Below are 82,312 nucleotides of genomic sequence, written 5' to 3'. Positions count from 1 at the left end.
TCGACGGCACTCAGCATTGGGCTGGAAAAGCCCGGTCGCCTTCGAACGGAAAGTGGCTTAAACGAGCACCTGGAGCGGCACAAATACGTGACAGGTCCAACATCCTGCTGCGGGCCAGCGGAAATTACGGCACGCCGGAGGTTCTGGACCTTTATGAGGCCCTCGTGCTGCGGTACGTCAAATGGGTTCGCGCGCGGTCTCTGACACCATCCCGAGGGGGCACTAGCACCAGTGACTAATGCTCCCATAGCCTTACCATATTGCAGCGTGGCACAGGGCCGCACAGGGCCATTGTGCTCACAGCAGCCAAGACGGCAGGTGATTGTCCCTTGACCTGAAGAGTGCGCCCGTTATCTCTCACGGCCGCGTATACTTGGGCTCTACTGAGCATGCACGGCGCGAAGCGGCGGGATCAAGGGAGATCGTTCCGCCGAGGACAGACAAAGACGAAGGTATCTGTACATGCTGCGACAGTTGGCGAGCGTTCTCGTATCCCTCTTTCTTGTGTTTGGCGCAGCCCATGCGCAAGACGGCAGTGGGGCCTCCTCCGGGGCCGCCGAGCAGAGGACGAGCCTCGATCTGTTGCTTGATGTCATCGAGGATGACGCGGCGCGCGCCGCGTTGATCGAGCGGTTGCGCGGGGCGGATGCGGTGCCGCCCGATGCGACCGGTGACGTGATCATGGAGACGCTGTCGGATGGGGTGGCCCCGCCGGAGGACGCCTCATTCGGGCGGCGTATCGCGCTGGTCACGCAACAGGCGGCCGAGGATGTTGTGGACTGGGGCACGCGGTTCTGGGCGCAGTTGACGCGCGCGCCGGAGGTGTTCGGGGGGCTGAGCGGCGGCGAGGCCGGTGTTCTGGCCGAGGCGCTGAGGGATCTGGCGCTGGTGATCGCGGGCACGGTGGTGGTGTTCTTCGCGCTGCGAGGACTGGGCAAATCGCTTTACGCCAATATGAGCGCGTCGGCGCGGGACGGAGGTGTGGCGCGCACGGCGACGTTGTTCACGGCCTCTGCGGTGATCGACGCGGTGATCGTCATCCTGGCCTGGGGCGCGGGCTATGCGCTGGCCATTCTGGCGCTCGGTGAGTTCGGACAGATCGGGATCCGGCAGACGCTTTATCTCAACGCATTTCTGCTGGTGGAGATGGCCAAGGTGGCAGTGCGGCTGGTGCTGTCGCCCTCGGCGACCTCGCTGCGGCCCTTGCCGATCGGCGACCGGGCGGCGTCTTATCTGTCGTCGCGGATCAACCTGATCGTCGGGGTGGTGGGCTATGGCCAGTTGCTGGTGGTGCCGATCATCAACAGCAATGTCTCGTTCGCGGCGGGGCGCGCGGTCTCGGCGCTGATCGCGGTTGCGGTACTGGGCTTTGCGATCTGGCTGGTGCTGCGCAACCGCCGGGTGGTCACGGATTGGTTGCTGGGCGACGAGGCGGGCGGCCGGCCCGCAGCCCCCGAGGTGGCGGCTGATCCCGCACCTGTCCGGGTCCGCCGGGCCCGGGGCGCGCTGGCCTATCTGGCGCGGCACTGGCACTGGCCGGCGCTGGCCTATCTGCTGGCGCTGTTCGTGATCGTTATGCTGCGGCCCGGCGATGCGGTGTTTCAGACGTTTCTTGCCTCGGGACAGGTGCTGGTTGTCGGGCTGCTTGGCTTTGCCGCCTCGGGCTTTATCAGCCGGGCGATGGTGCGTGGCGTGAGCCTGCCTGCGCGCCTCTCGGATCGGGTGCCGCTATTGCAGGGGCGGCTCAATGCCTTTGTGCCCCGGATGCTGTTCGTGTTGCGGGCGGTGATCTTTGCAGGGGTCGTGCTGCTGGCGCTCAATGCCATAGGGCTGATCGACCTGCGCGGCTGGATGGTCAGCCAGTTCGGGTTGCGCCTCACCGGCATGATCCTGTCGGTGTCGCTGGTGCTCTTGGTGTCGTTCGGGCTGTGGCTGGCGCTTACTTCCTGGGTGGATTACCGGCTCAACCCCGAGTTTGGCAGCGTGGCCACGGCGCGCGAAAGAACGCTTCTGACACTATTGCGCAATGCCGCGACGATTGCGCTTGTCGTCATCACACTGATGTTCGTGCTCGCAGAAATCGGGCTCGACATCGCGCCGCTTCTGGCTTCCGCGGGTGTGCTCGGCCTGGCCATCGGTTTCGGCGCTCAGAAGATGGTGCAAGACATCATCACGGGCATCTTCATCCAGTTCGAAAATGCCATGAACGTGGGCGACGTGGTGACCGTGGGTGGCGTCACCGGAACAGTGGAGCGGCTGACGATTCGCTCCGTCAGCCTGCGCGATGTACAGGGTGTCTATCACATCATTCCGTTCTCCTCCGTCGACATGGTGTCGAATTACGTGAAGGATTACGGCTATTTCGTCTGCGACATGGGCGTGGCCTACCGCGAGGATGTCGAAGATGCCAAACAGGCTATGCTCGACGCCTTTGCTGAGTTGAAAGGCGACCCCGAGCAGGCCGATGGAATTCTCGACGAGTTGGAGTGGTTCGGCGTGAACGGCTTCGGCGACAGCGCCGTGATGCTGCGCGCCCGGATCAAGTGCGTTCCGGGGCGGCAATGGGGTATCGGTAGGGCCTATAACGGCGTGCTCAAGAGGGTGTTCGACACCCGCAATATCGAGATCCCGTTCCCGCACCAGACGATCTATTTTGGCGAGTCCAAGGATGGTAACACGCAGAGCGTCAAGGTGGATGTCGAAGGTCCCGGCGCTCCGGTTTGACGGTCATGGCAGCGCTACGACCACGCACGCCGTCAGAGCCGCAATACAGCGATCGCAGGCTTCGCTCTCGGATTTGAGCCGGGAGTTGAGGATCGACCCCAAAACTGTTGCGAAATGGCGCAAGCGCCAGACGGTTGAGGAGCAGAAGACCGGCCCAAGAGCCCCGTGCTCTTCCGTTCTCCGCGAGGAAGAGGAGGCCACGATCTTTGCGTTCCGGCGGCACACACTGCTGCCGCTGGATGACTGTCTTTATGCCCTCCAGCCGTCGGTCGCGAATTTGACACGCTCGGCGGTACACCGCTGCTTGCGACGGCATGGCATCCCGCGGCTACCGGACGTCAAGGGCGACAAGGCATCCATGGAAGCGGTTACCATCATCGGCTTCGATCTCGTAAAGAACATGTTCCAGGCGCACGGCGCCGTAACGGAAAGGTCCGTGCTGTATCGCAAGAAGCTGCCGCGGCCGCAGGCTATCAGTTTCGCTGCCAGTCGCGATTGAACCGGATGACCGGTCGAGCCAGTAAAAGGACTTTTAATAACAAGATTTTAGGGGCCAGAGAACGTCCGACCCCGGTCCCATCCCCTCCGCCACTTACCCCTGCGAAAGCGTTTTCAGGGCCCGGTTGCAACCGGGATGCCTCGGTCGGGTGTGATGCCGTCGATGTTCTCCTTTGCGACACGATTTGTTATCCAAAGCACGGCGCCATCTCTCAACAGGTCCACATCTCGATGGAACGGGGTAGCCCCGGCCGGTGTTGGAATGGGACTGTAGTTCAAAGATTGGATCTCTTATGCACGCCACCAAATTCATCTCAGTGATCATCGGACTTGCCGCGTTCGGTGCTGCGACGGAACGCGGGTTCGCAAAGGAAGCAGATGCGGCATTCAACGGTCTGGATGCGGATCAAAGCGGCGCTATCACCTGGGCGGAAGCCTACCGGGTCCGCACAGGCCAGTTCATGGACATGGACGCGGACATGGATGGTATCCTGACCGTGGATGAGTTTCAGGGGCCGGTCCGCCCGCTCTCGGCTTTCGATACCGATGAAGATGAAAGGCTGCATCTGGCTGAATTTCTTGCCGGTCATCGAAATATGTTTGACAGATTCGACAAGGATGCGAACGGGTCTCTGACCTTCGACGAGTTCGAAGCGGCACAGAGCGCGGCGCGAGGCAATTGAAGCTGGACAAACGATCCCGCGCCAGCCGAGGAGAATTTCCATGCACAGCCCGACGTGCTTTATAAGGTCGCGTAAAATGAAGCTGCTGGTCTTCGGAAAATGCGGGGCGATACAGCCTGTTGAATCGGTTGATGACAATGAAATTTACAGAGTGAGCGAGGTCATGACCCTGAGTGAAACGCAAGCCGCGCTCTGCGCGGAGAACGAGACCGACTTTTCCGATCTGCGCGCCGTGTTCTTTAACTGCACGTTGAAGCACCCCGTCCAGGCGTCCCACACCTCGCTTTTGATGGGCACATCGGCCGAGATCATGCGAAAAAGCGGTGTCTCTGTAGAGGATATCCGCATGACCGCCCACACTATTGCCTTCGGCGTGCAACTCGACATGCGCAAGCATGGCTGGGACCATGACGACTGGCCCGATCTTTGGCGCAAGGTCGAGGCGGCGGATATCCTCGTCATCGGCACGCCGATCTGGTTGGGCGAGCAATCCTCGGTCTGCCGGCTGCTGATCGAGCGCCTGTATGCCATGTCCGGGCTTCTGAACGACAAGGGGCAGTCGATATTCTATGGCAAGATCGGCGGGGTGGTGGTCACCGGCAACGAGGACGGGGTCAAGCATGTGGCGATGAACGTGCTCTATTCGCTGTCGCACCTGGGCTACACGATCCCGCCGCAGGCCGATTGCGGCTGGATCGGCGAGGCCGGGCCGGGCCCGAGCTATGGCGACGATGGTGCTGGCTTCGACAACGAGTTCACCCAGCGTAACACCACGATCATGACCTGGAACCTGATGCACATAGCGCGGATGCTGAAGGACTCGGGCGGGCTTTCCAACCACGGCAACGACCGCAATGCATGGTCGGCCGGGTGCCGGTTCGACTTCGAGAACCCCGAGCACAGGAGCTGAAACCGCTTCGATCATCCCTGCAACGGGCCCCGTGATATCCGCACAACGATTCGGCCCGGAATTGTCACCTTTGACAATCTGCGAAATCGCGACATCAGTGGCTTGGGCTGGAGGCGCGGTGCTACGCTCAGATTTATTTTCCATTAATTACAATTAATTGACTTCAGATTGCGCCCGAAGGGATAGAAGCGCGCGATAGGTTTCCCCCGTCACGCGCGGTCGTGAAACCCGGGCTGCGATCCTCCTTTCCTTTGGTGCTTCAATAACCTAAGCTCGGTAGCCTTCGTCACCGACGCGTGAACAACGAAGGATGATTTCGGAGGCCGAAATGGGCAAACCAAAGAACAGAAACTTTGCCGTCATCGGCCTTGGGACGTTCGGCACGACCGTTGCATCCGAACTGGCCCGGTTCGGTAACCACGTGCTGGGCATCGACACGGTGAAAAAGAACGTCTCGCGCGTGGCCGAAAGGCTCGCCGAGGCGGTCATAGCCGACGGGCGCGACGAGCAGGCGCTGCGCGAGGCAGGCGTGGGCAATTACGATGTTGCCGTCGTCGCCATCGGCGAGGAGCTTGAAGCCAACATCTTGTGCACCATGAACGTCAAGCTGCTGGGCGTGCCGACCGTCTGGGTCAAGGCGATGAGCCGCACCCATCACCGCATCCTGACAAAGCTAGGCGCTGACCGCGTGATTCAGCCCGAACAGGAGATCGGCCGGCACATCGCCCAGATGCTGCACAACCCGCTGGTGCGGGATTACGTGAGCCTTGGCAACGGGTTTCACGTGGTCGACTTCCGGGTGCCGGAAAGCCTGTACGGCAAGCGGGCCGACGCGGTGGGCTTGGTCGAAAAGCATGAAATCAGGGCGCTCGGCCTGATGCGTGGCAGCGAGTTCGTGTCCTGCGAGAGCGGCGCAACCGAACTCCAGACCGACGACAAGCTGCTGCTGCTCGGCCGCCGGGAAAACCTGCGCCGTTTTGCGGACGGGCTCTGAACCTTGCGGCGTGTGGCCTGGGCCAGACGGGGCGGGCGTTTGCAGGTTACGCCACCCGCGATCCTCGCCGCGCTTTACGCGGTGCTGATACTCACGGGGGCGGCGCTGCTGAAACTGCCCGTTGCGGCGCCGGTGCCGATCTCTTGGTCTGACGCGATCTTCACGGCGGCCTCTGCCGTTACCGTGACCGGCCTTGTCGTGATTGAAACCGGCAGCGACCTGACGATGTTCGGCCAGGGCGTTGTGATGGTGCTGATCCAACTGGGCGGGCTGGGGTTGATGACCTTCGCGGTTCTTGTCCTGTCGATGCTGGGCCTGCCGGTCAGCATGTCGCAGCGTATCTTCCTGCGTGAAGACCTCAACCAGACTTCGATCAGCGATCTGTTGGTGCTGGTGCGCGGCATCCTGAAGGTGGTGCTGGCCTGCGAAGCGGTGGGTGTGGCGCTCCTGGCCATCGTCTTCGTGCCCGAGTTCGGCTGGGGAATGGGCCTGTGGCAGGCGCTTTTCCACACGATATCGGCGTTCAACAACGCGGGTTTCGCGCTGTTCCCCGACAGCCTATCGGGATGGGTCGGCAACCCGATTATCAACCTGACGGTGCCGGCGCTGTTCATCTTTGGCGGGCTGGGGTTCATTGTCGTGACCGAGCTATACGCCAAGCGCACGTGGCATGGTTTCTCGCTCCACACCAAGCTCATGGTGGTGGGCACGCTCGCCCTGATCGTCTGGTCGGTGCTGGCCTTCGCGGTGCTGGAATGGACCAACCCGCGCACGCTGGGTGCGCTGGACTGGGGCGACCGGCTCTGGGCAAGCTGGTTCCAGGGCGTCACCACCCGGACCGCCGGTTTCAACACGGTCGACATCGGCGGGCTGCACGACAGCACGTCGATGATGTTCATGTCCCTCATGGTGATCGGCGGCGGCAGCACCTCAACCGCCGGCGGCATCAAGGTGACGACTTTCATCGTGTTGCTGCTGGCAACGCTGGCCTTTTTCAAACGGCGGCAGCAACTGCATGTCTTCGGTCGCAGCCTTGGCCCCGACGAGGTAATGAAGGTGCTGGCGCTGACCATGGTCAGCATCCTGACCGTCTTTGTGGCCATTTTCCTGATCACGATTTCCCATGACGGCGACTTCCTCGACCTGGCGTTCGAAGTGGCCTCGGCTTTCGGCACGGTCGGTCTCTCGCGCGGTGCAACCGGCGATTTGGACGGCTTCGGCCGCGCGGTCATCATTGCCGTCATGTTCATCGGGCGGGTCGGCCCGCTGACGCTCGGGTTTTTCCTGGCCACCCGCTCCAAGCCGCGTGTCGGGTATCCATCGAGCAAGGTGTATCTCGGGTAATCAACATCCTGGCGCCTGGCCCACGGTGAATGGCGCCCAGGCCACCTGCGGCCCCGGCACGGGATCGCGTCGCGAGTATAGCCGCCGCGCTATCCTGCGCATTTGCCTTTGTCGTGGCGCCCGCGATCACCCCAATGTCGGGTCCAGCCGGTCGCGCAGCCAGTCGCCCACCAGGGATACGGCCAGGGTTGTCAACACGATCACCGTGGCAGGGCACAGCATGATCCAGGCGGCGCGGGTGATGTATTCGCGCCCGTAGCCCACCATGTTGCCAAGGCTTGTCATGGGGGGCTGCACACCCAGGCCCAGAAAGGACAAGCCCGATTCCAGCAAGATCACCTCGGGAAAAATCAGGGTCATCGAGACGATCAGCGTCGAGGCGATATTGGGCAGGATGTGACGCAGATAAACCCGCTGTGGCGTGGCACCCAGTTGCGTGATGGCCGTTGCATAGCCCTGCGCGCTGGCCGAAATGGCAAGGCCACGGGCAATTCGTGCGTAGCGTTCCCAGCCGTAAAGACCCATCAGCCCTATCAACAAGGGCAAGGAGTTGCCGAAAAAGGCCAGCACCGACAGCGCAAGAATCAGGAACGGCAGCGCAGCCTGGAAATCCGCCAGCATCAGCACCGCCTGTTCGACGATGCCACGGAAATGGGCGGCCAGAAAGCCAAGTGTGGTGCCCAGTATCGCCGAAATCAGGGTCGCCCCGAAGGCGATCAAAAGCGAAACGCGGATCGAAACGATCAGCCGCGACAGCACGTCCCGCCCAAGTTCGTCAGTGCCCAGGGGGTGGGCCCATGTCTGGAACGGCGGCACCAGCCGGTATTGCAGGTCCATCGCCGTATAGACAAAGGGCGTGATCAGGTCGGCCAGCAAGGCCACGGCCAGTACAAGGACGATCCAGCCCATGCCCAGCGTTACATACCAGGGGATCTGCGGCAGGCGGCGGGCAGGGGGCAGGGTCGCGGTGGCGGACATGGCAGGCTCCGTAAGGTCAGGCAAAGGGGCATCAGGCATTGGCGCGTGCGCCGTGGCGCAACCGCGGGTCCAGCGCGCCGTAAAGGAAGTCGACGATCAGGTTGGATGTGACCATCGTCGTGGCGACCAGCAGCAGGATGCATTGCACCACGGCCAGATCGCGATTGGCCACAGCCACCACCATCAGGCGGCCGACGCCGGGCCAGGAAAAGACGCTTTCCACCACGATGGCGCCGGCGATCAGGCTGCCAACAAGGAAGCCGATCAGCGTCACGGTGGGGATCGCGGCATTGGGCAGGGCATGGCTGCGCACTACCACCGCCCAGGCCAATCCCTTGGATGATGCCGTGCGGATATAGTGTTGCCCCAGCACTTCTAGCATGGCCGAGCGGGTAAATCGCGCCAGCGCCGCCGCGCCGCCCAGGCCCAGCGTCACGATAGGCAGGATGGCATGCCAGATCGTGTCGCGCCCGCCAGAAGGCAGCCAGCCAAGATTGACGGCAAAGACCAGTACCAGCCCCAGCGCCAGCACGAAACTTGGCACGGCAAAGCCCATGACCGCGGCGACCATCACCGCGCGATCAAAGGCCGTACCCTGATGCAGCGCGGCATAGACGCCCGCCGGCACGCCCATGGCCAGTTTCAACATCAGCGCCGGCAGGGTCAGCGCCAGCGTTGCCGGGATGCGTTCCATCACCAGTTCCAGCGCGGGCCGGCCATCGCGCATGGACATGCCAAGGTCACCCTGGAAGATGGCGGCGAAATACTGGATGTATTGCACCAGCACGGGCTGATCGAGCCCCCAGCTCTTGCGGAAGGCGGCGATCGCCTCGGGTGGGGCCTCTGGCCCAAGGATGATCGTGGCCGGGTCGCCCGACAGGCGCAGCACGACAAAGGCGAAAGTCACGACCAGAACGATGGTGATGAAGGCACGCAAGAAACGCGTGAGAATATATCGGATCATCTGGCGGCAACCTTTGCAGCGGGGGTCAGCAGGTGGCAGGCCGCCGTATGGCCTGGCGCGATACGGGCCGGGGCCGGGGCCTCCGTGCGGCAGCGTGCTGTGGCCACGGGGCAGCGCGGGTGGAAGGCGCAGCCTTCGGGGCGCGCAGCCGGGTTGGGCGGTTCGCCCGTCAGGATCACCCGTTCGACGCGGCGCGGCCCGGGGCTGGGCGCCGCCGAGACAAGGGCGCGGGTATAGGGGTGTTGCGGCGCGCGAAACAGATCGTCGGCAGCGGCCTCTTCGACCACGCGGCCCAGATACATCACGGCGACGCGGTTGCTGATCTGGCGCACCACGCGCAGGTCGTGGCTGATGAATACCATTCCCAGTCCGCGCTCGGCTTGCAGGTCGATCAGCAGGTTGACCACCTGCGCCTGGATCGACACGTCCAGCGCCGATACGGGTTCGTCGCAGACCAGCAGCCGGGGGCTGGTGATCAGGGCACGGGCGATGACGACGCGCTGGCGTTGCCCGCCCGAAAGCTCATGCGGATGGCGGGCACCTTGCGCGGCGGACAGGCCAACCGATGCCAGGGCCGCAAGGCCCGCGCTGCGCTGATCGCCGTCGATGCCGTGGATCACCAGCGGTTCGATGATCTGTTCCAGCACGGGAAGGCGCCGGTCCAGCGCGCCCAGCGGATCTTGAAACACCATCTGCATCTGCCGCCGAAGCGTGCGCCACGCGGCGCTGCCGGGCGCGGGCATGGGCGCATCGTCGAATGTTACGGTGCCTTCGTCGGGTAGCTCAAGCCCCAGTGCCATCCGGCCCAGCGTGGATTTGCCCGAGCCGGATTCCCCGACAATGCCAAGCGTTTCGCCGGCGTTGACTGTCAGGCTGATACCATCAACCGCGCGTACCGGCCTGGCTTGGCCAAACAGGTTGTTGCGGGTGACATAGCTGCGCGCCACGTCCCGAAGCTGCAACAGCGGGGTCATGATACGACCTCCGCCGGAGTTGAGTTTGGCGTGGTCGATTTCGGCCCGGCCAGGTCGAGGTTGTGGCGGGCGCAGGCCAGGCGCCGGCCCGGGGCCACCGCGCGCAGCGGCGGGCTGTCCAACAGACATTCGGGCCCCGCGTAGGCGCAGCGCGGCCCGAATGCACAGCCGCGCGGCATGTCGCGCGGGTCGGGTACGACACCGGGAATCGCGACCAGCCGTTGCGTGTCATCGAGCGTAGGCAGCGCGTCGATAAGGCCGCGCGCGTAAGGGTGGCGGGGGGTGTCGAAAAGGGTGGCGGCGGGGCCTGACTCGACGATACGGCCCGCATACATCACCGCCACGCGGTCGCAATTCTCGGCCACGACGCCAAGATCGTGGCTGATCAGAACCAGGGCCATGCCCATCTCACGCCGGATCTGTTGCAACAAATCAAGGATCTGCGCCTGGATGGTCACGTCAAGCGCGGTCGTGGGTTCGTCCGCGATCAGCAGGTCGGGTTGGCCGGCCAGGGCCATGGCGATCATGACGCGCTGGTTCTGCCCGCCCGACATTTCATGAGGATAGGAATCGAGCCGACCCTTGGCGTCGGGCATGCCTACCAGGTCCAGCAGGCGTTTCGCCTCGGCCCGGATCTCGGAGCCGGACATCCCGCGATGCAGGGCCAGAACCTCGGATATCTGGCGGCGGATGGACAGGACCGGGTTCAGGGCCGAAGACGGATCCTGGAAGATGATCCCGATACGTCCGCCCCGGATGCGTTCCATTTCGCGGACCGGCAGCGACAGGATATCGCTGCCGTCCAAGCTCACGCGACCCTGCACCGAAGCCTTGCCGGGCAGAAGACGCAGCGCCGCCAGCCATGTCACAGACTTGCCGGACCCCGATTCACCGACCAGACCGAGCGCTTCACCGGGATGGACCGCAAGGTCCACCCCGCGCACGGCAGGTGCTCCGTCAAAGGCCACGTTCAGCCCTTCGATCTTGACCAGCGGCGTTTTCATGGCATCACACCGCGAAATTGCCGGGGCCGAAATCCATGGCAAAGGCAGGGGATGCCTGCCATTTGATCGCCTTGGACTTGGCCGTGAAGGTCGCGTTCTGGTGCAGCACCGTGAAAGCCGGATCCTCGCGTTCGCAGATTTCAAGCATCCGGCGAAAGGCCTTGCGGCGTGCCGGGCGATCCATCGAGGTTTCAAGGAACAGGCAAAGCTCGTTCATCTCGGCATTGGTCCATTCACCGATCTGCTGCTGCTGCCCGTTCGGCCCGTGCTGGTTCACGATGGACGACACCGGATCGTTGAACGGCGCCGAGTTCGACCAATCGCGTATCGCACGTGTCTCGCCGCGTTCCATGATCTGCGCCCAGTTTTCCTTGGATTCGATCTGCACGTTGAGGCCGACCGCTTTCCACATCTCGACCAGGATCTGCGCCGTGGCGACCTGGTTGGTGTAGTAGTTGTTCAGCAAGCGATAAGGGATCGGATCGCCCTTGTATCCCGCTTCCTTCAGCAGGCTTGCGGCCAGCTCCGGGTTGAACTCTGGCACGGTCCAGTCGGCGTGGAACATGTCGTCGTAATAGGGCCATTGCAGCCCGGCGGGCACGACGGTGCGCCCGGCCCACAGGCTGTCGACGATGGCCTGGCGGTCGATCGAGTGCGTCAGGGCGCGGCGCACGCGCGGGTCGACCAGTTGTGCATGGTTCTTGTCGAACACGGTCAGGCGGTGGTTCAGGATCGTTCCGCCCTGCACCTCGAAGCTGGCATTGCTTTCGATTTCGCCGATCAGGTCGGGGGGGATGTCGCAGGCAAAATCGTATTCGCCGGACAGAAGGCCATTTACGCGGCTGGCCACCTCGGGCACCTCGACGAAGCGGATGGATTGCAGCGGCGGCAACCCGCCCCAGTAATCGTCATGCGAGACCAGCAGCAGCTCGGTGTCGGGTGTGAACCGTTCAACCTTGTAGGGGCCGGTGGTCACGGGCTTGCGCGCCCATTCCAGGTACGAGGCCGACTCTTCCCAGCCACGGCGTGACATGATGTCAGAGCCATAGCGCAACAGGCGGCCTTCAAGTGTCACATCCGGTGTCGCGTTGATGAAGCGCACGGTGTACTTGTCGATGATGTCGACGCGGGCCAGGTCGGGCCAGGCGCGGCGGGCAACGGCGGGCACCTCGGGGGGTAGTTCCTTGCCGGGACGCGGCGTGGGGATCGTTTCGAACGCCTTGATCGTGCTGCGGTTCTTGGGCTCGGTGTTCCCGAACATCCGTTCGCGCGAAAAGGTGAATGCCACGTCTTCGGCGGTCATTTCGTCGCCGTTGTGAAACCGCACGCCTTCACGCAATTTCAATTCCACGGTCTGGTCGTCGATCCGCTTCCATTCGGTGGCCAGCATCGGCTGTGCCTCAAGCTGGTCGCGCAGGTTGCGCCCGATCAGGCTTTCCCAGATCGAGCCGAAGAACACGCGCTCTCCGACGTTGGATTGTTCGCGCAGCACGTCGAGCGTGTTCGAATTCACGATCTTTTGCACGGCGATGGTGATCGAGGGGCGGTTGCCCTGTGCAAGGGACAGGCGGGGCAGCGCAAGGCTGCCGGCGGCGGCGGCGCCCAACCTGAGAGTGTTACGACGGGTGATCAACATTGCGGGTCATCTCCTGATGTTGCGATGGAACGGGAAGCGTTCCGGTATATCGTTGCGCCTTACTGTGACCCGCCGGTGAACCGGCCATGACAGCGCCGTGATCCTTCGTTGAAGAAATTGATTCAGCTTTGCGACGGGCAGGGCCTGCGGCTTGCCACGGCAAAAGGCCGCGGGGTGTAACCCGCGGCCTTTTGCAGAACCTAACCCGCCGTACCCCCCGGCTCAGCGCCGTGGTGCACGCAGGCGCCCGAAATTCTCGGGTGCGATAACGGGATGGCGATCCAGGAAATTTTCGAAATGCACCACGCAGGCGTCGTCCTCGGCCAGTATCACGGCATATTGGCCGGGGCCTTCCAGCCGGTCCTGCGTGTCGGCATGGCCGGGAAGGTTCACGCTGACATTGTAATGCCCGCCCGCCAGCGTCGTGAAAGGCAAACCTTTCCAGACCCCTGTCGTGGTGATGTGGACGTGACCGGCAATCACCTGCCGGATGTCGGGGTGACGGCGCAGCACATCGACCAGTGCCGGCCCGTCGCGCAATATGATGCTGTCCACCGGCATCGACAGGGGCAACACGTGGTGGTGCAAGATCACGATCACGGGCCGGTCAAGCGCTTCGTCCAGGCGCGCGGCCAGCCAATCAAGCCGCGCGGGGCACATCTTGCCCTCGACCAGCCCCGGCTCGCTGCTGTCCAGCAAGATCACCCGGTGCCCCTTGATGTCGATGACCTTTTGCACATGGCCATTCTCGTCGGCATGATCTTCGCCCATCACCTTAAGGAATGTTGGCCGGTCGTCGTGATTGCCCAGCATCAGGTGGGTGGCCACGGTGAGAGGCGCGACGATGCACTGCAACCGTCTATAGGCGTCTGCCTCGCCCAGGTCGGCCAGGTCGCCTGCAAGAATGCACAGATCGGCATCGGCGTGATGGGTGTTCACGCTATCCACGGCGGCGCGCAGCCGCGCGGCTGTGTCGAGGGTGTTGGATACTTCGCCCTCTGGGACAAGGTGCAGGTCGGACATGACCACCAGTTTCAAAGGCCCTGTCATTGTCCCAGCCCCATCTGCTCAAGGTAGGTCATCGACGGAGCGATCCCCGCCTTGTCACGCAATTCCAGGATCAGCCGTGGCCTTGCATCCAGCGCGGCGATGGCGCGGAACACGGCGGGCCAGCGGATCGTGCCTTCGCCCAGGGCCCAGTGACGGTCGGCATAACCCTCGGCATCTTGCAAATGGACATGATCCAGCAGGTCACCCGCGGCGGTAACGAAATAATCCACCGGCGGTGCGCCGGTGCTGCCATGGGCATAATGCGCGTGACCGGTGTCGATCGACAGTTTCAACGCGGGCGAGGCGAAGCTTTCGACCAAGAACTTGCGATCTGTCGGGTCGATGTCCTCGATATTCTCCATCACCAGCGTGACGCCCTGATCCTCGGCCCGTTTTACCGCCGCGCCGATACAGGCATGCACGTTGTCCACAAGGTTGCGGCGGTTGTCGGGGAAATTGTCCAGGTTGTTGTAATCCCACGTTGAATAGGGTGAATGAATGACCATTTGCGTGGCGCCGAGCGCGGCGCAGACATCCAGCCCCTGATCCATCCGGCGGGCTACGATCTTTTGCACCTCGGGGTCCGAGGTGCCGATGGTGAAGCCCCAGAACGGCCCGTGGATGCCCAGGCGCCCGGTATAGCCATCGAGCAGCTTTTTGGTATGCGCAACCTCGGCCGACCAATCGCCGTCCAGCACCGCTGCGGTGTGAAAGGCCTGCAATTCAAGATCGCGGTTCTTTTCCAGAATCCAGTCGCGCCAGTTTTCCAGCCCTGCGGTGCCCAGCGCCGCGCCGATCACGGGAAGTGACATGTCGTCTCCTTTGTCAGATTTGGCCGAAGGGGTAGGCGGCGATCTTGAACCTTGCATGACAGCGCCGTGATGTTTTTGAAACGGTGCGCGCCGTCGGTTCGCGGTGACAGGCATTGCGCATGCGTGCCCTTGAAACGCCCAGGAACGGCCCTTTGCCCCGCGAAAACCCGTAGGTGGTTTGGTCCGCCGTTTAGCATTGTTCATCTGCGCACAATGCCTGCCAAGAAATCGCCACTACCAATTCGCGCGGCCCGCGTCCAAATCCGGTTCATGACAACAAGGAGCGTGCCATGACCTTCAGACCGGTAGCTGCCACCAGCCAGGCCGAACCCACCATGGAGGGGGCGGGCGTACATCTGCATCGCGTGTTCGGGTTCGAAGACCCCGCGCTGACCGATCCTTTCCTGATGATGGATGATTTCCGCAACGATGACCCGCGTTTGTACTCCAAGGGGTTTCCGTGGCACCCGCACCGTGGCATCGAAACGATCACCTACGTGCTGGATGGCCAGGTGGAACACGCGGATTCGCTTGGAAACAAGGGCCTGCTAGGGCCGGGGAGCGTTCAGTGGATGACGGCGGGCTCGGGCATTGTGCACCAGGAAATGCCTTCGGGCAACGCACGGGGCCAGATGCATGGCTTTCAGCTTTGGGCCAACCTGCCATCTTCGCTCAAGATGACGACACCGCGCTATCAGGACATTACCGCCGGCGACATTCCCATCGAGGGAGATGACGACGGCACGCTGATCAAGGTGATCATCGGCACGTTCTGGGGCAAGACCGGCCCGGTCGACGGGATCGCGGCGAACCCGATGCTTCTGGATGTCTCGGTGCCGGCCGGGCGGCGCAAGGTGTTGCCGGTGGATACCCGCGCCAACGCGCTGGCCTATGTGTTCGCGGGCTCCGGCACGTTCCGCGATGCAAGCGACCCGGTCGGAATAAGGGTCGAAAAGGAATATCGCGGGGCCGAGCTGAACATTCGTGACATGACGGGCAACCGGACGCTGGTTCGGTTCGGGGCCGGTGACGAGATCACTGTGCAGGCCGGTGACGAGGGGCTTCGCTTCCTGTTGATGACCGGCCGGCCGATTAAGGAACCCGTCGCATGGCACGGCCCGATCGTCATGAACACGCAGCAGGAATTGCAGCAGGCGTTCCGCGATCTCAACAACGGCAGCTTCATCAAGCACAGCTGAGGCGCTGCCGAAAAAACAACCCAACCAATTGAAAGGACATGAAAATGTCACAGCCAAAAATTGCCGTTATCTTTTATTCGACCTATGGCACCAACCACGCCGTCGCGATGGCCGCGGCCGATGCGGCGCGCGCGGCGGGCGCAGACGTTCGCCTGCGCCGCGTTTCCGAGACCGCACCCAAGGACGTGGTCGAGGGGCAGGATGCCTGGAAAGCCCAGTTGGAAAAAATGGGCGATATCCCCGAGGTGACGGCCGATGACATGGATTGGGCCGACGGCTATTTCTTTTCGGCCCCCACGCGGTTCGGTGTCGTCGCCAGCCAGGTGCGTGCCTTCATCGACACGCTGGGCGGGCTTTGGGGCGCGGGCAAACTGGCCAACAAGACCTTCACGGCCACGACCAGCGCGGGCAGTCCGCATGGCGGCCAGGAGGCGACGCTTCTAAGCCTGTATACCACGGCGATGCACTGGGGCGCGGTGATCGTCGCGCCGGGCTTTACCGACCAGTCGATCTTTGATGCCGGAGGCAACCCTTACGGCTTCTCGACCAACGCCAACGGGTTCGACGATACCGGCAAGGCGGCCGTAGGCCACCAGGCAAAGCGCCTGGTCGAAATGACGGCAAAGATCGCCGGCTGAACGGCCCGTTGCAGCCGCGGGGCCTGCCCGCGGCTGTGGCGCCAAACCCCGTCATCTTGGCGGGATGGGCAAGAAAAGCGCTTTCCCCGGGCGCCGTGATACCTTTCCCCAAAAAGGGGCATAAACCCTGCAAGTCCAAGAGTTTGCAGGGTATTTTCCTGTCCGCCGGTATCGCCGCGGCGCCCATGCGTTGTCGAACGCCGTTGCCCTGTGGCGTGTATGCAGGCAAACAGGGCGCGCAACAGGCGAAAAAATGCAGGAGATTTGCAGGTGAACAAGGCCGCATCGCAAAGCGCGTTACGCAAATCTGGCAAGAAGAAATCAGGAAGATCAGCCACTTCGCGGAGCAAGCCCGCGTGGGGCGAGAACATCCAGAGCACCGAGGAGCAAAGACAAGCGCGCGAGGCAATCCTGTTCGAAACCGCGGCGCGCCTGTTCAACCGCTACGGTTTTCACGGCACGAGCATGGCACAGTTGACCGAGGAGCTGGGCCTGACCAAGGGCGCCCTTTACTACTACGTCAATGACAAGAGTGACCTGCTGTACCAGCTTCACATACGGTCCGCGCGGGCCACGCGGCTTGCGCATGACCGGGGCGTGGCCGAGGGCCGCAATGGCTATGAACGCATTCACCTGGTCGTCAAGCACTACATCAAGACGGTGACCACGTCGCCCACGGAAACCTTCATCCTGATGGAGGACGGCGCGTTGAAGCCCGAGCAGGCGGACGAGATCATGAAGTTGCGCAAGCAACTGGAATACGATCTGCGAAAATGTATCCAGGAAGGGATCGACGACGGTTCGATCGCGCCATGTGACCCGAAAATGGCGTCTTTCGCGATCGTCGGCGCCATGGCCTGGGTGTCGAAATGGTATGATCCGGCCATGCCCTGGACGTCCGACCAGGTGTCGTCGGGCATGGCGGAACTCTTGTCACGCATGATCGCGGCCAACCCTGTTCCGGCCCTGCCGACGGACACGGGACAAAGCTGACCGCGACGATTGTCACGACTTGGCGCGCTGCAATGCCAACGGGGATTGCGCGGAAGCCAGCAGATCACCTTGCGGTGTCAGAAGTTGCGCCTGTGCGTGGGCAAGCCGATACCCCATGGTCGTGACCTGCGCATGCGCGATCACCTTTTCCGGTTTCACCGCACCAAGGTAGGCGACGTTGAGCGCGACCGAAACGGCGCTTTCCCCTTCCGCAAGGCGTGACAGCGCGGCGAATGCCATCGCGAAATCGAGCATCGTCGCGATGGTGCCGCCCGACACGACCCCATGACCCTGCACATGCTCCGACCCGGGATGAAAGCTGATTCTGATGTCGCCCGGTGTGCCGCTCGAAAAGTGGCAACCCAATGCCCGTAGCAACGGCGATGTGCCAAGCGGCACGTGGGACAAGCCATTCGCCAGGGCCTTGGTAATGTCTGCCCGGTCTTCGTTAACAAATTGTTTTGATGACATATTTTCTCTCCATCTGCGAAGCGGATCTGCGACCTTGATCGAGACTATTGCATAATTTGAACGAACGTTTAAACAGAAAACGATCGTTCAAACGATGGACAGCAATAAAACGGGGACTTGATGGTCGCTTCGAAACTCGCCCAATCCGAGCAGCACGGTGCAACCCGTGTGATCAACATGAATGATGGCAAGTTGAACTTGCTGTCGCGGCCATTGCGGGCAGCGATCCTGCGCGAGCTGGATCGCGCCGCCGCCGACCCCGAATGTCGTGCGGTTGTCTTGCTGGGGGGTGGCCGGGCTTTCTCGGCCGGGGCCGACCTTGTCGAAATGGATACGCCCGACAGCCTTGCCGATCCATGCTTGCACGTGGCGCTGATCGAGGCGATCGAAGGCATGGATGTTCCGGTGATCGCCGCCATTCACGGATCGGCGCTGGGTGGCGGGCTGGAACTCGCGCTTGGCTGTCACTACCGGGTCGCCACGGGCGACGCGGTGCTGGGCTTGCCGGAAATCACCCTGGGCTTGATGCCGGGGGCGGGCGGAACGCAGCGGCTTCCACGGGCCATCGGGCTGGTACCGGCGCTGAACCTTATCCTGAAGGGCAGCACGTTTCCGGCGGGGCGCGCGCCGCGCGGGCTGATCGACAAGCTGGTGGCCGATGATCTGGCCAGCGAGGCGTTGGCGTTTGCAGACGAGGTGGCCGCGCAACGCCCATTGCCGCGCTTGCGTGACATTTCCCTTTCCACGGAAAACGTGCAGGGATTCATGCAGGTGGCGCGCATGGCGGTGGCGCGCGATCCGCGACGCTTGCCGGGGCTTGTTCCGATCGTCGATTCCATCGAACGGGCCGCTCTCGAACCGGCCGAGGTCGGGCTTGTCGCGGAATACGAAAGCTTCGGCCGCTTGCGGTCCGACCCGGCAACCCGGCCGTTCCGGTATGCCTTCCTGGCGGAACGGCGCGCTGCCAGTATCGACGGGCTGGCAAAGACGATCCGCCCGCGCAAACCGCATCGTGCCGCTGTCATCGGTGCCGGTGCGATGGGGCAGGGCATTGCCATTGCCCTGGCCGAGGCCGGGCTCGACGTGTGGTTGATGGACCAATCGGCAGATGCGCTGAAGCGGGCGCAAGCCGGGGCGCAGGCGGTGTGGGATCGCGCGGTGCAGCGTGGTCGGCTCGGCCAGCAGAACAGGGATGCCCTGGTGGCCCGGATATCGCCGGTTCAGTCGTATGACGACCTGCAGGATGCCGAAATCGTCATCGAGGCGATCATCGAGGATGTCGCGGCCAAGCAGGCGGTTTTCAAGGCACTCGACGCCACGTTGAACCCCGATGCCATCCTGGCGACGAACACCTCGGCATTGGATATCAACGACCTTGCCAAGGTCACGGGGCGTCCGGGGCAGGTGGTCGGGTTGCATTTCTTCAACCCCGCGAACGTGATGAAGCTGATCGAGGTCGTGCGCACCGACGCGACATCGGATGAAACGCTGGTCACGGCGATGGGCCTGGCGCGGCAGATGGGCAAGGTGGCCGTTGTCGCCGGGATATGTGACGGCTTCATCGGCAATCGCATGATTGAGCAATATGTCAGGCAGGCACAGTTCCTGGTTGAAGAGGGGGCAATGCCCGCGCAGGTCGATCGCGCGCTCGAGGCCTGGGGCATGGCGATGGGGCCTTTCAGGATGCTCGACCTTGCTGGCAATGATGTGACCGCAACCGTCCGCCAGCGCCGTGCCATCGAGATGCCCGATATGATCTATCCGACATTGCCCGACATCGTGCTGTCGCGCGATTGGTTCGGGCAGAAGGTCGGCAAGGGGTGGTATGACTACACCTCTGGCGGTCGCAAGCCGCTTGAAAACCCCGAGCTGGTGCCGCTGATCGAGGCCCATTCGGCCGCGCTGGGCCTGGAACGCCGCGCGGTCAGTGACACCGAGATCGTGGAGCGCTGCGTGCTGGCCCTTGTGAATGAAGGGGCCGCGATCCTGGCCGACGGCATCGCCCAGCGTCCCTCGGATATCGATGTGGTTTATCTGAACGGGTACGGCTTTCCGCGTTTTCACGGCGGGCCGATGCATTGGGCCGACACGATGGGGCTGGTCAGTGCCGTGCGCAAAATGCGCCGTTTCGCCGCGACTCCGCATGGCGACCCGGGTTTCTGGGAGCCTCACCCGCTGCTCGTCGATCATGCCGAGCGTTTGCAATCGCTTTTCAACGGAGAGCCCGCATGACCCGCGCCGTCATCGTTTCAACCGCCCGCACCCCGCTTGCCAAATCGTGGAAAGGGGCCTTCAACATCACGCATGGTGCAACCCTGGCAGGTCATGCCATCCACCACGCCGTGGAACGCGCAGGGCCCGCCCGCCCGCTGATCGAAGACGTGGTTCTGGGTTGCGCCAATCCCGAAGGGGCAACCGGCATGAACATTGCCCGGCAGGCCGCGCTGCGTGCGGGGCTTGGCGTCGGGGTTGCCGGGATGACGGTGAACCGTTTCTGTTCCTCGGGGCTTCAGGCGGTTGCCCTTGCGGCACAGCGGATCATCGCGGGCGAAAACGACGTTCTGGTTGCCGGCGGGGTCGAGTCGATCTCGTGCGTGCAGAACGAAATGAATACCCACATGCTGGAGGAAGACTGGCTCAAGGCGAACAAGCCAAGCATCTACTGGCCCATGCTGCGCACCGCAGAGACCGTGGCCAAGCGTTATGGCATCGCGCGCGACCGGCAGGATGAATACGGCGTGCTAAGCCAGCTACGCGCGGCCCATGCCGCCGAACAGGCCCACACCGCCGAGGAAATCGTGCCGATCACCGTGACGCAGGCCGTTGCCGACCCTACAAAGGGCCTTGCGATGCGCGAGGTCACGGTGTCGCAAGACGAGGGCATCCGCCCCGCCACGACACTGGAAAGCGTTGCCAATATACGCCCCGCCATGCCGGGTGGCACGGTGTCGGCCGGCAATGCCAGCCAGTTCTCCGACGGGGCGTCGGCCTGCGTCGTGATGAGCGAGGCAAAAGCCGAGGAACTGGGCCTGAAACCGCTGGGCATCTTCCGCGGTTTCGCCGTCGCCGGGTGTGAGCCTGACGAGATGGGCATCGGCCCCGTATTCGCCGTGCCCAGGCTGCTGGCTCGCTGTGGCGTGACGGTGGATGACATAGACCTGTGGGAACTGAACGAAGCCTTTGCCGTTCAGGTTCTGTATTGCCGTGACGTGCTGGGCATCCCCGAGGATCGGTTGAACGTCAACGGTGGGGCCATCGCGCTGGGCCACCCCTATGGCGTCAGCGGTGCGCGCATGGTTGGCCACGCTCTTCTGGAAGGGCGCCGCCGGGGTGCGAAGCTTGCGGTTGTCACCATGTGCATCGGCGGCGGCCAGGGCGCGGCAGGGCTTTTCGAGGTGTGCCATGACTGATTTTCCACGCCATCTTTTCAACGAGGATCATGACCAGTTTCGCGCCAGCGTGCGCCGTTTCTGCGAGGAGCGGATCTTGCCGAACCACCCCGCGTGGGAAGAGGCGCATTGCGTCCCCCGCGACATCTGGCGCGAAGCCGGGGCGATTGGCATGCTGGGGGCGTGGTTGCCGGAAAGCCATGGCGGCACCGACACCGATATCCTGTTCGACATCATCACCTGCGAAGAGCTGTGCCGCGTCGGTGCGACGGGCCCGGGCTTTCCGCTGCATTCGCTGATCGTCGCGCCATACATCCAGGATTTCGGCAGTGACACTCTTAAATCCCGGCTGCTGCCGGGCATCGTTTCCGGCGAAAAGATCGCCGCCATCGCCATGACCGAACCCGCGGCGGGCAGCGACCTGGCGTCGATCCGCACAACCGCCCGCCGCGACGGTGACGGTTGGCGCGTGAACGGGCAAAAGACATTCATCACCAACGGTCAAAACGCCGACGTGGTGGTGACTGCCTGCGTTACCGACCCGGCCAAGGGCGCGAAGGGCATTTCGCTGCTGGTTCTCGAAGGCGGAATGGACGGGTTCACGCGCGGGCGCAACCTGCGCAAGATCGGCCAGCACGCGCAGGATACCGCCGAGCTGTTCTTTGACGACGTATTCGTGCCCGACGACAACCTGTTGGGCGAGGCGGGGCGCGGTTTTGCCTACATGATGCATGAGCTGGCCCAGGAACGGTTGCTGGTTTCCGTGCAATGCCAGGCCCGCGCCGAAGCGGTGTACGAGCAAACGGTGCGCTACACTTCCGAACGCCGGGCCTTTGGCAAGCGCGTTCTGGATTTCCAGAACACGCGGTTCACGCTGGCGCAGTTGCGCGCGGAACTGATGGCAGGGCGCGCCTTTTGCGACAGCCTGATCGCCTTGAGGCTCGACGACAAGCTGGACGCGGTGCAGGCATCGGCCGGGAAACTCTGGCATTCCGAGTTGCTGGGCCGGGTGACGGATACGTGCCTGCAATTGCATGGCGGCTATGGCTACATGGCCGAGTACCCGGTCGCGCAGGCCTTTGTCGATGCGCGGATCGAACGGATTTATGCGGGCACTTCGGAAATCATGAAAGAGATCATTGGCCGCGATATCGCCGCCAGTGTGACCGAAGCCTAGCGGGTTCCGACAGGACAGGGAGGAGATTTGACCAAGATGAGCGATTTCGAAGCGCAGCGCGCCCGCAACGCGGCGACGCCCACCGTGACGACGATGATGGAAGCGCCCCTGCGCGTGACCGATATCTTGCGCCGAGCGGAAGCGATTTTTGCCGATCAACGCATCGTCAGCCGCCTGGCACCGGGTGTTTTCGAAACCATGAGTTTTGCCGAGGCAGGGCGCGCGGCGCGCTGTCTTGCGTCGGCGCTGACGTCGCTGGGTGTCGCGCCCGGGGCGCGGGTCGCGACGCTGATGTGGAACCACGGAACCCATCTTGTAGCCTATTACGGAATCCCCGCCTGCGGGGCGGTGCTTCACACGCTCAACCCGCGCCTCTCGCCCGAGGAACTGGCCTATATCATTGCCGATGCGGGCGATGATGTCGTTATCGTGGACGAAGACCTGTTGCCGCTCTGGCGCGAGGTCGAGGCACATGTGAGCCCGCGCCACGTCATCGTGAATGGCAAGAGCGATGGCGCCGACGACATCGCCTGGGCGGACCTGCTGGAACAACACGAACCCGTGGACTGGCCCCAGGGGCCGTTCGACGAGAACACGCCCGTTGCCATCTGCTATACGTCCGGCACCACGGGGCGGCCCAAGGGGGTTGTCTATTCCCACCGCTCAATCATTCTGCAGGCTTTCGGCACGATCGCACCGGACAGTTTCAACCTGTCGGCGCGTTCCGTCACCTTTACCCTGACACCGATGTTCCACGTGAACGCATGGGGCGTTCCTTTCGCGGCGTTGATGGCCGGGTCTGCCGTCGTGTTGCCGGGGCCGCGCGTCAGTGCCGACGAGATACTGGATATCATTTCAGCCGAGCGGGTCAGCATTGCCTTTGGCGTGCCCACCATCTGGACCGGCGTGATCGAAGCGCTGGAAAGCGACAAGAGTTGGGATCTGCCCGAAAACCTGATGCTGATGTCGGGCGGCGCGGCGCCATCGCCGGAGATGTTCAGAATTTTCGATCGTCACGGCATCTATCTCCAGACCGGCTGGGGCATGACCGAAACCTCGCCCATCGCCTCGCAGACATGGCTTTTGCCCGCGCATGACAAGATGGACGAGCACGCGCGCATCAAGCTGCGGGCGTCGAACGGTCTTCCCTTGCCCTTCATTGATTTTCGCATCGCCGACGAGGACAGCCAGCCGCTGGCCTGGGATGGCACCAGTCGGGGCGAGTTGCAGTGCCGCGGCCCCTGGGTGACGCAGGACTATATCGGTCATCCGCATCCCATCCCGGCAACCACGCCCGATGGCTGGTTGAAAACCGGCGATGTCGCCGTGATCCGGCCCGATGGCTACGTGCAGCTTGTCGATCGTCTGAAAGACCTGATCAAGTCGGGCGGCGAGTGGATCAGCTCTGTCGATATGGAGAACGTGATCGCCGAACTGGCCAATGTCGCCGAGGCCGCCGTGATCGCCATTCCTGATGACAAGTGGGGCGAACGGCCGATGGCCCTGGTCAGCCCGCGCGCTGGCGCGACGCTGACGGCAGAACAAGTGACCCTGCATCTGCAGGCCCGCTATCCGAAATGGATGGTCCCGGACCGTGTCGAGGTTCTGGATGACTTGCCAAAGACAGGAACCGGCAAGCTCAACAAGCTGCTGATGCGGCAGACCTGGGGCCTTGCCACCTGAAACGTAATCCAACGTCCACGAGGAGGAGAGACGAAGATGAACCATACCAAGAACAGACTGTCACGCCGCGCATTCGGGAAACTGGGGGTGGCGGCCTTGGCCGCGCCAGCGATCGTTCCGAGTTTCGCACGCGCCCAGGCCCATACGACACTGCGTCTGCATCACTTTGCCCCTGCGGGCACCGCACCGCATTACGGCTATCTTGCGCCCTGGGCCGAGCGCCTGAACGAGTTGTCGGACGGCGCCCTCAAGATCGAGCTTTACCCGTTGATGCAACTGGGCGGCTCGCCGCGCGGGTTGTACGATTCCGTGCGCGCCGGCTCGGTCGACATGGTCTGGACGCTGCCGGGCTACTCGCCGGGCCGCTTCCCCAAGACCGAGGTGTTCGACTTGCCTTTCATGGGCTATTCGGTGGTGCCGACCTCGCAGGCCTTGCACGACTACGTGACCGAACACGCCGCGGATGAATATGCCGACACGCATCTGCTGACCCTGTTCGCAACAACGCCGGGTTCGTTCCATTCCAACGTGCCGATCACCAGCCCCGAAAGCCTGCGCAACTTGCGTGTGCGCACGCCCACCCGCCCGCTGGCCGATTTCGTGCAGAATGGCGGCGCGCAGGCGATCAGCGTTCCGAACAGCGAAATCCCCGAAAGCCTGCAACGCGGGGTGATCGACTCGGTGATGATGCCGTTTGACAACATCCACGCCATGCGTGCGCATGAGCTGGTCGGGCATCACACGATCTTTTCGAACGCGGTCAACGAGCAGCTTTACGCCAACCCGATGATGCTCACCATGAACAAGGGCCGTTACGAAGGGCTGCCCGACGACCTGCGTCAGCTGATCGATGAAAACTCCGGCCCTTCCGAGTTGCCCAAGCTGGCCGAGGAATGGGAACGCTACCACGAAAGCGTGGTCGAAGAACTGGAAGCCAGCGAAAGCAACCAGATCACCCGTATCAATCACGACGAGGAAAGCGGCTGGCGCGAATTGGCGCAACCGCTGGTCGATGCGTGGATTTCGGGCATGGGCGATGAAGGGCAGGCGCTTTACGACGCGGCCCGCGAGGCACTGGTGCGCCGTGCCACGGAATACGCCCAGGGCTGACGCCAAGACCCGGAGGCGCCAAAGCATGTGCGCCTCCGGCCTGACATCAGGAGTGCATGAATGACAGACCACCCATCCTTCGGCGATCGGGCCTTTGTTCGCACCCGTTCGGTGCTTTTGACCCTGACCACATGGATTGCACTGCTTGCCGGGGCGCTGATGCTTGGGCTGGCGCTTATGAGCGTTGTCAGCATCCTCGGCCGATGGTTTGCAGGGCCCTTCGGCGGGCCGGAGGGCGTGCCCTGGCTGGGCGCGATCCGCGGGGATTACGAGATCATGGAAATGGGCGCCGCGATCGCCATCTTCGGTTTCCTGCCCTACTGTCAGATGCGCTACACCCACGTCACGATCGATCTTTTCATCTATCGCGCAGGCGTGCGCACCCATGCGTTTCTCAGCTTGCTTGCGGCAGTTCTGTTTGCGCTGGTGCTGGGGCTTTTGTGCTGGCGCACCTTTGTCGGGATGCAAGAAATGATCACCTATTCCGAGGTGACGATGATGCGGCGTTTGCCCCTTTGGTGGGCGTATGCCGCCGGAACGGTCGTTCTTGGCCTGACCACGCTGGTGGCGCTGTTCACCGCCTGGGATAGCTGGCGCGGCCTGATGCAGGGGTTTGACCCTGCCGCCCGGGAATCTTCAGCGGAGTTCGATACATGAGTGGAACGACACTTGGCTTGGTCGGTTTCGCGACCCTCCTGTTCCTGATGGCGGTGCGGATTCCCATCGCCCTTGCCATGTTCCTTGTCGGGCTGGCCGGCATGTTCAGCATGATCGGTGTGACCGGAACACTGCACAGCATCAACGAGGTCGCCTATCACGAGTTCTCCAGCTATTCGCTTACCATCATTCCGCTATTCCTGCTGATGAGCCAATTCGCGGTTCACGCGGGGCTGTCGACCTCGTTGTTCAACGCGGCAAGGGCGTGGCTGGGCCACCGGCGCGGCGGATTGGCAATGGCGACCGTGGGGGCCTGTGGCGGCTTCGGGGCGATATCCGGCTCGTCGCTTGCCACGGCGGCGACCATGACACAGGTGGCCCTGCCGGAAATGCGCAAGGCCGGCTACGCGCCGGGGCTGGCGACAGGCGTGCTGGCCGCCGGGGGAACGCTAGGCATCCTGATCCCACCCTCGGTCGTGCTGGTCGTCTATGCGGTGCTGGCCAACCAGAATATCGTCAAACTGTTCACCGCGGCGATCATTCCGGGCATCCTGGCGATACTCGGCTATATCGCGGCCGTCACCATATACGTGCGCCTGTATCCTGAATCGGCGCCGGTTCAGCCAAGGCAATCGCTGCGTGCGCGGTTGGCCTCTCTGCTTCATGTGTGGCCGGTGATCATCATTTTCGGCCTCGTGATCGGGGGTATCTATTCGGGGATTTTCACGCCGACCGAAGGCGCGGCGGTGGGGGCCGTCGGCACGGGGCTGGTCGCGCTGCTGCGCGGTACCCTGTCGCGTGTCGCGATGCGCAACGCCTTTCTGGGGACAGCCACGGGAACGGGCATGATCTTCATGATCGTGCTGGGTGCTGGCGTGTTCAACACCTTCCTGGCCCTGACCCAGGTGCCGCAAGAGGCCGCGGCATGGGTTGGTACCCTGCCGGTCAACCCCTGGACGATCATTGCGATCATCCTTGTCGTCTACATCATCCTGGGCTGCGTCATGGATACGCTTTCGATGATCCTGCTGACGGTGCCGATCTTTTACCCGATCATCCTTGTACTCGATCTCGGGATGCCGCCTGACGAGGTGGGCCTGTGGTTCGGCATACTCGTGCTGATCGTCGTCGAGATGGGAATGATAACGCCGCCTGTGGGGTTGAACCTTTTCATCATCAACTCGATGGCGCGGGACGTTCCCATTTCAAAAACGATGAAGGGGGTTCTTCCCTTCCTGATGACCGATATCATTCGCGCCGGTCTGCTGTTCCTGTTCCCGGCGATCATTCTCTGGCTGGTTCGCGTCGCGCATTGATGCAGGCCAAGGGCGCCGCCGTCTTGCTGGCATCGGCGGCGCCCAACCTTTCGGCCGGGCCGGTTGTCTTGATCCGTTCGTGGGCTGCCTGGGCCAGCCGGCCAGGGGCTGGCCCATCGCTTTGCGCTCGGGCTACTCGGCGGGCTCGTTGGCAAAGGCGCGTTCCAGCTCTTGCTCGACCGCGCCGCGCGGGCGGCTGAAGCGGGCCAGAAGGTCATAAAGCACCGGGGTGACCACCAGCATCAGAATGGCAGACATGGTCAGCCCCGCGATGATCACCGTGCCGATGGCACTGCGGCTTTCGGCACCCGCGCCACTGGCCACGACCAGCGGCAACGCGCCCAGCACGGTCGAGATCACCGTCATGGTGATCGGGCGCAGGCGCAGAACGGCGGCGCGTATCGCCGCGTCGCGCACGGATGCGCCCTGATCGCGCAGCTGGTTGGCAAACTCGACGATCAGGATACCGTTCTTCGCGACCAGCCCTATAAGCAATATGATCCCGATCTGGCTGTAGACATTGAGCGACAGCCCCCCCAGCGCCATGGCATAGATGGCGCCGGCCACGGCCGTGGGCACCGTCAGCAGGATGATCACCGGGGCGATGAAGCTTTCGAACTGCGCGGCCAACACCAGGAAGACGATAAGCAACGCCATCGCAAAGACAGTGGCGGCCCCCGATGACGTGTCCTTGAAGGTACGCGATTGCCCTTCGAAGCCCAGCTTGCCCTCGGGCGGGATGACTTCGGCTGCCACGCGCTCGACCTCTTCCAGCACCGCGCCCAGGTCGGTTCCCGGCGCAAGCGCGCCGGACAGCTGGATCGAGGGCAAACGGTCGAACCGCCTGAGCGAGGACGAGGCGGCGTTTTCGCGTACGCTGACCAGCGCGCCCAGCGGTACAAGCGTTTCGCCATCACCGGCGCGGATGTAGATATTGTCGATATCCGCGGGCGTGCTGCGGTCGCGTTCCTCGGCCTGCACGATCACCGGGTATTCGCGGCCGCGGCTGACGAAGGTCGTGACCTCGCGCGAGGCCAGCATGGTCTGCATGGTTGTCGCGATCACCTCGACCGGGATCCCAAGGTCATCGGCGCGCGCGCGATCGACCTGCACATCGAGCTGCGGCAGGTTCTGTTCATAGTTGATCTCGGGGTTCACCAGCCCTTCGATCTCGCCCGCGCGCTCAAGCAACTCGGTTGACCAGTTCTGCACGCTTTCGAAATCGGGGCCGCTGATGACGACGCGCAGCGGCGTGGAATTGCCACGCAGCCCAAGCCCGGCGGGCGTGATGGGAAAACCGCGCGCGATGGTCATCTGGCTGATCTCCGGCGCCAGCGACCCGGCCACTTCAGATGCGCTCATGTCGCGCTGGTCCCATTCGGCCAGGCGGAACACCACGAAGGACCGATAGGCGCGGTTGCCCCAGCCGGTAAAGGTAAACACGGTTTCCACCACGCCTTGTTCGCGCAGCGGGGCAATGATCTCTTCGACCTGCCGGGCGGCGCCGTCAGTATATTCCACCGTGCTGCCTTGCGGGGCCGTCAACGGCACGAAGCCAACGCCGCGATCCTCGCGCGGGGCGAGTTCGCGCGGCAACGCGTCATAGAACAGCGCCGCGCCTCCGGTGATCGCGCCCGCGACCACCAGCACCACCAGCGGCATGCGCACTGCGCAGCCCAGCAACTTGGCATAGGCGCGCTGCAACGGGCCGCGCGGGCCATCGCCCTCGTCCGGGACCGTGGCCGCGCCGGACTTGAGAATCTTTGACGCCAGGGCGGGGCAGGCGGTCAGCGCCACGAAGGTTGAAATCGCCACCGTGCCCGCCATCACCCAGCCAAACTCGACGAACAGCCGCCCCACCTGGCCCGGCATGAATGACAACGGCACGAAAACCGCGATCAGCGTGGCCGAGGTTGCCAGCACCGCGAAGGTCACCTGCCGCGCGCCGCGCATGGCTGCCACCAGCGGCGGTTCGCCGTTCTCGATCCGGCGCTGGATGTTTTCCAGAACCACGATGGCGTCATCCACCACCAGCCCGATGGCCAGGAGCAGTGCCAAAAGCGTCAGCGTATTGAGCGAAAAGCCCCAGGCCGCGAACAGGGTAAAGGCGCCCACCAGCGACACGGGAATCGTGATGGCCGGGATCATCGTCGCCCGTACCGATCGCAGGAAGAGAAGGATAACCAGCACCACCAGCCCAAGCGAGATCATCAGCGCGTTCACCACCTCGCGGATCGAGGCACCCACGAATAGCGCGTCATCCGACCCGATCAGGATCTCCATGCCCTCGGGCAGGGTGGGGCGCAGCTGGTCGATCTCGGCGCGTACCGCGTTCGAGATTTGCAGCGTGTTCGACTGGCTCTGGCGCTGGATCGCGATACCCACCGCGTCGCGCCCATCGCTACGCGCGATGGTCGAGTCGTCGGCCACGCCCGGTTCCACTCGCGCCACGTCGCCCAGCCGCACCGCGTAGCCCGCCACCCGGTCAAGCACGACATCGCGGAAATCCTCGATGCTTTGCAGCCGGCTGTTCAGGCGCACGGTCAGCTGACGAACGCGCGAGGTTACTTCGCCCGCGGGCAGTTCCACGTTGTTGCGCACAAGCGCGGTCTGCACATCGGCCACCGTCAGGTTGCGCGCGGCCAGCGCCCGCCGATCCAGCCAGATGCGCACGGCGAAAGATCGTTCGCCGTAGACCTGCAAGTTGGCCACGCCGTTCAGCGTGGCCAGGCGGTCGGCGATGAAACGGTCGATGTAATCGGTGATCTCGGCGGTGCTGAGCCGGTCGGACACCACCGCCAGACGCATCACCGGGTCGGCGTCGGCATCGCTTTTTTCAACCTCGGGCTGGTCGGCGGCGTCCGGCAGGTTGCCGCGTACCCGGCCCACCGCATCGCGCACGTCGTTGGCTGCAACGTCGACATCGCGGCCGTTTTCGAACTCGATCGTCACGCGAGAGCGCCCCTGCCGGCTTTCCGAGCTGATCGAGCGGATGCCCGAAATCGCCGCGACCGCGCCTTCGATGGTTTCGGTAATGTCGGTGTCGATCACCTCGGGGGCGGCACCGCGATAGGTTGTCGAGACGGTGACCACCGCGTTGTCGACATCGGGTAGTTCGCGCACCGGAATGTCGCGCAGCGCCACGAGGCCGAACACGATCAGCAGCAGGCTTGCCACCGCTGCCAGGACCGGCCGACGCACGGAAAGGTCGGAAATGGTCATGAGTCGCTCTGATTTGCTGCCGCGGGGGTATCGCTTTCGGCCCGGATGCTGACCGCGCCGCCATCGCGCACGCGGTGCAGGCCGCGCGTCACCACCCGGGCGCCTTCGTTCAGCCCGTCGACGATCGCCACCATGCCGTCGAGCCGCGGGCCGGTCTTCACGGTGATGCGGCGGGCCGTGTCGTCTTCGACGACGAAGACGTAGGTTTCAGCGGCCTGGTAAACCAACGCCTCTTCCGGAACGGTGACCATTTCAGGGCGACCCAGTATCAGTTGCAGCGACATGAACATGCCCGCCGGCAAGGTGCCGTCGGGGTTCGGGATACGCGCGCGGGCGCGGAACGAGCGGCTGACCGGGTCTATCCGGCTATCGACCGCGTCGATGACGCCCGTGAACTCCTGCCCGGGAAAGGCGGCGCTCAGGGCGTTGACCGCCTGGCCGCTGCGCACCCGCGAAAACAGGGTTTCGGGCAGGGCAAAACCAATCTCGACCTCGGAAAGATCGTCCAGCCACGTGATCTGCGTGCCGGCATTGACGCGCGCGCCGACATCGACCTCGGACAGCCCGACGACACCCCCAAACGGGGCAAGGATAGTGCGCTCGGACAACCGCTGCCGGGCGCGGTCCAGTTGGGCGCGCGCCTCGGCCAGGCGGGCCTCGGCCTGGTCAAGTGTCGCGGCCGCCACGGCATTGCTTTCGCGCAGTTGCTTGGCGCGTTCAACCGTGCGCTCGCGCTCGGTCAACTGGGCCTCGGCCTCGGTCAGGTCGGCCCGCGCAATGGCATCGTCAAGCCGCACCAGCACCTGTCCGGCCTCGACGCGCTGCCCGGTCGAAATCGGCATTTCTTCAATGCGGCCGCTGGCTTCGGGCACGATCTCGACGGATTGCAACGCGCGTGTCGTGCCCACCGCCTCGACAATCTCGGGCATCTCACGCAGGACTGCCGGTGCCACTTCGACCGGGGCGGATTGCGGTCCGCGCCCTTGCGCCGCCGTGGGTTCGGTTGCGTAATGTTCCTGGTAAAGGAGGTATCCGCCGTAGCTGCCCGCCGCCAGAACCACGAGGATCAGGAGTTGCTTGAAAAAGGACATTATCCCGCCTGACTAACCACGCAACCGCCGTGCCGCGCCTTAATAAGTTTATATCACGCCCTTCTAATGACAACTCGACGATACGCAAAGGTCGCATTTGGTGGCCGTGCTTTACGTTGGGTCTGGCGTGGTTTGGGGTGAATTTTGCGCCGGCATTGCTTGCAGGTGTGGCAAACTCGTTTATCCTGTCTCTCATGATGCCGGGGAAAAACCCGGAAGATTCAGGGAGTAAATCATGAAAAAGACTACATTTTTGGCCGCAGCCTTGCTTGCCAGCACGTCGTTGTCGGCCTCGGCCGAAACGCTTCGCTGGGCGCGGGCGGGCGACTCGCTCACCCTTGATCCGCATGCGCAGAACGAGGGGCCGACGCACACGCTGGCCCACCAGGTATACGAACCTTTGATCATTCGTGACATGACCGGGGCCTTCCAGGCCGCGCTGGCCACCGACTGGGCGCCCAAGGCCGATGACCCCAACGTATGGGTGTTCAACCTGCGCCAGGGCGTGAAATACCATGATGGTGCCGATTTCACCGCCGAGGATGTCGTGTTCTCGATCAACCGCGCCAAGTCTGACAATTCGGACATGAAGGAACTGCTGAACTCCATCACCGAGGTGCGCGCGGTCGACGATCACACCGTCGAGTTCGTCACCGACGGCCCGAACCCGATCCTGCCATCGAACCTGACCAACCTGTTCATGATGGACAAGGGCTGGGCCGAGGCCAACGACGCCGTGACCGTGCAGGATGTCGAAGGCGGCGAGAAGACCTTTGCCACCACCAATGCCAACGGCACCGGCGCCTACAAGCTGGTCAGCCGCGAGCCCGACGTGAAAACCGTCATGACGCTGAACGAGGATTACTGGGGCAAGGACGAGTTCCCGCTGGACGTGACCGAGATCGTCTATACCCCGATCCAGAACGCCGCGACCCGCGTTGCCGCGCTGCTGTCGGGCGAGGTGGATTTCATCCAGGACGTGCCGGTGCAGGATCTCGGCCGTGTCGACGAAACCGACGGGCTTGTGGTCAAGACCGCACCGCAGAACCGCACGATCTTTTTCGGCATGAACCAGGGTGCCGACGACCTGGCCAACGACAATGTCGATGGCAAGAACCCGCTGGCTGACAAGCGCGTGCGGCAGGCGATGAACATGGCCATCAACCGTGACGCCATCAAGCAGGTCGTCATGCGCGGCCAAAGCCAGCCCGCCGGCATCATCGCGCCGCCCTTCGTGAACGGCTGGACCGCCGAGATGGACGAGGTTTCCACCGACATCGACGCCGCCAAGGCGCTGATGGAGGAAGCGGGCTATTCCGACGGTTTCTCGATCCAGCTTGACTGCCCGAACGATCGCTATGTCAACGACGAGGCCATCTGCCAGGCAAGCGTCGGCATGCTGGCGCAGATCGGCATCACCGTGAACCTCGATGCCAAGCCCAAGGCGCAGCACTTCCCGCTCATCTCGGGCAACGAGACCGATTTCTACATGCTGGGCTGGGGCGTTCCGACCTACGACTCGGAATACATCTTCAACTTCCTCGTTCACACCCGCGGCAGCGACCGTGGCAGCTGGAACAGCACCGGCTTCTCGAACGCCGAGGTTGACCAGATGATCCAGTCGCTGGCGTCGGAAACCGACCTGGACAAGCGCAACGCGACGATCCAGTCGATCTGGGACGTGGTGCAGGAAGAGCAGGTCTACATCCCCATCCACCACCAGGTGCTGAACTGGGGCATGACCGAGAATGTCGGAATCGAGGTCAGCCCCGAGGACGACCCCAAGATCAAGTTTTTCGAACTTGACTGAAACTGAGTAGGGCGGGATCAACCGCCCCCCTTGGGCCGCGCCTCGTATGCAACGGGCGCGGCCTTCCGCTTTGAACGGATCTTGAAATGCTCGCCTATATCATTCGCCGCATATTCCAGTCGGTCCTGGTGCTTTTGATGGTGGGGCTCGTGGCCTTTTCCATGTTCCGCTTCGTCGGTGACCCGGTCGACAACATGCTGGGCCAAGAGCGCACCCAGGCCGATATCGAACGCCTGCGCGACCAGCTTGGGCTGGATCAGCCCTTTGTCGTGCAATACTGGCGGTTCCTCGAACAGGCCGCCCAGGGCAATTTCGGGCTGAGCTATCGCCAGGGACGCCCGGTGGCTGAAATCCTGGTCGAGCGTCTGCCGGCCACGCTGGAGCTGGCCTTCGTGTCGGGGATTCTGGCGCTGGTCGGTGGCATCTCGCTGGGTATTTTCACGGCGATCCGAAGGCGGGGCTTATCCGCCAACGTGATCATGACCGGCTCGCTAATCGGGGTGTCGTTACCGACCTTCCTGATCGGCATATTGCTGATTTACCTCTTTGCGGTCGAGCTGGGCTGGCTGCCAAGTTTCGGGCGCGGCGAAGTCACGCGCATCGGCAGTTGGACAACTGGCTTCCTGACCGAAAGCGGGCTCAAGTCGTTGATCCTGCCCGCGATCACGCTGGGCCTTTATCAAATGACCCTTATCATGCGGCTGGTGCGCACCGAGATGCTGGAGGTGCTGCGCATGGATTACATCCGATTTGCGCGCGCCCGCGGCATCCGCGAGAAATCGATCAACTTCCGCCACGCGCTGAAGAACACGCTGGTGCCCGTGATCACCATCACCGGCCTGCAACTGGGCAGCATCATCGCCTTCGCCATCATTACCGAAACCGTGTTCCAGTGGCCCGGCGTGGGGCTTTTGTTCATCAACGCCATCCAGTTCGTCGATATCCCGGTGATGGCGGCCTACCTGATGATGATTTCCGTGATGTTCGTCGGCATCAACCTGATCGTCGACATGCTCTATTTCGCGATCGACCCGCGCCTGCGCGTCGACCGCACAGCAGGGGGGCACTGACATGGCCGATATTCAACAAGACATTCGCCCCTCGCGGCTGCACCGCGCCTGGAACAGCGATCTTGGCTGGTCGTTCCGCCATGCGCCGGTGGCAGTGGCCTCGACCTTCGTGGTGCTGTTGCTCATCATCGGGGCGGTTCTCGCGCCGTTCATCGCACCGCATAGCCCGTTCGACCCCGGGTCGCTGAACCTGATGAACGGCTTCACCCCGCCGGGGCAGGCCAACCAGTTCACCGGCGACTACTTCCTGCTGGGGACCGATGACCAGGGCCGCGACGTGTTTTCAACCATCCTGTACGGGATGCGCATTTCACTGTTCGTGGGCTTCGCCGCCGTGCTGCTGGCGATGGTGCTGGGCGTGACGCTGGGCTTGCTGGCGGGCTACCTTGGCGGGTGGACCGAAACGATCATCATGCGCGTGGCCGACGTGCAATTGACCTTTCCGGCGATCCTGGTCGCCATGCTGATTTTCGGTATCGCCAAGGGGATCACGCCGCCGGAATATCGCAACGAGATGGCGATATGGGTGCTGATCCTGGCCATCGGCCTGTCGGATTGGGTGCAGTTCGCCCGCGTCGTGCGCGGTGCCACGCTGGTGGAAAAGAACCGCGAATACGTTCAGGCGGCCAAGCTCATCGGGCGCTCGCCCTTTGCCATCATGTTGCGCCATATCCTGCCCAACGTGCTGAACCCGGTGCTGGTGATCGCCACCATTTCGCTGGCGCTGGCCATCATCGCCGAGGCAACGCTGTCGTTTCTGGGCGTGGGCGCGCCGCCGACCAAACCTTCGCTTGGCACGCTTATCCGTATCGGGCAGGAATTCATGTTCTCGGGCGAATGGTGGATCCTGTTCTTCCCGGCGGCCACGCTTTTGGCGCTGGCGCTGTCGATCAACCTGCTGGGCGACTGGCTGCGTGATGCTTTGAACCCGAGGCTGAGATGACCGATACACCCGTTCTTTCCGTTCGTAACCTGGTCGTGGAAATCCCCACGCGCCACGGTGTTCTGCGCCCCGTGGATAACGTGAGCTATGACATCCAGGCCGGTGAAATCCTTGGCGTTGTCGGTGAATCCGGTGCCGGAAAATCAATGACCGGCAACGCCGTTGTCGGCCTGCTCGACAGTCCGGCCCGGATCACCTCGGGCGAGGTGCTGTTGTCGGGCCAGCCCATTCAGAACCTGCGGGGCGAGGCGCTGCGCCGCCTGCGGGGCAAGAAGATGGGCATGATCTTCCAGGATCCGCTGACCTCTCTCAACCCGCTGCTGACGATTGGCGACCAGTTGACCGAGACGATCCAGGAACACCTGAAGGTTGGCCAGACCGAGGCGCAGGAACGCGCCATCGCCGCGTTGGAAGAGGTGGGAATACCCGCCGCCCGTTCGAGGATCGACAGCTATCCCCATGAATTTTCGGGCGGAATGCGGCAACGCGTCGTGATCGCACTGGCATTGTGCGCCGAGCCTGACCTGGTGATCGCAGACGAGCCGACAACCGCGCTCGACGTGTCGGTACAGGCCCAGATCGTGGCGCTGCTCAAACGGCTTTGCCGTGACCGTGGCGTGGCGGTCATGCTGGTGACCCATGACATGGGCGTGATCGCCGAGGCCGCCGACCGCGTGGCGGTGATGTATGCCGGCCGCCTGGCCGAACTGGGCCCCGTGCGCGAGGTGATCACCGCCGCACACCACCCCTATACGGCCGGGCTCATGGCATCGACCCCGCTGGCCAGCCAGGGCAAGGAGCGGCTGCGCCAGATTCCGGGCGCGATGCCACGGCTGGGTAACCTGCCGGATGGCTGTGCCTTTCATCCGCGCTGCGATTACGCGCAGGATAGCTGCCGCGCCAATCCGGGGCCGACGCTTGATACCTGCGATGGCCGTGCGGCCTGCTGGTTCCCGTTGAACATAAAGGAAAAAAGCGAGGTGGGCGCATGAGCGCGATCATCAGGATCGAACACCTGACGCGGGTTTTCGACGTCTCGAAACCCTGGCTGAACCGCGTGATCGAGCGGCTGCCCAAGGCGCTGCTGACCGCCGTGTCTGACGTGAGCTTCGAGATCGAGGAAAACAGCGTTTACGCGCTGGTCGGGGAATCGGGCTCGGGCAAATCGACGATCGGAAAGATCGTGGTGGGGTTGGTGCCGCCCAGCGACGGCCACGTGAAGATCGAGGGCGTGGACCTGGCAACCGAAACCGACCGAGATAAGGTTGAGGCCGTAAGGGCCGATATTCAAATGATTTTCCAAGACCCTTACGCGTCGCTCAACCCGCGTTGGCGCGTGCGGGAAGTCATCAACGAACCCGTTTCCGCCAAGGGTGGCGATGTCACCGGCCTGGCGGAAAAGCTGTTGGAGCAGGTCGGGCTGTCGGCCAAGGACGCGGCGAAATACCCGCATGAATTCTCGGGCGGGCAGCGGCAACGTATTTGCATTGCCCGCGCGCTGGCCTCGGGGCCGAAGATCATCGTCTGCGACGAGCCGACATCGGCGCTGGACGTGTCGGTGCAGGCGCAGGTTCTGAACCTGATGTCGGACCTGCGCAAAGAACTGGGCCTGACCTATCTGTTCATCAGCCATGACCTTACGGTTGTTCAGCACATGGCTGACAAGATCGGTGTCTTGTATCTTGGCCGCCTGGTGGAAGAGGCCCCCCGTGACCGGCTGTTCGATGCGCCAAAGCATCCGTATACGCAGATGCTGTTCGCCGCCGCGCCGCGCATGGACGGGTTCGGCCGCGAGGTCGAGCCGCCCAAGGGCGAGATTCCCGATGCCATCAACCCGCCCACCGGCTGCGCCTTTCACCCGCGCTGCCCGATTGCCGTGGACCGGTGCAGCAAGGAACGCCCCGAGATGCGGAAAATCGGGGATACGCGCGTGGCCTGTCACCTGGCCGAATAGGGCAATCCGCGCGGTTTTGGCCCGATAACGCGCGGTTTCGACAGGTCGCGACAGCGCGTTCGTCGGCGCCTCTAAGCCCTGGCCTGGTCGGCGTCACCCAGCAATGCGTTCATTCCCGCCGTGGCAAAGCCTACCAGCGCTTCGGCCCCAGGCCGGGCATCGGCGCCCGCCAGCGCGCCCACCCGCCAACCGGCGGTGAGATGGGCCAGCATCATCGACACCGCATAGACAAAGCCCTGCGCGATCATCGCGCGGGGGGCGTCGGGGTAAAGCCGCGCGATGGCGTCGATGAATTGCGTGGCGGTTGGGTCGAAATGCCGGGCGGAGATATCCGACCATCCCTGATCTGCCGACACCATTGCCACCAGCCGCGCATAGGCCAGCCATTGAGGCCCGCCCGTCGCGGCGCGGTCGAGATAGGGCAGGATGAAGGCGCGCAGCACCGCTTCCAATGTCGGCGGTTGCGGGATCGCGTCCAACGCGGCAAGGCGCAGCGCCGAGAGTTCATCGGCCCGGCGCGCGACGACCTGCGCGAAAAGCGCAGCCTTGCCCTGACCATGATGATGCACCAGCCCGACCGGGGCGCCCGCCTCGGCGGCGATGTCACGGATGGTGGCACCGTCGAATCCGCGCACGGCAAAAACCCGTTCGGCGGCATCCAGAATCGCCGCACGCCGCGCCTGTGAGCGGGCCGAAGGCGCGCGCTGTCGTTGTTTTTGCTTGGTTTTATCCGGGTTCATGGAAAAATCTTGCCTTATTTTGAACGTTTGTTCAACAATGGTCGGCGAACAGGGAGGACAGCATGACACAGGCCGACGGGCGTTTCGCCCTGATCGGGGCCGGGCCGATGGGCCTGGCCGCCGCGAAAACTCTGGTAGAACAGGGGGTCGCCTTTCAGGGGTTCGAATTGCATTCGGACGTGGGGGGCTTGTGGGATATAGATGGCCCGCGCTCGACCATGTATGAAACGGCGCATCTGATCTCGTCCAGGACGATGACGGAATTCGCGGATTTCCCGATGCGGGAGGACGTGGCCGAATACCCGTCGCATCGCGAGATGCGGCAATATTTCCGCGATTTCGCCGATCATTTCGACCTGCGCCGGCATTACCGTTTCAAGGCCGAGGTGCTGCGGACCGAGCCGCTGGGCGATGATGGCGATGGCTGGCGCATCACCTGGCGCGACGCGGCGGGCGAACATTCGGAAGTGTTTGCCGGGCTGCTGATCGCCAATGGCACATTGTCCGAGCCGAACATGCCCGAGTTCAAGGGCGATTTCACCGGCCAGCTTCTACATTCCTCGGCCTACCGCCACCCCGACCAGTTTCGCGGAAAGCGCGTGCTGGTGGTGGGGGCAGGCAATTCGGGCTGCGATATCGCGGTGGATGCGATCCATCACGGGCGCAGGTGCGATCTGTCGATGCGGCGCGGCTATTACTTCGTGCCGAAATATGTCTTCGGGCGACCCGCCGATACGATGGGCGGCGCGATCCGCCTGCCCATGTGGCTGAAACGGCGGGTGGACGGGTTGATCTTGAAATGGTTCGTCGGCGACCCGAGCAAGTACGGCTTCCCCAAGCCGGATTACAAGCTCTATGAAAGCCACCCGGTGGTGAACAGCCAGGTGCTGTTTCACGCGGGCCATGGCGACCTGACCGTGCGCCCCGATATCGACCGTTTCGAAGGGCAGACCGTGCATTTCACCGACGGAAGCAGCGCCGAATACGACATGGTATTGGCGGCCACGGGCTACAAGCTGCATTACCCGTTCATCGAGGCCCGGCATTTGAACTGGCAGGGCGATGCGCCGCATCTGTACCTGAACGCGATGCACCCGGCGCGCGACGACCTGTTCGTGCTTGGCATGATCGAGGCGACGGGGCTGGGCTGGCAGGGCCGCCACGAGCAGGCCGAGATGGTGGCCCGCTACATCCGCGGGCTGCGCGACGGGCGGCCCGAGGCGCGCAAGCTGCAACAGCAAAAGGCGCGCGGCTTTGACCGGGCCACGGGAGGAATGGCGTATCTCGATCTGCCGCGCATGGCTTATTACGTCGACAAGGCCACCTATCGCCACGCGGTGACTGGCTGGATCAGGCGCCTCGGCGGGGCGCGGCCATGAGCGGAATCGACGAAGCCGCGCTGAATTTCAGCCCCGCGTCGTTACATGCGTTGAACGCGATCCTGGCCATCGTGATGTTCTCGGTGGCCATCGACCTGACCCCGGCCGAGTTCCGCGCCCTGGCGCGGCGCCCGCGCGCGGTTCTGACCGGGCTGGTGTCACAATTCATGGTGTTGCCCGCGCTCACCTTCGCGCTGGTTTGGGTGGTGCAGCCGCAAGCCTCGATCGCGCTGGGGCTGATGCTGGTGGCGGCCTGTCCGGGTGGCAATATCTCGAACTTTTTTACCCATAGGGCCGGTGGCAACTCGGCGCTGTCCGTATCGCTGACCGCGTTTGCCACGGTGGGGGCCATCGTGTTGACGCCCTTCAACATTGCCTTTTGGGGCAATCTTTATGCCCCCAGCCGCGAGATTTTGCGCGCCATCGTCATCGACCCGGTGCAGGTGGCGATCACCGTGGGGTTGATGCTGGTTCTGCCGCTGCTGCTGGGAGTGGCGTTGAACATGCGCCGGCCCGACATCACCGCGCGGCTGCGGCGGCCGTTGCAATGGGTGTCGATGGGCATTTTCGTGTTGTTCATCGTCTTGGCGCTGCGTGCCAACTGGGCCTACTTTCTTGAGTTCGCGGGCGGCATCGCGGGGTTGGTGGCCGCGCATAACGCGCTGGCGTTGGCGGGCGGGTTCATATTGGCCAGCCTTGCGGGCCTGTCGGCCTTTGACCGGCGCGCGGTGACGATTGAAACGGGTATTCAGAATTCCGGGCTGGGGCTGGTGCTGATCTTCGGGTTTTTCGGCGGCATCGGCGGCATGGCAATCGTTGCGGCTTTCTGGGGTATCTGGCACGTTTTCACCGGGTTTGCAGTGGCGGCATTGTTCGCGCGGCAGGGGGTGGTGCGATGAGTGACATTCTGATTACCGGCGCGGGTGGCATGATCGGGCGGGCGCTGCTGCGCGAGTTGGGCGAGCAGGCGGTGGCGACGGATGTGCAGCCGCGCGCGGACAGGGCGATCGAGCTTCTGGATGTCACCAGTGATGACCCCGACAAGGTGATCGGCGCGCATCGTCCGCGCGTGGTGGTGCACCTGGCCGCAGTGATGGGGCCCGGCGTGCCGCGTGACGTGGCGTACAGGGTCGATGTCGAGGGCACGCGGAAGGTGCTGGCAGCGTGCCTGGCGCACGGGGTGCAGCGCTTGGTCGTCACCTCGTCGGGCGCGGCCTATGGCTATCACGCCGACAACCCGGTGCCGCTTACCGAAAAATGCCCGCTGCGCGGCAACCCGGAGTTTCCGTATGCCGATCACAAGCGCCAGGTCGAAGAGATGTTGGCCGAGGCGCGCCGCGACCATCCAGCGTTGGAGCAGGTCGTGCTGCGCGTGGGCACGGTGTTGGGGGCAGGCACCGACAACCAGATCACGGCACTGTTTCACAAGCCGCGCCTGCTGGCCATTCGGGGTAGCAACAGCCCGTTCGTCTTCATATGGTCGCGCGACCTGGCGCGCATCCTTGCACGGTCGACGGGCGAGGGGCCGCCGGGCATATACAACGTGGCAGGCGACGGTGCGCTTTCGGTCGATGACATTGCGCGGCGGTTGCGCAAGCCGGTGCTGCGCCTGCCGGCGGGTGCGTTGCGCGCGGCGCTGGCGGTGGCTCGGCCGCTGGGGCTTAGCCGCTACGGACCGGAACAGGTGCGGTTCCTGCAATACCGTCCCGTGCTGGACAACACGGCGCTGAAAAAGCGGTTCGGCTATCGCCCCGAACTGAGCAGCGCGCAGGTTTTCGACCTTTGGATGCGAGAGGCGCGGTTGTGAAAGTCGCGGTGATCTCGGGCGGCGCGGGCGGGCTTGGCCTGGCACTGGCCGACGCGTTGGAAGCGCAAGGCTGGCAGGCTTGGCTGCTGGATCGTGAGGTCGGGCATGTGCAGCAAAGCGCCACGCGCCGCGTGATCGCCTGCGACCTGACCGACGGCGGGGCGTTGGCGGCGGCCTGCGCGCAGATCGTGGCGGCGGCGGGGCGCGTGGACCTGGCCGTTTACAACGCCGCGATCACCCATATCGGCCCGTTCGACGGGCTGGACGAGGTCACGCATCGGCGGGTGTTCGAAATCAATTACTTTGCCGCCGTAGCGATGGCGCGGCACCTGTTGGCGCCGCTTCGCGCGGCCCGGGGTACGCATCTGGCCATATCCTCGGTCGCGGGGTTTTCCCCGCTTCATCACCGCACGGCCTATGCCGCGTCGAAACACGCGCTGGAGGGGTTCTTTCATTCCCTGCGCTCGGAAGAGGCCGCGCACGGGGTGCGGGTGCAGGTGGCCGCGCCTTCGTTCGTGGCGACGAATACCGGCGCCCGGGCCAACACCGATGGCACCGCGCGCCCCGGCGCCGCGGCGGACGGGGTCGATTACATGACACCTGCCGATGCGGCGGCCGAGATCCTGCGCGGGCTGGCGCGCGGCGCGCCGATGATTCCCGTGGGGCGCGTGGCGCGGCTGGCCTGGCGGATCAACCGCGCGTCGCCGCGCCTGTTCCAGCGGCTGATGGAGCGGAATATCAAGGGCTAGTCACGCGCACCCGATCATGTGGCCTCGGCGCGACTGTTGCGCGCGCCTGGCGCGGACGACCCTGCGCGCGTCAGGTCAGGGTGCGATGTCCTGCATCGCGTCCAGGAACTGCGCCACTTCGTCCAGGCTGTTGTAATGCGCCAGCGACACGCGCACGCAATCGGATTGGCACAGCGGATCGAGGATGTTGCCCGAGTAATGGTCGGCTTTGCGGATATGCACGCGCACGCCGCGCGCCTCGAGACCCGCGACGATATCGGCCGAGGCGGCCCCCTCGATCCAGAAACTGACCAGCCCCTCGCGGGCGGGGTTGTCGGCGCCGCCGACGATCTGAACGCCGGGCAGGGTGGTCAGCCCCGCGTGGTTGCCGGTGCCATGCAGCATCGCGTCGCACAGCGCATGTTCATGGGCGTGGATAGCGCCAGCCGCTGCCTCCAGCCGGGCGCGCGGCGCGGTTTCATCGCTGACCTGCGCGCCCAGCCAATCGAGATAGGCCACCACGTCGGACAGCGTGGCATAGGCGCCGGTGTCGCGGGTGCCCAGTTCCCAGTTTTCGGCGGGGCCGCCAACCAAGGCCTCGTGCGGCAGCGCGGCCAGCCTGTCGGATATCCAGGCCACGCCGTAACCGTGGCGCGAGAACATCTTGTATGGCGATATGGCATAGCCATCGACTCCGGCGGCGGCCAGGTCGATGCCGCCATGGGCCGCGTGCTGGATGCCATCCACGATGATCAGGCATCGGGGCGCCGTTTCACGGATCGCGGCGGCGATGCCGGCCACGTCTACGCCCATGCCTGTGACCGGGCTGGTGTGAATGATGGTGGCCACGGCCAGGTCGGGGCGCAGATGCGGGCGATAGTGATCGGCGGTTACCGTGCCGGTGGCATCGTCATGGGCCACGGCGATGTATTCGCGCCCCGAACGATCCGCCCAGAGCCGCGCGGCGCTGCGCGAGGCGGGATGTTCCAGCGTGCTGCCGATCACAGGGCCCGCCGTTGTGGCCATGCAGGCGCTGCGGATCATGCGATACAGCATCTCGGTGCCGCTTTCGCCCACGATCACCTGTCCGCCTGGTGCGTTCAGCAGCAGTTTCACATCGTCGCGCGCCTTGGCGATGACCTGCACCAGATGCGCACTGGCCGGGTTGGCGCGGCCCTGGTTGTCGGGGATGGCGGCGAAGGTGGCAGTGGTATCGACCACCGATTTCAGCGTCAGGGCGCCACCCGCGTTTTCAAAGAAAACCCGTGGGCCCGTGATGGGACAGGCCGCGACATGGGCAAAGCGGTCGCGGATTGCGGAGAGGGTCGCGCTGTCGAACATGGGGGCGGGCCTTTCGAATCTCGGGTAAGCTGCCAGCGGACAGTGGCGCGGCGCGTGCGATTATGCAATTGCCGCCAGAAGCGCGCGCAGCGCAAGGGCTTGCGACCGGGGATGGCCGGTTCAAACCCGCCCTAAGGCGCGTGGCAGGCTGGTGCCCGGGCTATTCCGTTTCCGCGTCCTGGCCACGAAACCCGGTGGCGATCACGAATTTTTCCGAGCTGTCGGCGCGGCTGGCGGGCGGTTTCACGTGGGTGACCTTGGTGAATTTCTGTTTCAGGAGCTTTTGCAGTTCGCCCTCGGCCCCGCCGGCCAGCACCTTGGCCACGAACGTGCCCCCGACCTCAAGCACGTCGAAGGCAAAATGGGCCGCAGTTTCGCACAGCGCCATGATACGCAAATGGTCGGTCTGCTTGTGACCCGAGCTTGAGGCGGCCATGTCCGACATTACCACGTCGGCCTTGCCGTCAAGCCATTCCTTCACCTTGTCGTCGGCGCCTTCATCAAGGAAATCGAGCTGGTGGATCTCGGCCCCCGCGATCGGCTCGACCTCTTGCAGGTCCACACCGATGATGCGGCCCTGTGCCTTGCCCTTCTTTTCCCCCAGCGCGTTGATGCGCGGCACGGCGACCTGTATCCAGCCACCGGGGGCGCAGCCCAGGTCGACCACGCGCGCACCGGGCACGAGAAAGCGGAACTTGTCGTCCAACTCCATGATCTTGAAGGCCGCGCGGCCGCGATACCCCTCTTTGCGGGCGCGGGCCACGTAAGGATCATTGAGCTGGCGTTGCAGCCAGCGCGTCGAGCTGAGCTTGCGCCCGCGGGCGGTTTTCACCTTGACCTTGAGGTCGCGCTGTCCGCGGCCCGAGGTGTTCTTGCCGGTCGGTTTCTTGGTCATCTTGCCAGCTACCTTTTCAGAACGGTCCGTTTTCCAACACGCCATCGGCGCTCATCTGGGCGTATAGCAACCCCTCGCGCAGGCCACGATCGGCAACCGACAGCCGGTCGGTGGGCCAGCAGCGCAAAAGCGCCTGCAGGATCGCCGCGCCCGACATGATCAGCGCCTGCCTGTCCTGGCCGATGCGCGGATCGCGGCGGCGGCCATCGGGGCCCAGCGAAAGATAATCGCGTATCACCCGGTCGATCTGGTCAGAGGTCATGCGCAGCCCGTCAACCTTTGTGCGGTCATAGCGTTTCAGCCCAAGATGGCTAGCCGCGACGGTGGTGACAGTGCCGCTGGTGCCCACGATCTGGAACCCCTCGCGCGTCTGTTCGTCCTTGTAGGGGGCGAACTCGGCCAGGTTTTCCTCGAAGAACCAGGACATCAGGGCAAACCGCGCGGCGTCGTCCTCGACATCGTTGAACTGGTCGCGCAGCGTGGCCACGCCCAGCGGCACGCTGATCCAGTCGACGACCTTGGCCGCGGGAAATGGGCTGGCTGTGGGGTGAAAGCCCGCATGCAGCCGCATGATGGCGCGCGGGCGTTCGGCATGGGGCACGCTGGACAGGTCGATCCAGACCAGCTCGGTCGAGCCGCCGCCGATATCGACCACCAGCAGCTGTTCGGTGCGCGTGCTGACCAGTGGAGCGCAAGAGATAACGGCCAGCCGCGCCTCTTCCTCGGGCTGGATAATTTCCAGTTTCATGCCCGTTTCGCGATACATCTGTCGGATGAACTCACTGGCGTTGTCGGCGCGCCGGCATGCTTCAGTGGCGACAAGACGCATCCGGCGCACCTTGTGCCGCTTGAGCTTTTGCTGACAAATCCGTAGCGCCTGCGCCGTGCGGCGCATCGAGGCGCGGCTGAGACGGCCGGTTTGTTCCAGACCGGCGCCCAATTGCACCGACTTGGAAAAACTGTCGACTACGTGGAACTGACTGCCCTTGGGTTGGGCGATCAGCATACGACAACTATTGGTGCCAAGATCCAGCGCGGCATAAAGCTCGGCCGGGTCCGGCGGATTCGGCGCGGGGGTTGCAACCGGTTTCGGGAACGCGCCCGCACCTTTCGGACGCTTGGGCGCCATTTTTCACGCCCTCCATTTCGAGTTGTGTCCAAGGTAGTCACTTGTGCGCTTGCGCGCAAGCGCCAGCATGGCCTGCTCATAAAGATGTTCACGATTATGATGGGCGGGCGCGGTGGCCACGTGGTGGCCCGGTCTGCTAGGTGCAAATGGTCGCGGATGTCGGCGGGAATGTCGAAATCCGCCCTTATGTCGCAGACGCGCTGCCCTACAACCGGGGCCACGGTAGAAGGGGAATCAAGAAATGCCCGATGTCACGATCGTTTACTGGCGCGATATTCCCGCGCAGGTCATCGTCGGCAAGGGCCGGCGCGGTGCCAAACGCCCGCTGGCCGAACGGTTCGAGCAGGCCATCGACCGCGCCGCCATGAAGGTGGGCGCAGCCGATACCGATACCTACTTGGCCGAGTGGCGCAAGGCCGCCCCCTACACCGTCGAGGGCGACCCGCAAGAGGTCGTCGAGGCCGAGGCCGCAAGGCTGGAGGCAGAGTACGATCAGGCGCGCATCAAGGCCCTGATCGCGAACGATGGTTGGGAATGACACCCAAGGGCGTCTGGGAGGCCGTGATGGCGTTGCTGAATTTCAAGAAACGTGACGAAGGCGTGCGCACGCTCGATCCGAAGATCGAGGCGTTCCTTCAGGATTACTCGATCGAGGTGATGCCGCGCACGGCCGAGAAGGTCGAGGATTTCCGCGAGATCCTGCCCGAGGGCACGCGCGTCTACATCGCCCATATCGAGGGCACGCCGATCACCGACATGGTGGCCACGGCAAAGCGGCTGGCTGCGGACGGCTTCAACGTGATGCCGCATTTCCCGGCGCGCATAATCAAGGACGCCGCAACGCTTGGGGACTGGATTGCACGCTACCAGGGCGAGGCAAATGTGCGCCAGGCCCTGCTGCTGGCCGGTGGCGTGGCGCAGCCGCACGGGGATTTCCATTCCTCGATGCAGCTCATGGAAACGGGGCTTTTCGACAAGGCGGGGTTTGACCGTCTGCACGTTGCAGGCCACCCCGAGGGCAACCGCGATATCGACCCTGACGGCGGCGATGCCGCGGTGATGGACGCGCTGCGCTGGAAACAGGCTTTTGCCGAGCGCACGGATGCGCAAATGGCGCTGGCCACGCAATTCGCCTTTGATGCAGATCCGATCATCGCCTGGGCCGACCGGTTGGCGGCCGAGGGTATCTCGCTGCCCATTCACATCGGCATCGCAGGCCCGGCAAAATTGCAGACACTGATCAAGTTCGCCATCGCCTGCGGCGTCGGCCCCTCCTTGAAAGTGTTGCAAAAACGCGCGATGGATGTGTCGAAGCTCCTGCTGCCCTACGAGCCGACCGAGGTGGTGGCCAAGCTGGCTGCGCACAAGGCGGCCAACCCCGATTTCAATATCGAGCGCGTCCATTTTTTCCCGCTGGGCGGGATCAAGACCAACGCGCAATGGGCCATCGAGAACGGCGGCCGCGCCGCCGTTCCGGCCGCGCAAACCCAAGGATAAGGCAACACATGACCCGCACCATCGTTGAATCGAAAACGAAAACCGCCATCATCGGCTTTGATCAGCCGTTCTGCGTGATCGGCGAACGCATCAACCCCACGGGGCGCAAGAAGTTGGCCGCCGAGTTGGAGGCAGGCGATTTCTCGACCGTCGAAAAGGACGCGTTGGAGCAGGTCGCCTGCGGGGCGCAGGTTCTCGATGTGAACGCGGGCGTTGTCTATAACTCCAACCCTAACCCGAACGAGACCGAACCGCCGCTGATGCGCCAGGTGATCGAACTGGTGCAAGGGCTGGTGGATGTGCCGCTTTGTATCGACAGCTCGGTGCCCGGCGCGCTTGAAGCGGGGCTTCAGACCGCGCAGGGTCGCCCGCTTTTGAACTCGGTCACGGGCGAAGAGGAGCGGCTGGAAGAGATCCTGCCGCTGGTCAAGAAATACAATGTGCCGGTGGTGGCGATTTCCAACGACGACACGGGCATTTCCGAAGACCCCGACGTGCGCTTTGCGGTGGCGAAAAAGATCGTGGAACGGGCTGCCGATTACGGGATTCCCGCGCATGATATCGTGGTTGACCCGCTGGTCATGCCGGTGGGCGCGATGGGCACCGCGGGCATCCAGGTGTTTTCGCTTGTGCGGCGCCTGCGCGAAGAACTGGGGGTGAACACCACTTGCGGCGCCTCGAATATTTCTTTCGGTCTGCCCAACCGGCACGGGATCAACAATGCCTTCCTGGCCATGGCCTCGGCGGCGGGCATGACGTCGGCCATCATGAACCCGGTGGCCATGCCCAAGACCAAGAAGATGGTGGGTGATCGCCTGGATGAGTTGAAGGCGCTTGGCGCCACCGCGCCCGATGACGTGGACCTTGACGCCGTTGCGCCCCTGCTGGGCATGGCCGCAGCCGAGGATATCGTGAAGGAGCGCCTGGCACGGCTGGCCGACCTGGGAATAGAACTGCCCGAGGGGATCGAGATCGCCAAGATCGCGCCGCTTCTGGGGCTGTCACCCAAGGTGGGGGTCGCCTCGGACGAGGTGATCTCGATCCGGGCGGCGGATTTCCTGCTCGATCATGACCCGTCGGGTGGCAACTGGATCAAGCTGAACAAGACCGGGGCGCCGGGTGGTGGCGCGGGCGGGCGCGGCGGGCGCCGTCGCCGTCGCGGCTGAGGCGGCACTATCGGATGACAGGGCGGCCCCGCGACTTGCGGGGCCGCTTTGTTTTCGGGCGGGGCTGTGATCTGGTTCTCCCATGGATTTGATCGGCGATATCGGTGGCACGTCGGCCCGGTTTGCACTGGCGGAAATCGGGCGGGTGCTGACGGGCACGGTGTGGTCCGCGCCCGATGCGCTGGGCGATGACCTGGCCGCGATGATTCATGCCTACCTGGCGGGGCCGGGGGCGGGCGCGCGCCCGCGCGGCGTTGCGCTTGCAGGGGCGGGCGTGCTGCGCGGCCAACGACTGACGCTGAGCAACCGGGACATGACGCTGACACCCGAGACGATCCGCGCGGCGCTGGGCGATGCGGCGCTGCCGGTGCGGCTTTTCAACGACATGGTGGCGCAGGGGCACGGGCTGGCGCATCTGCCGGATGGCGGGGTGCGGCGCCTGGCCGGGCCGGGCCCGGGCAAGGGGCCGGCGCTGGTGGTGAATATCGGCACCGGGCTGAACGCCTGTGTGGTGCATGACATGGGCGGCACGCGGTTCGTGCCGCCGGCCGAGGCTGGCAATGTGACCCTGCCGCAGGTGTCGCCCGGCTTGCGCGCATTGGCGCTTGCGCGCGGCGGCGAGGTGGTGGCCGAGGACGTGATTTCGGGCCGGGGATTGCCCTGGCTGGCGGATGCAATGTGCGGGGCCCGGGCCACCGGCGCGGCGGCGCTGGCATTGGCGCCGGTATGCGCCACCCTGGCCGAGGCATTGGCCGCCTATCTGCGCGACATGGCCTTGGTGCACATCGCGCGGGGCGGGGTCTACCTGACCGGGGGTGTCGCCGCTGCCCTGGCGGACAGTCTTGACTGGGCGGCGTTGCACCGCGCGATGGTGGGGCAGGGCGCCCATGCCGATCTGCTGGGGCAGGTTGGACTGTTGCATGTCACCGATCCCTGGGTGACGCTGCGCGGGGCGGCGGCCCTGTCGGCAAGGCCATGACATGGCATGTCGTCAGGCCAGCGCCAGGTCGCGGGCCAGCATCGCGGCATGGGTGCGGTTTCGTGCGTCCAGCTTTCGGCAGATCGTCTTGACGTGCAGCTTGATCGTGACCTCCTGAATATCGAGGTCGCGGGCGATTTCCTTGTTGGATTTTCCGGCCATCACGCCGCGCAGCACATCCATTTCGCGCGGGGTGATGTGTATGGCGGCTTTCTTCTCGCGCTCACTATCGAGAAAGTCCTGCGGGCGGTAGACATGCCCCGCGATCATGTGGCGCAGCGCGGTGATCATCGTATCGGGCGCCATTGTCTTGGGCAGGAAACCTTGCGCGCCCGCCGCCAGGGCGCGGCGGGCCACTTCGGGCGGCGCGGTGCCAGACAGGATCGCCACCGGCCCGGGGGCGTTGGCGCGAATCGTTTGCGTAAGGCCCGCCGGCAGGCTCATGCCGGGCATGGTGTAATCGAGCAGCACCAGCTCGAACGGTCCCTGCGCGGCGATGGTGGTCAGCGCCTGTTCCAGGGTAGCGGCCTCGCTGATCTGGAAATCTGCGGACTCGGCCAGGAAACTGGCCAGCGCCGAACGCACCAGCTCGTGATCGTCGGCGATAAGGACCTTGGCCATCGAAACTGCCTTGATGTTATTGCTTGACCTATACTGTAGCATAGGTTGGTGGACGGGAAGAATAGGCCTCTTGAATACTGGTGTCGAGTTCTCAACCCGGTGAGGGGTACAAGTCATGATCAAGAAGGCGGTGCGCGCGGTGCGCGTGACGGTTATGGCGGTCGGCCTGGCGTTGGGTATGGCCGGTGCACTGAGCGCCCAGAGCGCTTGGCCCGTATGCGAGTTCCCCGAACCCGAGGGGCCGGTCATGTTGAACATCACGATCCAAGGTGCTGACGGCACGCAGCGCGTACTGGAACTGGACCGGGCGGGGCTGATGGCACTGCCGCAAGAAGAGTTTCAAACCACCACCATCTGGACGCAAGGTGTGCAGGAGTTTCGCGGCCCGCGCCTGTTGCGCCTGATGGAGTGCCTTGGCGTGACGCGCGGTGTGATGAGGCTTTGTGCGCGCAACTCGTATTTTGTCGAGATTGACGTAGCCGACCTGCGACCCGATGGTGCGCTGATCGCGGTAGAGCGTAACGGCGCGCCGCTTTCGGTGCGTGACAAGGGGCCGCTGTGGTTGATGTATCCTTTTGACTCCGACCCGAGCTTTCGGAGCGAAACGTTCTATGCGCAAAGCATCTGGCATCTCGAACGGATCGGAATCGAGCCCTGAGAAAGGGCCCTTGTATCGGAGACATGATGGCAAAGTTTTGGTCTCGGGTGTGGCGTGGGCGCCGTGGCTGGGTGCCCATGTCGGGCCTGATCGTCGGAATTAGCCTATTTCTGGTGCTAGGTGCGCAACTTGCCTGGCGCGGGGTCGCCGAGATGCGCGCGCTCGATCAGCCGTATAACGACAACGTGATCTGGACAGTGGCACAGGCCGAGGTGGAGTTTCTGACGCTTCAGCGCACGATCCTGGCGGTTGAAACCGGCATGGCGCGGCCTGCCGATCTGCGCCGCGCGTTCAATGTATTCTACAGCCGCTTGACGACCCTGCGCGAAGGGCCGTCCTATCGCGCCTATCTTGACGCCGTCGATGCCGCCGAGACCTTGCAGGCGCTGGCCCTGCGGATGGAGGCGCATTTTGCCCGGATCGATGGCCCCGACGCCGTGCTCATCGCCGCCGCGCCCGCGATCCGCGAAAGCCTGACACCGATGAACGCGGCATTGCGCGGCGTGTCGGCGGGTGTGTTGCAGGTGATGGTGCGCGAACGGCAGGAGGCACGCACCGAAGTGTTCGGCGTCCTGCGTGACCTAGCGCTGGTGGCGGCCATTCTGATGGTGCTGATGGCGGTTCTGTCGCTGGTGCTGTGGCGCCTGTTTGTTGTCGCCCGGTCGCGCGCGCGGGCATTGCAGCAAACCTCGGCACGGCTTTCGACCATCGTGACCACGTCGCGCGATGCGATCGTCGTGACCGACGGCGAAAACCGGATCAGCGAGTTCAACCATGCTGCCACGGCGTTGTTCGGGGTGCCTCGCCGGGCGGTGATGGGCCAACCGATCACACGGCTGGTTGATGTCAGCGGGCTGGACGGCGCCGAGCGGCGGCGGGTTACGGGGCGGCGCGGTGATGGCGGCGAGGTGCCGTTGGAAGTGACGCGCGGCGCCGTTCACAGCGACGAGGGCTGCGTGCAGGTTTTCGTGTTCCGCGACATCTCTGCCCGGATGGAGATCGAACAGACCTTGCGCAGCAGCCGCGACGAGGCGCTGGCTGGTGAGCGGGCCAAGGCGCGGTTCATCGCCGTGATGAGCCACGAGATGCGCACGCCGCTGAACGGTATACTGGGCATCGTCGAACTGCTGCGCGGCGAAGCCCGGCGGCACGACGACTCGCGGTTAAAGGAGTATCTGGACATCCTTGAACAATCGGGTGAAATCCTGCTTGGTCATGTGAATGACGTGCTCGAATTTACCGACCTCGATACGCCCGGCCTACGCTTGGCGGAAGAGCCGGTAAACCTCGAAGACCTGAGTCATGCGGTGATGCGCGGCTTTGCACCTGCCGCGCGGCGGCGCGGGATCAAGCTGGAGCGGGTGGTGAGCCTGCCGGGCGCCGGGGTTGTCCTGGGCGATCCGGTGCGGCTGCGGCAAGTCATGACGAACCTCGTGGACAACGCGCTGAAAAACACCACGGAGGGGCGCGTGTCGCTGGAAATATCGGCCACGGCGCCGGGTGTTGCGGCCCCGTTGGTGGAAATCCAGGTGTCGGATACCGGCGTCGGCATCGCGCCAGACCAGCAAGACCGCATTTTCGAAGATTTCGTGCGGCTGGACCCGCCAGATGGGGTCACGCGCGAGGGCACCGGGTTGGGTCTTGGGATCGCGCGGCGGCTGGTCGAGGCGATGGGCGGTGAGATCGGGGTGGAAAGCGAGCCGGGCGAAGGCAGCCTGTTCTGGGTGCGCTTGCCGTTGCGCGTCGTGATGACCGAGCAGGCAAGCCCGCACGACGATCAGCCCGATCGCGAGGCGCTGGTGGCGCCCAAGCTGGTACTGGTGGTCGAGGACAACGCGATCAACCGGTTCCTTTTGCGCGAGATGCTGGAAACGGACGGTCACAAGGTGGACACTGCCGACAACGGCGCGCAGGGCGTCGAGGCGGCACGCGCGGTGCGGTATGACCTGATCGTGATGGACATCGCCATGCCGGTTATGGACGGCGACGATGCCGCCCGCCAAATTCGCAACGGGGGCGGGCCCAACGCGCATACCCGGATCGTGGGGCTGACGGCGCATATCAAGGCCGCCGAGGCGCAGCCTGACGATAGCTGCGTTTTCGACCAGGTGTTGATCAAGCCGCTGACCTGGGCGGCGCTGCGCGCGCTGGTCGAGGGGCGCAAGCCCGCGCCCGCCGACTTGACGCAGCAGCGCGCGCCATTGCTTGATCCGACGGCGCTGGCCGCGCTGGAAGGGCGGCTGAAACCCGACGCGCGCCGCGCGCTGGTTGATGGGCTGCTCTGCGAGGGCGACGCGCTCATGGACCAGATCGAGAGCGGCACCGCGGAATCCGAAGACCTGCGCCGCCAGGTTCATTCGCTGGCCGGGGCGGCGGCGGTGCTGGGGGCACGCCGGCTGCATCTGCAACTTGGCGAGATCGAAACAGGGCTGGCGCGCGGGGCGCCGGCCCCCGACATGGGCAGCCTGGGGCCGCTATGGCGTGATACCCGCGCGGCGCTGGAACGATCACTGACCGCGTTCGACGCGTGATGGGCAGGGCATGGGTGCGCATGGCGCCGGGCCCGGTACCGGGCCCGGCGGGTGTCATCGTGCGCTTTTCCGTCCGGTGAACATGGCGCGCACCAGGTTCTCGCGATGGGCCAGGCTGGCCGCCAGAACACCGGCGATGTGCAGCACGATCAGCACAAGCGTGGCGTTGGCCGCAGCCTCGTGAACCTCTTCCAGGGCCTCGCCATTGCCATGCCCGGCCTCGTGATCGTCCTGTTCCAACGTCCAGTTCGGCAGGTTTTCCGCGGCAACAAGGCCGGCCAGCGGGCCCTTGCCGTCTTCCACGGCCAGCGTGGCCATGCCCGACAGCGCGGTCAGCGCCAGCGCGGCCAGCAGCGCCACGGTCATGGCCCCGCCCGCCGGGCTGTGGCCGATGTGCCGTTCGGCCTGCCCAGAAAGAAGGTCGCGCATGTAGGCCAGCACGCGCCGCGGCCCGGTGATGAAATCGGAAAACCGGGCGTGGCGCGGGCCGACAAGGCCCCATGCAACGCGCAACGCCACGACCGCCGCGATGGCATAGCCCGCATAGCTGTGCAGCCCGCTGGCCGAGTCCTCGCTCAGCCAGGCGATGGCAAATGCCGCGACCAGCGTCCAATGGCCGATGCGGATCAGGGGATCCCAGACCCGCACCAGCGCCGTGTCATCTGCTTCGGCCATCAGTCGTCATACCGCTCGCGGCGGCCATCATCGTCGTCGCGATAGGGCAGAACCTCGCCCGTGGCGGCATCCAGATAGGCCTCGACGCGCATACCGGCGCTGTCGATCATTTCCACGTCGTAGCGTCCGCGCTCCAACTCGATCTCACGGATGGTGTAGCCTTGACCTTCCAGCATCGTGGCGATCTCGGCGATGCTCATGCGATCTTGCGCCGGGCCGGTGGTGGCCTGTTGCTGCGCGGTGGCGCCAAGCGTGAACAGGCCAAGCCCTGCGGCCAGCGATGCGGCGAAAAGAACGGTGCGTGTCATGTCGTGTCTCCTTGATCCGGGCAGCCCCCTTGGCCGCCGATGCCGCCCTTTTGCACCAGGGCGCCTGACGCTGGCCTGACCCGTGCTGTCAGCTTGCTGTCAGGTCGGGGGCGGTAGATACTGCAACCATGATACGCGTTGTCCTGATATGCAGCTTTCTGGCCGTTCCGGCCCTGGCCGATGACGATGACCAGGATCGCGCGCGGCGGGCGCTCGATGCGGGGGAGATTCTTCCGCTTTCAAGCATCCTGAGCGTGGCCGAGGCCGAGCGCCCGGGCCGCGTGATCGAGGTGGAACTGGAACGCGACGATGGCAACTGGATCTACGAGTTGGAACTGGTGACACCCGGCGGACGGCTTTACGAGATGGAAATAGACGCCGCCACCGGCACTGTGCTCGAGATCGAGCGCGAGGATGAGGACGACTGAGATGCGCGCGCTTGCCGTCGAGGATGACCCCCGCATTGCCGCCGATTTGAAGGCCGCGCTGACGGCTGCCGGCTTTCTGGTCGAGGTCACGGGCGACGGCGAAGACGCGTGGTTCCTGGGCGATACCGAGGCATACGACCTTGCCGTGCTCGACCTTGGCCTGCCGGGGTTGGACGGGCTGGCAGTGTTGAAACGCTGGCGCGCCAACGGGCGCGACATGCCGGTGCTGGTGCTGACCGCGAGGGGCACCTGGCAGGAACGGGTCGAGGGGATCGAGGCAGGGGCCGATGACTACCTTCCCAAGCCCTTTCGGATGGAAGAGCTGGTGGCGCGCGCGCGCGCATTGGTGCGCCGCGCCGGCGGGCACGCGGCGGCCCTGCAAGAACTGGGCGCGCTGAGCATTGATACCAACCGCATGTGTGTGGCGGTGCGCGGTGTGCCGGTGCAGGTCACCGCGCTGGAATACCGATTGCTGGCCTACCTGATGCAAAACGTTGACCGGTCGGTGCCGCCCGGCGAATTGCTGGAACATCTGTACGGTGACGATGACGCCCGCGAGGCCAACGCGCTGGAGGCAGTGATCGCGCGGTTGCGGCGCAAGCTGGGTCGCGGCGTGATCGGTACGCGGCGCGGTTTCGGCTATTTCCTGGAGCGCGCATGAGCCTGCGCCTGCGCCTTGCGCTGGCCGGGGCCTTTGCCATCCTTGCCGCGCTGGGGCTGGCCGCCCTTGGGCTTGCGCAGCTTTTCGGCGCGCATGTAGAGCGCCGCGCGGTGGCCGAGATGACCGTGCAACTGGACCAGGTGCTGGCCGCGCTGGATAGCGGTGCGCAGGGCCTGACAGTGGCGCGCCCGCCCGCCGATCCGCGCTTTGCGCAGCCCTATGGCGGGCTTTACTGGCAGATCGACGGGCCGGAGGGCGTCCAACAACGCTCGCGGTCGCTATGGGACTATGCGCTGGACCTGCCCGCCGACACGCTGGGCGACGGGGCCGTGCATGTTCACCGTCTGCCGGGGCCAGAGGGGGCCACGCTTCTGGTGCTGGAACGCTCCGTCACGTTGCCCGCGCGCCTGGGCGGCGGGGCCGCGCGTGCCGCGGTGGCGATGGAAGCGGCGGAACTGGATGCCGCCCGCCGCGCGTTCATGTCCGATCTTGCGCCCTATCTGGGTGTGCTGGCGCTGGTTCTGACAGGCGCGGGCTGGGCGCAACTATGGGTCGGGCTGCGGCCGCTGGCGCGTCTTGGTGGGCGGGTTGCCGCGCTGCGGGCGGGCCGGGCCGAGCGGATGGGCAGGGATTGGCCGCATGAGCTGCGCCCGGTGGCCAGCGAGATCGACGCGCTGCTGGCCGCGCGCGCGGCTGAAACATCCCGTGCCCGTGCCCGGGCCGCCGACCTGGCGCATGGCCTGAAAACGCCGCTTCAAGCCCTGATGGGTGAGGCCGCGCGCCTGCGCGGGGCCGGTGCCGAGACGCAGGCCGACGGGATCGAAGACACCGCCCGCGCCATGCGCCGCATCGTCGACCGTGAACTGGCCCGCACCCGCACCGCCGCCCGCACATCCGCTGTCAGCGCCGATGCCGCGACGGTGGCAAACCGGCTTGTCGCGGTGTTGCGGCGCACGCCCGACGGGGGGCGGCTGGACTGGCAGGTCATCGTTCCCGCGGGCAGTCGCGTGGCGCTCGACGAGGCGGACCTGTCCGAGGCGCTGGGTGCGCTGGCCGAGAATGCCGCGCGCCATGCCCGTTCGCGCGTGACCTTGTCGGCGCGGGCGGAAGACGGGCTGCTCTTGTTGAGCGTCACGGATGATGGCCCCGGCATCCCGCCCGGGCGATGCGAGGCGCTGACCGCCCGACACGGCCGCGCCGACGAAACCGGCACCGGCCTGGGGCTGTCCATCGCCGCCCAGATCGCCGAGGCGGCAGAGGGCCAGCTTACCCTTGAAGATGCCGGGCCGGGGCTGACCGCGACGCTGGTCTTGCCCCGCCGCGCCGGGCCGGATGCTTGACCCATCGGTGCCCGCCGGCTCAGAGGCGCATCGGTTTCACGGCCCCGGCGCTAGGTTTTGAACACCCGGTAGATCGCCGGGATGACCAGAACCGTCAACAGCGTCGAACTGAGCAGCCCGAAAAGCAGCGACAGCGCAAGGCCCTGAAAGATAGGATCGGTCAGGATGACACCCGCCCCGATCATCGCCGCGACCGCTGTCAGCAGGATCGGCTTGAACCGAATGGCGCCGGCTTCGATCAGGGTTTCGATCTTGTCCTTGTCGGGGTCGGCGTGGCGGATGAAATCCACCAGCAGGATCGAGTTGCGCACGATGATACCCGCAAGCGCGATGAACCCGATCATGGATGGCGCCGAGAACGGAGCGGTGAACAGCCAGTGCCCGGCGATGATCCCCACGAAGGTCAGGGGGACCGGTGTCAGGATCACCAGCGGCAACCTGAATGAGCCGAACTGCGCGACGACCAGGATGTAGATGCCCAGCAGCGCCACGGCAAAGGCCGCGCCCATGTCGCGGAACGTGACCCAGGTCACCTCCCATTCGCCGTCCCACAGCAGCGTGACCTGGCTTTCATCCTCGGGCTGGCCGTTCAGGCGGATGACCGGCTTTGTGCCGTCCTCCCATTCCATGGCGTCCAGCGCGTCGGCGACCGCAAGCATCCCGTAAAGCGGCGCTTCGAATTCACCGGCCAGTTCGGCCATGACCATCTCGGCCTCGCGGCCATTGCGGCGGAAGATCGGGTAAGAGGCGTACTCCTCCTCGATCACCACGACATCGCCCAGCTCGACCACGCCGCGCGCACCCGGCAGAACATTGGCGGGGATCGGCGTTGACAGGAACCGTTCGTCAACGACCCGGTCGGATTTGTCACGCTCCACGATGATCGGAATCGGAAACCGGCCCTCTCCGCGATGCGAATAGCCAACCGTCGTGCCGGCATTCAGAATACCCAGCGTGGTGAACACATCCTGTTCCTGGACACCGAAGAATTCCAGCTGGTCGCTGGATATGGTGGCCCGCAGGCGGCGCGGCTGAACGCCGAACCCGTCATCGACATCCACGATGAACGGCACGCTTTCGAAGGCTTCGCGCACCTTGGCCGCAGCCGCGCGGCGGGTTTCGCCGTCGGGACCGTAGACCTCGGCCAGAAGCGTGGCGATCACCGGCGGGCCGGGGGGCGGCTCGACCGTCTTTAGGCTGGTGCCCTCGGGCAGGTCGATCGCCGAGAGTTTCTGGCGCAGCTCCAGCGCGATCTCGTGGCTGGTGCGGGTGCGGTGCTCCTTGTGGTCCAGGTTGATCTGGACATCGCCCATTTCGGGCAGGGCGCGCAGGTAGTAGTGCCTGACAAGCCCGTTGAAATTGAACGGCGCGGCATCGCCGGCATGGGTCTGCACCGACAGGACTTCGGGCAGGTCGAGCGCAACGCGGGCCACGTCCTGGGCGACCGCGTCTGTCGCCTCGACCGATGACCCTTCGGGCAGGTCAATGACGACGGACAGTTCCGACTTGTTGTCAAAGGGCAAAAGCTTGACGGTGACATCCTTGGTATAAAGCGCGCCCAGCGACCCGAAGGACAGCGCTGCGGCCAGAAGCAGGAATGCAAGGCTGCCCGATTTCGTGCGCAAAAGCGGCCGCGCGACCGCCGAATAGATGCGGCCGAGCGTGCCGCCGTGATGGCCGCCACCGTCATGGTCGTGGCCCTCCATCGGGGCCCGGCCCGCCACCTTCATCATCAGCCAGGGCGTGATGATCACGGCCACGAAGAACGAAAAGATCATCGCGGCCGAGGCATTGGCCGGGATCGGGCTCATGTAGGGGCCCATCAGGCCCGATACGAACAGCATGGGCAGCAGGGCCGCCACCACGGTCAGGGTGGCCACGATGGTGGGATTGCCCACCTCGGCCACGGCGCGAATGGCCTTGCGCCTGCGGCTGGCCTTGTCGGGCATCGCCCAGTGCCGCGCGATGTTCTCGATCACCACGATGGCATCGTCGACGAGAATCCCGATGGAAAAGATCAGAGCGAACAAGGAAACACGGTTGAGCGTGTAGCCCATGATCCAGGCGGCGAAAAGCGTCAGCAGGATCGTGACGGGGATAACGACCGCCACGACGATCGCCTCGCGCCAGCCGATGGACAGAAACACCAGCGCCACGATGGAGATCGTCGCCAGGCCAAGGTGAAACAGCAGTTCGTTGGCCTTTTCGTTGGCCGTTTCACCGTAATCGCGGGTGATGTCGACCTGCACCGTTTCCGGTATCAACTCGTCTTCGAGCATCTGCGTTCTGTGCAGGATCTCTTCGGCCACGGTGACCGCGTTGGCCCCGGCGCGCTTGGCAACGGCGATGGTTACCGCCGGGCTGCGGACGATCCCGCCGTCGCCGTCGCGCGTGACATGGGCGACGATCCGGTCAGACGTGTTCGGCACAAAGCTCACATCGGCCACGTCGCGCACGTAGACAGGCCGGTTGTCACGGGTTGTCAGCAGCAGGTTGGCCACCTCGGACGAGGCCTGCAATGTCTTGCCCGCAACAAGCGAGATCTGCTCGCCGGCATCGCGCACAAGGCCGGTCGAAAACGAGCGGTTCGCCCCTTCGACCTTCGCGGCCAGTTGTTGCAACGTCACGCCATAAAGCGCCAGGCGTTCCGGGTCGGGCGCGATACGGATGGCTTCGGGGGCTTCTCCGACAAGATAGGTCAGGCCCACGTCGTCGATCTTGGCCAGTTCGACGCGCAATTCGCGCGCGACGCGGGTCAGGTCATTCGCGGTCAGGGGGCTGTCGGTATCCCGTGGTGACAGGGTCAGCGCCACTATCGCCACATCGTCGATGCCGCGCCCGACGATCAGGGGCGGATCAATGCCGACCGGGATACGGTCGAGATTGGCGTTGATCTTTTCGTGGACCCGCAGGATCGCGGAATCTGACGAGGTGCCGACGACAAAGCGCGCAGTGACCATCGACTGGTCATCGGAGGTTTCGGAATAGACATGCTCGACCCCGCTGATGCCCTTGACGATGGTTTCCATCGGCTCGGTCACCAATTTTACGGCATCTTCCGATTTCAGGCCCGGCGCCTGGATATGGATATCGACAAGCGGAACCGAAATTTGCGGTTCCTCTTCCCGGGGGAGGGTCACCAGCGCAACCAGCCCGACCGTCAGCGCGGCCAGGATCATCAGGGGCGTCAACGCGGAATCGATGAATGCCCTGGTCAGGCTGCCGGCGATGCCCAGTGGCGGGGTTTGGGGCTCCTCACTCACGGTTCGTCACCAATTGTTCGCCCGCGTTGAGGCCGGACAGTATTTCAACCACCGTCTCGCCGTCGATGGAATGGGTCGTGCCGACGACAACCGTGCGTGGCCGTGGCGTGCCATCCGGCCCGGTGATCGTCACGAAATCAAGCCCCATGCGCGAACTGAGGGAATTGGCCGGCACAACAACCGCGCTGGACGTGGCGACGGGCAGCCGCACCAGAACACGGGCATCCACGAAATCGGTTTCGAGCCCGGGCACCTCGACATCGGCAATGACGCGGCCGTTCTCGATCTGGGGGTAGATCTTGACCAGCCGGCCCTCTTGCTCGCCTTCGGCGCCTTCGATGCGGATCGTGTCACCTTCTTCAAGGTTCATGGCATGGCGCTCGGGCACCGCCAGGCGCAGGAAAAAGCCCCCGCCGCCTATGGTGGCAATCGCTTCGCCCGGCATGACGACCGATCCGGCGGTTACCGGCACGGTAAGCACGGTTCCCTCGATCGGGGCCAGCACCGCGCCTTCTTCCTCGCGCTGTTCGAGCACGTTGCGCTCGGCCTCGGCGGTTCCGATCTGGCCCAGGATCACGTCAACCTGGGTGCGCAGGGAATCAAGGCGCTGGGTGGTGGTCACGCCGCGTTCCAGCAGCGTTTGGCCACGGGCAAGCTCGGCCTCGGCATTGGCAAGTTGGGAGTTGAGCGATTCCAGCGACGCGTCTATCGCGTTGAGTTCGAGCGCGAGTTTCTCGTCCACGACGCGGGCAATCTGTTGACCTGCCGTGACCCGCATCCCCTCGACAACACTCACCTCGACGAGGGTGCCGCCCAGCCGGGATCGCGCGGGGATCTGGTCGCGCGCCTCGATGCGGCCAAAAACCGCTTTCCAGTCAGTGATTTCGACAGTGCGGGACAGGGTGTCGTTCTGTGCCCAGGCCAGCGCCGGGATCAGGGCGACCAGGGTTGCGATCACAAGGCGTCTTGTCATTTGAAATCTCTCCGATAAGAGCCGCTTCACCATATCCAGCTAAGTGAATACGTTGCAAGGTTTGTCGCGGTGCCGCTTGAATCGAATTCGACCATGCGTAGCCATGAAACTTGTCGATGGCAGCCGCCAATGCCCGGCCCGCGTTCATATCTCGTGCACGATCGGGGGCGTGTCGCAGACCTTTTGCGCGATCTCGACGACGTGGCGGTGATGGGTCAGGTAGATGGCCTGCCCGCTCTGGCCGATCCGTTCCATGACACGGCATGCGGCGCTTGTGCGGTCTTCGTCGAAGGTTTCAAAGATGTCGTCGCAGAAAAAGGGCAGGCAGGTGCCCTGGGCCACCAGTTGTTGATGCGCGGCCGCGCGCAGGGCCAGGTAAAGCTGAAAGCGCGTGCCCTTGGACATTTCCGCAACGCGTTTGGCGGTGCCCTCCTCATCGACGGCCAGCAGGGTTTCCCCGGCCCCGTCGGGTTGCGTTGTCAGGTGGGTATAGGCGCCTTGAGTCAGCGCGGCAAAACAGCGTTCGGTCGCCGCCATCATCCCGCTGCGATGGGTGTCGCGATACCGCCGGATCGCAACCTCGGCCAGCCGGTGGCCCAGTGACAGTTCCAGATGTGCCTGCGCGGCCTCTTGCAGTTCAAGCTCCAGCGTGGCGCGGCGCTCGGTCAGCGTGGCGATATCGGCGTCACCCGTCACTTGGCTCAACGCCTGTTGGGAGGTGACGCGCGCCTCGGTCGCATCGGTCAGGGCCTGTTCAGCGCGATCAAGGTCGGCCTTGCAGCTTTCGGCCTCGGCGTCGAGCGACACCAGGCTTGCCTCGTCAAGCCTTGCGCGGGCCGTGACAAGATCGCTCACGCCCAGCTCTGACATGATCCGGCGGGTCAGGGCAGAAAGGTTTTCACGATCCTTGATGATCTCGGCCGCCCGGTGGGCAGTGGCGCGCAGCGCGTCAAGCGTGTCGACAGACGCGCTTGATGGAAAGGCCCGGCCCAGTGTCGTCACCGTATCGGCGATTTCCGTTAAACGCCTGTTTGCCTCGTCCAGTGCCGCGCGCGCCGTTGCGATCCGCACGCCCAGGTCGTCGGCCTGTTCCTGGGCCGCGCGGGCCGCGCCCGATGCCGCGCGCAACAGCTCGAAGCTGTCGGCGGGCGTGTCAGCTTGCGGCTGATCGTGGGCGGTGGCCAGTGCCGCGACCTTTTCGGCAAAAAGCGCCTGGTCACGCTCCATCGTGGCAACGCGTTGTGCCGCCTCGGCGCGTTTTTCCTGCTGCGTCGCAAGGCTGCGCAGCGGGTCGAGCGCAGCCAGCAGGGTGTCGGGGGAAACAGCCTGGCCCAGGCTTTCGAGCACGAGGTCATGCCAGGCCTGCGCCGCCTTGTCGGCCTCTTGCTGGCTCGCGTCGTGTTTCCGGGCCCTTGCGGAAAGGTCGGCCTCGGCCAGTCGCAGCGCCTCGCGCGCGGTTTCCATTGCACGGCGAGCCTGCAGCTCGGATTCGGCGAGGCGGCGCGCGGCGGCAACGGCGCTGGCGACATCGGGGAAAACAAGGTCCAGTTGCGGGCGCAACGCATCAAGCAACGCTTGCGCGCGGGCCAGTGTTGCACCGTGCATGTCCTGCGCCTCGTTGGCCGCGCGCGCGGCCGCTTGCGCGGCGGCGTGGCGGTCTACCCAATCCAGCCATTCCGCCGGCACGAGCGGACCGGGTAACCCCGCAGCCTTGGCGGCAGCGTCAACCTCGGCCTCGATCGCGGCTTGCGCTGCTTTGTACTCGACCATCCGGGCCCTGGCCTGGTCGGCGCGGGCCTGTGCCTCGGCCCGGGCCTGCGCGATCTGGCGCAACTGGCCCAAATCGCGTGCATGGGTGATCCGGGCCTCTTGCGCGCCATCAAGGGCCTGCATGGCGGCGGCAAAATCTTGCGCCGTGGCCGGGGTCATCGCCGCCAGGTGGGCTTGCCACTGACGGTCCCGCGCGGTGCGCAGGGCGGCGGCGGCGTCATCGGGCACAAGCTGGCCGTCGCGCGAAAGCTGGTCGATCTGTGCCTGCCGCGCGGCGATATCCTCCTGATGCTGGGCCAGTGCCGTGCTTTCCGCGTCGATCTTACGGTGCAATGCCTCATACGCCTCGGCAAGCTCATGCGCCCTGATCCGGCTCATCGGGCAGTCGGGCAGGCTTTCGAACCGCACCGCGCCGGTGGCCAGCGCTTCGCGTGACGCGCGCGCGGACTGTTCCGCGGCGGTGATCGCCTGCTGCGCCGTGGCATGGGCCGGCATCAGCGTGTCGGCCTCGTACCGGGCGAGGATCGCGCCGATATCGGCCTCTGGCGAGGTTTGTGCAGACAGCCGGTTCAATTCCTCTGCTGCGCGGTCGCGGCGGTCGGTCGCGTCGGCCAGTTCGCGCGCTTCGGCCTGCGCGGCGGTACGGGCGCTGCGCAACCTGTCGCGTGCGGCCTCTAACGCCGCCAGTTGCGCGGGCGTTGGCACAAGGCTTTGTGGATCGCATTCGTCAGCCACGCCAAGGTCGCGGGCGGCGCGGGCCATTGCGGCCTCGGCCGTGGCCAGTTGGTCACGGCGGCGGGGCAGGTCGAGCGCGTTGGCCCGGTCGCGGGCACGCAGATCTTCCAACTGGTCCAGATCATCGGCCAGCGTGGCAAGCCCGGGGGTTAGCACCAGCGCCTCTTGCCGCGCGGCCAGGTCCTCGATCTCGGTGCGCAAACGCTCGGTATCGGCATGGGCGCGAGTCTGGTCGGTCTTGAGCGTGACCAGCGTTTCGGGGTCGAATTCCAGCCGCTCGGGATAATCGGCAAAGGGGGCGAGGCGTGCGTCAAGCGCGTCAAGCTCGGCCAGCAGGGGCAGGGCACGGCGGTGCGCGGCCAGATCGGCGGCGCGTGTGTGCAACGCATCACGTGCCGCGCGCGCGGTGGCCTCGGCCGCTTGTGCATCGGTCAGCGCCTTTTTCAGCCCGCGCCACGCACTTGTGGTGACATCGCGCTCGCGGATCTCTTTTTCGATGTCCTTAAGCTCGCGCTTCAACTCTGCAACATGCGTCTTCGTCTTGCGCTTGGCCCATATCGCGTCGGCCTCTTCGCGCACGCCGTCAAGCACGGTGGTCAGGTCGGCCACCCCGGCGGCGGCGGAAAACAAAAGCCGCCCGATATCGCCGCGCGCCTGCGCGATCTCCTCGCCGCCGCGCTCGATCGTGTCGTCGTCAAGGCATAGCAGGTTGCGGTAATCCTCTTCGCCCAGGCCACCCAGATGCGCGGCCAGCGCGGCCTCGGGCAGGACCGTGCCCGAGGCATCGAGCAACGCGCCGCTACGCTTGGGCAGCCGGGTAAAGCCGCGCGTCTCCCCGTCGATTTCCAGTACGCCCGAGACCGAGAGATTCGCGCGCTGGTGCTTGAAGGCATAGGGCTCGCGATGCGGAAACCCGTAGAACAGGCGCAGCGCAGCCTCCATCGTGGTGGTCTTGCCCGCCTCGTTTGGGCCGTAGATGATGTGAAAATCAGGGCGCTCGCCCGCATCCCCGAAATCAAGGGCATGGCCGGTGAAATGCCCGAAGCGGTCAAGCGATAGTTGGCGCAGCCGCATCAGCCCTCGGCCCCTTTCATCCGGGCGAGCACCCGGCGCGCGCCGGCTTTGGCAAGGCTCTGGGCCAGCGTCTCGGCGGTGTCCTCATCGGGCAACAGCGCCGCGCGCACTGCCTGCGGCATCTCGCCGATCACCTCCTCGATCTCGGCGCGGGCGGCAGCGGCAAACCCCGGCTCTTCTCCGATCGCCGCCATCAAGGTGGCCAGCTCGGTCGTGGCGCCAACCGCGCTGTCGCTGCTGGCAGGCGCGTCGATTTCGATCTGCAATTTTTCAAGCCAGAGCCGCCCGGTGTCGCGCGCCAAGGCCGCGACACTCTCGGCCCATGTCTCCTGGTCGCGCAGGATCTGCCAATGCCGGGGGGGCGTTCCCGTCAGCGTCAGGCGAACGACGCCTGCCGCGCTTGAAAGGGCGTCGGCCACGCCGCGTAAATGCGCGCGCAATGCCGTACGCAGTCCGTCGTCATCTTCGACACCTGAAATATCCAGCGACGAAGTGGTGAATTCGACCACCGAGCTTGGAACTTCCTCTACGGTGATACGACCGTCCACCACGGTCAGCAGGCTGGCGGATTTCGCCCCCGTCTCGCCAATGTCGCGCCCCTGCGGCATGCCGGGCATCACCACCCAGGGGGATTGGCTGTGTACCTGCCGCTTGTGCACATGGCCAAGCGCCCAGTAGTCGAACCCCATGCCCCGCAGGTCGGCCACGCTGCAGGGGGCGTAGGTATCATGCCCCGCCGCGCCCGCCAGCGATGTGTGCAGCATGGCGATATTGACCGCCCCTTCAACCGGAGCGGGAAAGCGCCGCAGCAGGCTGTCGGGCGCGTGGCGGTCGGCAAAGCTGACCCCGTGAATCCAGAGATCCTCGGCCAGTTGCACCTTGCTCCCGCGCGCATCGAACAAATGCACGTTGTCCGGCATGTCAATCGCCCCCGTGATCGGGTTTTCGGCGTCGTGATTGCCCTTGATGTAGAAGACAGGGATTCCCGCATCGCGCAATCGGTCAAGCTGGGCGGTCAGAAAGGCGGCGGTGCGCGCGCTGCGGGCGCGGCCATCGAACAGGTCGCCCGCGATCAGCAGCGCCGCCACGCGCTCTGACACGGCGACATCGACAATCCGCGCGAAGGCCGCGCGCGTTGCCGCCTCGACCGCTGCGCGCAGCGCGTCGTCGCGCAGGGCAAGCGACCGCAGCGGTGCGTCCAGATGAATGTCGGCGGTGTGCAGGATCCTAATCACGGGTGCCCCGAGGAATTTCCACTTGGCCCGACCATGACCCCGACCCGCCCCTGGTACAACCGCAAAGTGCGTCAGGGGGATATGCCTGGCGGGCTGGTTGGTGCGCGCGCAGGGCTTGTCGTATGCACACGCGATGCGCCTCCGCGGGAACGGAGAAGGTCATTGATACAAGCCACTTGCAGGAAGCTTGTGGCGGAGAGACAGGGATTCGAACCCTGGGACCCCGTGAAGGGTCAACGGTTTTCGAGACCGCCCCGTTCGACCACTCCGGCACCTCTCCGCGGGGGTCTGGGGCGTGCGTTTAGCCCCCTTTGCCGCGGGGTTCAAGGGGCGTTTTGATATTGCCTGTGAATTCAGATGCCTTACGCTTTGTCACAGGCCCGCGTAACCATAGGAGGCCCCATGTTCGCCAGGCAACTTTCACCGTTTCTTTTCGCGTTTCTTGCCGGGATCGCGCTGGTTTTCGCACCGGCGTCGCCCGTGCACGCGACCGACCGTGACCGTGTCGAGGCGTTTCTGACCACGACCGGTTTCGACGTGGCTTTGGAATCGATCGCGCTGTCGGCGGAAAACGCGCCGCGCATGCTGGGGCGCGAGGCCGGGGATTTCGGCGCGCAATGGACCCGTCTTGCCGAACGGGTGTTCGATACCGACCGTATGCATGACATGGCGGTGGGAATCTTGGTGGAAACGCTGGATCAGGATGACTTGGCGCACGCGGCCGGGTTTTATGCCACCGATCTGGGCCAGCGGCTGGTGGTGGCCGAAAACGCCTCGCACAGAGAGGCGGACCGAACAGGCAAGCTGGATCGGGGCGAGGCCCTGTTTGCAGAGCTCGAGGCGCGCGACTCGCCCAAGGTCGAGGTGTTCCAGCGGATGAATGACGCGATCAGCAGCGATGATGCCAGCGTGCGTGCGGTAGAAGAAATCCAGGTGCGGTTCCTCATGGCGGCCTCGGCTGCGGGCGTTCTGGGCCAACGGTTGGACGAGGGGGCGCTGCGCGCCGCGCTGGCCGAAGACCGTGACGAGCTGCGCAGCGAATTGCGGCGCAACGCGCTGGCCGGGGCGGCCTTTACCTACCGTGATTTTTCGGTCGAAGACCTGGAAGCCTATGCCGAGGCGTTGGAGCACCCCAGGATGCGGCGGGTATATGAACTGCTCAACGCGGTTCAGCACGAGATCATGGCAGGCCGGTTCGAGGCGCTGGCCGTGGCGATGGCGCAACTGGCACCGCAGGAAGAGCTGTGAGCGCGCTGTTCCGCCTGGGCCCATTGCTGGCGCTTCTGCTGGTGCTGGCCGCACCGGTGCGCGCAACGGATGATATAGAACACCTGTTCGATGCGTTGGAGCTCGACCGGTTGATCGACCTGATGCATGACGAGGGGCTGGCCTATGGCAACGGCCTTGCCCAGGAGATGCTGCCCGACGGCCCGGATGCCGCGTGGCGGGCGCTGCTGGCGCGCATCTATGATACCGACAAGATGACCAATGTGGTGCGATCGGAATTCACCCGCGCTTTCGGGGATGCCGATGCCGGGCCGCTGATCGCGTTTTTCCGCAGCGACGCGGGGCAGGCGCTGGTCGCGGCCGAGCTTGAGACGCGCGCAACCTTTCTGACGCCCACCATCGAAGAGGCCGCGCGCGAGACCTGGCGCGAGGCCGACAAGACCAGCCCGCGCCAGCGCCTGATCGCGGAATATGTGCAGGTCAACGACTTGCTGGAATACAACGTCTCGGGTGCACTGAACGCCAATTACCAGTTCCTGGCCGGTCTGGTGGAAGGCGGGGCGCTGGACATGACCGAAGATGAGATCCTGAGCGATGTCTGGACCCAGGAGGCCGAAACCCGCGCCGACACGCGTGAATGGCTGTTTGCCTACCTGACAATGGCCTATGAAGACCTGCCAGATGCGACGCTGGCCGATTACGTGGCTGTGTCGCGCACGGATGCGGGCCGGGCGCTGAACCGGGCGCTGTTCGCGGGGTTCGACAGCATGTATGCCACACAGTCGCGATCATTGGGGCTGGCGGTGGCCAGCCGCATGGCGCGCGGCGAGGAATTGTAAGGCTATCGCCCTTGACTCGATCGCGGGTTTGAGGGACAAGCACGCACCCGGGCAGGGGCGACTCTGCCCGGTGTTCATTTGGTAATGCCCGACACGGGCACGCTGTTCGCGGCGGCCGCAAGGCCAGAAACACCCTCAACCGGGGGCCCCAGGACGCGGAAGACAAGAAGGAAGACACCGATGTTCGCGGTTATGAAAACCGGCGGCAAGCAATACAAGGTCCAGTCCGGCGATATGCTCCGGGTGGAAAAGCTGGCCGCTGACGCGGGTGAGACCGTGCAGTTCAACGAGATTTTGATGGTGGGTGGCGACAAGACCGTTGTCGGCGCACCCTTGGTCGACGGCGCTGCCGTGCAGGCCGAAGTGATCGACCAGGTCAAGGGCGACAAGGTCATCAACTTCGTGCGCCGCCGCCGTAAGCATTCGTCCAAGCGCACCGTGGGTCACCGTCAGAAACTGACGCTGGTCAAGATCACCGAGATCCTCGCATCGGGTGCTGACAAGTCGGGCGTCAAGGCCGCCGTGGGCGCAGGCTCGGTTGCGGGCGTCGCCGCGGCCGCCGCTGCCCCCAAGGCCGCTGCCCCGAAAAAGGCCGCCAAGAAGGCCGCTGCCCCCAAGGCTGCCGCCGCCTCTGGCGCGGACGACCTGAAAAAGCTGTCGGGCGTTGGTCCGGCGCTTGAAAAGAAACTGCACGAGGCAGGGGTGACCACCTTTGCCCAGATCGCGGCCTGGACCGAACAGGACATCGCCGCAATGGACGAAAAGCTGTCGTTCAAGGGCCGGATCGAGCGCGAAGGCTGGGTCGATCAGGCCAAGGAACTGGCAGGAAAGTAAGGAGACAAACCCATGGCACACAAAAAAGCAGGCGGTTCGTCCCGTAACGGGCGCGACTCAGCAGGTCGTCGCCTCGGCATCAAGAAATTCGGTGGTCAGGACGTGATCCCCGGCAACATCATTGCGCGTCAGCGTGGCAACAAGTGGTGGCCGGGCGAAGGTGTTGGCCAGGGCAAGGATCACACCATCTTTGCAACCTCCGAAGGCCGTGTGAAATTTCACAAGGGCCTCAAGGGCCGCACCTTCATTTCGGTCATGCCGGACGTCGAGGCCGCGGAATAAGCCGACCTTAACGCGACACGTATAAGGGGATCGGCAAGGGCCGGTCCCCTTTTTCGTTGCAGGAGCCATGCCGGAATGGGCGTTGCAGTGATCAGTTTCCTGGTGTTCGGGGCCAGCCAGGTTGGCACCCCCGGACCCGCCAACATGGCGTTGATGGCCACCGGCGCGCGGTTTGGATTCCGCGCGGCGCTGCCTTTTGTCGCCGGCGTGGCGTTGGGAAAGCAGATCATCATCTGGCCCATCGGCTTCGGGCTGATGGGCGTGGCGGTGCGCTATCCTTGGGCGTTCGAGCTACTGAAATGGGCCAGCCTGGCCTATATCTGCTGGCTGGCGTGGAAAGTGGCCAACCTGCGCCTGGCACCGGGCGCGCAGGCCAGCCGCGCGCCGGGGTTTTTTGCCGGGCTTGTGGTGCATCCGCTTAACCCCAAGGCATGGGCGATGATCATCACCGGGTTTGCCAACTTCGTGAACCCGGGTACCCCGGCCTTGCAGGCAACGGCGACAATCGCCATCTGCCTGTTATCATTGCAGATTATACTGCACCCGATCTGGACCTTCGCAGGTGACCGGATCGCGCGCACGGTCGCGGGCACGCCGGCCGAGCGGTATCTGATGTGGACCCTGGCAGCGCTGACCGTTGCCTCGGTGCTGCTGGTGCTTTTTGGAGGAGAAGGCGCATGAACATGGAACCGACACTTGGCCAACCCCGGATCGAGGCCGATGGTTTTCTGCTGCGCCCGCTGCGCGGGTCTGACGCCGGGTTGATCGCGATGTATGCGGGCGATGCGCGCGTGGCACGGATGACGCGCACCATCCCCCATCCGTTCCCCCCCGGCGCGGCCGAGGCGCTGATCGCGCGGGCGCTGTCGCCCGAGCGGAGCGAAGACCTGTGGGCGATGGATGGCAGCAAACAGGGCGGCACCGAGGTGATGGGCCTGATCGGGTTGGAAAAGCTGGACCGGGGGCAAAGCCAGGTCGCGTTCTGGGTTGCGCCCGCGTTCTGGAATACCGGGGTGGCCTCGGCCGCGCTGGCGGCGATCATAGCTGCCAACCCGCATGACAGCCAGACGCTTTTCGCCGAGATTTTCCAGGACAATCCGGCCTCGGCCCGGGTGCTGACGAATGGCGGTTTCGCCTACCTGGGCGATGCGGAAAGCTATTCGGTGGCGCGGGCGGCCACGGTGCCGACCTGGACCTATACCAGAAAACTGAGTTGAGCAGGGCATGGCCTTTGCGATAGACGCCCAACCCAAAGGAGCCGGGCATGAAATTCCTTGATCTCGCAAAGGTCTATATTCGTTCGGGATCGGGCGGGAACGGGTGTATCTCGTTCCGGCGCGAGAAATACATCGAATATGGCGGCCCCGATGGCGGCGATGGCGGCACCGGCGGCTCGGTCTGGGCCGAGGCTGTGGACGGGCTGAACACGCTGATTGATTTCCGCTACCAGCAGCATTTCTTTGCCGATAACGGCAGGCCGGGCATGGGGCGGCAGCGCACCGGGCCGGATGGCAAGGACATCCTGCTGCGCGTGCCCGTGGGCACCGAGATCCTGGACGAGGACCAGGAAACCCTGATCGCCGACCTGACCGAGGTCGGCCAGCGCGTGCTGCTGGCCAAGGGTGGCAATGGCGGCTGGGGCAACCTGCATTTCAAGAGTTCCACCAACCAGGCGCCACGCCGTGCCAATCCGGGGCAAGACGGGGTCGAGCGCACGCTTTGGCTGCGGCTGAAGCTGATTGCCGATGTCGGCTTGGTGGGCCTGCCGAACGCCGGAAAATCGACCTTTCTGGCGGCCACGTCGAACGCGCGGCCCAAGGTGGCCGATTACCCGTTCACCACGCTGCATCCCAACCTTGGTGTCGTGGGTGTTGATGGGGTGGAGTTCGTGGTGGCCGACATTCCCGGCCTGATCGAGGGCGCCAGCGAAGGCCGGGGCCTGGGTGATCTGTTCCTGGGCCATATCGAACGGTGCGCGGTTCTGTTGCACTTGGTCGATGGCAGCTCGGGGACGTTGGTCGAGGATTACCAGACCATCGTCGATGAGCTGGCGGCCTATGGCTCGGGGCTGGCCGACAAGGCCCGCGTGACCGTGTTGAACAAGATCGACACGCTGGATGCCGAGGAACGCGAATTTCTGCGCGACGAGTTGCAGGCCGCGGGCGCCGAGCGTGTCATGATGATGTCGGGCGTGTCCGGCGAAGGCACCGAGGACGTGTTGCGCGCGCTGCGCAGCCATATCGACGCCGGACGCCTGCGTGAAAAAGCCGTGGACGAGGATGAACCGTGGCAACCCTGAGCACTGCCCGCCGTGTTGTCATCAAGATCGGGTCGGCCCTGCTGGTCGATCGTGCCAGCGGGGCTTTGCGAGCCGATTGGCTGCACGCGCTGGCCGAGGACGTGGCGTGGCTGAAATCGCTGGGCGCCGATGTCGTTCTGGTTTCGTCGGGCTCTATCGCGCTGGGGCGCGGCGTGCTGGGGCTGGGGGGCAGTGACCTGCCGCTGGAACAGTCGCAGGCTGCCGCGGCGGTGGGCCAGATCCGTCTGGCCCGCGCCTATGAAGAGGCGCTGGCGCCCCACGGGCTGACCACCGCGCAGGTGCTGGTAACGCTTGAGGATTCGACTGATCGCCGCCGTTACCTCAACAGCCGCGCGACGATGGAAACGCTCCTGTCGCTGGGCGTGGTGCCGATCGTCAATGAAAACGACACCGTGGCGACCGATGAAATCCGCTATGGCGATAACGATCGGCTGGCGGCGCAGGTGGCGGTGACGGTCGAGGCCGATCAACTGATTCTGTTGTCGGATGTCGACGGGTTCTATTCGGCCAACCCGCAGACCGATCCGGGCGCGCACCGCTATGAGGTGATCGACGCGATCACCCCCGAGATCGAGGCCATGGCCGGCGATGGCGTGTCGGGCCTGTCCAAGGGCGGCATGATCACCAAGCTGATGGCAGCCAAGATGGCCACCGCCGCGGGCTGCGCCATGGCGATTACCGAAGGGTCGGCGATGCGTCCGCTTACGGCGCTGGAGGGCGGCGCGAATGCCACCTGGTTTCGCCCGCAGGGCGACCCGCAAGCGGCGCGCAAACGCTGGATCGCGGCGATGAAACCGCGCGGCCAGATCACCGTTGATGCCGGCGCCGCACGCGCCTTGGGGCAGGGAAAAAGCCTGCTTCCAGCCGGGGTGGCGCAGGTGACGGGCAAGTTCGGGCGCGGCGACCCGGTGGCGATCTGCGATGCAGCGGGCCGCAAGCTGGGCCAGGGGCTCAGCCGTTACACGGCGGACGAGGCCGCGGCCATTCGCGGCTGTCGTTCCGACCAGATCGAAGGCGTGCTGGGCTACCCGGGGCGTGCCGCTTTGATTCATCGTGACGATATGGCAGTTTGAGGCCGCAGGATAAGGGGTATCTCCCATGAAAGACGTCGACGACATTCCCGCCCTGATGGCCGAGATCGGCCAGCGCGCCCGTGCAGCCGCGGCCGAACTGGCCTTTGCCAGCGCCGCGGCCAAGCGCACCGCGCTGGAAGCCGCGGCCGATGCGGTCTGGGACGCCCGCGCCGAGATCATCGCCGCGAATGCGCGCGACCTGGAGTTTGGCCGCGACAAGGGCCTGTCGGATGCGATGAAGGACCGGCTGATGCTGGACGAGGCGCGCATTTCGGGCATCCGCGACGCCTTGCGCGCCGTTGCGGCGCAGGATGACCCGGTGGGCGAGGTTCTGGCCGAATGGGACATGCCCAGCGGCCTGCATATCCGTCGGGTTCGTACGCCGTTGGGCGTGGTGGGCGTGATCTATGAATCCCGCCCCAACGTGACGGCCGATGCCGGCGCGCTGTGCCTGAAGGCGGGTAACGCGGTGATCTTGCGCGGTGGCTCGGAGAGTTTCCATTCCTCCGGCGCCATCCATGCCTGCCTTGTGCAGGGCCTGCGCGCTGCCGGCCTGCCCGAAGACGCGATCCAGCGCGTGCCCACCCGCGACCGCGCGGCCGTGGCCGAGATGCTGACAATGACCGATTATATCGACGTGATCGTGCCGCGCGGCGGCAAGGGCCTTGTTGGGCTGGTCCAGCGCGAGGCGCGCGTGCCGGTTTTCGCCCATCTCGAAGGGATCGTGCATGTTTATATCGACGCCTCTGCCGACCCTGAAAAGGCGTTGCGCGTGGTGATGAATGCCAAGACCCGGCGCACCGGCATTTGCGGGGCGGCGGAATGTCTGCTGATTCACCGCGATATCGCCGATACGCTGGGTGCCGATCTGATCGCCGCGTTGATGCAAGCAGGCGTGCGGGTTCATGCGGGTGAGGGGCTGCAAGGAACGGACAAGGCCACCGACGCCGATTGGGGGCGCGAATACCTGGACATGGATATCGCCGCCCGCATCGTCGACGATGTGGATGGCGCGATAGATCATATCCGGCGCTACAGTTCGCATCACACCGAATGTATCATCGCCGAGGATACCGACGCCGTGGCCCGCTTTTTCGAACGGATCGACAGCGCGATTATCATGCACAACGCCTCGACCCAGTTCGCGGATGGCGGGGAATTCGGCATGGGGGCCGAGATCGGGATCGCGACGGGCAAGATGCATGCGCGCGGCCCCGTGGGCGCGGCGCAGCTGACCAGTTTCAAGTACCTGGTCGCGGGTGACGGGGCCGTGCGCGGCTGATGAAAGCGGCCCGGCCGGCCTCGGTTCTTGCGCGTCTGAGGCTGTCGTTCCATGGGGTAGCGCGGGCTGCGCGCCTGCCACCGCGTGCGATATGCCGTTTCAGAACCTTATGATCACGTGGTCGGTGTCGATGCGGATGCGCGGGCGTTTTCCGTGCTCGTCCAGTAACAGCGGCAAAAGGGCGAACTGCACCTCGGATGGTGCGACCTCGATACCGGGGCGGCCCAATGCCTCCCACAGGTTTTCGTCGATCATCACCTTGGGGCCGCTGCCCGCCACCTGCCAGGTGTCGCCGTCGCGCGTGACCGTGATCCGTCCGCCAAAGGGCAGGGCGCTTTCCTGGCACATGATGGCCAGAAACGCCAGGCGCGCATCGCTGCGCGCCACGTCGCCGGTCACCGCCCATTCGACCTGTTGGCGCGCCGATTTGCCCAGGTCGCCCAGAATGCCGCGCAGTTCCGTTTCCGCCATCGGCTGATCGGCGCTGGCCGCGCCAAAGGCCACGCGGAAAAACCTTATGCGCGCCTGCGCATTGGCCAGGCTTTCCGAGACCAACGCAAGTTCGGCCTCGCCCTGGCCACCCATACCCATCAGCTCCAGGCCGTTGCCGATGGCCCCCACGGGGCTGACCAGATCATGGCAAATTCGCGACCCTACCAACGCGGCCAATTGAGCAGTATGTTTCGACAAGACGCACCTCCGATGAAAGGGCCGTGCATGGATGATATGAACAGTTTTCTGGAACCGGGGATGCTGGTGCGACACCCAAACCGGCCCGATTGGGGCCTAGGGCAGGTGCAATCGCGCATCGGCACTCGTACAACCGTCAATTTTCCCGATGCGGGCAAGGTGGTCATCGACGGCACCCGCATCGCCTTGGAACCCGTTTTTGATGACTGACGCAGGTTAACAAATCGTAACCGATTGTCGGCAAATGGCAATCCGCGCGCCATTATTGCGTTTCAGCGGTCACTTGCCTACACACGTCCGAACCCATCCATCCACGAGGATAGCCCCGCCCCATGTCGCTTATGCACGCGCCCCAGTTTTCCGTTCGCCTTGCCAACAGCGCCGATGACCTGCGCGCGGCACAGCGCCTGCGGTATGACGTGTTCGTGGAAGAGCTTGGCGGTGGCGGCACGATGGTCGATCACGACGCGCGCCTGGAACAAGACCGGTTCGACCCTTTTTTCGACCACCTTTTGTTGCTCGACAAGGCCCGCCCCGAAGGCAGCAGCGTCGTGGGGGTCTATCGGCTGTTGCGCGACGACCAGGCCGCCGCGCTTGGCCAGTTCTATTCCGAGGATGAGTATGATCTGTCGGTTCTGAAATCGTCGGGCCGGCGGCTGCTGGAACTGGGCCGCTCCTGCCTGCACCGCGACTATCGCGGCGGGCTGGGCATGTTCCATCTCTGGAGCAGCCTTGCCGCCTATGTCGACGAGCATGGCACCGATGTTCTGTTCGGGGTTGCCTCGTTTCACGGCACCGATCCCGCCGCGCTGGCCGCGCCCTTGTCCTTGCTGCATCATGGCCACCTGGCCCCGCCCGAGCTGCGCGTGCGTGCGCGCGCCCAACATTACGCCGAAATGAACCGGATCGCGCCCGACGCGCTGGATCGACGTGCCGCCGTTCTGGAAATTCCGTCCTTGATCAAAGCCTATCTGCGGCTGGGCGGTTTCGTGGGAGAGGGGGCCTGGGTCGACCACGCGTTCAATACCACCGATGTTTGCCTGATACTTGATACTGCGCGGATGAGCGCGCGCCAGCGTGCCATCTATGCGCGCAAAACGCTCGCATGAACGCCAGCTGGAAAATGCCGCCGGAACCGGCCCCCTCGCCGATCGGGCCGATGGGCTGGGTGCGTGGTTTGCTGCGCGCCGCCGCGATCATCGTGGTGATCGTGCCGAGCCTGCTTTTGACGGTGCTGGGCCATTACCTGGTCGAGCGGCCATTCTTTCGCCCGCAACGGCCCTTTACGCCTTACCTGACAATCCTTGTCTGCCGGTCTGCCCTTGTGGTCATGGGCCTTCGCTATATCCGGCGCGGCGCGCGGATGGCGGCACGGGGCGCGGTGGTGGCAAACCATTCCTCGTGGCTGGACATCTTCGCGCTGAACGCGGGCAAGCGGATCTATTTCGTATCCAAGTCCGAGGTTGCGGGCTGGCCGGGTATCGGCATCCTGGCGCGGGCAACGGGCACGGTGTTCATCAACCGCGACAGGCGCGAGGCGCGTCAGCAACAGGAAATTTTCCAGCAACGCCTGCTGGCCGGGCACAAGCTGCTGTTTTTTCCCGAGGGCACCTCGACCGATGGTTCGGTGGTCCTGCCGTTCAAAACCACGCTGTTCGAAGCGTTCTTTGCCGATGGGTTGCGGCACGAAATGCATATCCAGCCCTGCACCGTGATCTATCACCCACCCGAAAGTGAGGACCGGCAGTTTTATGGCTGGTGGGGTGATATGGCGTTCGGGCCGCATTTGCTAAAGGTGCTGGCCGCACCGAAACAGGGCGCGGTCGAGGTGGTCTATCATCAGCCCGTGCGCGTTGACGATTTTCCCAACCGCAAATCGCTGGCTGCCCATGTCGAGGACGTGGTGCGCAGCGCCATGCCGCCCAACCGGCGTTAGCCGGCCTGGCCCATCGCGGCCTTGAGCGCCGCGAGTTCCGAGGCAGGGTCTGTTGCTGACCAGATTTCCGGGCCGATGGCGAAAAAGTCGGTCACGGGCGACAGGTCACGCACGACCTGCGGCGTCAGCCCGCCTTCGGCCACGACGGGCAATTCGATCATCATCGACCACCATTCGAACAACTCTCGCTCGGCCAGGGTGCCGTCACCCAGTATGCCACCTGAAAGCGGCCCGAACGCGATGTAGTCGGCACCGGCATCGCCCGCGTTCATGCCGTCGTGGCGCGAGGCCCCGCAAAACGCGCCCACGATCGCATCCTGGCCCAGCTCCTTTCGGGCCTTGCGCAGGTTGCGCGCGCCGTCGGGCAAATGCACGCCGTCCAGGCCCAACCGCTCGACCATCAGGATATGGCTGTCGATGACCAGCGCCACGTCGCGGGCATGGGTCACCTCGCGCAGGGCGTCGGCAGCGCGGGAAATGCGGTCTTCGTCGCGGGTGGCCAGCGACAGGCGCACGCAGGCGACATCGTGAATATCCAGTATCTCGCCCAGTTGCGCGGGAAAGCGGGCCAGTTCGAACTCGGGCGGGGTGACGAGGTAGATCTGCGGTTGCTCTGGCGTGGACATCTTGGCGCTCCTGCAAGGGTTCCGCCCCTATAGCGCGGAAATCCCGCCCGCGCCAAGGGGTTGCGCGGCGCGCGCGGTGGGCCTTGCGGTGCTTTTCGTGCATCCGCTCTTTTCAGCGCGGGCGCATTGGCCTAACAGGGCGCGACGGATCAAGCGGAACAAGCGATGCCCAGCGATCAGAAACAGCCAGCCTTCGTTCTCGTGCGCCCGCAGATGGGTGAAAATATCGGCGGGGCTGCGCGCGCGATGTGGAATTTCGGGTTGGACCGGATGCGCGTGGTCGCCCCGCGCGACGGCTGGCCCAACCAGAAGGCTGTGACGATGGCCAGCGGCGCTGGCCGCCTGCTGGACGAGGCGCAGCTTTGCGCCGACCTTCCCGAGGCGCTGTCCGATTGCACCTATAGCTACGCCACGACGGCGCGTGCGCGTGGGCTGACCAAGCCGGTGTTCAGCCCCGAAGGCGCGATGAGGGATGCTGCCGCGCGCATCGCCGCCGGTGAAAAGGTGGCGGTGATCTTCGGCCCCGAGCGCGCGGGGCTGGAAAATGACGACGTGGCGCAGGCCAACGCCATCATCACCGTGCCGGTCAACCCCGAGTTTCCGTCACTCAACCTGGCGCAATGCGTGTTGTTGACCGGCTATGAGTGGCGCCGGCAGGCCAGTGACGTCCCGCATGAAACCGTGGACATGACCAAGACGGAATGGGCCAGCGGCCTTGAGATCGAAAAGCTGGCCGCCCATTACGAGGAACGGTTGGAGGCGGCGGGGTTCTTTTTCCCCGAGACTAAGGCCGAGGGCATGAAGATCAACCTGCGCAACCTGTGGAGCCGGATGCGGCTGACGCGGGCCGATGTGCAGATGTTGCACGGGATCATGCGGCAGATGGTGCGCTGGAAAGAGCGCGGCTGAGCCAGCCGGTCGCACTGGACGCGGCAGGGCGGGCGGCATACCTTTCGCGCGAGTATCTGGAGGCAGGGAATGAGCGGGAAACGCAGTATTTTCGAAGAGGTCGAAAGCCGCGACGCGGTGGCCGAACCGCAAGGCGGGCTGATCGACAAGGCCGCGCGCCGGGGCGCGCGCGGGGCCATCCGCATCTGGCTGATGGTGCTGTTCGCGCTGGTCATGGTGATGATCGCCGTCGGCGGGCTGACACGGCTGACCGACAGCGGGTTGTCGATCACCGAATGGGCGCCGATCAAGGGGGCGATCCCGCCGCTTTCGACCGAGGATTGGCAACGCGAGTTCGACGCCTATCGCCAGATCCCCGAATACCAGTTGCAGAACAAGGGCATGAGCCTGTCCGAGTTCCAGTTCATCTATTGGTGGGAATGGGGCCACCGGCAATTGGGCCGCGTGATCGGGCTGGTCTGGGCGCTTGGGTTTTTCGGCTTTCTCGTGGCGCGCAAGATTCCGGTGGGCTGGACGGGACGGCTGTTGTTTCTTGGTGCCTTGGGTGGCGCGCAGGGCGCGATCGGCTGGTGGATGGTTGCCTCGGGGCTTGAAGGCGAAATGCTGGACGTGGCCAGTTATCGCCTGGCCACGCATTTGGGGCTGGCCTTTGTCATCCTGGGGTTCATCGCCTGGTACGTATTCCTGTTGGGGCGCCAAGAGCGCGACCTGATGCAGGCGCGGCGCGGTCGCGAGGCCAAGCTGTTCGGCATGGGCACGGGACTGATGCATTTCGCCTTTCTGCAAATCCTGCTGGGGGCGCTGGTGGCGGGCATCGACGCGGGCCGCAACTATGTCGACTGGCCGCTGATGGCGGGCGGATTTTTCCCGCCAGAGCCATTCCAGTTGGACCCCCTGTGGCGCAATTTCTTCGAGGATGACGGGCTGGTGCAATTCATGCACCGGATGGCCGGATACTTTTTGTTCATCTTCGGTATCGTGGTCTGGCTGCGTGCACGCCGCTCGCCCAATGGGGTCACGCGCTTTGCCTTCAACGCGGTGCTGGCGATGATGCTGGTGCAGATGGTGCTGGGCATCGTGACGGTGATGTATTCCGCCCCGTGGCAGATCGCCATCCTGCACCAGGTGGGGGCGGTGGTCTTGTGGGTGTTGATCCTGCGGGCGCGGTTCCTGGCCGGCTATCCTGTTTTCGCAAGCCTGAGAGGTGCGGCATGAGTTTTGATGACCTGATGGCCCACGAGCGGCAGACCCAGGCGCTGGCGCAGGTGGCCGGGCGGCTGGGCTGGGACCAGGAAACCGTGATGCCGCGCGGTGCGGGCAATCAACGCGCCGAGGAAATGGGCGCCGTTGCCGCCATCTTGCATGCACGCCGCACCGACCCGCGCCTGGGTGAGTGGCTGGCCGCGATCGACGATGCCGCGCTTGACCCGGTGGGAAAGGCGCAGATGCGCCACATCCGCCGCGACTATGCGCGGGCCACGCGCCTGCCTGCCGACCTTGCCGCCGAGATCGCGCGGACGCGTTCGCTGGCGCATCAACGCTGGGCCGAGGCGCGCGCCGCCGAGGACGTGGCGCATTTCCTGCCGATGCTGGAAAAGATGGTCGACCTGAAGCGGCAGGAGGGCGCGGCGCTGGCCGATGGGGGCGATGTCTATGACGCGCTGCTTCAGGATTATGAGCCGGGCGCCACGGCAGCAGGGTTGGAGGCCATGTTCGGTGCCCTGCGTCCGCGCCTGGTTGCCCTGCGTGCCGCCTGCCTCGACCGTCCCGCTCCCAAGGGGCTGGAAGGGCGGTTCGACGAGGCCGCGCAGATGCGACTGGCGCGGATGCTCGCCAAGACATTCGGCTATGACATGGCGCGCGGACGCGTGGACAAGGCGGTGCATCCCTTCAGTTCCGGTTCGGGCGATGATGTGCGCATCACCACGCGCACCAACCCCGAAGATCCGTTCAACTGTTTTTACTCGACCATCCACGAGGTCGGCCACGCCTCATACGAGCAAGGAATCGACCCGGCCTATGCCATGACACCGCTGGGCCAGGGCGTTTCGATGGGCGTGCATGAAAGCCAGTCGCGCATCTATGAAAACCAGTTGGGCCGCTCGCGCGCCTTTACCGGGTGGCTGTTCGAACGCATGCGTGAAGCATTCGGTGATATCGGCGTGACCGATGCCGACGCGTTCTACGCGGCCGTAAATACCTTGCAACCGGGCCATATCCGTACCGAGGCCGATGAAGTGCAATATAACCTGCACGTGCTGTTGCGTTTTGACCTGGAGCGCGACCTGATCGCCGGGCGGCTGGATGTGAGCAACCTGGAAGAGGCGTGGAACTCCCGGTTCGCGGCGGATTTCGGCTACGCCGTGGACAAGCCGTCGAACGGTTGCCTGCAGGATGTGCACTGGTCCGAAGGGCTGTTCGGCTATTTCCCGACCTACACGCTGGGCAATGTCTATGCCGGCTGCCTGATGAAGGCGCTGACGCGTGCCGTGCCGGATTGGGAGGCACAATTGGCGGCCGGCGACCTGGCGGGCGCCACCGGCTGGCTGCGGGCCGCGGTGCAGCGCCACGGCGGGCTGATGGAGCCGCGCGAGGTTATCGCGCAGGCTTGTGGCGAAGAGCCGAGCGAGGCGCCGCTTCTCGAATACCTGGAGCAGAAATTCGGCGCGCTTTACGGGCTGTGATCGCGTAGGGCGGCGCTAAATGATCCAGCGGGCGCGGCAGGCTTGACCAAGCCCTTTTAGCGAAAAAGGTCGCAGGCTGGGCAAGGCGGCCCAGCCTGCGACCTAATCAAGGTTTCGGTCCGGGGGTCAGACCTCGGGCTCGGCCTCGTCCTCATCCCCTTGATCGGCGATCCAGGCGACCGAAACGACATGTTCGCCCTTGCCAGTGTTGAACACCTTGACGCCGCCGGCGCTGCGCGACCGGAAGGAAATGCCATTGACCGGCACGCGGATCGATTGCCCCTTCGACGTAGCGAGCATGATCTGGTCATCCATCTCGACCGGGAAGCAGGCGATGATCGGCCCTGACTGCATCCGCTTTTCCCACGCGGTCACGCCCATGCCGCCACGCCCGCGAACGGGGTAGTCGTGGCTGGAGCTGAGCTTGCCCGCACCGGCAGCGGTGATGGTCAGGATCAGGTTTTCGGCCGCCGACATCTCGGCATAGCGTTCCTGCGGCAGGGGCGTGTCGGCATTGCCGTCTTCGTCGTCGCCCTCGTCCTCGGTCACGCCGGCCATCAGGCGGCGCATCTTGAGATAGGGGGCGCGCTCGTCTGCATCGGCTTCGAAATGGCGGATGACGGACATCGAAACCACCGTGTCGTCGCCCTGTAGCCGGATGCCGCGCACGCCGGTCGATTTGCGGCCCTTGAATACGCGTACTTCGGTGGTGGGAAAGCGGATCGCGCGGCCTGACGAGGTGACAAGCATCACGTCGTCATCCTCGGAACAGATACGCGCGTTCACCAATTCCACGCCTTCGGGCAGGCCCATCGCGATCTTGCCGTTGCGCATGACATTGGTGAAGTCGCTCAGCGCGTTTCGGCGCACATCGCCCGCGGTTGTCGCAAAGAAAATCTGCAGGTCGGCCCATTCTTCTTCGGGACGGTCGACCGGCATGATGGCGGCGATCGAGGTGCCGGGCTGTATGGGCAGGATGTTGACGATGGCCTTGCCCTTGGACGTGCGCCCGCCCAGCGGCAGGCGCCAGGTTTTCAGCTTGTAGACCATGCCATTGGTGGTGAAGACCAGTAGCTGGGTATGCGTGTTGGCGACAAACAGGTTGGTCACCACGTCATCGTCTTTCAACACGCCACCCGACAGGCCCTTGCCGCCACGCTTCTGGGCGCGGAAATCGGCCAGCGGCGTGCGCTTGATATAGCCGCCCTGCGTGACCGTCACGACCATGTCTTCGCGCTCGATCAGGTCTTCGTCTTCCATGTCGCCCGACCAATCGACGATCTCGGTACGGCGGGGCACGGCGAACTGCTCTTTCACGCTGCGCAGCTCGTCGGCAATGATGCCCATGATCCGCTCGCGCGAGCCAAGGATTTCCAGGTATTCCTTGATCTTGCCGGCCAGGTCTTCCAACTCGTCGGTGACTTCCTTGACGCCCAGTTGGGTCAGGCGCTGCAGGCGCAGGTCGAGGATAGCGCGGGCCTGGATTTCCGACAGGTTATAGGTGCCATCCTCGTTCGCGGTGTGGGTCGGGTCGTCGATCAGCGCGATATAGGGCAGGATTTCCTCGGCCGGCCAGCGGCGCGTCATCAGTTTCTGGCGGGCCTCGGCTGCGTCGGCGCTGGAGCGGATCGTGGCCACGACCTCGTCGACATTGCTGACGGCGACGGCAAGGCCGCACAGCACGTGGCTGCGTTCGCGCGCCTTGCGGAGGTCATGGGCTGTTCGGCGGGCGATCACCTCTTCGCGGAAAGAGATGAACGAGGTCAGGAAACGCCGCAGCGTCAGGGTTTCGGGGCGCCCACCGTTGAGCGCCAGCATGTTGCAGCCGAAATAGGTCTGCATCGGGGTGAAGCGGAACAACTGGTTCAGAACCACGTCGGGGGTCGCGTCGCGCTTGAGTTCGACCACCACGCGCACGCCGTCGCGGTCGGATTCGTCCTGAACGTGGGCGATGCCCTCGATCTTTTTCTCGCGCACCTGTTCGGCGATGCGTTCGATCATCGTGGCCTTGTTCACCTGGTAGGGAATTTCGTCGATGACGATGGCGTAGCGGTCCTTGCGGATCTCCTCGACACGGGTCTTGGAGCGGATGATGACGCTGCCGCGCCCCTCGAGATACGCCTTGCGCGCCCCCGACCGGCCCAGCAAGATACCGCCCGTCGGGAAGTCGGGGCCGGGCACGTATTCGATCAATTGCTCGCTGGAAAGGTCGGGCTCGTCGATCAGGGCCAGCGTGGCATCCACCACTTCACCAAGGTTGTGGGGCGGAATGTTGGTGGCCATGCCGACGGCGATGCCGCCCGCGCCGTTGACCAGCATGTTGGGGAAGCGTGCGGGCAGAACGGTGGGTTCGCTGTCCTTGCCGTCGTAGTTGTCCTGGAAG

At 64.6% G+C, this 82,312-nt stretch carries 72 protein-coding genes, 1 tRNA gene and 1 pseudogene (1 of these 74 running past the window's edge); 49 read left to right on the top strand and 25 right to left on the bottom strand.

From position 1 onward, the window contains the following. Nucleotides 1-462 precede the first annotated feature (462 nt). The 6 genes and pseudogenes from M8744_RS09140 (at nt 463) to M8744_RS09115 (ending at nt 7,153) form a co-directional block, all read left to right on the top strand. A complete protein-coding gene (locus tag M8744_RS09140; RefSeq protein WP_251413755.1) occupies nt 463-2,724 on the top strand; it encodes a mechanosensitive ion channel domain-containing protein in 2,262 nt (753 codons plus the stop codon). Continuing rightward, nucleotides 2,696-3,076: pseudogene (locus M8744_RS09135) on the top strand (transposase family protein); the annotation flags it as partial. The gene M8744_RS09140 and the pseudogene M8744_RS09135, both read left to right, overlap by 29 nt. Before the next feature lie 439 nt (nt 3,077-3,515). Continuing rightward, nucleotides 3,516-3,905: an EF-hand domain-containing protein gene (locus M8744_RS09130; protein WP_251413742.1), complete on the top strand. Its 390-nt coding sequence runs from the start codon at nt 3,516-3,518 to the stop codon at nt 3,903-3,905. Nucleotides 3,906-4,068: 163 nt separating this feature from the next. Then, the gene (locus M8744_RS09125; protein WP_251413740.1) at nt 4,069-4,815 is read left to right on the top strand and encodes a flavodoxin family protein; all 747 of its coding nucleotides are present in this window, start codon (nt 4,069-4,071) and stop codon (nt 4,813-4,815) included. Between the two features lie 328 nt (nt 4,816-5,143). Then, nucleotides 5,144-5,809, top strand: a complete 666-nt coding sequence (locus M8744_RS09120) for a potassium channel family protein (protein WP_251413738.1) — start codon at nt 5,144-5,146, stop codon at nt 5,807-5,809. A 39-nt stretch (nt 5,810-5,848) separates the two neighbouring features. Then, nucleotides 5,849-7,153 carry a TrkH family potassium uptake protein gene (locus M8744_RS09115; protein ID WP_251413735.1) on the top strand — a complete coding sequence of 435 codons (1,305 nt, stop codon included), beginning with the start codon at nt 5,849-5,851 and terminating at the stop codon, nt 7,151-7,153. 126 nt (nt 7,154-7,279) lie between these two features. Here M8744_RS09115 and M8744_RS09110 read toward each other — a convergent pair whose 3' ends face one another. From M8744_RS09110 to M8744_RS09080, 7 genes are all read right to left on the bottom strand, one after another. Then, entirely contained in the window at nt 7,280-8,131 is an 852-nt protein-coding gene (locus M8744_RS09110; protein WP_251413732.1) for an ABC transporter permease, read from the bottom strand. Between the two features lie 31 nt (nt 8,132-8,162). Further along, entirely contained in the window at nt 8,163-9,095 is a 933-nt protein-coding gene (locus M8744_RS09105; protein WP_251413729.1) for an ABC transporter permease, read from the bottom strand. Continuing rightward, nucleotides 9,092-10,069, bottom strand: a complete 978-nt coding sequence (locus M8744_RS09100; RefSeq protein WP_251413726.1) for an ABC transporter ATP-binding protein — start codon at nt 10,067-10,069, stop codon at nt 9,092-9,094. Before M8744_RS09100 ends, M8744_RS09105 begins: the two co-directional genes overlap by 4 nt. Then, complete coding sequence (locus M8744_RS09095) at nt 10,066-11,073, bottom strand: ABC transporter ATP-binding protein (protein WP_251413723.1); 1,008 nt, start codon at nt 11,071-11,073, stop codon at nt 10,066-10,068. Before M8744_RS09095 ends, M8744_RS09100 begins: the two co-directional genes overlap by 4 nt. Before the next feature lie 4 nt (nt 11,074-11,077). After that, nucleotides 11,078-12,709 (bottom strand): ABC transporter substrate-binding protein, encoded by a 1,632-nt coding sequence (locus M8744_RS09090; protein ID WP_251413720.1) that lies wholly within the window; start codon nt 12,707-12,709, stop codon nt 11,078-11,080. 222 nt (nt 12,710-12,931) lie between these two features. Beyond that, the gene (locus M8744_RS09085) at nt 12,932-13,759 is read right to left on the bottom strand and encodes a phosphodiesterase (protein ID WP_251413717.1); all 828 of its coding nucleotides are present in this window, start codon (nt 13,757-13,759) and stop codon (nt 12,932-12,934) included. Next, complete coding sequence (locus M8744_RS09080) at nt 13,756-14,571, bottom strand: sugar phosphate isomerase/epimerase family protein (protein WP_251413714.1); 816 nt, start codon at nt 14,569-14,571, stop codon at nt 13,756-13,758. The genes M8744_RS09085 and M8744_RS09080 overlap by 4 nt, the downstream gene beginning before the upstream one ends. A 290-nt stretch (nt 14,572-14,861) precedes the next feature. On the opposite strand from M8744_RS09080, the gene M8744_RS09075 reads away from it, so the two are divergent. The 3 genes from M8744_RS09075 to M8744_RS09065 all read left to right on the top strand — a co-directional run bounded on the left by M8744_RS09075 (nt 14,862) and on the right by M8744_RS09065 (nt 17,401). Continuing rightward, nucleotides 14,862-15,770 (top strand): pirin family protein, encoded by a 909-nt coding sequence (locus M8744_RS09075; protein ID WP_251413711.1) that lies wholly within the window; start codon nt 14,862-14,864, stop codon nt 15,768-15,770. 44 nt (nt 15,771-15,814) lie between these two features. Beyond that, the gene (gene wrbA / locus M8744_RS09070) at nt 15,815-16,408 is read left to right on the top strand and encodes an NAD(P)H:quinone oxidoreductase (RefSeq protein WP_251413709.1); all 594 of its coding nucleotides are present in this window, start codon (nt 15,815-15,817) and stop codon (nt 16,406-16,408) included. 270 nt (nt 16,409-16,678) lie between these two features. After that, on the top strand, nt 16,679-17,401 hold the full coding sequence (locus M8744_RS09065) for a TetR/AcrR family transcriptional regulator (RefSeq protein ID WP_251413698.1): 723 nt from the start codon (nt 16,679-16,681) through the stop codon (nt 17,399-17,401). 12 nt (nt 17,402-17,413) lie between these two features. On the opposite strand, the gene M8744_RS09060 is transcribed toward M8744_RS09065, so the two are convergent. Next, a complete protein-coding gene (locus M8744_RS09060) occupies nt 17,414-17,872 on the bottom strand; it encodes a PaaI family thioesterase (RefSeq protein WP_251413695.1) in 459 nt (152 codons plus the stop codon). 120 nt (nt 17,873-17,992) lie between these two features. Here M8744_RS09060 and M8744_RS09055 point away from each other — a divergent pair, with 120 nt between their 5' ends. Genes M8744_RS09055 through M8744_RS09025 form a run of 7 tightly spaced genes read left to right on the top strand, consistent with a single transcriptional unit; the run spans nt 17,993 to nt 27,204 of the window. Beyond that, nucleotides 17,993-20,104 (top strand): 3-hydroxyacyl-CoA dehydrogenase NAD-binding domain-containing protein, encoded by a 2,112-nt coding sequence (locus M8744_RS09055; RefSeq protein WP_251413692.1) that lies wholly within the window; start codon nt 17,993-17,995, stop codon nt 20,102-20,104. Next, on the top strand, nt 20,101-21,282 hold the full coding sequence (locus tag M8744_RS09050; protein ID WP_251413676.1) for an acetyl-CoA C-acyltransferase: 1,182 nt from the start codon (nt 20,101-20,103) through the stop codon (nt 21,280-21,282). The genes M8744_RS09055 and M8744_RS09050 overlap by 4 nt, the downstream gene beginning before the upstream one ends. After that, nucleotides 21,275-22,438 carry an acyl-CoA dehydrogenase family protein gene (locus M8744_RS09045; protein ID WP_251413673.1) on the top strand — a complete coding sequence of 388 codons (1,164 nt, stop codon included), beginning with the start codon at nt 21,275-21,277 and terminating at the stop codon, nt 22,436-22,438. Before M8744_RS09050 ends, M8744_RS09045 begins: the two co-directional genes overlap by 8 nt. A 36-nt stretch (nt 22,439-22,474) precedes the next feature. Continuing rightward, the gene (locus tag M8744_RS09040; protein ID WP_251413663.1) at nt 22,475-24,121 is read left to right on the top strand and encodes a long-chain-fatty-acid--CoA ligase; all 1,647 of its coding nucleotides are present in this window, start codon (nt 22,475-22,477) and stop codon (nt 24,119-24,121) included. Between the two features lie 36 nt (nt 24,122-24,157). Then, a complete protein-coding gene (locus tag M8744_RS09035) occupies nt 24,158-25,231 on the top strand; it encodes a TRAP transporter substrate-binding protein (RefSeq protein ID WP_251413660.1) in 1,074 nt (357 codons plus the stop codon). Between the two features lie 60 nt (nt 25,232-25,291). Next, nucleotides 25,292-25,888 carry a TRAP transporter small permease gene (locus M8744_RS09030; RefSeq protein ID WP_251413657.1) on the top strand — a complete coding sequence of 199 codons (597 nt, stop codon included), beginning with the start codon at nt 25,292-25,294 and terminating at the stop codon, nt 25,886-25,888. Next, nucleotides 25,885-27,204: a TRAP transporter large permease gene (locus M8744_RS09025; protein ID WP_251413654.1), complete on the top strand. Its 1,320-nt coding sequence runs from the start codon at nt 25,885-25,887 to the stop codon at nt 27,202-27,204. The genes M8744_RS09030 and M8744_RS09025 overlap by 4 nt, the downstream gene beginning before the upstream one ends. A gap of 132 nt (nt 27,205-27,336) precedes the next feature. On the opposite strand, the gene M8744_RS09020 is transcribed toward M8744_RS09025, so the two are convergent. Further along, complete coding sequence (locus tag M8744_RS09020) at nt 27,337-30,426, bottom strand: efflux RND transporter permease subunit (RefSeq protein ID WP_251413651.1); 3,090 nt, start codon at nt 30,424-30,426, stop codon at nt 27,337-27,339. Next, complete coding sequence (locus M8744_RS09015) at nt 30,423-31,517, bottom strand: efflux RND transporter periplasmic adaptor subunit (RefSeq protein ID WP_251413649.1); 1,095 nt, start codon at nt 31,515-31,517, stop codon at nt 30,423-30,425. The genes M8744_RS09020 and M8744_RS09015 overlap by 4 nt, the downstream gene beginning before the upstream one ends. Nucleotides 31,518-31,752: 235 nt before the next feature. Between M8744_RS09015 and M8744_RS09010 the strand changes: the two genes are divergently transcribed. The 5 genes from M8744_RS09010 to M8744_RS08990 all read left to right on the top strand — a co-directional run bounded on the left by M8744_RS09010 (nt 31,753) and on the right by M8744_RS08990 (nt 37,294). After that, nucleotides 31,753-33,327, top strand: coding sequence for an ABC transporter substrate-binding protein (locus M8744_RS09010; RefSeq protein ID WP_251413646.1), 1,575 nt, complete (start codon nt 31,753-31,755; stop codon nt 33,325-33,327). An 86-nt stretch (nt 33,328-33,413) separates the two neighbouring features. Further along, nucleotides 33,414-34,397 (top strand): ABC transporter permease, encoded by a 984-nt coding sequence (locus M8744_RS09005; protein ID WP_251413643.1) that lies wholly within the window; start codon nt 33,414-33,416, stop codon nt 34,395-34,397. A gap of 1 nt (nt 34,398) precedes the next feature. Next, nucleotides 34,399-35,340 carry an ABC transporter permease gene (locus tag M8744_RS09000; protein ID WP_251413640.1) on the top strand — a complete coding sequence of 314 codons (942 nt, stop codon included), beginning with the start codon at nt 34,399-34,401 and terminating at the stop codon, nt 35,338-35,340. Then, nucleotides 35,337-36,332 (top strand): ABC transporter ATP-binding protein, encoded by a 996-nt coding sequence (locus tag M8744_RS08995; protein WP_251413637.1) that lies wholly within the window; start codon nt 35,337-35,339, stop codon nt 36,330-36,332. The genes M8744_RS09000 and M8744_RS08995 overlap by 4 nt, the downstream gene beginning before the upstream one ends. After that, nucleotides 36,329-37,294 carry an ABC transporter ATP-binding protein gene (locus M8744_RS08990; RefSeq protein ID WP_251413634.1) on the top strand — a complete coding sequence of 322 codons (966 nt, stop codon included), beginning with the start codon at nt 36,329-36,331 and terminating at the stop codon, nt 37,292-37,294. The genes M8744_RS08995 and M8744_RS08990 overlap by 4 nt, the downstream gene beginning before the upstream one ends. 71 nt (nt 37,295-37,365) lie before the next feature. On the opposite strand, the gene M8744_RS08985 is transcribed toward M8744_RS08990, so the two are convergent. Further along, entirely contained in the window at nt 37,366-38,034 is a 669-nt protein-coding gene (locus tag M8744_RS08985) for a TetR/AcrR family transcriptional regulator (RefSeq protein WP_251413621.1), read from the bottom strand. Nucleotides 38,035-38,096: 62 nt separating this feature from the next. Here M8744_RS08985 and M8744_RS08980 point away from each other — a divergent pair, with 62 nt between their 5' ends. Genes M8744_RS08980 through M8744_RS08965 form a run of 4 tightly spaced genes read left to right on the top strand, consistent with a single transcriptional unit; the run spans nt 38,097 to nt 41,969 of the window. Beyond that, complete coding sequence (locus M8744_RS08980; protein WP_251413619.1) at nt 38,097-39,413, top strand: flavin-containing monooxygenase; 1,317 nt, start codon at nt 38,097-38,099, stop codon at nt 39,411-39,413. Then, nucleotides 39,410-40,312, top strand: coding sequence for a bile acid:sodium symporter family protein (locus M8744_RS08975; protein WP_251413617.1), 903 nt, complete (start codon nt 39,410-39,412; stop codon nt 40,310-40,312). The genes M8744_RS08980 and M8744_RS08975 overlap by 4 nt, the downstream gene beginning before the upstream one ends. Beyond that, entirely contained in the window at nt 40,309-41,220 is a 912-nt protein-coding gene (locus M8744_RS08970) for an SDR family oxidoreductase (RefSeq protein ID WP_251413615.1), read from the top strand. Before M8744_RS08975 ends, M8744_RS08970 begins: the two co-directional genes overlap by 4 nt. Next, complete coding sequence (locus tag M8744_RS08965) at nt 41,217-41,969, top strand: SDR family NAD(P)-dependent oxidoreductase (protein ID WP_251413600.1); 753 nt, start codon at nt 41,217-41,219, stop codon at nt 41,967-41,969. Before M8744_RS08970 ends, M8744_RS08965 begins: the two co-directional genes overlap by 4 nt. A 75-nt stretch (nt 41,970-42,044) precedes the next feature. On the opposite strand, the gene M8744_RS08960 is transcribed toward M8744_RS08965, so the two are convergent. From M8744_RS08960 to M8744_RS08950, 3 genes are all read right to left on the bottom strand, one after another. After that, on the bottom strand, nt 42,045-43,289 hold the full coding sequence (locus M8744_RS08960; protein ID WP_251413583.1) for an aminotransferase class V-fold PLP-dependent enzyme: 1,245 nt from the start codon (nt 43,287-43,289) through the stop codon (nt 42,045-42,047). 160 nt (nt 43,290-43,449) lie between these two features. Then, a complete protein-coding gene (locus M8744_RS08955; protein WP_251413580.1) occupies nt 43,450-44,184 on the bottom strand; it encodes an RlmE family RNA methyltransferase in 735 nt (244 codons plus the stop codon). A gap of 16 nt (nt 44,185-44,200) precedes the next feature. Beyond that, entirely contained in the window at nt 44,201-45,313 is a 1,113-nt protein-coding gene (locus M8744_RS08950) for a Ppx/GppA phosphatase family protein (RefSeq protein WP_251413577.1), read from the bottom strand. Between the two features lie 241 nt (nt 45,314-45,554). On the opposite strand from M8744_RS08950, the gene M8744_RS08945 reads away from it, so the two are divergent. The 4 genes from M8744_RS08945 to M8744_RS08930 all read left to right on the top strand — a co-directional run bounded on the left by M8744_RS08945 (nt 45,555) and on the right by M8744_RS08930 (nt 48,955). After that, the gene (locus tag M8744_RS08945; protein ID WP_251413574.1) at nt 45,555-45,851 is read left to right on the top strand and encodes a virulence factor; all 297 of its coding nucleotides are present in this window, start codon (nt 45,555-45,557) and stop codon (nt 45,849-45,851) included. Nucleotides 45,852-45,877: 26 nt separating this feature from the next. Continuing rightward, nucleotides 45,878-46,810, top strand: a complete 933-nt coding sequence (locus tag M8744_RS08940; RefSeq protein WP_251413821.1) for a methylenetetrahydrofolate reductase — start codon at nt 45,878-45,880, stop codon at nt 46,808-46,810. Between the two features lie 8 nt (nt 46,811-46,818). Beyond that, a complete protein-coding gene (locus M8744_RS08935; RefSeq protein WP_251413572.1) occupies nt 46,819-47,976 on the top strand; it encodes a methyltetrahydrofolate cobalamin methyltransferase in 1,158 nt (385 codons plus the stop codon). 82 nt (nt 47,977-48,058) lie between these two features. Then, nucleotides 48,059-48,955, top strand: coding sequence for a glucokinase (locus M8744_RS08930; protein WP_251413568.1), 897 nt, complete (start codon nt 48,059-48,061; stop codon nt 48,953-48,955). A gap of 12 nt (nt 48,956-48,967) precedes the next feature. Here the strand turns inward: M8744_RS08930 and M8744_RS08925 are convergent, their stop codons facing one another. Next, nucleotides 48,968-49,576 carry a response regulator transcription factor gene (locus tag M8744_RS08925; RefSeq protein ID WP_251413563.1) on the bottom strand — a complete coding sequence of 203 codons (609 nt, stop codon included), beginning with the start codon at nt 49,574-49,576 and terminating at the stop codon, nt 48,968-48,970. 115 nt (nt 49,577-49,691) lie between these two features. On the opposite strand from M8744_RS08925, the gene M8744_RS08920 reads away from it, so the two are divergent. Together M8744_RS08920 and M8744_RS08915 are read left to right on the top strand one after the other, a co-directional pair. Further along, on the top strand, nt 49,692-50,234 hold the full coding sequence (locus tag M8744_RS08920; RefSeq protein WP_251413560.1) for a putative pterin-binding protein: 543 nt from the start codon (nt 49,692-49,694) through the stop codon (nt 50,232-50,234). A 26-nt stretch (nt 50,235-50,260) separates the two neighbouring features. Beyond that, the gene (locus M8744_RS08915) at nt 50,261-52,765 is read left to right on the top strand and encodes an ATP-binding protein (protein ID WP_251413545.1); all 2,505 of its coding nucleotides are present in this window, start codon (nt 50,261-50,263) and stop codon (nt 52,763-52,765) included. A gap of 54 nt (nt 52,766-52,819) precedes the next feature. On the opposite strand, the gene M8744_RS08910 is transcribed toward M8744_RS08915, so the two are convergent. Then, nucleotides 52,820-53,440, bottom strand: a complete 621-nt coding sequence (locus tag M8744_RS08910) for a cytochrome b/b6 domain-containing protein (RefSeq protein ID WP_251413529.1) — start codon at nt 53,438-53,440, stop codon at nt 52,820-52,822. Next, entirely contained in the window at nt 53,440-53,748 is a 309-nt protein-coding gene (locus M8744_RS08905; protein ID WP_251413514.1) for a PepSY domain-containing protein, read from the bottom strand. Before M8744_RS08905 ends, M8744_RS08910 begins: the two co-directional genes overlap by 1 nt. A 128-nt stretch (nt 53,749-53,876) precedes the next feature. On the opposite strand from M8744_RS08905, the gene M8744_RS08900 reads away from it, so the two are divergent. The 3 genes from M8744_RS08900 to M8744_RS08890 are packed head-to-tail and all read left to right on the top strand — an operon-like array spanning nt 53,877 to nt 56,177. Next, on the top strand, nt 53,877-54,176 hold the full coding sequence (locus M8744_RS08900) for a PepSY domain-containing protein (protein ID WP_251413512.1): 300 nt from the start codon (nt 53,877-53,879) through the stop codon (nt 54,174-54,176). Nucleotide 54,177: 1 nt separating this feature from the next. Continuing rightward, nucleotides 54,178-54,837 (top strand): response regulator transcription factor, encoded by a 660-nt coding sequence (locus tag M8744_RS08895; protein WP_251413510.1) that lies wholly within the window; start codon nt 54,178-54,180, stop codon nt 54,835-54,837. Beyond that, nucleotides 54,834-56,177: a sensor histidine kinase gene (locus M8744_RS08890; protein WP_251413508.1), complete on the top strand. Its 1,344-nt coding sequence runs from the start codon at nt 54,834-54,836 to the stop codon at nt 56,175-56,177. Before M8744_RS08895 ends, M8744_RS08890 begins: the two co-directional genes overlap by 4 nt. 50 nt (nt 56,178-56,227) lie before the next feature. Here the strand turns inward: M8744_RS08890 and M8744_RS08885 are convergent, their stop codons facing one another. The 5 genes from M8744_RS08885 to M8744_RS08865 form a co-directional block, all read right to left on the bottom strand. Continuing rightward, entirely contained in the window at nt 56,228-59,440 is a 3,213-nt protein-coding gene (locus tag M8744_RS08885) for an efflux RND transporter permease subunit (protein WP_251413506.1), read from the bottom strand. Beyond that, nucleotides 59,433-60,413 carry an efflux RND transporter periplasmic adaptor subunit gene (locus M8744_RS08880; RefSeq protein ID WP_251413493.1) on the bottom strand — a complete coding sequence of 327 codons (981 nt, stop codon included), beginning with the start codon at nt 60,411-60,413 and terminating at the stop codon, nt 59,433-59,435. Before M8744_RS08880 ends, M8744_RS08885 begins: the two co-directional genes overlap by 8 nt. A gap of 144 nt (nt 60,414-60,557) precedes the next feature. Then, a complete protein-coding gene (locus M8744_RS08875; RefSeq protein WP_251413491.1) occupies nt 60,558-63,992 on the bottom strand; it encodes a YhaN family protein in 3,435 nt (1,144 codons plus the stop codon). Beyond that, nucleotides 63,992-65,227 carry a metallophosphoesterase family protein gene (locus M8744_RS08870; RefSeq protein ID WP_251413489.1) on the bottom strand — a complete coding sequence of 412 codons (1,236 nt, stop codon included), beginning with the start codon at nt 65,225-65,227 and terminating at the stop codon, nt 63,992-63,994. The genes M8744_RS08875 and M8744_RS08870 overlap by 1 nt, the downstream gene beginning before the upstream one ends. A gap of 190 nt (nt 65,228-65,417) precedes the next feature. Beyond that, a tRNA-Ser gene (locus M8744_RS08865) sits at nt 65,418-65,507 on the bottom strand. Nucleotides 65,508-65,629: 122 nt separating this feature from the next. On the opposite strand from M8744_RS08865, the gene M8744_RS08860 reads away from it, so the two are divergent. From M8744_RS08860 to M8744_RS08820, 9 genes are all read left to right on the top strand, one after another. Continuing rightward, nucleotides 65,630-66,475: a DUF2059 domain-containing protein gene (locus tag M8744_RS08860; RefSeq protein ID WP_251413486.1), complete on the top strand. Its 846-nt coding sequence runs from the start codon at nt 65,630-65,632 to the stop codon at nt 66,473-66,475. Then, on the top strand, nt 66,472-67,293 hold the full coding sequence (locus M8744_RS08855; protein ID WP_251413483.1) for a DUF2059 domain-containing protein: 822 nt from the start codon (nt 66,472-66,474) through the stop codon (nt 67,291-67,293). Before M8744_RS08860 ends, M8744_RS08855 begins: the two co-directional genes overlap by 4 nt. Nucleotides 67,294-67,473: 180 nt before the next feature. Then, nucleotides 67,474-68,127, top strand: coding sequence for a 50S ribosomal protein L21 (locus M8744_RS08850; protein WP_251413481.1), 654 nt, complete (start codon nt 67,474-67,476; stop codon nt 68,125-68,127). 12 nt (nt 68,128-68,139) lie between these two features. Next, a complete protein-coding gene (rpmA, locus tag M8744_RS08845; protein WP_251413479.1) occupies nt 68,140-68,409 on the top strand; it encodes a 50S ribosomal protein L27 in 270 nt (89 codons plus the stop codon). A gap of 75 nt (nt 68,410-68,484) precedes the next feature. Next, nucleotides 68,485-69,090: a LysE family translocator gene (locus M8744_RS08840; RefSeq protein ID WP_251413467.1), complete on the top strand. Its 606-nt coding sequence runs from the start codon at nt 68,485-68,487 to the stop codon at nt 69,088-69,090. Then, nucleotides 69,087-69,626 carry a GNAT family N-acetyltransferase gene (locus M8744_RS08835; RefSeq protein ID WP_251413465.1) on the top strand — a complete coding sequence of 180 codons (540 nt, stop codon included), beginning with the start codon at nt 69,087-69,089 and terminating at the stop codon, nt 69,624-69,626. The genes M8744_RS08840 and M8744_RS08835 overlap by 4 nt, the downstream gene beginning before the upstream one ends. 47 nt (nt 69,627-69,673) lie before the next feature. Continuing rightward, nucleotides 69,674-70,708, top strand: coding sequence for a GTPase ObgE (obgE, locus tag M8744_RS08830; RefSeq protein ID WP_251413463.1), 1,035 nt, complete (start codon nt 69,674-69,676; stop codon nt 70,706-70,708). Next, nucleotides 70,696-71,802, top strand: a complete 1,107-nt coding sequence (proB, locus tag M8744_RS08825; RefSeq protein WP_251413449.1) for a glutamate 5-kinase — start codon at nt 70,696-70,698, stop codon at nt 71,800-71,802. The genes obgE and proB overlap by 13 nt, the downstream gene beginning before the upstream one ends. Nucleotides 71,803-71,827: 25 nt before the next feature. Further along, nucleotides 71,828-73,084, top strand: coding sequence for a glutamate-5-semialdehyde dehydrogenase (locus tag M8744_RS08820; RefSeq protein ID WP_251413427.1), 1,257 nt, complete (start codon nt 71,828-71,830; stop codon nt 73,082-73,084). Nucleotides 73,085-73,183: 99 nt separating this feature from the next. Here M8744_RS08820 and M8744_RS08815 read toward each other — a convergent pair whose 3' ends face one another. Continuing rightward, on the bottom strand, nt 73,184-73,774 hold the full coding sequence (locus M8744_RS08815) for a histidine phosphotransferase family protein (RefSeq protein WP_251413411.1): 591 nt from the start codon (nt 73,772-73,774) through the stop codon (nt 73,184-73,186). A 27-nt stretch (nt 73,775-73,801) separates the two neighbouring features. Between M8744_RS08815 and M8744_RS08810 the strand changes: the two genes are divergently transcribed. From M8744_RS08810 to olsA, 3 genes are all read left to right on the top strand, one after another. Further along, the gene (locus tag M8744_RS08810; protein ID WP_251413402.1) at nt 73,802-73,984 is read left to right on the top strand and encodes a DUF3553 domain-containing protein; all 183 of its coding nucleotides are present in this window, start codon (nt 73,802-73,804) and stop codon (nt 73,982-73,984) included. A 122-nt stretch (nt 73,985-74,106) separates the two neighbouring features. Further along, nucleotides 74,107-74,883, top strand: a complete 777-nt coding sequence (gene olsB / locus M8744_RS08805) for an L-ornithine N(alpha)-acyltransferase (RefSeq protein WP_251413399.1) — start codon at nt 74,107-74,109, stop codon at nt 74,881-74,883. After that, on the top strand, nt 74,880-75,710 hold the full coding sequence (gene olsA, locus M8744_RS08800) for a lyso-ornithine lipid O-acyltransferase (RefSeq protein ID WP_252409421.1): 831 nt from the start codon (nt 74,880-74,882) through the stop codon (nt 75,708-75,710). Before olsB ends, olsA begins: the two co-directional genes overlap by 4 nt. Here olsA and M8744_RS08795 read toward each other — a convergent pair. Further along, nucleotides 75,707-76,336 (bottom strand): thiamine phosphate synthase, encoded by a 630-nt coding sequence (locus M8744_RS08795; protein ID WP_251413382.1) that lies wholly within the window; start codon nt 76,334-76,336, stop codon nt 75,707-75,709. The two genes, olsA and M8744_RS08795, sit on opposite strands and share 4 nt — an antisense overlap. Nucleotides 76,337-76,501: 165 nt before the next feature. Here M8744_RS08795 and M8744_RS08790 point away from each other — a divergent pair, with 165 nt between their 5' ends. The 3 genes from M8744_RS08790 to M8744_RS08780 all read left to right on the top strand — a co-directional run bounded on the left by M8744_RS08790 (nt 76,502) and on the right by M8744_RS08780 (nt 79,929). Further along, nucleotides 76,502-77,245, top strand: coding sequence for an RNA methyltransferase (locus M8744_RS08790; RefSeq protein ID WP_251413379.1), 744 nt, complete (start codon nt 76,502-76,504; stop codon nt 77,243-77,245). 69 nt (nt 77,246-77,314) lie between these two features. Next, the gene (gene ctaA / locus M8744_RS08785; protein ID WP_251413377.1) at nt 77,315-78,460 is read left to right on the top strand and encodes a heme A synthase; all 1,146 of its coding nucleotides are present in this window, start codon (nt 77,315-77,317) and stop codon (nt 78,458-78,460) included. Then, nucleotides 78,457-79,929: a carboxypeptidase M32 gene (locus tag M8744_RS08780; protein ID WP_251413367.1), complete on the top strand. Its 1,473-nt coding sequence runs from the start codon at nt 78,457-78,459 to the stop codon at nt 79,927-79,929. Before ctaA ends, M8744_RS08780 begins: the two co-directional genes overlap by 4 nt. A 126-nt stretch (nt 79,930-80,055) precedes the next feature. Here the strand turns inward: M8744_RS08780 and gyrA are convergent, their stop codons facing one another. Next, nucleotides 80,056-82,312, bottom strand: the 3' portion of a protein-coding gene (gyrA, locus tag M8744_RS08775) for a DNA gyrase subunit A (RefSeq protein WP_251413364.1). 476 nt of this gene lie beyond the right edge of the window; the window shows 2,257 of its 2,733 coding nt (coding positions 477-2,733); its start codon lies off the right edge, out of view; the stop codon is at nt 80,056-80,058.

This window comes from Lutimaribacter degradans, assembly GCF_023703375.1.
Taxonomy (GTDB): domain Bacteria; phylum Pseudomonadota; class Alphaproteobacteria; order Rhodobacterales; family Rhodobacteraceae; genus Lutimaribacter; species Lutimaribacter degradans.
Note: the sequence above shows the minus strand (reverse complement) of the source record. Positions and strands in the feature narration are given on the sequence as shown.

Excerpts from the sequence above, each read along its gene's own strand:
- M8744_RS09140 (WP_251413755.1), top strand. The coding sequence starts at position 463 with ATGCTGCGACAGTTGGCGAGCGTTCTCGTATCCCTCTTTCTTGTGTTT.
- M8744_RS09130 (WP_251413742.1), top strand. The coding sequence starts at position 3,516 with ATGCACGCCACCAAATTCATCTCAGTGATCATCGGACTTGCCGCGTTC.
- M8744_RS09125 (WP_251413740.1), top strand. The coding sequence starts at position 4,069 with ATGACCCTGAGTGAAACGCAAGCCGCGCTCTGCGCGGAGAACGAGACC.
- M8744_RS09120 (WP_251413738.1), top strand. The coding sequence starts at position 5,144 with ATGGGCAAACCAAAGAACAGAAACTTTGCCGTCATCGGCCTTGGGACG.
- M8744_RS09110 (WP_251413732.1), bottom strand. The coding sequence starts at position 8,131 with ATGTCCGCCACCGCGACCCTGCCCCCTGCCCGCCGCCTGCCGCAGATC.
- M8744_RS09105 (WP_251413729.1), bottom strand. The coding sequence starts at position 9,095 with ATGATCCGATATATTCTCACGCGTTTCTTGCGTGCCTTCATCACCATC.
- M8744_RS09100 (WP_251413726.1), bottom strand. The coding sequence starts at position 10,069 with ATGACCCCGCTGTTGCAGCTTCGGGACGTGGCGCGCAGCTATGTCACC.
- M8744_RS09095 (WP_251413723.1), bottom strand. The coding sequence starts at position 11,073 with ATGAAAACGCCGCTGGTCAAGATCGAAGGGCTGAACGTGGCCTTTGAC.
- M8744_RS09090 (WP_251413720.1), bottom strand. The coding sequence starts at position 12,709 with ATGTTGATCACCCGTCGTAACACTCTCAGGTTGGGCGCCGCCGCCGCC.
- M8744_RS09085 (WP_251413717.1), bottom strand. The coding sequence starts at position 13,759 with ATGACAGGGCCTTTGAAACTGGTGGTCATGTCCGACCTGCACCTTGTC.
- M8744_RS09080 (WP_251413714.1), bottom strand. The coding sequence starts at position 14,571 with ATGTCACTTCCCGTGATCGGCGCGGCGCTGGGCACCGCAGGGCTGGAA.
- M8744_RS09075 (WP_251413711.1), top strand. The coding sequence starts at position 14,862 with ATGACCTTCAGACCGGTAGCTGCCACCAGCCAGGCCGAACCCACCATG.
- wrbA (WP_251413709.1), top strand. The coding sequence starts at position 15,815 with ATGTCACAGCCAAAAATTGCCGTTATCTTTTATTCGACCTATGGCACC.
- M8744_RS09060 (WP_251413695.1), bottom strand. The coding sequence starts at position 17,872 with ATGTCATCAAAACAATTTGTTAACGAAGACCGGGCAGACATTACCAAG.
- M8744_RS09055 (WP_251413692.1), top strand. The coding sequence starts at position 17,993 with ATGGTCGCTTCGAAACTCGCCCAATCCGAGCAGCACGGTGCAACCCGT.
- M8744_RS09050 (WP_251413676.1), top strand. The coding sequence starts at position 20,101 with ATGACCCGCGCCGTCATCGTTTCAACCGCCCGCACCCCGCTTGCCAAA.
- M8744_RS09045 (WP_251413673.1), top strand. The coding sequence starts at position 21,275 with ATGACTGATTTTCCACGCCATCTTTTCAACGAGGATCATGACCAGTTT.
- M8744_RS09040 (WP_251413663.1), top strand. The coding sequence starts at position 22,475 with ATGAGCGATTTCGAAGCGCAGCGCGCCCGCAACGCGGCGACGCCCACC.
- M8744_RS09035 (WP_251413660.1), top strand. The coding sequence starts at position 24,158 with ATGAACCATACCAAGAACAGACTGTCACGCCGCGCATTCGGGAAACTG.
- M8744_RS09030 (WP_251413657.1), top strand. The coding sequence starts at position 25,292 with ATGACAGACCACCCATCCTTCGGCGATCGGGCCTTTGTTCGCACCCGT.
- M8744_RS09025 (WP_251413654.1), top strand. The coding sequence starts at position 25,885 with ATGAGTGGAACGACACTTGGCTTGGTCGGTTTCGCGACCCTCCTGTTC.
- M8744_RS09020 (WP_251413651.1), bottom strand. The coding sequence starts at position 30,426 with ATGACCATTTCCGACCTTTCCGTGCGTCGGCCGGTCCTGGCAGCGGTG.
- M8744_RS09015 (WP_251413649.1), bottom strand. The coding sequence starts at position 31,517 with ATGTCCTTTTTCAAGCAACTCCTGATCCTCGTGGTTCTGGCGGCGGGC.
- M8744_RS09010 (WP_251413646.1), top strand. The coding sequence starts at position 31,753 with ATGAAAAAGACTACATTTTTGGCCGCAGCCTTGCTTGCCAGCACGTCG.
- M8744_RS09005 (WP_251413643.1), top strand. The coding sequence starts at position 33,414 with ATGCTCGCCTATATCATTCGCCGCATATTCCAGTCGGTCCTGGTGCTT.
- M8744_RS09000 (WP_251413640.1), top strand. The coding sequence starts at position 34,399 with ATGGCCGATATTCAACAAGACATTCGCCCCTCGCGGCTGCACCGCGCC.
- M8744_RS08995 (WP_251413637.1), top strand. The coding sequence starts at position 35,337 with ATGACCGATACACCCGTTCTTTCCGTTCGTAACCTGGTCGTGGAAATC.
- M8744_RS08990 (WP_251413634.1), top strand. The coding sequence starts at position 36,329 with ATGAGCGCGATCATCAGGATCGAACACCTGACGCGGGTTTTCGACGTC.
- M8744_RS08985 (WP_251413621.1), bottom strand. The coding sequence starts at position 38,034 with ATGAACCCGGATAAAACCAAGCAAAAACAACGACAGCGCGCGCCTTCG.
- M8744_RS08980 (WP_251413619.1), top strand. The coding sequence starts at position 38,097 with ATGACACAGGCCGACGGGCGTTTCGCCCTGATCGGGGCCGGGCCGATG.
- M8744_RS08975 (WP_251413617.1), top strand. The coding sequence starts at position 39,410 with ATGAGCGGAATCGACGAAGCCGCGCTGAATTTCAGCCCCGCGTCGTTA.
- M8744_RS08970 (WP_251413615.1), top strand. The coding sequence starts at position 40,309 with ATGAGTGACATTCTGATTACCGGCGCGGGTGGCATGATCGGGCGGGCG.
- M8744_RS08960 (WP_251413583.1), bottom strand. The coding sequence starts at position 43,289 with ATGTTCGACAGCGCGACCCTCTCCGCAATCCGCGACCGCTTTGCCCAT.
- M8744_RS08955 (WP_251413580.1), bottom strand. The coding sequence starts at position 44,184 with ATGACCAAGAAACCGACCGGCAAGAACACCTCGGGCCGCGGACAGCGC.
- M8744_RS08950 (WP_251413577.1), bottom strand. The coding sequence starts at position 45,313 with ATGGCGCCCAAGCGTCCGAAAGGTGCGGGCGCGTTCCCGAAACCGGTT.
- M8744_RS08945 (WP_251413574.1), top strand. The coding sequence starts at position 45,555 with ATGCCCGATGTCACGATCGTTTACTGGCGCGATATTCCCGCGCAGGTC.
- M8744_RS08940 (WP_251413821.1), top strand. The coding sequence starts at position 45,878 with ATGGCGTTGCTGAATTTCAAGAAACGTGACGAAGGCGTGCGCACGCTC.
- M8744_RS08935 (WP_251413572.1), top strand. The coding sequence starts at position 46,819 with ATGACCCGCACCATCGTTGAATCGAAAACGAAAACCGCCATCATCGGC.
- M8744_RS08930 (WP_251413568.1), top strand. The coding sequence starts at position 48,059 with ATGGATTTGATCGGCGATATCGGTGGCACGTCGGCCCGGTTTGCACTG.
- M8744_RS08925 (WP_251413563.1), bottom strand. The coding sequence starts at position 49,576 with ATGGCCAAGGTCCTTATCGCCGACGATCACGAGCTGGTGCGTTCGGCG.
- M8744_RS08920 (WP_251413560.1), top strand. The coding sequence starts at position 49,692 with ATGATCAAGAAGGCGGTGCGCGCGGTGCGCGTGACGGTTATGGCGGTC.
- M8744_RS08915 (WP_251413545.1), top strand. The coding sequence starts at position 50,261 with ATGGCAAAGTTTTGGTCTCGGGTGTGGCGTGGGCGCCGTGGCTGGGTG.
- M8744_RS08910 (WP_251413529.1), bottom strand. The coding sequence starts at position 53,440 with ATGGCCGAAGCAGATGACACGGCGCTGGTGCGGGTCTGGGATCCCCTG.
- M8744_RS08905 (WP_251413514.1), bottom strand. The coding sequence starts at position 53,748 with ATGACACGCACCGTTCTTTTCGCCGCATCGCTGGCCGCAGGGCTTGGC.
- M8744_RS08900 (WP_251413512.1), top strand. The coding sequence starts at position 53,877 with ATGATACGCGTTGTCCTGATATGCAGCTTTCTGGCCGTTCCGGCCCTG.
- M8744_RS08895 (WP_251413510.1), top strand. The coding sequence starts at position 54,178 with ATGCGCGCGCTTGCCGTCGAGGATGACCCCCGCATTGCCGCCGATTTG.
- M8744_RS08890 (WP_251413508.1), top strand. The coding sequence starts at position 54,834 with ATGAGCCTGCGCCTGCGCCTTGCGCTGGCCGGGGCCTTTGCCATCCTT.
- M8744_RS08880 (WP_251413493.1), bottom strand. The coding sequence starts at position 60,413 with ATGACAAGACGCCTTGTGATCGCAACCCTGGTCGCCCTGATCCCGGCG.
- M8744_RS08875 (WP_251413491.1), bottom strand. The coding sequence starts at position 63,992 with ATGCGGCTGCGCCAACTATCGCTTGACCGCTTCGGGCATTTCACCGGC.
- M8744_RS08860 (WP_251413486.1), top strand. The coding sequence starts at position 65,630 with ATGTTCGCCAGGCAACTTTCACCGTTTCTTTTCGCGTTTCTTGCCGGG.
- M8744_RS08850 (WP_251413481.1), top strand. The coding sequence starts at position 67,474 with ATGTTCGCGGTTATGAAAACCGGCGGCAAGCAATACAAGGTCCAGTCC.
- rpmA (WP_251413479.1), top strand. The coding sequence starts at position 68,140 with ATGGCACACAAAAAAGCAGGCGGTTCGTCCCGTAACGGGCGCGACTCA.
- M8744_RS08840 (WP_251413467.1), top strand. The coding sequence starts at position 68,485 with ATGGGCGTTGCAGTGATCAGTTTCCTGGTGTTCGGGGCCAGCCAGGTT.
- M8744_RS08835 (WP_251413465.1), top strand. The coding sequence starts at position 69,087 with ATGAACATGGAACCGACACTTGGCCAACCCCGGATCGAGGCCGATGGT.
- obgE (WP_251413463.1), top strand. The coding sequence starts at position 69,674 with ATGAAATTCCTTGATCTCGCAAAGGTCTATATTCGTTCGGGATCGGGC.
- M8744_RS08820 (WP_251413427.1), top strand. The coding sequence starts at position 71,828 with ATGAAAGACGTCGACGACATTCCCGCCCTGATGGCCGAGATCGGCCAG.
- M8744_RS08810 (WP_251413402.1), top strand. The coding sequence starts at position 73,802 with ATGGATGATATGAACAGTTTTCTGGAACCGGGGATGCTGGTGCGACAC.
- olsB (WP_251413399.1), top strand. The coding sequence starts at position 74,107 with ATGTCGCTTATGCACGCGCCCCAGTTTTCCGTTCGCCTTGCCAACAGC.
- olsA (WP_252409421.1), top strand. The coding sequence starts at position 74,880 with ATGAACGCCAGCTGGAAAATGCCGCCGGAACCGGCCCCCTCGCCGATC.
- M8744_RS08795 (WP_251413382.1), bottom strand. The coding sequence starts at position 76,336 with ATGTCCACGCCAGAGCAACCGCAGATCTACCTCGTCACCCCGCCCGAG.
- M8744_RS08790 (WP_251413379.1), top strand. The coding sequence starts at position 76,502 with ATGCCCAGCGATCAGAAACAGCCAGCCTTCGTTCTCGTGCGCCCGCAG.
- ctaA (WP_251413377.1), top strand. The coding sequence starts at position 77,315 with ATGAGCGGGAAACGCAGTATTTTCGAAGAGGTCGAAAGCCGCGACGCG.
- M8744_RS08780 (WP_251413367.1), top strand. The coding sequence starts at position 78,457 with ATGAGTTTTGATGACCTGATGGCCCACGAGCGGCAGACCCAGGCGCTG.